The following is a 114,104-nucleotide window of genomic DNA, read 5'->3' on the forward strand; positions in this document are numbered from 1 at the left end:
TATCGACGTTAAGGTGCGGGATGGGGATCGCTCGACTCGTCTGTCGGCTCGACTCCGCAGATGCTTGCTTGACGGTCCCTCCACCCTGGCTCCTACATACCTCGTGGGAGCCGGGGGGAACATACAAGCTTGCTCGACTGCCCCGTAGAGTCGAGCCATGCTCGACTGTCTTGGAGAAATGATGACGTACCGTATTCCGCTGGTCCTTGCCACCCTGCTGGCCGTGCCGCTCGCCCAGGCCGCCCCCGGCCCGCAGGCGCAGCGTGAGATCGCGCAGCTGATCGGCAGCCTCGATGGCTCGCAGTGCCGGTTCCAGCGCAATGGCAGCTGGCACGATGCGGCCGAGGCGCGTGCGCACCTGCAGCGCAAGTACGACTACCTGCTGAAGAAGGACAAGGTGGACAGCGCCGAGCAGTTCATCGAGCGCGCCGCCAGCCAGAGCAGCATGAGCGGCAAGGCCTACCGCATCCAGTGCCCGGGACAGGCTGAACAGACCGCCGCCGCCTGGTTCGGCGCCCGCCTGCAGGCCCTGCGTCAACGCACGCCGTAGACATGCCGCCGGTGTAGAGTCGAGCCATGCTCGACTGCTCTTTTCCGTAACTGTGGAGGTGCCCTCATGAACACCACGCCACGCACGCTGTCGCGTTCGTTGAACGATCGGATGATCGCCGGCGTGATGGGCGGCATTGCCCATCGCTTCGGCTGGAACCCCACCCTGGTACGGATCGTGTTCGTGCTGGTTTCGATCGGTTCGGCCGCTTTCCCTGGCATCCTGGTCTACCTGATCCTGTGGCTGCTGATCCCGAACGAGGCCGATTGAACGCCGCCTCGCGGCCCTGGCCGGTCTGGCTGCGCGCGCTGCAGGTGCTGGGCGCGGCCTGGACCCTGCCCAATACGCTGATCGGGGTGATTGGCGGGCTGGTCGGCCTGCTGGGCGGTGCGAAGCCGCGCTGGAGCGGCCGCGACTGCGCGCTCATCTTCGACCACTGGCCGTGGGGACCGGGCGGGGCGATTACCCTGGGCAACGTGATCCTGCATACCGGCCACGACCTGGGCATGTCCTGCCGGACCTACGCGCACCAGGCGGGGTGGGGCGTGGAGCCGCTGATCCGGCTGGATGACCACGAGCGGGCGCACGTGTACCAGTACCTGGTGCTGGGGCCGCTGTACCTGCCGGTGTACCTGCTGTGCGGAGGCGTGAGTGCGCGTAATCCGTTCGAGCGGGCGGCGGATCATTACGCCCGGTTCGGGCGCGGCTGGTGGCCGTAGGTTCCAGCCAACGGCGCAGCCCCTCGTGGCTGGGGCGCGGCATTTGATTCATGGGGGCTGGCCGGGCAGGTGGATTGCGCAGGGGACGCTGCAAGTACATCCCTGTAAGCTCGGTCGCCGCATCCATGCGGCTCACGCCCCTGCGCAACCCACCTGCCCGGCCACGGACACGTTCCTGCGGCGTCCAGCCACGGAAAAGAAAAAGAACAGCAGAAGCGGGTCGCGCGCTGCGCTTGCTCGCAGCTGAGCATGGCTCGGCTCTACACGAAGCATAGAGCGGCCGGCCAGGCTGCTTTGCTTTTGATCTTCTTTTTCTTTTCCGTGGGTGGAGGCAGCCGGGAACCGTCAGGGGCCGGGCGGGGTGGGTTCGCGGGACCGTTGGCGCCATGGATGGCGCCATCGAGCCCCCATGGGTGAGGGCGCTTTGCTTGCGAAGCACTGCTTCGCAAGCGCCCGAACGCACAGCCGCCAGCGGCTGGGCCGGACCGCGGAGCGGGGTTTACGGCGTGTCCCGCGAATCCACCCCGCCCGGCCCAGCTCGCAATGCCAGTCGCCACCCGCCATCCACGAGGGCTGCGCCGTTGGCTGGAAACCCCCGTTTGTTAGCCGAAGGTTAAAGATCCGTAAGCGTTCTGCAGTGATCGGGCCGTCATCTGCATGCAACCGATCGTCATTAGCCTTCGTGACGTTCCAGTCAGCTTGATCGCGGTAAGCTCTACCCCGATGAGCCCGCAAGTACCGCTCATCGTGTGCAGTACGCAGTAGCAATTTGGAGGAAGACATCACATGGCAATTGTTCTCTATGTCGGTGGTAGCAAGGATGGCGAGAAGGGCGTGGTGCCCTACGGCTTCAGCAGATCCCGCGCCGACACCGCGCTGGGGCCGGAGTTCTACACCGAGCGGTTCATGGAACTGCAGGGTGTCGGCAAGGTCCGGTTGATGGCCCTGGACAGCCTGCGCGACGACATCGTCCTGCAGCGCGCCGCCCGCCACTACCGTTGATCCCGTAACACGCGGCAGGGCGCGCCCACCATCGCGCGCCCGCGCCGGCATCCCAGCCCCCCTCGCCAGGATGCCGGCGTCCCGTCCGACCGCCGGGGCTGAACCCCGCCTCCTGTCAACGCCTTGTCCCGCTTGGCCGTGGGTTGCAAGAATGGGCCCTTCCCGTAATGCGGCCCAGACCTGAAGCAATGCACGACGCCAAGAACGCCCAGAGCGCGCTCGCCCAGCAGATCGCCCAGACCATCGCCGACGAGATCGGTGCCCAGTCCGCCCAGGTACGTGCCGCCGTCGGCCTGCTCGACGAGGGTGCCAGCGTTCCGTTCATCGCCCGCTACCGCAAGGAAGTCACCGGCGGCCTGGACGACACCCAGCTGCGCAACCTGGAAACCCGCCTGACCTACCTGCGCGAGCTGGAAGACCGCCGCGCCGCCGTGCTGGCCAGCATCGGCGAGCAGGGCAAGCTGAGCGACGAGCTGCGCAACGACATCCTCGCCGCCGATACCAAGAGCCGCCTGGAAGATCTGTACCTGCCGTACAAGCCCAAGCGCCGCACCCGCGCGCAGATCGCCCGCGAAGCCGGGCTGGAGCCGCTGGCCGATGGCCTGCTGGGCGACCCGACGCAGGATCCGCAGGTGCTCGCTGCCACCTTCGTCGATACCGACAAGGGCGTGGCCGATACCAAGGCCGCGCTGGAAGGTGCCCGCGCGATCCTGATGGAGCGCTGGGGCGAAGATGCCGCGCTGGTCGGTGAACTGCGCACCTGGCTGGGCGAAACCGGCGTGATCCGCGCCCGCGTGGCTGAGGGCAAGGAGAATGATGGCGCCAAGTACCGCGATTACTTCGAGCACGCCGAATCGCTGGCGAAGATTCCCTCACACCGCCTGCTGGCGCTGTTCCGTGCGCGCCGTGAAGAGATCCTGTTCCTGGAACTGGACCCGGGCAGCGATGCCGAGGCCGGCCACCAGTACGCCGAAGGGCGGGTGGCGCGCAAGGCCGGCATCGCCGACCAGGGCCGCGCCGCCGACCGCTGGCTGCTTGATGCCTGCCGCCTGACCTGGCGCGCCAAGCTGCACACGCACCTGCTGCTGGACCTGTTCAACCAGGCACGCGAGAAGGCCGAGGCCGATGCGATTGCGGTGTTCGGCGACAACCTCAAGGACCTGCTGCTGGCCGCGCCGGCCGGGCCGAAGACCGTGCTCGGCCTGGACCCGGGCATCCGCACCGGCTGCAAGATCGCCGTGGTCGATGCCACCGGCAAGCTGGTGGCGACCGAGACCATCTACCCGCACGAGCCGCGCCGGCAGTGGGACCAGTCGCTGCAGACGATCAAGCAGCTGTGTGCGAAGCACAACGTCGAGCTGATCGCGATCGGCAACGGCACCGCCAGCCGCGAGACCGACAAGCTGGCCGGCGAGGCGATCAAGGCCGCCGGCAACCCGAAGCTGCAGAAGGTGGTGGTCAGCGAAGCCGGGGCATCGGTGTACTCGGCGTCCGAATTCGCGGCCAAGGAGTTCCCCGGCCTGGACGTGTCGCTGCGTGGCGCGGTGTCGATCGCGCGCCGCCTGCAGGACCCGCTGGCCGAACTGGTGAAGATCGAACCGAAGGCGATCGGTGTTGGCCAGTACCAGCATGATGTGGACCAGTACCGCCTGGCACGTGCACTGGACGCGCGCGTGGAGGACTGCGTGAATGCCGTCGGCGTATACGTCAACACCGCCTCGGCCGCGTTGCTGTCGCGCGTGTCCGGCCTGTCGTCCACGGTGGCCGAGAACATCGTGCGCCACCGCGATGACAACGGCCCGTTCAAGCGCCGCAAGGACCTGTTGAAAGTCGCTCGCCTGGGCGAGAAGACCTTCGAGCAGTGTGCCGGCTTCCTGCGCATCGCCGATGGCGACCAGCCGCTGGATGCCTCGGCCGTGCATCCTGAAGCCTATCCGGTGGTCGAGCGCATCGTTGCCAGCACCGCGCGCCCGATCAAGGCGCTGATCGGTGATGGCAGCTTCCTGCGTGGCCTGAAGGCCGAACAGTTCACCGATGAGACCTTCGGCGTGCCAACGGTGCGCGACATCCTGAAGGAACTGGAAAAGCCGGGCCGCGATCCGCGCCCGGAATTCAAGGCCGCGCGCTTCGCCGAGGGCGTGGAGGACATCAAGGACCTGCGCGAGGGCATGGTGCTGGAAGGCGTGGTCAGCAACGTGGCCGCCTTCGGTGCCTTTGTCGACATCGGCGTGCACCAGGACGGGCTCATCCACATCTCGGCGCTGTCGGACACGTTCGTCAAGGACCCGCGTGACGTGGTCAAGGCCGGCGACATCGTCAAGGTGAAGGTGCTGGAGGTGGATGTGCCGCGCAAGCGCATCGCGCTGACCCGGCGCCTGGACGATACCCCGGGCCAGGCCACCAGCCGCCCGGGCCAGCGCGAGGAGCGCGGGCAGGGCCAGGGGCCGCGTCGCGATGCAGGCGGCCAGAACCGTGGCCAGGGCCGAGGGCAGGGCACTGGCGGCCGCCCCGCGCCGTCGGCGGCCCCGGCCAACAACGCCCTGGCCGAGGCCTTCGCCCGCGCCAAGCGCAGCTGAGGTCTGCCGCCGATCGCGCTGCCGCCGGGGCGGGGGGCTTGTCGAGTCTCCCCGCCAGTGCGCACACTTGCGCCCAAGGCGCGGCCATCGGGCCGTTCCGTCGCCGCCGGGGAGGGCCATGGCGCCAATCGTTCCCGCCAGTATCCATGACGGTCGCAGCTTCATGCTGCGGCCGGCGTGCGCCTGCGCGCAGGATACGGGGGACTGATGGGCGGCGCGGGCAACGACGGGTCCACGCTGGTCGAGCGTCGCCTGCTGGAGCTGGCCGAAGATCGGCGCCGCTTGGCGATGATCATCGACGGCACGGCCGTGGGCACCTGGGAATGGAACGTGCAGACCGGCCAGATGCGCATCAATGCGCGCTGGGCGGAGATCGTCGGCTATCGCCTGGATGAGCTGGAGCCGGTATGCCAGGAGACGTTCATCCGGCTGGTCCATCCCGAGGATCTGGCCCGTTCCGACGCCGCACTGGACGAGCATTTCCAGGGGCGCAGCGATCATTACGCCTGCCTGCTGCGCATGCGTCACAAGGATGGCCGCTGGATCTGGATCCACGACCGCGGGCGCGTGTTCGAATGGGACGGGCAGGGCCAGCCGCTGTGGATGGCCGGCGCCCACGACGATGTCACCGAGCTGCAGCAGGCGCGCCATGACGCGGCGGAAATGCGCCAGCGTCTGCAGGCAGTGGTGGACGCCTCCGATGAGGTGGCGGTGATCGCCACTGACCCTGACGGCACGATCACGCTGTTCAATACCGGTGCCGAGCGTCTGCTGGGTTATGCCGCCGGCGACGTGGTGGGCTGTGCCAATCCCGGCCTGTTCCATGACCCTGAGGAGATGGCCGCGTACCTGGCGCCGTTGGCCGATGAAGCGGGGCAGGCACCCAGTGTCTTCCAGGCGCTCACCGCCCAGGCCCAGGGCCGCACGTTCTCGCGGCAGTGGACCTTCCTGCGCAAGGATGGCCAGCGCCGCCAGGTGCGCTTGTCGATCAGCCGCATGGATGGCGCCGACGGCCAGCGCATCGGCTACGTGGGCATGGCCATCGACATCACCGAGATGCAGCAGGCGCGCGCGGATGCGCGGCTGGCGGCGGACAAGTTTGCCGGGGCGTTCACCTCGGCGGCGCTGGGCATGGCGCTGGTTTCGCTGGAAGGGCGCTGGCTGGACGTCAACGATGCCCTGTGCCGCATCCTGGGCTACCCACGCGGGGAACTGCTGCAGGTCGATTTCCAGCGGCTGACCCATCCGGCCGACCTGCAGACCGACCTGGAACTGGTCCAGGACCTGCTGGCAGGCCGGCGAGCCCATTACCATCTGGAAAAGCGCTACCTGGGCCGTGACGGCAACATCATCTGGGCACGCCTGTCGGTATCGCTGGTGCGCAACGAGCGCGGCGAACCGCTGCATTTCGTGTCGCAGATCCAGGACGTGACCGCCCAGCGCAGCAGCGAACAGCGGCTGTACGAGAGCGAGCAGCGCAGCCGCATCACCCTGGATGCAGTGGCCGACCTGGTGTTGAGCGTCACCCTGCAAGGGCGTATCGAGTACGCCAATGCCGCCGCCGTGCGCATGCTGGCCGGCGATGGCGCGCTGACCCTGGCCGGGCACAACGTGCAGGACGTGTTGTCGCTGACCACCGAATACGCGCCCGGTTCGGTGCTGGACGTGGGCGTGCTGCTCGACCCGGACAGCAACGCGGTGGATCTGCACGCCGACCTGCTGATGCGCATGGGCGGAGCCACGGTGCCGGTGGACCTGACCCGTGCCTGGCTTCGCGATGACGAGGGCCAGGTGCGCGGAGCGGTGTGGGTGCTGCGCGATGACACCCAGCAGCGTGCGCGCCAGCGCGAGGCACGCCACCTGGCCGAGATCGATCCGCTGACCGAGCTGGGCAACCGCCGTGGCTTCGAGGCGCACCTGCAGCAGGCGATCACCCGTGTCGAACGCACCGGCCAGGCTGCCTCGCTGATGTTCATCGACCTGGACCGCTTCAAGCCGGTCAACGACACCTGGGGCCACCTGGCCGGCGATGCGGTGCTGTGGGCGGTGGCCAGCGTGCTGCGCCATGGCGTGCGCGATTCGGACATCGTGGCGCGGCTGGGCGGCGATGAATTCGCGGTCATCCTGCCCGGTTGCGGGCCGCGACGGGCGGCACGGATTGGTGCTGAGCTGCTGCAGACACTGGCGGCGTTGTCCATTCCCTGGGACACCGCGCGCCTGCGCATCGGTGCCAGCATCGGCATCGCGCCGCTGGAGGCGGGCATGACCGTGGACGAGGCGGTGGCCGCCGCCGACGCCCAGTGCTACCGGGCCAAGGCCTTGGGCCGCAACAATGTGCAGGTGCAGGGCGAGCTGGGTGAACTGCCTGCCGAGGACAACGAGCCGGGCTGAACCGCTGCGTACCGGGCCCGTGCATGAAGCATGTTTCATTTGCCCGCACCGGCCGATTTGGCGAGCATGGGCGAGTCTGGACTTCAGCGGTACCCATGTCGCGCGTATTGACCATCGAGGACGATGCCATCACCGCCCAGGAAATCGTGGCGGAGCTGGGCAACCATGGCCTGCAGGTGGACTGGGTGGCCGATGGCCGTGAAGGCCTGGTCCGCGCTGCCAGTGGCGACTACGACGCCATCACCCTGGACCGCATGCTGCCCGGCCTGGATGGTCTGGCCATCGTCACCACCCTGCGCCGGATCGGCGTGCAGACCCCGGTGCTGATGCTCAGCGCCCTGTCGGACGTGGACGAGCGGGTGCGTGGCCTGCGTGCAGGCGGCGATGACTATCTGACCAAACCGTTTGCTTCCGATGAAATGGCTGCGCGGGTGGAAGTGCTGCTGCGCCGCCGCCAGCAGCCGGCCGGCACCGATACCGTCCTGCGCGTGGGTGACCTGCAGCTGGACCTGCTGGCGCGCACCGCCCATCGCGGTGGGCGAAGCCTGAGCCTGCTGCCGACCGAGTTCAAGCTGCTGGAGTACCTGATGCGCAATGCCGGGCAGGTGCTGACCCGGATGATGCTGTTCGAGGAAGTGTGGGGCTACCACTTCGACCCCGGCACCAACCTGATCGACGTGCATATCGGCCGGCTGCGGCGCAAGCTCGACCAGGCCGACCTGCCGTCGCTGATCCGTACCGTACGCGGCAGCGGCTATGTCCTCAGCGAACCTGTCTGACGGCTGGCGTTCGTCCAGCAGTCGCCTGCTGGGCCTGTACAGCCTGCTGTTCGTGGCGTGGTCGTGCGTGCTGCTGGGCGTGCTGTACTGGCGGGTGTCGCTGTACCTGGACGAGCTGGCGCAGTCGGCAGTGCTGCAGCGTGCGCACCTGTTCGAACATTTCAGCGGCGATGCGCTGACCGAAGCGCTGCGCGAGAACCGCCGTTACGACCTGCATGGCATTGATGCGTATGGCTTGTTCACGCCCCAGGGGCAGCCGCTGGCCGGGGTGATGAAAACCCTGCCGACGCAGCTGCCGCTGGATGGCAGCGCGCACCCGGTATCGGGCCTGCCGATCACTGATGCCAACGCACAGGGCAAGCGCGGCTTTGGCCTGGCGATGCCGACCCGCGATGGCCGCATCCTGGTGCTGGTGCGCTACAGCGGCCCGCTGAACGAGGTGAATCACCTGATTCTCGATGCGCTGCTGTGGGGCGTGTCATTGACCCTGGTGCCAGGCCTGCTCGGCTGGCACCTGCTGCGGCGGCGTCCGCTGCGCCGCATCCAGGCCATCGAACGGGCGACCGCACAGATCGTGGCCGGCAACCTGGGGCAACGGCTGCCGTTGTCCAACCGGCGCGACGAGCTGGACATGCTGGCCTCGATCGTCAACGCCATGCTCGACCGCATCGAACAGCTGATGACCGAGGTGAAGGGAGTCTGCGACAACATCGCCCACGACCTGCGCACGCCGCTGACCCGGCTGCGCGCGCAGCTGTACCGCATGCGCCAGCAGGCAGGCGAGGGCGAGCCGCAGGCGCTTGCACTGGAACAGGTGCTGGACGAGACCGATACGCTGATGGCGCGGTTCCGCGCGCTGCTGCGCATTTCCGAGCTGGAGGACCATCAGCGTCGCTCCGGCTTCGTGGCGCTGGCGCCGGAGGCGCTGCTGCAGGAGATCCATGCGTTCTACGCGCCCTTGGCCGAAGAGAAGGGCCAGTGGCTGGAGCTGGAACTGGCCGCCGATCTGCCGGGCGTGGTGGGAGATCGCGGACTGCTGTTCGAAGCGATCGGCAACCTGCTGGACAACGCGATCCGCTTTGCCCCGGAGGGCGGCCGGGTGCGGCTGGCGGCGCGGGTGCAGGATGGCGCGACGTGCATCGTGGTGGAAGATTCCGGCCCGGGCATTGCCGAGGCCGAGCGCAGCCTGGTGTTCCAGCGCTTCCATCGCGCCGATGCCAGCCAGGGTGGGGGATTCGGCCTGGGGCTGTCGATCGTGGCGGCCATTGCGGGCCTGCACGGGTTCCGTGTGACGGCGGGGGAGTCGCGGCTGGGCGGCGCCGGTTTCAGCCTGCTGTGCCGGCCGCAGGTGTTGTAGCAGGGGTGTTCTTTTGCAGGGCTTGCAGCCCTGCACCTGCCGAATCAACGTCAACTTCAAAAGCCTGCATCCCGTGGGATGGCGGGGTGGGTCCGGTTGAGGGGACGGCGTAAATACGTCCATGTAGCCTTGGTCGCCGCATCCATGCGGCTCACACCCCCTCAACCGGACCCACCCCGCCTTCGACAGATTCCCGCGGCTGTCGGAACGGCGTTCTGCTCTGGTAGGTGTCGACCTTGGTCGACACGGATGAATTCATTCGATATCTGACAGATGTGTCGACCAAGGTCGACACCTACCAACAGCCGCGTGTCCCAGTAGATCCACGCCATGCGTGGATGAATTCGTTCGATATCTGACAGATGTGCCGACCAAGGTCGACACCTACCAACAGCCGCGCGTCCCCGCCAACCCACGGAATGCCGCTCTGGCTTTGGCCGTTGCCGTTGCTTCAAGGCCTCTGCGGGTGCAGGGCGCAGCCCTGCCGACACTCACCCCTTTCATGAAATATGTTTCATCCGCGGCACAGCTTTGTTTTAAACGGCAGCGCCGATACTTGGCGACCTGCGCTGCCCGCGGTGGGCACCCGCACTGCTGGAGAGCTGCATGCTCGGCTTGGTCAGGACCGCGCTCAACAAGCCTTACACCTTCGTGGTGATGGCCATTTTCATCTGCATCGTCGGTCCGCTCAGCGCACTGCGTACCCCCACCGATGTGTTCCCTGATATCGGCATCCCGGTCATCGCCGTGGTCTGGCAGTACACCGGCCTCTCGCCCGATGCCATGTCCGGCCGCGTGATCTCGCCGTATGAGCGCGCGCTCAGCACCACCGTCAACGACATCGAGCACATCGAATCGCAGTCGCTGGCCGGCATGGGCGTGGTCAAGGTGTTCTTCCAGCCCGGCGTGGACATCCGTACCGCCAACGCGCAGATCACCGCCATCTCGCAGACCATCGTCAAGCAGATGCCGGCCGGCATGACCCCGCCGCTGATCCTCAACTACAGCGCCTCCACCGTGCCGGTGCTGCAGATGGCGTTCTCCAGCCCGACCCTGGGCGAATCACAGATCCGCGACCTGGCGCAGAACACCGTGCGCCCGCCACTCACCTCCATTCCCGGCCTGGCCATCCCCGCACCCTACGGCGGCAAGCAGCGGCAGATCACCCTCGACCTCGACCCGCAGGCGCTGGCCGCCAAGGGCCTGTCCGCGCAGGACGTCGGCAACGCGCTGGCGGCGCAGAACCAGATCACCCCGGTGGGTACCGCCAAACTGGGCAGCAACGAGTTCACCGTGCTGCTCAACAACAGCCCCAGCGACATCGAGGCGCTCAACGACCTGCCGATCCGCACCGTCAACGGTGCGATCGTCACCATCGGCCAGGTCGCCCACGTGCGCGATGGCTCGCCGCCGCAGACCAACATCGTGCGCGTCAACGGTGGCCATTCGGTGCTGATGGCGGCGCTGAAGAACGGCGACGCTTCCACGCTCACTCTGGTCAGCCGCATCCGCGCGATGCTGCCGCAGATCGGCGAAACCCTGCCGCCGTCACTGAAGATCTCACTGCTCGGCGATGCCTCGACCTTCGTGCGTGAATCGATCAGCAGCGTCGCCCGTGAAGGCATCATCGCCGCGCTGCTGACCAGCGTGATGATCCTGGTGTTCCTCGGCAGCTGGCGTTCGACGGTGATCATTGCCGCGTCCATTCCGCTGGCGGTGCTGTCGGCCATCGCGCTGCTGTCGGCGGCCGGGCAGACGCTGAACGTGATGACCCTGGGCGGCCTGGCGCTGGCGGTGGGCATCCTGGTCGACGATGCGACCGTGACCATCGAGAACGTCAACTGGCACCTGGAGCAGGGCAAGGGCGTGCGCGAGGCCATCCTCGATGGCGCCGCGCAGATCGTCGGTCCGGCGTTCGTGTCGCTGCTGTGCATCTGCATCGTGTTCGTGCCGATGTTCCTGCTCGATGGCATCGCCGGCTATCTGTTCCGGCCGATGGCGCTGGCGGTGATCTTCGCCATGGGCAGCTCGTTCGTGCTGTCGCGCACCCTGGTGCCGACCATGGCGCTGTACCTGCTGCGTCCGCACCGCGTCGAGCATGGCGTGGGCCATCACCCGGAAGATGCCTTCCTCAATCATCATGAGGGTGACCACCCGCAGCACCGCCGTGCGCGCGTGGCCGCCACCCTGGTGCGCTGGCAGCAACGCTTTGAAAGTGGTTTCTCGGCAGCGCGTGACCGCTACCACGCGCTGCTCGGCCTGGCCCTGGCCAACCGGCGGCGCTTCATGCTGGGCTTCATGGCCTGCGTGCTGGTGTCCTTCGCGCTGCTGCCGACGCTGGGACAGGATTTCTTCCCGGCCACCGAGGCCAGTGCGCTGTCGCTGCACGTGCGCCTGCCACTGGGCACCCGTATCGAGGAAACCGCAGCGGCCTTCGATCGCATTGAAGCCCGCATCCGCCAGGTGGTGCCGCCGGCCGAGATCGACGCCATCGTCGACAACCTGGGCCTGCCGATGACCGGCATCAACATGGCCTACAGCGCCAGCGGCACCATCGGTCCGCAGGACGGTGACATCCAGGTCTCACTGAAGGCCGGGCACGGTGATGCGGCCGAGTACGAGCGGCGCCTGCGCGAGGTGCTTCCGGCCGCGTTTCCGGGCACCAGCTTCGCCTTCCTGCCGGCTGATACCAGCAGCCAGATCCTGAATTTCGGTTCGCCCGCGCCGATGGATGTGCGCATTGCCGGGCCCAATGCTGCCGGCAACCGCGCCTACGCGCAGGAACTGATCCGCCGCCTGCGCCACGTGCCAGGGTTGGTCGATCTGCGCCTGCAGCAGCCGGATGGCTACCCGACGCTGAAGGTGGACGTGGACCGCCTGCGCGCCAACGGCCTGGGCATCACCGAACGCGACGTCACCAACAGCATGGTGGCCTCGCTGGCCGGCAGCGGCCAGGTTGCGCCGACCTTCTGGCTGAGCCCGAAGAACGGCATCTCCTACGGTGTGGTGGCCGCCACCCCGCAGTACCGCATGGACAGCCTGGGGGCGTTGAGTGCGTTGCCGGTGACCGGCAGCAGTGGCGTGCCGCAGGTGCTGGGTGGCCTGGCCGACATCCAGCGCGGTTCCAGTTCGGCAGTGGTGACCCATTACAACGTGCAGCCCACCCTGGATGTATATGCCAGCGTGCAGGGCCGCGACCTGGGGGCGGTGGCTGCCGATGTGCAGAAGGTCATCGATGGCATGGCCAGCCAGCGCCCGCGCGGCACCGAGGTCGGCCTCCACGGCCAGATCGATGCGCTGCATGTGGCCTTCACCGGCCTGGGGTACGGCCTGCTGGCGGCGATCGTGCTGATCTATTTGCTGATCGTCATCAACTTCCAGTCGTGGACCGACCCGTTCGTCATCATCACCGCGCTGCCGGCCGGCCTGGCGGGCGTGGTGTGGATGCTGTTCCTTACCCACACCTCGTTGTCGGTGCCGGCGTTGACTGGCGCGATCCTGTGCATGGGCGTGGCCACGGCCAACTCCATCCTGGTGGTCAGCTTCTGCCGCGAGCGCCTGGCCGAGCATGGCGATGCGGCCAAGGCTGCGCTCGAGGCCGGCTTCACCCGTTTCCGCCCGGTCTGCATGACCGCGCTGGCAATGATCCTGGGCATGCTGCCGACCGCGCTGTCCACCGAACAGAACGCGCCGCTGGGTCGCGCGGTCATCGGTGGCCTGCTGCTGGCGACCTGCGCCACCCTGTTGTTCGTGCCGGTGGTGTTCGCCCTGGCCCACTCGCGTAAGCCCCGCACCGCCCCCGCCGGAGAGCCCCTGCATGTCTGATGCCTTGCTGCCGCAGCGTTCGCTGCGTCGCCCCCTCATCCTGGGTGCCGCCATTGCGGTGGTCGTGGTTGCCGCGGGCCTGGCCCTGCGCGCGCAGCAGGCACACGCCGTGGTCGAATGGACCGAGCGCCAGGCGGTGCCGGCCGTGCAGGTGGTCACCGCCGGCACGCAGGCTGAGGCCGGCACGATGACCCTGCCGGCGCACCTGACCGCCTGGACCGAGGCGCCCATCCATGCCCGCGTCGGCGGCTACCTGAAATCGTGGAGTGCCGACATCGGCCAACCGGTCAAGGCCGGCCAGGTGCTGGCGGTGATCGACAGCCCGGAACTGGACCAGCAGATCGCCCAGGCACACGCGCACCTGCTGCAGGCGCAGGCCGATGCCGCGCTGGCCAAGGTCAGTGCCGAGCGCTGGCAGGGCATGCTGGGCAGCCATTCGGTGTCGCGCCAGGAAGCCGACGAGAAGCAGGCCAATGCGGTCGCCGCGCAGGCCAGCGTGGAAGCGGCCCAAGCCGACTACGCGCGCCTGCAGGAGCTGGGTCGCTACCGCACGCTGCGCGCCCCCTTCGATGGCACCGTGACCTCGCGGCAGACCGACGTGGGGCAGCTGATCCGCGCCGATGACAGTGGCCGCGAACTGTTCACCATCGCCGATACCCGCCGCCTGCGCCTGATGGTGCCGGTGCCGCAGAACAGCGCCGGCAGCATCCAGCCGGGGCTGCAGGCCAGCCTGCAGGTGCCGGGCCAGTCCGGCCGCCATTTCACCGCCACGCTGCAGGGCGATTCCAGTGCGATAGACCGCAGTTCGGGCACGCTGCTGGCGCAGTTCGTGGTCGACAACGCCGACGGCGCGCTGCTGCCGGGCAGCTATGCCGAAGTGTCCCTGCCGCAGCAGGGCGGCGGCGACGGCGTGAGCGTGCCGGCCGAGGTGCTGATCTTCCGTGCCAAGGGCACCCAGGTGGCGGTGGTCGACGCCAAGGACATCGTGCACCTGCGCGACATCCATATCGCCAGCGACCTGGGCAGCACGCTGCGTGTGGACCGCGGCCTGAAGTCTGGCGACCGGGTCATTCCGAACCCGCCCGATGCGCTGCGCGAAGGCGACCACGTGCGCGTGGTGGCCGGTGAGCAGGAGCCTGCCCATGCGCGCGGTTGAGCACCGCCTGGCGCTGGCTCTGGGCGGGCTGCTGCTGGGCGGCTGTTCGCTGGCGCCGACCTATCAGGTGCCGGCCGTAGCGATGCCAGCCGGCTATGAAGGCAGCGCCGCGCCCGCCGCGCCCGAATCGCTGCCGACGAACTGGTGGCAGGCCTTCCAGGACCCGCAGCTGGACCGCCTGCAGCAGCAGCTGGCCGAGGCCAGTCCGACCCTTGCACTCGCCGTGGCCCACTATGATGCGGCGCGTGCCGCCGCAGGCGAAGCAGCGTCGACACGCGCGCCACAGGTAGGCCTCAGCGCCGGGCCGATGCGCCAGCGCCAGTCCGACGACAAGCCGCTGCGCAGCGCGACACAGCCTGCGATCTACGACAGCAACAGCGCGACCTTCTCGCTGTCGTTCGACCTGGACCTGTGGGGTCGGCTGCGCAATGCTGCAGCCGCTGCGGGTGCACGCGCCGATGCCAGTGGTGACGATCTGGCGGCCGCGCGCCTGAGTCTGTCGCAGCAGCTGGCCGGGCTGTACCTGCAGCTGCGTGGTGCCGAGGCGCAGCAGGTGATCCTGCGCGACAGCATTGATGATTACCGGCAGGCACTGGCGCTGACCGAAGATCGCTTCCGGGGTGAGATCGCCTCGGAACTGGACGTGGCCCGCGCCCGCCATCAGCTGGCCAGTGCACAGGCCGACCTGGACGCACTGGATGCACGCCATGCGCTGCTGCGCCATGCCATCGCCGAGCTGGTAGGGGCACCAGCCAGCGGTTTCGCGCTGGCCGACGGCAACCTGCCGAGCTTGCCGCAGGTGCCTGCGGACCTGCCCAGCAATCTGTTACGGCAACGCCCGGATATCGCCGCGGCCGAGCGGCGGGTGTTCGCCGCCAACGCCGGCATCGGCGTGGCGCGTGCGGCGTGGTTCCCGCAGCTCAGCCTGACCGGGCTGCTGGGCGGGCAGACCTCGGGCAGCGCGTCGGTGCTGGATGCGGGCAACCGTTACTGGGCACTGGGCCCGCTGGCAGCGTTGCCGGTATTGGACGGCGGGCGTCGCAAGGCGGCCAAGGCGCAGGCCTATGCCGAGTTCGATGCCGCATCCGCGCAGTACCGCGCCACCGTGCTGGCGGCCATCCGCCAGGTCGAGGACCAGCTGACCCTGCTGCGCCAGCTGGAAGCGCAGCGCGGCCATGAAGATGACGCGGTGCAGGCGGCGCGGCGTGCCGAGCAGATCGCGCGCGACCGCTATGCCGGTGGCGCGGTGAGCTATCTGGACGTGGTGAGCGCGCAGACCGATGCGCGCCAGGCACAGCTGGGCCTGCAGGACATCCAGAGCCGGCAGCTGCAGGCCAGCGCGGCGCTGATGGCGGCCCTCGGCGGCGGCTGGGCGCCGTAGCGCCGGACGTGGTCTCAGCCTGTGAGAGGGCGGGGCGGAACAATCGCCCCATCGCCACCTGAGCAGGCAGTTGCCATGAGCCGTTGGAAGACACACATCGCCGGTGCCTACGCCCCGGCCTGTATTGGCTGGTTGCTGGCGTTGGCCGGCGGGCTGCGGCTGGAACAGCTGCGCGTGGACCCGATGGCACAGTCGCTGGTGCCGGTGCTGCAGTGGGGGGTGTCCGTCGTGCTGCTGGCGACGCTGGGCTGGATCGTTGCCGCCAGCGCCGCGCTGTGGCGCAACGGGCGCCGATGACCGCGCCCGGTAGAGTCGAGCGTGCTCGACTGAAGCCTTTGTAGAGTCGAGCCATGCTCGACCTGCGTGCGTGCCTCGAACGGCAGTCGAGCAGGCTCGACTTTACAGACAGCAAGTGGCTCAGCGAAGTACGGGTGCCGCATCCACCAGCTGTACGTCATGCATCTGGTCCAGATATGCCTCGTAGTAGCCCTTGTGCGAGGCACCCACGATCGCCAGCATGCGCGTGCCCGGGTACTGGCCAAGCACGTCGCGGATGTTGGCGACCATGCGCAGGTTGCGGGTTTCCCAGTAGCCCAGATAGTTGCGGCCGAAGCCTTCTGCCGAGGGTTCGACGAACGCGGCGCCGAAGTCATTGTCATACACAAGCTTGGCCATCGCAGGATCGTTGTCGTTGCGGTAGATCGCCATCAATCCGTCGGGCGTGTCGACGTTGGCATACAAGCGCTCATAGGTGGCATGGCGGAGCTTCCCGGCCGGGTTGTCCCACGCGCTGCGGATCGCCTTCGCGGCGGCGTCCTGCTGTGCCTGCGGTGTGGGCGCGTCGGCGGTATGGTCATCCACCGACCACAGCCGCTCCAAGCCCAGGCGGGCAGCCAACTCGGCGGCGACCAGGGCCACCTCGTCCTTGCGTACCCTGCGCGCTTCGAGGAACTGCACCAGTTCGGGGCTGAGGCTGTCAGCAGCGCGGCGCTCTTCTACCGGAAGGCGCAGCCACTGCACCAGCGCGGAGCCGCGCTCGCCCGCAGCCAGGCACACGGCCGCCAGGTGCCGTCGCTGCGCTGGCGTCGGGTTGCCCGGCCACGCGGCCAGCAGGCGGTCCATTTCTGCGTTTGCGGTGGGTACATCCATGCCCGTGGCCGCCTTGGCCGCGGAGGTATCGACGCAGTAGTCGCTGGTGCTGTCGGCATACCGGCTGGGGTAGCGGCGCATGAAGTCGCACTGCAGCCCCGGCACGTTCTCGACGGCGATTGCCGTCGGCTTCCAGGCCTGCAGGCGGGCCAGCAACGGTTCCAGTTGCTTGGGCTCGAAGGTGTCAGGCAGGCCCGACAGGTGTGGGCTGCCTAGTACCAGTACCTCATTCACGCGTCCCGCTGGCGGACCCTTGTGCTGATCGGGATGGAAAGCAGGGCGATACGGCACATCGGCCGCACTGGCAACGCTGCTGCACAGGCCCAGCAAAAGAACGCACACACTTCGCTGCAACATGGTCTCTCCCTGTAGTGGTCGGTATTCCAGATACGATCATGGTGGATGCAGGCGCCCGCGATGGGATGCGTCGTTGGTCATTGCAACCCTTTGGGCGTAACGCGCATCGCTGCATCTGCCGTGGTGGTCCACAATGGCCACTGCACGTTGAATCGAACACGGCCATGGATGCTGCACTTCCCATCGTGACCCTCGCCGCGCTGCTGGGGGCGATCATTGGTTTCATCGGCCCGCTGGGCTGGCGCTGGCAGCTGCTGCGGCTTTCACCGGCGCTGCTGTTGCCGGTGGCGCTGCATGTGCTGCAGAACACGTCCTGGATCCTTGGGGGTGGCGGGGGCTGGGTAACGGCGGCGCTGCTGGTATGGGTGGGCAGCCTTGGCTACCTGCCGACGGTGCTGGCCGTTGCCGTGCTGCGTTGGCTGATGTGGCGGCAACACTGAGCCCGCCGGGGAGGCCTGCCGGGTCAACGCCCAGGCGGGCAGCGTGAAGGCGGGGATCCGGCAGATGGCCCTAAAGCTGGTCATGAACCGGCCGATAACCTGACTGGATCCAGCTCCTCTTCTCCCGCAGCAGGACCCCCGGCTGTCCCCGATGGACGGCCCGCGCTGTGTGTATCGCCGAACGCTCATGCAGTTCGCAGTGCCCAGCTTTGCGCGCAAGAGATCGAGGACGCCGCCCCCGGGCGTCTGCAAGTCCAGGCAATTGATGGCCCCGCCGGGCATTCGCCCGCCGGATTGCACCTTATTGGACTCCGAGGACCAGATGATGCTGATGCCAGGTTTCACGGCCGGTGAGCAGACACCGGCCGAATCCCATTCCCGTTTCTCACCCTGGCGCCTGTTGCTGGGGGCTCTGGGTGCACAGCGCACCACCGCCGAGGTGTCCGCGCAGGACCGCCGACAGGACGAGCTGGCCGCACAGGTGGCCGCACTGCATCGCGTGCAGGCGGTCATCGAGTTCGCGCTGGACGGCACCATTCTGCAGGCCAACGACAACTTCCTGCAGGCGGTGGGCTATCGCCTGGATGAAATCCAGGGGCAGCACCATGCCCTGTTTGTCGATCCCGAGCATGCCCGCAGCCCTGAGTATCGTGATTTCTGGGCCCGGCTGGCGCGTGGCGAGTTCGACGCCGGCCAGTACCGGCGCTTCGGCAAGGGAGGGCGCGAGATCTGGATCCAGGCCTCCTACAACCCGGTGCTCGACCGGCACGGACGGCCGTACAAAGTGGTGAAGTTCGCCACCGACATCACCGCGCAGAAGCTGCAGGCGGCCGATTCTGCGGGTCAGCTGGCAGCCATCGACAAGTCGCAGGCGGTGATCGAGTTCAGTCTCGACGGACGCATCCTGTCGGCCAATGCCAACTTCCTGGCCGCGACCGGTTACACGCGGGAAGAAGTGCAGGGCCAGCATCATGCGCTGTTCGTCGAGCCGGGTCATCGCGAAAGCGCGGAGTATCGCCAGTTCTGGGAGAAGCTCGGTCGGGGCGAATATGACGCCGGGCAGTACCGGCGTCTGGGCAAGGGCGGGCGCGAGGTGTGGATCCAAGCATCGTACAACCCGATCCTGGACATGAACGGTCGGCCATTCAAAGTGGTCAAGTACGCGACCGACATCACCGCCCAGGTACATGAGCACCAGGCGACCCAGCGCGCCGTGGCGCAGACCCGTGAGGTGGTGGCCGCCGCCAAGCAGGGCGACCTGACCCATCACGTCGACATGACCGACAAGCGTGGCCCGATCGCCGAGCTGTGCGAGGGTGTCAACGCGCTGGTGGAGGCGATGGCCGGCATCCTCGGCCAGATCAAATTCGCCGCCGACACCATTGCCGTGGGTGCCAGCGAGATCGCACAGGGCAACAGTGATCTGTCCCAGCGCACTGAACAGCAGGCCGCTTCACTGGAGGAAACGGCGGTGTCGATGAAGGGCCTGGCCGATACCGTGCAGCGCACCGCCACCCATGCCCGGCAGGCCAGCGAACTGGCCGGCGGTGCGTCCGAAGTGGCCACGCGTGGCGGCAGCGTGGTGCACGAGGTGGTGTCGACCATGGCAATGATCAATGCATCTTCGCGGCGCATCGTCGACATCATCGGGGTGATTGATGGCATTGCGTTCCAGACCAACATCCTGGCGCTGAATGCGGCGGTGGAGGCGGCGCGTGCCGGCGAGCATGGGCGGGGCTTCGCGGTGGTTGCCACCGAGATCCGCGAGTTGTCGCAGCGCTCGGCCAGCGCAGCCAAGGAGATCAAGCGGCTGATTGATGAGTCGGTGGCCAATGTCGGCGCAGGCACCGCGCAGGTGGAGAGCGCAGGGCGGACCATGGATGAGATCGTGCGCGACGTACGCCGGGTGAGCGAACTGATGGCGCAGATCAGTTCGGCGGCGCAGCAGCAGAGCGACGACATCCAACAGATGAACCAGGCCGTGGACCTGATCGACCAGGGTACGCAGCAGAACGCAGCGCTGGTGGAGGAAGCCTCGGCGGCGGCGCGCAGCATGGAAGAACAGTCCGTGCAGCTGCTGCAGACCGTTGCCGGGTTCCGGCTGGATGCCGGGCAGGGCAATGCGGGCGGGCCGCGGACGCCGATGTTGCGTGTGGTGCCCTGACGCGCGGGAAGACGACCCGCGCAGAACGCAAAAGGCCAGGTCGGTGACCTGGCCTTTGATGCGATGGTGCCGGTGAAAGGACTCGAACCTTCATGGGGTCACCCCCGGCTGATTTTGAGTCAGCTGCGTATACCATTCCGCCACACCGGCAGCAGCGGGCTAGTGTAACCGAGGCTGGCAGCCCTTCATAGAGCCTCTGCATGAAGGGCCGTAAGCCCTTCTTTTTGTCTGTAATGACCGCGTGGTGGCTATACTGGGTCGGCTTAACAGGTGCAGGAGCGAGGCCAATGACTGCGTTGCAGGACCTGCGGGTGCTGGTGGTCGAAAACGACGAAATGAGCGCGGCCCTGCTGCACATGCAGCTGGTGCAGGCCGGCGCCGTGGTCGTCGGCCTGGCCGCGACGGTCGCTGAGGCATTGCGCATGCTGCAGGAATCCTCGCCTGATGTGGCCCTGCTGGATTACCGGCTGGCCCGCAACGAGACCAGTGAGCCGGTGGCCGCTGTCCTGGCCGCACGTGGGATTCCTTTCGTGCTGGCCACCGGCATGACCGCCGAGCAGGTGCCGGCATCGATGCGTGCCGGCGTGCTGCTGGTCAAGCCCTATCTGTCAGCGGATCTGTCGCGCGCGCTGGTGCGCGCCATCGGTCGTTCCAGCGCGCCGGCCTGAGGACACGCTGCAGGCTCAGGCGGCCTCCTCGAAGGTGTAGCGCAGGTCCTCGCGGTCATCGAGGATGGCGTACTGCGTGGCCAGCTGGTCCGGATCGGGATTGAGCCAGGCATCCAGGTGTTCGCGGCGGATCGGGACCACACCGCGGTCATGGCCGGCGGCGGCCACATCCGGTGGCGGGGCGTCGGTGATTGCGGCAAATGACAGCAGGCGGCCCTCCGGGCCTTCCCATTCCGCCCACAGGCAGGCCAGCAACAGGTCGCGCGGCGGATCTGGGCGGAACTCCAGGACGACGTCCTGTTCCTTTTCATCGCTGCCCAGGCTGCGGCCGGCGATGGCATGGCGTGGTACATGCTCGTAGAACGCGCTGACGACCACGACGCCGTGGCGCAGGCCGAAGGCACCGCGCCAGTAGCCTTCCAGGCTGTCGCGGCGCGCATTGTAGGTGCCCGGGTAGAGCACATCGTTGCGCGCTGGCTTGTCGGGCAGGCGGCATTGGTAGCGCATCGGCTTGACGACCCGCTGCCCGTTCTCGCTGACCATCACCGGCGCATAGGGGCCGGGAAAGATGCGGTTGTCGCGCGGCAGCAGCTGCACCCGGTGCAGGTCATCCAGGCGTGACTGCGCGCGTTCGATACGATTGCTGGCGACGCGCAGGTCGTTCCGCGCCTTCTGTGTCGGGCGCGTGGCCATGGTGGCGCTGGCGATGTCGCGGCGTTCGGCCTGCCTGCGCAGTTCTGCCTGCAGTGACTGCTGTTCCTCGGCGTGCCATTGCTGGATCTTAGCCAGGATGTCGCGGCCCGCTTCCGTACGTGCGCCGGCAAAGCCGTCGTCCATGGCCTTGGGCGTTTTTGGCCGTTTCTTGCCGGGATCGTGCGCGTACAGCGTGGCGAATTCTTCCAGCGACAGCACGGCGCCGTACTCGCGGACGAGCTTGGCGTAATCGGCGCGGATCAGGGCGGAATAGCACATGGGCGTTCTGTGGGTGAAGGTCGCAGCGGCTGCGACGTGACTGCGGCAGGATAGCCTGACACCCGGGAGATGACGCATGAACGATTCGACGACCTGCCAGTTCCGCGATGGCGTGCCGACCGTTGAGGACTACTGCCAGCTGCGCGTGCTCGCAGGGCTGAGCGCCAAGACGGCAGAGGCGGCCAGTCGCGCGCTGCCCAATACCCTGTTTGGGGTCTGCGCGTACCAGGGTAACGAGCTGGTGGCGATGGGGCGGATTGTGGGCGATGGCGGCTGCCACCTGCAGGTCTGTGACATTGCCGTGCTGCCCAGGTTGCAGGGGCAGGGGCTGGGCAAGCAGGTGATGGCACGGCTGGATGCATGGATGCGGGCCAACCTGCCGCCGTCGGCGTATGTGAGCCTGCTCGCCGATGGCGAGGCGCACCGCCTGTACGCACGGTTCGGTTTCGCACCCACGGCGCCGGCGTCGATCGGAATGTACCGGCGGTTCTGACGCCCGGTGGCGGTGAGGCATCCATCCACGCATGGCGTGGATATGGCAGCCCAGGCTGCAGACAAAGAAAAACCCCGGCCGAGGCCGGGGTCTTCAAGAATTGGCGTCCCCACGGGGATTCGAACCCCGGTCGCCACCGTGAAAGGGTGATGTCCTAGGCCTCTAGACGATGGGGACGCACGAAAACTTCAAGTTGTAGATCTTCGACGGCCTAATGTCGAAGTGGTGGAGCCAAGCGGGATCGAACCGCTGACCTCCTGCATGCCATGCAGGCGCTCTCCCAGCTGAGCTATGGCCCCATGAAACTCCGGATGATCCTGCCGGGAGCAGGGTCCGTTCTGAAACTGGCGTCCCCACGGGGATTCGAACCCCGGTCGCCACCGTGAAAGGGTGATGTCCTAGGCCTCTAGACGATGGGGACGCACGAAAAACTTCAAGTTGTAGAACTTTCGACGGCCTAATGTCGAAAGTGGTGGAGCCAAGCGGGATCGAACCGCTGACCTCCTGCATGCCATGCAGGCGCTCTCCCAGCTGAGCTATGGCCCCGTGTTACCGAGCCGCCTATCTTACCAACGCATTCACCTTTGTGGAAGCTTTTTTTTCGCTTTCTTCGTTGTGGTTCACCAGGGCCACGAGGGCAGGGGAACCGCAACGCCACAACCTGAACGCCGGTAGGCGGTGAACAAAAAAGACCCGGTTATCGGCCGGGTCCTTGTTGTTCGTGATGAGTTGGCGTCCCCACGGGGATTCGAACCCCGGTCGCCACCGTGAAAGGGTGATGTCCTAGGCCTCTAGACGATGGGGACGCAGATCTCATCAATGTTCTTTAGCGACCTTTCGACGGCCTAATGCCGAAAGATTGGTGGAGCCAAGCGGGATCGAACCGCTGACCTCCTGCATGCCATGCAGGCGCTCTCCCAGCTGAGCTATGGCCCCACGTCGCTGAGGAGCGAAATAATAGCTGTGCCCCCGGGGGTTGGCAAGCGTTTGTTGCACTTTTCTTCACATCCGTTGCGAGGCCGATGTCAGCCGCCAGGCAGACGCTGCGCGCGCAGGCGCAACGCGTTGCTGATGACCGAAACCGAACTCAGGCTCATCGCCACCGCAGCGAGCATCGGCGACAACGAAATGCCCCATGGCATCAGCACGCCGGCCGCGACCGGAATGCCCAGTCCGTTGTAGAGGAACGCGAAACCAAGGTTCTGCCGCATGTTGCGCACGGCCGCACGCGACAACTGGCGCGCACGCAGGATGCCACGCAGATCGCCCTTCACCAGCGTGATCTGTGCGCTGGACATCGCTACGTCGGTGCCGGTGCCCATGGCGATGCCGATGTTGGCGCTGGCCAGCGCCGGGGCATCGTTGATGCCATCGCCGGCCATCGCCACGACGCGACCCTGTGCCTGCAGCTGCTGCACCAGCGTGGCCTTGTCGGCGGGGCGGCTTTCGCCGTGTACCTCGTCCAGGCCCAGGATGGACGCAACGGCCTGCGCGGTCAGCAGGCCATCGCCGGTGGCCATGATGATGCGCAGCCCATCGCGGTGCAGCGCGGCGATGGCTTCGGCGGTGGTCGACTTGATCGGATCAGCCACGGACAGCAGGCCAGCGAGCTGCCCGTCCACCGCCAGGTACATCACGCTGGCACCATGTCGGCGCAGCGCATCGGCCTGTTCCTGCACGGCGGTCACCGGCACCGACTGCCCGGCCATCAAGGCGGTATTGCCCAGCCACATCGCGCGGCCGTCTACGCGGCCACGCACGCCCAGTCCGGTGATCGAATCGAAATCCTCCACCGCCAGCAGCGGCAATCCACCTGCGCGTGCAGCGCTGACGATGGTTTCGGCCAGCGGATGTTCGCTGCCCTGGTCGAGGCTGGCGGCCCACTGCAGCACCTGGGTGTCTTCGAAACCCGCGGCGGCATGCACGGCGTCGAACGCCGGCCGGCCTTCGGTAAGCGTGCCGGTCTTGTCGATCACCAGCGTATCGACCTTGCCGAGTGCTTCGATGGCTTCGGCATCGCGGAACAGCACGCCGTGCTGCGCGGCGCGGCCGGTGGCGACCATGATCGACATCGGCGTGGCCAGCCCCAGCGCGCATGGACAGGCGATGATCAGCACGGCCACCGCGTTGAGCACCCCGTGTGTCCACGATGGCGCAGGACCGAACAGGCCCCAGCCGAGCAGCGTCAGTGCCGCCACGCCCAGCACCGCCAGCACGAACCAGTACGCTACCCTGTCGGCCATGCGCTGCATCGGTGCGCGCGAACGTTGCGCCTGCGCCACCAGCTGCACGATCTGCGCCAGCATGCTGTCGTCGCCCACACGTTCGGCTTCGATGACCAGCGCGCCCGAACCATTGAGGGTTGCGCCGATCACGCTGTCGCCGGCCTGCCTGGTCACCGGCACCGGCTCGCCGGTCAGCATCGATTCGTCCAATGAGGAACGGCCCTCAAGCACGCGGCCATCCACCGGCACCTTCTCGCCGGGACGCACGCGCAGGCGGTCGCCGGCCTTCACCTTGGCCAGTTCGACATCATGCTCGCTGCCATCGGCATCGATGCGCCGCGCGGTCTTCGGTGCCAGGCCCAGCAGGGCCTTGATCGCCGCAGAGGTCCTGGCGCGTGCGCGCAGTTCCATCAGCTGGCCGAGCAGGGTGAGCGAAATGATCACCGCTGCCGCTTCGAAGTACACGCCGACGTGGCCGTGCTGCTGGAACGAGGGCGGGAACACGCCCGGTGCCACCGTCGCCACCACGCTGTAGCCGTAGGCGGCGATGACGCCGGTACCGATCAGCGTCCACATGTTGGGGCTGCGGTTGCGGATCGACTGCGCCCAGCGGCGCAGGAATGGCCAGCCGGCCCACAGCACCACCGGCGTGGCCAGCGCGCCCTCGATCCATACCCGCAGCGTCGGCGACAAAGCATGCAGCAGCGGCGTCATCGCCAACATCGCCAGCGCCATCGTCGCCACGCTCAGTGGCAGCGACACCCAGAAGCGGCGGCGGAAGTCGGTCAGTTCCGGATTCTCGCCCTCGTCCAGGCTGGGCATCATCGGTTCCAGCGCCATGCCGCAGATCGGGCAGGTGCCGGGGCCCTCCTGCACGATTTCCGGGTCCATCGGGCAGGTGTACAGGGTGCCCGCGGGTACTTCGGCTGCGACATGGGACGATGGATCGAGGTAGCGCTGAGGATCGGCGACGAATCTCTGCCGGCAGCCGTTGCTGCAGAAGTGGTAGTCCTGGCCCTGGTGGTGGGCGTGGTGCGCGGTGCTGGCCGGGTCCACGTCCATGCCGCAGACCGGATCCTTCACCGTGGCCGGGGTTTTCTTCGCAGCGCCACAGCAGCCGCCTGCGGCGGGTGCCTGGCTGTGGCCGTGGCCATCCGGGGAATGCCCGCGGTTCATGCGTTGTCCTCGGTCAGGGCGGCGAGGATCGGGCACTGGTCCAGTTCGCCATGGCCCGGGCAGGCGTCCACCAGCTGTGACAGCGCCGCATGCATGCGCTGCAGCTCGGCCATCCGGTGCTCGATGTCGGCCAGCCGCGCCTGCGCCGTCCCGCGCACGCTGCCCATGTCCTGCTGGCGGCGGTCGCTCAGCGCCAGCAGTTCGGAAATTTCCTCCAGGCTGAAACCCAGCGCCTTGGCCCGGCGGATGAAGCGCAGCCGGCGCAGGTCGTGCTCGCCGAAGATGCGGTAGCCGCCGGCCGAGCGTGCCGCCATGGGCAGCAACTGCTGGCGTTCGTAATAGCGGACGGTGTCGATCGGCACCCCGGCCTGGCGGGCCAGCTCTCCAATATTCATGGCGCACTCCTGGAAACAGCAGGCATTGTCAACCCTGGAGTCTGGTCAAGAGTCAAGGGTTTGTGGATTCTGGCTATTCAGCCGACTTTGCAACTTTCTTCATAGCCCTCCCGTTGGGCCACTTCCTACCCTTCGCCAGAGCCGGCCGCTCGACGGCCTGAACGAATGGAGGAGGGGAGCGTGGAGGGACTGAACAACGAGGGATTCGTCGAGGTCGCGGTGGTGGAGTACCCGGGCGGAGATCCGTCGGCCGCCTCGGTGCTGGCCGAAATGGCGCACGTGGCCAACCGTCTTGCCCAGCAGCAGCGACGTTCCAGTGCCCGGGTACTGGTAACCCGCTGGATCGTACCGGCCAACAACAGGGGCGTGAACCGGATCGCCGGCGCGGAAATGCTCGATGCTGCCATTCCTGCTGTGATTGCCCTGCCGAGCCAGGTCAGCCCGGGCGTGTCGGTGCGTGCCGAGGAAGTGCTGCTGGATTGGCTGCGGGCGCACTATGACGGCGGCAGCCTGCTGTCCGCAGCCGCGGACGGTGTTGGCGTGCTGGCCCGCGCGGGACTGCTGGCCGGGCGCACGGTGGCCGGTCCGGACCTGCGTCGCCATCCGTCCCTGCAGGGCCAGGCCGCCAGCTGGGCCCCCAGTGAACGTACGCTGGTCGATGACGGCGACCTGCTGACCGTGGCCGGCGCGCAGGCCTGGCGGTATCTCGGGCTGCGGCTGCTGTACCGCCTGCACGGGCAGGGGGTTGCCAGCGAGGTGGCCCAGCACATGGGCATTGTCGTGCCGGCCGATGTGCAGCAGGACCTGGAGCGTTTCAGTGCCAATTTCGCCCACGGCGATCGCGATGTACTCAAGGCGCAGCGTTGGCTGCACACCACCGCAGCACGCGGGGCAACGCTGCCGGGTATCTGCGAGGTGTCCGGGCTTGAACCTCGCACGCTGCAGCGTCGTTTCCTGAAGGCGACCGGACTGCGCCCGATCGAGTACTGCCAGCGGCTGCGCGTAGCCAAGGCGCAGACCCTGCTGCAGCAGGGCGCCAGCATCGACGAGGTGGCGTGGGGTGTGGGCTATGCTGACCAGAGTGCATTCCGCAGGTTGTTCCTGCGTATCGTGGGCATGACCCCGGCCAACTATCGACGCCACGTCAGCAGCAAACGTCGCGAACGCGCGCTGCCCGCGCCTGCGCTGATGCCGCCGCGGGCGGCGCCGCCTAAGCAGGCCGACGTATCGCGACTGGATGCTGCCTGACTGCGCAGGTGGGAGCGCCACGCTTGCACGGCAGGCGCGGCGCTCCGAACATGCACGACTCTGAACGTTCGGGCGGGTGATGTAATGCCAAGTGTGGGGCCGGTGCCGATGCCGGTAGTGGTGATCCTGATTGCTCTGCTGCTGGCGATGGGCAGCGCGCGGCTGTGGACAGCGCGCCAGACGCCGCCGCCGCGGCCCTCCGGGGCCGGGCGTGTGCTCGACATGCTGCTGGTGGGCCTGCTCTGCGGGCGCGTGTCCTTCGTCATCGCCAATCTCGACCTGTATCGTGAAGCGCCGTGGAGCGTGTTGCAGATTGCCGATGGCGGCTATCACGTTGCGGCGGTGCTGGCGACGGGGCTGGTCTGGGGGCTGTGGAGCCTGCGCGGCCACGCCTCGCTGCGCGTACCGGTGTTGTGCAGTGCGCTTGCCGGTTCACTGCTGTGGGGTGTGGGCAGCCACGGCCTGGCCACGTGGCAGGCCAACACGTTGGCCCTGCCTGCCGTACAGGTGCTGGACCTGCAGGCCCGGCCGCTGGATCTGCAGCAGTTCCGGGGCAGGCCGCTGGTGCTCAATCTCTGGGCCAGCTGGTGTGGGCCCTGCCGGCGTGAGATGCCGGTGCTGGCCAGGGCGCAGCAGGCGCATCCCGAGCTGCAGTTCGTCTTCCTCAACCAGGGTGAACCTCAGGATGAAGTCGAGCAGTTCCTTCGCGCGGAGCGCCTTGAGTTGCGGGGTGTGCTGCTGGACGAACCTGCCGCCGCGTCGACCGCGCTCGGCGTGCGTGCCTACCCGTCCACCCTGTTGTTCGATGCGCAGGGGCGTCTGCAGGATCTGCACCTGGGTGAACTGACCCATGCCGGTCTTGAACACAAACTGCGCAGGCTGCGGTAGCCTGCGCGGGCATTTCCTTCCGGAGTTCACATGCTGTCGATTTCCCTGCGCACCGCGCCTGCGGTCCTGATCCTGCCGGTGCTGCTGGCCATGACCGCCTGCAGCCAGGCACAGACCCCGCCCGGCAAGGCGCCGGCCAGTACCGCTGCTGCGGCCCCGGCTACGGCCCCGGCCAAGGGCGAGATCCCTGCCGTTCTGAAGGGCATCGAGAAGCACGGCTTCGAAGTGGTTTCTGAATTCGACGCGCCCGGTGGGTTGCGCGGCTTTGCCGGCGTGGTGGGTGGCCAGCAGCCGGCCGCTGCCTACGTGACCGCAGATGGCAAGCACGTGCTGGTCGGCAGCCTGTTCGATGCCGAGGGCAACGATGTGGCTGCCGAGGTGGTGGAAAAACTGGTGTCTGCGCCGATGTCGGCCAAGATGTGGGCCAAGCTGGAAGCCAGTGCCTGGGTGCGCGACGGCAAGGCAGACGCACCGCGCGTGGTCTATACCTTCAGTGATGCCAACTGCCCGTATTGCCACAAGTTCTGGGATGCGGCGCGCCCGTGGGTTGATGCGGGCAAGGTGCAGCTGCGCCACATCATGGTCGGCGTGATCCGTGAGGACAGCCCGGCCAAAGCGGCGGCGATCCTGTCCGCGCGCGATCCCAGCGCGGCCCTGCTGGAGAACGAGCACCAGTTCGAGCGCGGTGGCATCAAGCCGCTGCCGAGCATCAGCCGCGAGGTCGCCGGCAAGCTGGACGCCAACCAGGTGCTGATGGTCGAGATGGGGTTCCAGGGCACGCCGGGCATCCTGTTCCAGGATGAACAGGGAACGGTTGGGCGTCGCGCCGGCCTGCCGCAGGGAGATGACCTGCTGAAGGTGCTCGGTCCGCGCTGACGGCGCAGCCGCACCTCATCTGCCGCGACAGGCCCGCATGGCAACGTGCGGGCCTGTTGCATTCTGCAACACCTGCGCCTTGCAAGGGCTGCGCAGCATCCGTTGCGAAATCACTTCTGAATAGTGACTGAGATCAAGCATTGCGGCTTGATTCCGATCAAGGCTGAAAGCGACAGGTCGACTAGCCTTGACGCATGGAATACAGCGTCACTGCGACACGGACAGCGCTTCGGACCCGCCTCGAAGGCTTACTCCGGGGCGGATTGTTCACGACACCCTCACTGCAGGATTGCTACCCAGACGCCTGCGGTCGCCACCGTGCTGGCAGCGCAGCCGCAGTCGAGCGACCCGGGGCAATGACAGGGCGATGTCATCGTTCTGTTGCCTGCCATGCGCAGGCTGTCTGTGGGCATCGACGCAGTACTCCACAACCCAGCAACGGCAGCTCGCAGTCGGGTTCGCTTGCGCGTCCCGGTTGGCGGTGCATGGCAGGTGTTCGTCCATGGAGGATGCAATGCGCTTGGCAGTACTGAGTGTGGCATGCATGGCAGCGTTGGCGGCGATGCCCGCCCATGCCCAGAGCGAGGACGCGCAGGCGCTGCGGCGTGAGATCGCGACCCTGCGCCAGGCTCTGGAGGGCATGCAGCAGCGCCTGGATCGCCTTGAACAGCGCGAAGCCGCCACTGCAGCGCCGCCGCCGGTGGTCGCTGCAAGCGCAACGCCGGTCACGCCAGCAGCGACGTCGGGCACGATGGGGGCGCTGCATCCCACCCAGGTGCCGGGTGTCGCGCCGCCGGTGCTGCCACAACGAGAATCGGTGGCCGACCCGTCCACCGCAGCCTCGCGACCGGACAGCGCGGCGGGTCCTACCGACCCGGACCTGAAGGGCTTCTTCGCCATCCCCGGCACCGATACCGTCATCCGCATCGGCGGCTACGCCAAGCTCGATGCCATCGCTGATTCGCGCGCGGCAGGCGACGAGGACCAGTTCATTCCCTCGTCGATACCGGTGGGCGGCAGCCACCGCGACGTGTCCAACTTCAACATCCACGCCAAGCAGACCCGTTTCAGTTTCGAGGCGCGGCGGCCGACCACCCACGGCAACCTGCGCTTCTATCTGGAAAACGACTTCTTCGGCAGCAGTGACGGCTACCAGTTCCGCTTGCGACATGCCTACGGACAGCTCGGCAATACCTACGCAGGCTATGGCTATTCCAGCTTCATGGATGCTGACAGCCTGCCCGACACGCTCGATTTCGCTGGCCCGGGCGGTGCCGGCTATCTGCTGGTGGCCGGCATCCATCACAGCTTCACGATGGGCAAGGGCAATACGTTGACCCTTGCCGCTGAAGACCCCGACACCGAACTGGCCGGGGCCAGTGACACACGCATGGCCGCCAACCGCCTGCCCGACGTTACCGTTACCGCCCGCATGGAGCGCGACTGGGGCCATCTCCAGCTGGGCGCGGTGGCGCGCAGCCTGGCCTATGACGGTGATGGCGAGCGCGACCGGCGCATGGGCGGTGGCCTGCAACTGAGCGGCTCGGCGGCGGTGGGCGAGCGCGATCTGCTGCTGTTCGGCGCACTGGGGGGCCGCGGCCTGAGCCGCTACACCGCTGATCTCACCGGCTCCGGCCTGGATGCGGTGGTTGATGCCGAGGGCCGGCTCGATGCGCTGGATGTGCACGGTGGCTTCGTCGGCTACACCCATTACTGGTCCGAGCTGTGGCGCTCGAACCTGATCTTCGGCCAGCTGACCCTGGAGCGGAACAGCGCGCTGGCCGCTGACGCGTTCCGGGAAAGCCGCTACGGCGTCTTCAACCTGATCTGGAGCCCGGCACCGTCGTGGACGATGGGCATGGAGCTGCTGTACGGGCGCCTGGAGCAGCAAAGCGGCGCACGCGGCGACACGGTCCGGGTCCAGGGCAGCCTGCAATACAACTTCATCAAGTAGCCGCCAGCGTATCCAGCGCCAGCGCAGCCAGTTCCCATGCCCGGTATTGCCGGGCCAATGCCAGCTTCAGGAGAGTGCCATGGCACAAGCAAAGAAGATCGGGGTGGTCGGAGCCACCTTCCTCGTCGCCGGCAACATGATGGGCTCCGGTGTGTTCCTGTTGCCCTCCAGCCTGGCCAAGATCGGCACCGCCTCCATCTGGGGCTGGCTGATCACCACGGCCGGCGCGCTGCTGCTGGCCTTCGTGTTCGCCAAGCTGGGCAAGCTGGCGCCCAAGGCGGGCGGCCCCTATGCCTACGCGCGTGACTGGTTCGGGCCCTACATGGGCTTCCAGACCAACACCATCTACTGGTTCGCCAACTGGATCGGCAACGTTGCCATTCCGATCGCGGCGGTGGGCTACTTCAGCTATTTCTTCCCGATCCTCTCGCAGCCGCTGGTGCGCTGCGCCGCGGTGCTGGTGCTGGTGTGGGCGCTCAGTTTCGCCAACATGATCGGCCCGGCCTTCGTCAGCCGGGTGCAGACGGTCACCACCAGCTTTGCGCTGGTGCCGATCCTGGGCATCGCCATCTTCGGCTGGTTCTTCTTCGATGCCGACATCTTCAAGGGCGCGTACAACGTATCGGGGGAATCGAACTTCGGTGCGATCTCCAGCGCGGCGGCACTGACCCTGTGGGCCTTCATCGGCGTTGAATCGGCCTCGGTGACCGCTGGCGTGGTGGAGAACCCGGAAAAGAACGTGGCACGCGCGACCCTGGCCGGCGTGTTCCTGGCGGCCGTGGCCTACATTGCCAGCTCCTCGGTCATCATGGGCATGGTGCCGAATGCAGAACTGCAGGTGTCCGATGCACCGTTCGCGCTGGCTGCGGCCAAGGCCGTCGGCGGCTGGGGCGGCGCGCTGGTCAGCCTGTGCGCTTTCGTCGGCGCGGCCGGTTCGCTGGGGGGCTGGATCCTGCTGACCGCGCAGAGCGCCAAGGCCGCCTCCGATGATGGCCTGTTCCCGAGCATCTTCAGCCAGACCAACAAGGACGACGTGCCGGTCAAGGGCGTGCTGATCGTTGCCGTGCTGATGACCCTGGCGGTGCTGGTGACTTCGACCTCGGAAACCGCTTCTGCCCAGTTCGATGTGATCACCTCGGCGGCCGTCGTGCTGACCCTGCTGCCTTACATCTACTCGTGCGTGGCCTGCTACTTCGTGGTGGAACGCTCGCACACCCTGGTGCACACCGGTGCCTTCTGGACCCTGACCAGCCTGACCGTCGTGTACTGCCTGTGGGCGATCTACGGCTCGTCGGGAAGCATCGTGCAGTACGCCTTCCTGTTCGTGCTGTTCATCACCGTGTTCTATCCCTTCTTCAGCGAGGAGCGCCGCCAGCAGCGGCAGCGTGCCCGTGAGGTGTCGGCCATCGGCGCCGGCGCCCAGCATTCCTGAGTTCGACAAGGAGAAACATCGTGTACTTCAAGTCCCTGGATTATCCCGTCATTGTCATCGACAACGACTACGAGTCGCCGCGCATCGGTGGCATCCTGATCCGCGCGCTGGTGGAGGAGCTGCGCGGCAACGACCAGCGCGTGCTGTGCGGGTTGAACCTGGATGATGCGCGTGCCGGTGCGCGCACCTACGTGGCTGCCTCGGCGGTGCTGATCTCCATCGATGGCAGCGAGGAAGTGGACGGCGAGTTCCAGCGCCTGACCGCGTTCCTGCGCGAACAGAGCGCGCGCCGGGCCAACCTGCCGGTGTTCCTGTACGGCGAGCGGCGCACCATCGAGAAGGTGCCCAGCAAGCTGCTCAAGCACATCCACGGTTTCATCTTCCTGTTTGAAGACACCAAGGGCTTCATCGCGCGGCAGGTGATGCGCGCGGCGGAAGACTACATGAAGAACCTGCTGCCACCGTTCTTCAAGGCGCTGATCCACCACGCCGCCGAATCGAACTATTCGTGGCATACGCCGGGCCATGCTGGCGGCGTGGCCTTCACCAAATCGCCGGTCGGGCGCGCGTTCCACCAGTTCTATGGCGAGAACACCCTGCGCAGCGATCTGTCGATCTCGGTGCCGGAGCTGGGCTCGCTGCTCGACCATACCGGTCCGATCAAGGAGGCCGAGGAAGAGGCCGCGCGCAACTTCGGCGCCGACCATACCTTCTTCGTCACCAACGGGACCTCCACTGCCAACAAGATTGTCTGGCACGGCACGGTGGCGCGCGGCGACGTGGTCTTCGTTGACCGTAACTGCCACAAGTCGCTGCTGCATTCGCTCATCATGACCGGCGCGGTGCCGGTGTACTTCACCCCCAGCCGCAACGCGCACGGCATCATCGGCCCGATCAGCCTGGATCAGTTCACCCCCGAAGCGCTGCAGCAGCGCATCGCTGCCAACCCGCTGGCGAGCAAGGCCTACCAGGCAGGTTCCAAGCCGCGCATCGCCGTGGTCACCAATTCGACCTATGACGGCCTGTGCTACAACGCCGAGAAGATCGCCGACGAGATCGGCAGCGCGGTGGACTTCCTGCATTTCGATGAAGCCTGGTACGCCTATGCCGCGTTCCATCCGTTCTACGAGAACCATTACGGCATGGCCAAGGGCAAGCCGCGCGAGCAGGACGCGATCATTTTCACCACGCATTCGACCCACAAGCTGCTGGCCGCGTTCTCACAGGCGTCGATGATCCATGTACGCAATTCGGCCCAGCGCAACCTGGACGCCGAGCGCTTCAACGAGTCGTTCATGATGCACACCTCGACCAGCCCGCATTACGGGGTGATCGCGGCCTGCGACGTGGCCTCGAAGATGATGGAGGGCGACGCCGGCCGTTCGCTGGTGCAGGAGATGCACGACGAGGCGATCGCCTTCCGCCGCGCGATGCTGCACGTGCGCGACGATCTGGGGCGCGACGACTGGTGGTTCAGCGTGTGGCAGCCGACCCAGGTCGAGCGCAGCCTGGACAAGGGGGAAACCCCGGCACCGCTGGTGGCCAAGCGCGAGGAGTGGTACCTGCAGCCCGACGGGCATTGGCATGGCTTCGAGAACCTGGTCGACGACTACGTGCTGATCGACCCGATCAAGGTAACCCTGCTGACCCCGGGCCTGTCGATGGACGGCAGCATGGGGCGGCTGGGCATTCCGGCCGCGGTGCTGAGCAAGTTCCTGTGGAGCCGCGGCATCACCGTGGAGAAGACCAACCTGTATTCGGTCCTGTTCCTGTTCTCGATGGGTATCACCAAGGGCAAGTGGAGCACCCTGGTGACCGAGCTGATGGCGTTCAAGGAGCTGTACGACCGCAATGCGCCGCTGAGCCAGGCACTGCCGTCGCTGGCCGCCGACTATCCGGTTGCCTATGCCGGCTGGGGCCTGCGTGATCTGTGCGATGCACTGCACGCGTTCAACCAGGAATTCTCGGTCGCCAAGGTGATGCGCGAGATGTACGTGGACCTGCCGACCCCGGTGATGACCCCGGCCGACGCCTACAACCACCTGGTGAAGGGCGAGATCGAGCGGGTCGACATCGAGCAGATCAGTGGCCGCATTGCGGCGACCATGCTGGTGCCGTATCCGCCGGGCATCCCCACCATCATGCCCGGCGAGCGTTTCGGTGACAGCGATGAGCCGATCATCCAGTCGCTGCGCATCGCCCGCGAGCAGAATGCCCGTTTCCCCGGCTTCGAGTCGGATGTGCACGGCTTGATCATCGAGCACGACGGCGATGACGTGTCGTACCGGGTGGAGGTGCTGAAGGCCTGACCCGGGGGGAGAGTCGAGCTTGCTCGACTGCTGTGCAGGGCAGCCGAGCATGGGCTCGGCTCTACGGGTGGCGTGGGAGCCGTAGCGCCCGAGCCCATGCTCGACGCTGCATCCGCTATGCCTGGTGCAGGTAGTACTCCACCGGTACCACCAGTTCCTGCGGTGCGTTCATCTCATCGGGAATGGGGGGCAGCGGTTGCGCACGACGGAAGGTCTGCAGCGCGGCTTCATCCAGCAGCGCATGGCCGCTGGACTGTTCCAGCCGCAACGCGAGCAGTCGCCCTTCGCGGTCCAGGCTGACCCGTACCCATGCGGTGCCCTGCTGGCGACGCGCGCGTGCAGCGGCCGGGTAGAAGCGGTAGCGCTGCAGGCGCGCCATCAGGCGCGCCTCCCACTGGTCGCTGGCCGCGCCTGCCTGTACGTCTGCGGGCGGCGCATCCGGTGTGGGCGGTGCCGCAGCGACCGAGGCGGTTGCCGGCGATGCGTTGGTCGATGCGGCAGGCAGGTCGATCTGCAGGGGCTGCCGGCCATTACCGCCGGCTTCGCTGGCGGCCAGCTCGCCTTCGCGGGCGGCGGTGGGCAGCGGCGGCGGTGGCGCCTTGCTGGGCTGCGGGGCACTGGCCTGCTGCGCCGGGCGTGGCGTATCGGCGTGGCGCTCTTCCACGGGTTGCGGCGGCGATGCCGGAGCCAGCAGGCGCAGGCTGATGCGCATGTCCTGCTCCGGCGGCGGCAGCGGCGACGGCGCTGCCGTCCACTGCATGAGCAGCAGCAGCGGCAACACATGCAGTCCGGTGCTGATGGCAATGGCCAGCCAGTGGCGGCTGCGCTCACTCATCGCCGGACATGCCCACACGGTCGGCATCGTGCCCATCGGGAGCATCACCCGGCGCAGCCAGGGCGACCACAAGGGCGGGCGTGGTGGCCAGCCCCTTGGCCATGCCGTCATTCCGTGCCTGCTGCACGCCGTGCCTGCGTTCCAGCAGCGGCGCGGCATCGGCAGGCTGGTCCACGGACAGCCGCTGCCGGTACGAGCCATCAGGCACGGGCGTTTCGCGGATCTGTCCGGCGGCCGTGCGCACCACCTGTGCAGCAGGTGGGGTCACATGGCGACAGTACATACCCAGCGCACACAGCAACAAGACCGCGATGCAGGCCTCGCGCAGACGCCGACGTTGCCGTCGCTGCTGGCGGCGCTGCAGGCCGGGCAGGTCCATGCCAACCTGCCACAGCGCCTGCAGGTGCTGGTACTGGGCAGCATGGCGCGGGTCAGCCGCCTGCCAGCGGGCGAATGCGCTCTCGTCGCGCTGGCCGTCATGGCCATCCAGCCACCAGCGGGCTGCCTCCCGGGCAATGGTGGCCTGGCTCACACCTGCGGCACCTGCTGTACGGCCACCAGGGCACGCAGCAGATGGCCATGCGCGGTCTGGCGGGTGATGCCGAGCTGGCACCCGATCTCGGCCAGTCCCATCTGCTTCACCCGCGCCAGCAGGAAGACCTGTCGTGAACGTGCGGGCAGGGCGGCGATGATGGCGTCAAGATGGCGCAGCTGTTCCGGGTCCAGCTGGCGCTGCCCGGGCAGCAGTGCCGGGTTGGCGAAGATCAGCACGCGGGCGTCGTCCAGTGCTTCTTCGCGACGGCGCGCGCGCTGCCGGTCAGGGTCGACGATGAGGTTGTGGGCGGCGCGGTACGGGTACGCCCGGCCGTTGCCGAGCAGCCCACGGGCCGCGGCTTTGATGACGCGCAGCCAGGTTTTCTGGACGACGTCATCGGCGTCGCTGCGGTGCGGGAGTTTGCGTCGGACGTGGGCATGCAGCGGCCGGTGATGGGCGGTGCACAGATGCGCGACTTCCGTCGGTTCGACAGGCGTGGACACGGGGCGGGCGGTTGCGTTGAAGGGGAACAGCCCGCGGCGGCAAGGGCAGCGGCTGCACCTTACAGTAAAGGAGAATCATTTGCATTAATTGCGTTCCGCCCGGGGTGATCCTCGAGGACGGCGGGGTTCCGGCTTCAGAAGGCCGTGTACTGGATCTGCGCGGCCAGCACGCGCAGCCCCCCGGCGCCGCTGGACAGGATGCGTTCCTCACCCACGCCCTTGAGCTGCTGCAGCTGGAAGCCGTCGTCGGCGGGGAGTCGCGCCGCGACGTCCTGCAGGTGCTGCAGGGCATCGGGGCCCTCGCAGTCGAACTGCCCCCAGTACTGGCCGTGGCGACGGATGGTCAGGCGGTAGTGCATTACGGGTTCTCCGGCAGGTGCTGCAGCCATTGCGCGAACATCGCCGTGGCTGCGGCGGCCAGGGGCGCGCCGTAGCGACGAGCCTGGATGCGCAGGTCGTTGGGGTCGATGCCGGCCTGGGCCAGTTCCAGGGCGTGGCCGATCAGCCAGCGCTCGAACTGGCGCGCGTCAAGTTCCGGATGGCATTGCAGGGCAAGCGCATGCCGGCCAAGGGCGAAGGCCTGGTGCCTGCAGGCTGGCGTGCTCGCCAGGCGTTGCGTACCGACGGGCAGCTCGAAGGCTTCTCCATGCCAGTGCAGCACCGGAATGCCCTGCAGGGCCTGCAGGGGCGACTGTTGGCCGTCTTCGGTCAGCAGCAGCGGCGCGAAGCCGATCTCCTTGCCGCCACTGGGCGCGACCGTGGCGCCCAGGGCGCGCGCCATCAGCTGCGCGCCCAGGCAGATGCCCAGCGTCGGACGCTGCTGCTGCAGGCGGCGCTGCAGCAGGGCGATGCTGTCGGCGAGGAACGGATGGAAGGCCGTGTCATTGACGCTGATCGGGCCGCCGAGCACTACCAGCAGATCCGCGCGTTCGGCCGGCTCCAGTGGATCGACGCCGGCCTGCAGGACCTGAACGGTCCAGCCCTGGGCGAGCAGCAGGGGCTGCAGCGTGCCCAGGTCTTCGAAGGCGACGTGCTGCAGCACGACAGCGTGCCTGCCGGCAGTGGCCGTCATGCGGGTTCCCCTGCGCTGGGCCAGTAGAAACTGTCCGGCGTCGCGCGCGCGCCGAAGATCGCTTGGCCGACACGCACCACGGTGGCACCTTCTTCGATGGCAACCTCGAAATCGCCGGACATGCCCATCGACAGTTGTGACAGGTCGATGCCCGCCGGTGCGGTGTGCTGCAGCTGGTCGCGCAGTTCGCGCAGGCGCACGAAGCAGGCGCGAACGCGCTCGACGTCGGTGGTGAAGATTGCCAGAGTCATCAGCCCGCGCACGCGCAGGCGGTCGAAGGCGGGCAGCTGCTGCACGAAGCCAGCGACGGCGTCCGGGTCCAGTCCGTACTTGCTGGGTTCGGCCGAGGTGTTGACCTGCACGAAGACATCCAGCACGCGATCTTCCAACTGCAGCCGCTGCTGCAGGGCCTCGGCCACGCGCAGGCTGTCCAGGGCCTGGAATTCGCTGGCGAAGCGGGCGACATGGCGGGCCTTGTTGGTCTGCAGGTGGCCGATGACCGACCAGTGCACGCCGAGGTCGGCCATGGCTTCGGCCTTGCGCTGGGCCTCCTGCACCTTGTTCTCGCCAAGTTCGTGGCAACCGGCGGCCACGGCCATGCGGATGCGCGCCTCGTCGACGGTCTTGCTGACCGGCAACAGGCGCACGCTGGCCGGGTCCCGGCCGGCGCGCATGCAGGCATCGGCGATGCGCTGGCGCACGGTGACCAGGTTGGCAGCAATCTGTTCGACGGACTGGGCGACGGGCCAGTCGGCGGCGGCTAGGGGCATGGGGGACCTCCGGTGCGGGGTGGCCAGGGTGGGATACACTGGCACAGGACAAGAATTAGTTTGGCATAGGACAAAATGAAAATCACCGGGCGTAGTGCCGAGGCCATCTTCGACAGCATCCGTGAGGGTATTGGCAACGGCCAGCTGGCTGGGGGCAGCGTGCTGCCGCCGGTGCGGGAGCTGGCTGAGCGGCTGGGGGTGAACCGCAATACCGTGGCGGCCGCCTACAAGCGCCTGGACGGTGCCGGCCTGGCCAGCACCGGTGGCCGCCGTGGCACGGTGGTGCGCGGGCCAGCGGCGGCCATGGCGCGTGAGGGCAGCGCGCCGGGCCTGGCCCTTCGCGATCTGGCGGGAGGCAACCCGGACCCGCGCCTTCTTCCCACCGTGCGCTTTCAGGCCGCAGCCCCGCGGCTGTACGGGGCCGAGACGGTGGACGTGCGCATGCAGCGGCTGGCGCGCGCCTCGCTGGACCCGCATTGCCCGGCCGGCTATGCGCTGGAACTGACCCATGGGGCGGTGGACGGCATCGAACGCCTGCTGGCGGCGTGGCTGCTGCCGGGTGACCGCATCGCGGTGGAGGATCCGTGCTTCCTCGGCAGCCTGAACGTGCTGGCCGCTGGCGGCCACGCGGTGCTGCCGGTAGCGGTGGATGCGCATGGCATGCAGGTGGAGGCACTGCGCAGTGCGCTGGAGGCCGGTGCACGGGCGGTGCTGCTGACCCCGCGCGCGCACAACCCCACCGGGGCCAGCCTGGACGCGAAGCGGGCGCGAGCGCTGCGCCAGGTGCTGGCCGGTTATCCGCAGGTGGCGGTGCTGATCGACGATCACTTCGCGCTGCTTTCGCAACAGCCCTACCACTCGGTGCTGCCAGACGATGGGCGGCGCTGGGCGCTGCTGCGCTCGCTGTCCAAAGCGCTGGGGCCGGACCTGCGGCTGGCCTGGCTGGGGTGCGATGCAGAGACGGTGGCGCGCCTGCGGTTGCGTCTGGCGGCCGGTACCGGCTGGGTCAGTCATCTGTTGCAGGATGCGGCCAGCGCGGTGCTGGAATCGGCGCCGCAACGGGCGAAGATTGCCGCTGCAGGTGAGCGTTACCAGCAGCGCCTGCAGTCATTGCAGGACCTGCTGCGCGCGCGCGGGCTGCAGACGCCGCTGCCGATGGACGGCTTGAACCTGTGGCTGCCGCTGCCGGGTGACAGCCACACGCAGGTGCTGGCGCTGGCGGCACGCGGCTGGCATGTGCGTGGTGGTGAGGTGTTTGCGGTGGCGGCGCCGGCGCATGGGCTGCGCATCACCTGTGCGGCGCTGGGGGCGGCGGAGCTGCGCAGGCTGGCCGATGATCTCGCAGTGGTGTGCGGGTCGTAGAGTCGAGCTTGCTCGACTGCTGTTCGCCAATCAGTCGAGCAAGCTCGACTCTACAAAGGCGTAAGTCGAGCATGGCTCGACTCTACAAGGGCGAGCGCTCAGGGCGCGGCGTTGGCGCCGGGTCGCACGTAGTAGGTCTGGCCGGTGTCATCCAGGAACACCAGTTCAGGCTTGCCCTGCCACGAGGTGAGCATGGCGCCGGTGTTGTTCTGGTGCCGCACCATCAGGCTCGCGCCGCGATCGGGGTTGGCCACGACCTTGAATACTTCGGTGGTGCCGCTGGCATCATCGAGGGTCAGCAGGGCTTCGCCACCACGGTCGCTGGTGCCGTAGCCGCCGCGTTCGGAGCCATCGGGGCCGAGCAGGATCATGCCTGACAGGGCTGTCGCACGCGGGCCCTGCGCCATGCCCTTGCTGAGTGGATCGGGTACGGGGGCGCCGAGGATGACACGCGCCTGGCCCTTTTCATCGTGGATGACCAGGCCACGGGCTTCGATCACCCGCTGTGGCGATTGGCTGTGGTGCAGGTTCCAGGCGGTCCAGCCGGAAACAAGCAGGGCAAGGGTCGAAACCCCCAGGGTGGTCAGCAACAGTACGCGGGCCATCGTTCGTCCTTCCTTGGATGTGCCGACGATAGCGGATGCAATAGCGGATGGGTAGCGTCGACCGTTGGTCGATGCATCGCTCAATGGAAATCGCGGCTGTGGCTGCGCAGGCCCTGCAGCAGTTCGTCCAGGCACAGCATGCGCTGCACGATGACATGCTGCACGCCATCGACGCGTTCCAGGCGGCCGTCGATCTGCATCAGCTGGGTATCGACCAGTACGCGATGCTGGCGGTCGGCCACGTGCCGCCAGACCACGGCATTGACCATGCCGGTCTCGTCTTCCAGAGTGAGGAAGGTGACCCCGCTGGCGGTCTGCGGGCGCTGGCGCATGCGTACCAGGCCGGCAATGCGCACGCGGCGGCCATGGCCGTGGCCGCCCAGCTGTGCAGCGTCGAGACAGCCACGGCTGCGCAGCTGCGCGCGCAGGAAGCTGATCGGATGGCGGCCGAGCGTGGTGCCGGTGCTGCGGTAATCGGCCTGCATGTCCTCCCACGCGCTGGGCAGCGGCAGCGCCACGCGGGCCTCGATGGTAGCGCGGGCCGGGTCGAACAGCGGCAGCCGGTTTTCCACGCCGGAAATATCCCAGCGTGCACGATGGCGGTGGCCGCTCAGCCCACGCAGTGCACCGGCATCGGCCAGCAGGCCCTGCTGGCGCCGGTCCAGCCCGGTGCGCTGGCAGAGGTCGCCGACGTCGTCGAACGGGCGGCGCGCGCGTTCGCGCATCAGTGCCTGCACTGCCGTTTCGCTGCAGCCGTCGATCAGGCGCAGGCCGAGCCTGATCGCCGCTGCGCCCTTGCTGAAATCCAGCGTGCAGTCCCAGTCGCTGTGGCGCACGTCCACCGGCAGTACCGTGATGCCGTGCCGGCGCGCGTCCTGCAGCAGCTGGTCGGGGCTGTAGAAGCCCAGTGGCTGGCTGTTGATCAGACTGGCGGTGAAGGCGGCCGGATGGTGGCACTTGAGCCAGCAGCTGGCGTAGGTGAGCAGGGCGAAGCTGGCCGCATGGCTCTCGGGAAAGCCGTAGCTGCCAAAGCCCTTGATCTGCTCGAACAGGCGTTCGCCGAATTCCAGGCTGTAGCCGTTTTTCAGCATGCCAGCCAGCAGCTTTTCGCGATGCGGCTCAAGGCCGCCGTGGCGTTTCCATGCGGCCATCGAGCGGCGCAGTGCATCGGCCTCGCCCGGAGTGTAGCTGGCGGCATCCACTGCCAGCTGCATCACCTGTTCCTGGAACAGCGGCACGCCCAGGGTACGTGCGAACACACGTTCCAGCTGCGGTGGATAGAGCGGGTTGTCGGGATCGTTCAAGGCTTCGGGCCCCTGTTCGCGCAGGATCCGCCGACGTTCCAGGTAGGGGTGCACCATGTCGCCCTGGATCGGGCCGGGGCGCACGATCGCCACTTCGATCACCAGGTCGTAGAAGCACCGGGGCTGCATGCGTGGCAGCATGGCCATCTGCGCGCGCGATTCAATCTGGAATACGCCGATGGTTTCGGCGGCGCAGATCATGTCGTAGGTCGGGTCATCCTCGTCTGGAATCGCATCCATGCGCCCTTCGTGCAGGCCGTGCTGCTGCAGCATGGCCAGGCACTTGCGGATGGCGGTGAGCATGCCCAGCGCCAGGCAGTCGACCTTCATCAGCCCGGTGGCATCGAGGTCGTCCTTGTCCCACTGGATGACGGTACGGCCAGCCATGGCGGCGTTCTCCACCGGCACCAGTGTGGACAGCGGGTGTTCGGAAATCACGAAACCGCCCGGGTGCTGCGACAGGTGGCGGGGGAAGTCGATCAGCTCTTCGGTGAGTGACAGCAGCCGCCGCATCAGCGGCGTGTCCGGATCGAAGCCGCGCTCGCGCAGGGTGTCCGGCAGCGGGATGTTGCCGCCCCAATGGTCCATGGCCGCACCCAGCTCGTTCACCTGGTCCATCGGCAGGCCGAGCGCGCGGGCGACATCGCGGATCGCGCTGCGACCGCGGTAGCTGATCGCCACGGCGGTGAGCGCGGCACGCTCGCGGCCATAACGCTTGAACACGTACTGCAGCACTTCCTCGCGGCGCTCGTGTTCGAAATCGATGTCGATGTCCGGTGGTTCGTCGCGCTCTTCGGAAATGAAACGCTCGAACAGCAGGTTGCTGCGTGCCGGGTCGATCTCGGTGACGCCGAGCACGAAACACACCGCCGAATTGGCCGCCGAGCCGCGTCCCTGGCAGAGGATCTTCTGGCGGCGGGCGAAGCGCACGATGTCCTGCACGGTGAGGAAGTACGAGGCGTAGTTCTTCTTGGCGATCAAGGCCAGCTCGTGTTCGATCTGCGTGCGCTGCTTCTGTTCGATGCCTTCCGGCCAGCGCTCGGGAATGCCTTCTTCCACCAGGGCGCGCAGCCAGCTGTCCGGGGTGTGTCCTTCCGGTACCAGTTCGCGCGGGTAGGTGTACTGCAACGCATCCAGGGTGAAGTGGCAGCGCCCGGCGATGCGCACGGTCTCTGCCAGCAGTTCCGGTGGATACAGCTGGGCCAGCGCGCTGCGCGGGCGCAGGTGGCGTTCGCCGTTGGGAAACAGCCGCCAACCGGCTTCGGCCACGCTGCAGCGGTGGCGGATCGCGGTCAGCGTGTCCTGCAGGGCGCGGCGGCGGCGCACGTGCATGTGCACGTCACCACTGGCCACCAGCGGCAATGCATGGCGTTCGCCGAAGGCCTGCAGCTGCTGCAGGCGGCGCACGTCGTCATGTTCGTGGTGCAGCTCCACCGCCAGCCACAGGCGGTCGTTGAACCCGGCACGCAGCAGCGGCAGGTGGCTGGCATCAGGCTGCCGGTCCAGCCACAGGCACAGCAGGCCCTCGGCCAGGCCATGCAGATCCTCGCGCAGGCAGCGGTATTGGCCTTTGCCTGCGCGCCGCCGGCAGGTGGTGATCAGCTGGCACAGGCCGGCGTAGGCGTCCTGGTCGGTGCACAGCAGGGCGATCTTCGGTCCGTCCTCGACCTGGAATTCAGCACCGATGACCAGCGCCACGCCATGCGTTCTTGCTGCCTGCCAGGCGCGTACGATGCCGGCCAGCGAACACTCATCGGTGATTGCCAGGGCGCGATAACCCTGGCCGGCGGCACGCGCGAACAGTTCGTCGGCGGTGGACGCGCCGCGCTGGAAGCTGAAGGCCGACAGGCAGTGCAGTTCGGCATAGGCAGGGGAGGCGGCGGCCATGGCGGTTCAACCGAACCAGCCGTGCAGCATCCACGGCGCATGCGGATCGTTGCGCGGGCGGAATGCCCAGCCGCGCTGGCCGTGCGCGGTTTCCACCACGTAATAATCGCGGCGTGCATCGGTGTGGTCCCACCAGCCCGATTCGATACGCTCCGGCCCGGCGATGATGCGCAGGCGCGGGTCGCGAAGCGGTTGCGGTGTGTCCAGCAGCCAGCCGGGGCGCAGCGGCCAGTACGCCGGAGGCTTGCCCACTGGCTGGTTGCCGCTGGCCCGTTCCGGTCGATGGTCGGCCTGCACCGCCAGCGGCTGCACGGCGTCATCGCCCAGGCGTGCGCGCAGGCGCTCGCGCAGCTGGGTCCACGGCATTGCCTGCGCCGGGCGGGTGTCGAACAGATCACGCGCGGCCGGTACGAACGGCGGCAGATGTTCGGCCTGCAGGCGCAGCGCCCGGCTGCCGGCGGGCAGGGCGAAGGCCTCCATGCGGTTGCGGGTGATCTCGAACAGCAGCGCGGCATCGCGCTCGGGGGCCAGCAGGCCGATGGTCAGCACGCTGGCCGGCAGCAGGTCGTGTTCGAAATACAGGTCGAAGCGCTGCACGCCGCCATCGCGCGAACAGAGGAAGGCGGCCAGGTCCAGCAGCAGGCGCCGCAGCGGGAACAGCAGGGCCTGGCTGGATTCGATCTCGTACTCGAACTCGATGCGGGCATCGAAGCGGTCCGGGGGCTGGTAATAGCGCAGTGGCGGTGCCGGCAGGCCGCGCAGTGCGTCCAGCTGCTGCAGCACATCGGGGGCGAAGCGCCGGGCCAGGCTGTCGCGCGGCAGATCGAGCGCGGCGCCCAGCGTGCGCAGGCCGGAGCGGCCGAGCACGGTGACCGCTTCGGCGGGCAGGCCGCAGCGCGACAAGGGCAGCTGCGCGAGCAGCGCCGGCAGCTGCTGCATGTCGACGCCCAGGCCATCGTGCACGTTGGCCAGCACGCGTGCGGCATGCGCAGTGGGCGCGGCCACCAGGCGGTGGCGGAAGCCCAGCTCGTGCAGGCCATCGCGCAGGCGCTTCTCGATCTTCAGCCAGTCACCGAACAGGGCACGGCTGGCGCCGATTTCCAGCACCAGCGCATGCGGGAAATCGAGGCTGACCTGCGAGCTGTAGGCATAGGCCCAGCTGGCCAGCAGCTGGCGGGTGTGCTGTTCGGCGCTGGGGTCGTAGTCGTGCAGCTGCATGTCCTGCACCAGCACCTGCGCGGCCGACAGCAGCATGCCCGGGCGCAGGCCGGCCGCGCGTGCTGCCGGACTGACCGCACGCAGCACGCGGCGCTGCGCCGGCCCCTGCAGCAGCACCAGTGGCCGCTGCGGGTCCGGCTGCAGGCGCAGCACGCTGTCCAGCGCCAGCTGCGGCAACAACAGGCAGGCCCAGTGCATGGCGCGGCCTCAGTGGGCGATGGCCAGCGGCAGCGGTTGCGCGGGCGGCAGGCCGCCACGGCACTTCAGCACCCGCACCTGGCCGTGGTCGAGCTGCAGGCGCAGGCTGGCCGGGGAGGGATTGCGTGCGGCGCGCACGTCGCGGAACACGAAGCCCAGGCACTGGCCGCTGTCGGCGGCGACCTGCAGGCGGCGCAGCGAACGGTCATCGGCCTGCTGCGGCTGCGGCCAGCACAGCACCGCGGCACAGGCCGCCGAGCGCAGGCATTGTTCGGCCGCCCACAGCGCCTGCTTCGGCGCGGCCTGGATGATCTGCAGCTGGGCCAGATCGAGCCCGGCCGCGGCCCAGGCCGGGGCGTGCGGGCGGTAGGGCGGGGCGACCAGCACGATCGGCCGGTCGCGCTGGCTCAGCCTGGCCAGCGCCGGCCAGACCAGGGCCAGTTCACCCACCCCGGGGGCATCCTGCAGCACCTCGCACAGGCCACTGGCCGGCCAGCCGCCGCCGGGCAGGCGGGCATCCAGCGCCGGGTGGCCGCTGGCCAGGTGGTCGCTGGCCGGCCCGGTGCGCGCCGGGCCACGCCACAGCTGGCGGCCGTCCAGCAGACGGTCGAGCGCGACGACGGCGCCCATCAGCCGGTCCTCCAGGGGAGACGCCGGTCAGGTGGGAAGCGGCAGGAATGGGCGGGAACGGCTGGCATGGGGCGAGTATCGACAGGCCGGGATGAGGGGCTGAAAGCGACATGCTACTCGCCTTGTGAGTAGAATTACTAATGAAATTCCGGGGTGGGATTTCAGGTTGATGAAGGAAGAAGCATCCACGCATGGCGTGGATCTACTGGGCCCGCCCGGCCGGGATGCGCGTGCCCGCCCTGGTGGATCCGCGCAGACCCACAGTGCCCCGCCATCCCACGGAATGCGGCATTTGATTCTGCTGTTGCGTTTGCCGTTGCCTCTGCGGGTGCCGGGCGGCAGCCCGGCCGTCCCATCACCGCCCGTGCGGATCCGGGCGATGGTGCACGTACTCGACCACGGTGCCATCGGGATGCACCGCATTGAACGCCGCGCCGGTGGGCACGACCTGCAGCGGGAAGATGATCTCGGCGCCGGCCGCCACCAGTCTGTCGTGATAGGGCCGCACATCATCAACCAACAGGGTGCCGGTGGTGGAGGTGAACGGCGCCAGCGCGTCATCGCTGCCTTCGATCAGCAGGAACGCACCGACCATGGCCAGGCGCAGGCCGGCATCGGGGAACGGAAAGCCGGCATCGGCCACCACGCCCTGCAGCTGTTCGTAGAACGCCACGCTGCGCTCCAGCTCGCCGGGAGTGACGAACACGCGGATCAGCACGCGCGGGCTGCGCTGGCTGGAGGTATCACAGCGGTCGCGCCAGAGGTGGTCGAAAGTGCGGTGTACGTTCATGGGCTCGGTCCATCGCGGGGAACCTCATTATCGGTACGCCCCTGCGGCCCGCTGATGACGGGCGGTGATGGCCTGATAACCAGGCCGGGACAGCAGCCTGTGACTTAGGTCCTGTTGACAGCCATCGATGCCCTCGCACAATCTTAACAAGATGGGTCGCTTGCGGCCCGGGCAGGCAGGTTGTCACGCCGGGAGGAGGGTCCCGCGCGCAGACCGGTCCGTCCCCTGGCCCGCGGTGTGTTGCCTGGCAACGCCCGCGCGGCATGAACGCTGCACCCTTCGGCGGCACTTTCCCTGGACCGATTGCCTTGGCAACGGAATTACGCCCGCCGATGAAAACGTTTACAAAGCCGCTTGCCCTGTCCCTTGCGCTGTCTGCCGCGCTGGCCGCCCCGGCCTGGGCCGACACGGCCGCCTTCACCGTGCTGACCCTGGACCAGGCGCCGACCGCCGATGCCATTCCCGCCCTGGCCGCCCAGCTGAAATCCCTGCAGGTGGACGCCGTCAGCGTGCGTCAGGTGCAGCGCGGCATCGGCCAGGTCGATCCGCTGCAGCTGCTGGCCGATGGCCTGGGCTACGAATACCGCTTCATTGACGCCGGCAAGGATGACGGCCAGACCCAGCAGGGCCAGGCCGTGCTGACCCGCCTGCCGATCGCCGCCGAATCCGGCCCCGACCAGCCGGGCCTGAACTACCTGCGCCTGGACGATGGCCGCCACACCGTGGCCGTGTACACCGATGCCGGTGCGGGCGCCGCGCGCCTGCCGGCCCTGGTCACCCGTTCGCGCCTGGGCGCACCGGCCGTGCTGCTGGGTGCGGTGGCCGGTGAATCGGCCAAGGCCGCCGGCTTCGATCCGGCCCGCGTGGCACTGGAGGCCGATGCCAGCTACTTCAGCGATGGCTTCCAGGCGGCCAGCAGCGCGCCGTTCAAGATCGATGGCAGCGCCCTGCGCGCGACTCTGCTGACCCTGGCCTACGTGGCCGACAAGGGCGGCGAGCAGCCGTGGATGGACACCACCCTCAACGCCGATGCGCGCGCTGCGCTGCTGCTGAAGGCGATGACCGAGGACGAGAAGTTCCAGATGCTGCACAGCTACTTCGGGCTGGGCAAGGATGGTGGCCCGCTGCCGGAAGGCGCGGTGGGTTCGGCCGGTTTCGTGCCGGCGGTGCCGCGCCTGGGCATTCCGTCGCAGCAGTCGGCCGATGCCGGCGTGGGCGTGACCAATCCGGGCGGCATCCGTCCGGGCGACTTCGCCACCGCGATGCCGTCCGGCCCGTCCACCGCCTCCAGCTGGAACCGCGAAGTGGCCTTCGCCGGCGGCGCGACCATGGGCCGCGAAGCGTGGCAGCAGCGCTTCAACATCCTGCTGTCGGGCAGCGTCAACCTGCAGCGTGACCCGCGCAACGGCCGCAACTTCGAGTACGCCGGCGAAGATCCCCTGCTGGCCGGTTCGATGGTCGGCGCGCTGATCCAGGGCGTGCAGAGTCAGCACGTGATCTCCTCGATGAAGCACTTCGCGCTGAACGACATGGAGACCCGCCGCAACTTCCACGACGTGCGCATCGGCGAACAGGCCATGCACGAATCGGACCTGCTGGCCTTCGAGATCGCGCTGGACGCTGGTCGCCCGGGCGTGGCGATGTGCTCGTACAACAAGATCAACGGCACCTATGGCTGCGAGAACGGCTACCTGATGAACCAGGTGCTGAAGCAGGAATGGAAGTTCCCCGGTTTCGTGATGTCCGACTGGGGTGGCGTGCACAGCGGTTCGAAGGCGGCGCTGGCCGGTCTGGACCAGCAGTCGGCCGGTGAAGTGTTCGACGCCGCGGTGTTCTTCGATGAACCGCTGCGCCTGGCCGTGCACGGCGGCGTGGTGCCGCAGGCGCGCCTGAACGACATGGTGGCGCGCATCCTGCGCACGATGTTCCTGCATGGCAACTTCGACAACCCGCCGCAGCACCAGAAGGTGGATGCCGAAGCCGGCTTCGCCGTGGCCCAGCGCACGGTGGAAGAAGGCAGCGTGCTGCTGCGCAATGAAGGCAACCTGCTGCCGCTGGCCGACAGCATGAAGCGCATCGTCATCATCGGTGGGCATGCCGACAAGGGCGTGATCGGTGGCGGTGGTTCGTCGATGGTGGGCGTGACCGCCAAGGGCACCAACGCGGTGCCGGGCGTGATGCCGACCACCTGGCCGGGCCCGGTGATCTTCCACCCGTCCTCGCCGCTGGAATCGCTGCGTGCGGCGCGCCCGGACGCGACCATCGAGTATGTGGACGGCAGCAACGCCGCTGCGGCGGCCAAGGCCGCAGCGCAGGCTGACGTGGCCATTGTGTTCGCCACCCAGTGGGCGGCCGAATCGGTGGACCTGCCGGACATGCAGCTGCCCGACAAGCAGGACGCGCTGATCTCGGCGGTGGCCAAGGCCAACCCGAAGACCGTGCTGGTGCTGGAAACCAACGGCCCGGTGCGCACCCCGTGGCTGGCGCAGGTGCCGGCGATGCTGCAGGCCTGGTACCCGGGCATCCGCGGTGGTGAAGGCATCGCCGCGCTGCTGACCGGCCAGGCCAACCCGTCCGGCCGCCTGCCGGTGACCTGGGTGGTGGACGAATCGCAGCTGCCGCGCCCGCACATCGACGGCCTGGGCTTCAAGCCGAAGAAGGCATTCGGCGACGTGTTCGATTTCGATATCGAAGGCGCCAACGTCGGCTACAAGTGGATGGCCGCCAAGGGCCTGACCCCGACCTTCGCGTTCGGCCATGGCCTGTCCTACACCTCGTTCGCCTATGAAAACCTGAAGGTGAGCGTGGAAGGTTCGCGCCTGGTCGCCAGCGTGGACATCCGCAACACCGGCAAGCGCGCCGGTGCCGACGTGGCCCAGCTGTACCTGAAGCTGCCGGCCGGCAGCACCACGCCGATCCGCCTGATCGGCTATGACAAGGTGCAGCTGCAGCCGGGCGAACAGCGCCGCATCCGCATCGAAGCCGAGCCGAAGACCCTGGCCCACTACGATGCACAGGCGCGCCAGTGGAAGATCGCCGGCGGCACCTACCAGGTGCAGCTGTCGCGCAACGCGGCCGAACCGCTGCAGACGGTGGACGTGCAGCTGGCGGAGCAGGTGCTGCGCTGATGCCTGAAGACACGGCCCCGCAAGGGGCCGTGTCTTTGAAAAGGGGACGGAGGGGATCAAGTCGTTTGTGCACAAACGACTTGATCCCCTCCGTCCCCTTTTTGTTGTCCTCACCCTGCTGCCGATGGCGCTGTTGCGCCGCTCGCAGCCCTTGCTCCTTCCGCAACCGGAGAATGCCTGATGCACCGCACCGCCGAACATGAAATCCACGAACTGCACGACAGACTGCAGGCCTGGTTCCGCGCCGAGGTGGGCGCCGACGCACTTGACGATCTGATGGCGCATTTCTGCGCGGACTTCAGCATGGTCGGCATTGCCGGGCGGCGGCTGGACCGGCAGGCGGTGGAGGCCTTGTTCGTGGGCGGGCATGGTGCGCGCCCTGGCCTGCGCATCACCATCGACGCCGTGCAGGTGATTGAAGCGCCATCACCGCTGGCCGTGCTGCGCTATCGCGAAGGGCATGCAGTGGGCGATGGGGCGGTCGCATGGCGGGAGTCGCTGGCGGTGCTGCGGCAGGAGCAGGGGCGTTGGCGCTGGTTGGCGCTGCATGAGGTGGCAGCGGATTGACCGGCACTACCAGAGACGGCACATGTGCCATCAGTCCTGCCCCCAAAGAGCGCAGAACGCAAAGCCTGCACACACCTCACCGGGCAGGGCAGGAGTACGCTTGGGTCTTTCCTGCCGGGAGGGGTCTCCATGCGTGTGCGTGCCGTTGCTGTAGCAATCGCCCTTTGCCTGTCCAGCACTGTGCTGGCCGCCGATACCCCGCCGATGACCCCGGACATCAATGGCAAGCCCTTCGTGGCCCCGGATGTCGGACGCGACTACGACAAGCGCGTGGTGATGGTGCCGATGCGCGATGGCACCAAGCTGTACACCGTCATCGTGGTGCCCAAGGGCGCGCACAACGCGCCGATCCTGTTGACCCGCACACCCTACGACGCGGCCGGTCGCGCCAGCCGCAGCGATTCGCCGCGCATGCGCGACCTGCTGCCGCAGGGCGATGAGGTGTTCGTCGATGGCGGCTACATCCGCGTGTTCCAGGACATCCGCGGCAAGTACGGTTCCGAAGGCGATTACGTGATGACCCGGCCGCTGCGCGGGCCGCTGAACAACACCAGGGTCGACCATTCCACCGATGCGTGGGACACCATCGACTGGCTGGTCAAGCACGTGTCGGAGACCAACGGCAAGGTTGGCATGCTGGGTTCGTCGTATGAGGGCTTCACCGTGGTGATGGCTTTGACCGACCCGCACCCGGCGCTGAAGGTGGCCGCACCGGAAAGCCCGATGGTCGATGGCTGGATGGGCGATGACTGGCTCAATTACGGTGCGTTCCGCCAGGTCAACTTCAACTATTTCGCGATGCAGACCGAGAAGCGCGGCAAGGGCACGCCGCTGCCCAGCCTCGGCTACGACGACTACAGCACCTTCCTGCGCATCGGTTCGGCCGGTGACTACGCACGCTTCACCGGCGTGGACCAGCTGACCTGGTGGAAGAAGCTGGTGCAGCACCCGTCCTACGATGCCTTCTGGCAGGGCCAGGCACTGGACGCGGTGATGGCGAAGACACCGCTGAAGGTGCCGACGATGTGGCTGCAGGGCCTGTGGGACCAGGAAGACATGTGGGGCGCCAACCATGCCTACCAGGCGATGGAGGGCCGCGACACCGGCAATACCCTCAACTACCTGGTGATGGGCCCATGGCGGCACAGCCAGGTGAACTACACCGGTGACTCGCTGGGCGCGCTGAAGTTCGACGGCGATACCGCGATGCAGTTCCGTCGCGACGTGCTCAAGCCGTTCTTCGACCAGTACCTGGTGGACGGAGCCCCGAAGGCCGACACGCCGCCGGTGCTGATCTACAACACCGGCGAAAACCACTGGGACCGCCTGCAGGGATGGCCGCGCAGCTGCCAGAAGGAGTGCACCGCAGCCAGCAAGCCGCTGTACCTGCGTGCCGGTGGCAAGCTGGCCTTCCAGGCGCCGGCAGCGGGCGAGGGTGACTTCGAAGAATACGTGTCCGACCCGGCCAAGCCGGTGCCGTTCGTGCCGCGTCCGGTGCGCTTCGGCGACCGTGACATGTGGACCACCTGGCTGGTCAAGGACCAGCGTTTTGTCGATGGCCGGCCTGATGTGCTGACCTTCATCACCGAGCCGCTGAGCGAGCCGCTGCGCATCGGTGGCGCGCCGGTGGTGCACCTGCAGGCATCGACCAGCGGCACCGACAGCGACTGGGTGGTGAAGCTGATCGACGTCTACCCGGACCAGGAAGCATCGACGCCGGAGATGGGGGGCTATGAGCTGCCAGTCTCGCTGGCGATCTTCCGCGGTCGCTACCGCGAGAGCTTCAGCGAACCCAAGGCGCTGGTGGCCAACCAGGTGCTGCCGTACCGCTTCGACCTGCCCAACGCCAACCATGTGTTCCAGAAGGGGCACCGGGTGATGGTGCAGGTGCAGTCCAGCCTGTTCCCGCTGTATGACCGCAACCCGCAGACCTACGTGCCGAACATCTATCTGGCCAAGCCGGGGGATTACCAGAAGGCCACGCAGCGGGTCTGGCACAGCGCCGCCCAGGCCAGTTACATCGATCTGCCGGTGTATTGAGGTGGGTGGTGCATGCAGGAGGGTGTCGACCAAGGTCGACACCTACCAGAGCGGGGATTGTGCGATGTTGGTAGTGCCGGCCGCTGGCCGGCATGCGTGCCGACCAAGGTCGACACCTACCAGAGCGGGGATCGCGCGATCCAGAACAGGTCAACCCCCCTTCGAGGGACCGGTGCGCCAGAGGCTGGGCACCAGGCCGAAGCGCTTGCGGAAGGCCGCAGCGAAGTTGCTCGGGTGGCGATAGCCGGTGGCCGCCGCTGCCTGTTCAACGCTCCAGCCACGCTCGCGCAGGCCTTGTTCGGCATGGTGCATGCGCTGTTCGTGCAGGTAGTCGAACACCGAACAGCCGTACTGCTGCACGAAGTGACGGCGCAGCGAACTGGGGCTCATGCAGGCGATCTGCGCCAGTTCGACCAGGCTGTGCTCATGGCTGGGATCCTCGCGCAGGAAGGCGCGCACGCGTTCCAGCCGCGCATGCTGGCCGGCACGCAGCGCACGGGTGGTGGCCCCGTGCAGGTCATCGGCCTGCAGGCCGACCGCCAGGATCTGCAGGGCCAGGCCTTCGCGCCATAACGCATCCAGGTCGCCCTGCCAGGGGCTGTCGAACAACTGCGACAGCGCCGGCACGAGTGTGTGCGGAATGGCCCAGTGCCGGCAGCCGACTTCCTGCCCCTGCAATGCCTGCTGCAGTGCCGGTTGCTGCAGCAGGTCCACGTCGAATTCCGCAGGAATGCGCAGGCTCACCCCGCGCAGGCGCACGCTGCCAGGATGCACGCCGCGCATCTCGACCGGTTCACGGTGATGGCTGGTCATCGCGGTGCCGGCGCGCAGGCTGAAGGCCTCACGCTGCGGCACCTGCACGTCGACCTGGCCATCAAGCATCATCCGGATCGACAGGCCGGGCCGCTGCTCGGCAGTGGCCGTATAGCCCACGCGGTTGCACACATCGGTGGCGATCAGGCTGAGGCCGCCGCGCAGGGTCTGTTCGTGCATTTCGCCGCGACCCACCCATTGGTCGTCGCGCAGGTCGCGCGGGTCGGCGCGGTAGTCATAGCCGTGCCGATCGCCGAAGCGACGGTAATCGGCAAAGGTGAAGTATCGGGACATTGCGGGGCCGCTCAGCTGTGGGGGAAAGTGCTGGCGTCGGCTCGCCGGGACATTCTAGCGCGGGCCCGCCGCCGCAGCGACGGGCCGGTGACACGGGATTACGCGCCCAGTGCGGGGTAGTCGGTGTAACCGTGTTCGCCGCCGCCATACAGCGTGTTGGGGTCGAGATCGGCCAACGCGGCGCCGCTGCGCAGGCGCGCCACCAGATCCGGGTTGGCGATGAAGGGCCGGCCGAACGCCACCATGTCGGCGTAGCCGCTGGCCACGGCCTGTGCCGCGCGCGCAGCGTCGTAGCCGTTGTTGGCGATCCACGGGCCATGGAAGCGCGCACGCAGGCCTGCATAGTCGAACGCGAGGTTGTCACGGTCGCCACCGGTGGCGCCTTCGATCACGTGGATGAAGGCCAGACCCTCGATCGTGTCCAGCCGTTCCACCGCGCGGTCGAACAGCGGCTGCGGATCGCTGTCGTGCGCATCGTTGACCGGGGTGACCGGTGACAGGCGCACGCCGGTGCGGGCCGGGCCGATGGCTTCGGCCACGGCGCTGACCACTTCAAACAGCAGACGTGTACGGTTCTCGATGCTGCCACCGTAGGCATCGCTGCGGTGGTTGCTGCCATCGCGCAGGAACTGGTCGATCAGGTAGCCGTTGGCGGCGTGCACTTCCACGCCATCGAAACCGGCGGCAGCCGCATTGCGCGCGGCGATGCGGTAGTCCTCGATCAACGCCGGAATTTCCTCGATGGCCAGCGCGCGCGGCGCGGATACATCCTCGAAACCGTTGGCGGTGAAGGTCTTGCCGTTGGCGCGGATCGCGCTCGGTGCCACCGGCACTTCGCCGTCCGGCAGCAGGCTGGTGTGGGAGATGCGGCCGACGTGCCAGAGCTGCAGCACGATGCGGCCACCGGCGGCGTGCACCGCGTCGGTCACCGGCTTCCATCCAGCCACCTGCGCGTCGCTGTAGATACCCGGGGTGTCGAGGTAGCCCTGGCCGAGCGGGCTGATCTGGGTGGCCTCGGCGATGATCAGGCCGGCGCTGGCGCGCTGCTGGTAGTAGGTGATGGCCAGTGGCGAAGGCACACGGTCGGGCAGGGCGCGGTTGCGCGTCAGCGGCGCCATGGCGATGCGGTTGGCCACGGCGATGTCGCCAAGGTGGGTGGGCGTGAACAGCAGATCGGCGGCAGGGCTCATCGAAGATTCCACGGGCAGGGGAGGGATGGCTTGGAGCATAGGCGCGAATGCGTTGCAGCGATGGGAAGGATCGTTGCAGGCCATGCGCGCCCCACCGCCCCGGAGATGGCACGTCCGTAACATGCGCGGGCGTAACGTCGTCGACAGGCGGATGCATTCCGCAATGCTGACCAACACGTGGAGAACACAGATGATTGATTACCAGCTGAAGGGCAGGACCGCGATCGTGACCGGCGGTGTGTCCGGCATCGGCCTGGCCGTGGCCGAACTGCTCGCTGCATCCGGTGCCAGCCTCTCGGTGTGGGACCTGAAACAGGAGGCAGTGGATGCCACCGTGCTGACCTTGAAGGCCAAGGGCGTGCAGGCCATCGGCATTGCCCTGGACGTGACCGATGAGGCCGCGGTGGAATCGGCCGTGCAGCGCACGGTGAAGGAGCTGGGGGGGATCGACATCGCAGTGAACAATGCCGGCATCGGCGGCCCGGCCGCGAGCAGTGGCGACTACCCGGTCGATGGCTGGAAGCGCGTGGTTGATGTGAACCTCACCAGTGTGTTCCTGTGCCAGCGCGCGCAGATCCAGGCGATGCGCGCGGCAGGCAGGGGCGGCAGCATCATCAACATGGCCTCGATCCTGGGCCAGGTGGGCTACGCCGGTTCGACGGCCTATGTGGCAGCCAAGCATGGCGTGGTCGGCCTGACCCAGACCGCAGCGTGGGAACACGCCGCCGATGGCATCCGCATCAATGCGGTCGGCCCGGGCTTCATCGCCACGCCGCTGCTGGACAAGATGGACGCCAAGGTGCGCGCAACGCTGGAAGATCGCCACGCGCTCAAGCGCCTGGGCACCCCGGAAGAAGTGGCCGCACTGGTGGCCTGGCTGGCCAGCGATGATGCCTCGTTCGCTACGGGTACGTACTACGCGATCGATGGCGGCTACCTGGCGCAGTGATGCGCTGAAGGTGGACGCTGCCGGGTGATCCGGTAGTGGTGGCATCTTCACCGGGATGCCACGCCCCTCGCGCGAGGCTCCGGAAAACTCCCGGAGCCTGCCGATGGAACTCACCCAGGATGTATCGATCCTGCTGCGCGTAGCCGCAGCGATGTTGTTCGGCGGCGTGCTTGGCGTGGAGCGCGAGATGGGCAAGCATGCCGCGGGCCTTCGTACCCACATGCTGATTGCCGGGGCGGCGGCATTGATCGTCGGCCTCGGCGATTCAGTAGCCGAGCATTTCCAGCAGGAGCGTTATCGGGACCTGCTGCAGGTCGATCCGGTGCGCCTGATCGAGGCCGTGGTGGCCTGCGTCGGCTTCGTGGCCGCGGGCACCATTCTGCGTGGCAGCCGCGAGGACCAGGTCAGTGGGCTGACCACGGCAAGTTCACTGGTGATGGCCGCAGCCATCGGCATTGCAGTGGGCATTGGCAAGTTCGTCATCGCCCTAGGGGTCAGCGTTCTGTGCGTGCTGGTGCTGGCGGTGATCCGGCGCGTTGAAAAGAAGCTCTGAGGAACGTGGGTCCTGGAGCCAGATCCCCGAAGAGGCTCTGACCCAGAGATGGTGTAATGGTCATACCAATAATCCATCTAGCGCTATGGTCTAATAGGCTATCCACGCGATAGGCGGTTCAATCTGCGTCCAGCGGCCCATCTTCATCATTATTGGTAGTACCAATGATGCTGGGACCGCAACGTGCCACCCAAACGGTGGTGAACCTGCCCCCAGTCGAGAGCTTCCATGCAGCCCTGGCAACACCTGTACGACCCCGCCGGCAACCTGTGGCTGTCCAGCCTCATCGCGCTGCTGCCGATCGTGTTCTTCTTCGTTGCACTGGCCGTGCTGCGCATGAAGGGCTGGCTGGCCGGCACGATCACCGTTGCGATCGCGCTGGGCGTGGCCCTGCTGTTCTACCGCATGCCGCTGGCGCAGGCGCTGGGCGCGGCCGGCTACGGCTTCGTCTACGGGCTCTGGCCGATTGCCTGGATCATCATCGGCGCGGTGTTCCTCTACAAGGTCTCGGTGAAGACCGGGCAGTTCGACATCATCCGGGCCTCGATCCTGTCGGTCACCGAAGACCAGCGCCTGCAGATGCTGATGGTCGGCTTCGCTTTTGGCGCTTTCCTGGAAGGTGCAGCCGGCTTCGGCGCGCCGGTGGCGATCACTGCTGCGCTGCTGGTCGGGCTGGGCTTCAAGCCGCTGTATGCCGCCGGCCTGTGCCTGATCGTCAACACCGCCCCGGTGGCCTTCGGCGCAATGGGCATCCCGATCATCGTTGCCGGGCAGGTCACCGGTCTGGATGCGTTCGAGATCGGGCAGATGGCCGGCCGGCAGCTGCCGTTCCTCACGATCATCGTGCTGTTCTGGATCATGGCGATCATGGATGGCTGGCGTGGCATCAGGGAAACCTGGCCCGCGGTGCTGGTGGCCGGTGGCTCGTTCGCCCTGGCCCAGTACCTGACCTCCAACTTCATCGGCCCCGAACTGCCGGACATCACCGCGTCGCTGGCCTCGCTGGTCTGCCTGACCCTGTTCCTGCGCCGCTGGAAGCCGGTACGCATCTTCCGCTTCGATACCGCCACCAGCGCCGAAGCCGCCGCACAGGCGTTGGATGCGCCGCGTTACAGCGTGGGCCAGATCGCCAAGGCGTGGTCGCCGTTCCTGATCCTCACTGCAATGGTCACCCTGTGGAGCATCAAGCCGTTCAAGGCGCTGTTCGCCAGCGGCGGCGCACTGGAAGGTTGGGTCGTGAAGATTCCGGTGCCCGGCCTGGACCAGATGGTGCAGAAGATGCCGCCGATCGTGCCGGCTCCGCTGAGCTATGAAGCGATCTACAAATTCGACTGGTTCTCGGCGACCGGTACCTCGATCCTTCTCGCTGCAGTCATCGCCATCATCGCCCTGCGCATGCCGGCCAAGGCGGCCGTGCAGACCTTTGCCGAGACCGTGCGCGAGCTGCGCGTGCCGATCTATTCCATCGGCATGGTGCTGGCCTTTGCCTTCATCGCCAACTATTCCGGCCTGTCGGCCACGCTGGCACTGGCGCTGGCCCACACCGGCAAGGCGTTCCCGTTCTTCTCGCCGTTCCTGGGCTGGCTGGGCGTGTTCCTCACCGGTTCGGACACGTCGTCCAATGCGCTGTTCTCCGCGCTGCAGGCCACCACCGCTCAGCAGATCGGGGTGTCCGACGTGCTGCTGGTGGCGGCCAACACCACCGGCGGGGTGACCGGCAAGATGATCTCGCCGCAGTCCATTGCCATTGCCTGCGCAGCGGTGGGGCTGGCCGGCAAGGAATCGGATCTGTTCCGTTTCACCGTCAAGCACAGCCTGGTGTTCACTGGGATGGTCGGCCTGATCACCCTGGCGCAGGCCTACTGGCTGACCTGGATGATTCCCTGAGCCATGGCCTGCGTATCCCTCCGCCGCCAGGCCGTTCGGGCGACAATGGCGCCATGAGCATGCAACGGGTTTCGGACAAGGTGGCCGCGCAGCTGCGCGTGCTGGTGCAGGAACAGCAGCTGCAGCCGGGCGATCGGCTGCCCGCCGAGCGAGCTCTGGCGGTGCAGCTGGGCGTTTCGCGCACCGCCCTGCGCGAGGCCATCGCGCAGCTGGCCAGCCAGGGGCTGCTGACGGCGCGCGTGGGCGGCGGGACCTACGTGGCCGAACCGGCGGCGCGTGCGCGGCAGGCGCTGGACGAACCGCTGGCACCGTACCTGCCGCTGTTCCAGGGCGATCCGGAATATCGTTTCGATGTGCTGGAAATCCGCCATGCGCTGGAAGGCGCCACCGCCTGGCATGCCGCCCTGCGCGCCACCGATGAGGACCGGGCGCGCATCGCCCAGGCCTTCCAGACCATGATGGACGCTCATGGCAAGGATGACCCGGCCGGCGAGGCCGAGGCCGATGCGGCCTTCCATCTTTCCATCGCCGAGGCCTCGCACAACCTGGTGCTGCTGCAGGTGATGCGCGGCCTGTTCGAGCTGCTGCAGACCAACATCTCGCAGAGCCGCGAGAAGCTCTACACCTCGGCGCGGACCTTCTCGCCGCTGTCCGAACAGCATCGCGAAATGATGGACGCGGTGCTGGCCGGCGACCCCGAGCGTGCGCGTGCGGCCGCCCATGCCCACCTGGAATTCGTGCATACCACGCTGCGCACGCTCGATGACAACGAAGCCCGGCGTGCGCGTGCTTCGCGTCTACCTTCTCCGCACGGCTGATTACTTCAGGTTGACCCCATGATCATTTCCGCCTCCACCGATTACCGTGCCGCAGCGCAGCGCCGCCTGCCGCCGTTCCTGTTCCACTACATCGATGGTGGCGCGTATGCCGAGCACACGCTGAAGCGCAACGTTTCGGACCTGTCCGACATTGCGCTGCGCCAGCGCATCCTGCGCAACATGGCCGACCTGAGCCTGGAAACCGAGCTGTTCGGCGAGACGCTGGCGATGCCGGTGGCGCTGGCACCGGTCGGCCTGACCGGCATGTACGCCCGCCGCGGCGAGGTCCAGGCGGCGCGCGCCGCCGACAGCCGTGGCATTCCGTTCACCCTGTCCACCGTTTCGGTATGCCCGATCGAGGAAGTGGCGCCGGCCATCCAGCGGCCGATGTGGTTCCAGTTGTACGTGCTGCGCGACCGTGGCTTCATGCGCAATGCACTGGAACGTGCGCAGGCCGCCGGGGTGACCACCCTGGTGTTCACCGTGGACATGCCGGTGCCCGGCGCGCGCTATCGCGACGCGCATTCGGGCATGAGCGGCCCCAATGCCCCGTTGCGCCGGGTCGGCCAGGCCATCACTCATCCGCGCTGGGCGTGGGATGTGGGCGTGCTCGGGCGCCCGCACGACCTGGGCAACATCTCCGCCTATCGGGGCAACCCGACCGGACTGGCCGACTATATCGGCTGGCTGGGCAACAATTTCGATCCGTCCATTTCCTGGAAAGATCTGGAATGGATCCGCGCGTTCTGGAAGGGTCCGATGGTCATCAAGGGCATCCTCGACCCGGACGATGCGCGCGATGCAGTGGCATTCGGTGCCGATGGCATCGTGGTGTCCAACCATGGTGGGCGCCAGCTGGATGGCGTGCTGTCCACCGCACGCGCATTGCCCGCCATTGCCGATGCGGTGCAGGGCGACCTGAAGATCCTGGCCGATTCGGGCATCCGCAATGGCCTGGACGTGGTGCGCATGCTGGCGCTGGGTGCCGATACGGTGCTGCTGGGCCGTGCGTTCGTGTATGCGCTTGCCGCGCAGGGGCAGGCCGGCGTGGCCAACCTGCTGGACCTGATGGCCAAGGAAATGCGCGTGGCGATGACACTGACCGGTGCACGCCGCATCGCTGACATCGGAAGCAGTTCGCTGGTCCGCCTGCCATGAGCGACCGCGCAACCGTGCTGGCGCAGCTGCGCGCGGCCGTCGGCAAGCGCCATGTGCTGACCGGTGACAAGGCCACCCGCCGTTTCCGTCGCGGCTACCGCTTCGGCGAGGGCCCGGTACTGGCGGTTGTACGCCCCGGCACGCTGCTGGAACTGTGGCGGGTACTGCAGGCGGCGGTACAGGGTGGGGCCGCGATCATCCTGCAGGCGGCCAATACCGGTCTGACCGGTGGTTCGACGCCGGACGGCAACGACTACGGGCGTCCGGTCGTGCTGGTCAGCACGTTGCGCCTGACCGGTATCCAGCTGCTGGACGACGGCCGCCAGGTGCTGTGCCTGCCGGGTGCGACGCTCGATCGCCTGGAACAGACCCTGGCGCCGCTGGGCCGCGAGCCGCATTCGGTGATCGGCTCGTCGTGCATTGGCGCTTCGGTACTGGGCGGGGTCTGCAACAACTCCGGTGGCGCGCTGGTACGCCGGGGCCCGGCCTATACCGAGCTGGCGCTGTACGCACAGGTGGACGCGCAGGGGCAGCTGCAGCTGGTCAATCATCTGGGCATCGCCCTGGGCGATACCCCTGAACAGATCCTGCAACGCCTTCAGACGGGCGACTACGCGGCTGCGGACGTGGGCGATGGGAATGGCCGCGCCGCCTCCGATCCCCGGTATGCCGAGGAGGTGCGTCGTGTTGATGCCGATACGCCGGCGCGCTTCAACGCCGACCCGAGCCGCCACTACGAGGCAGCCGGTTCGGCCGGCAAGCTGGCGGTGTTCGCGGTGCGCCTGGATACGTTTGAAAAGGAAGCCGCCGAGGTGTTCTACATCGGCAGCAACCGCACCGCCACGCTCACCGCCATCCGCCGCCAGCTGCTGACTGGCTTCGAGCGCTTGCCCATCGCCGGTGAGTACATCCACCGCGATGCGTATGACATCGGTGAGCGCTATGGCAAGGACACCTTCCTGCTGATTGATCGGCTCGGTACTGCGCGCGTGCCTGCGGCATTCGCGTTGAAGAGCCGCGTGGATGGCTGGTTCGAGCGGCTGGGCCTGCGCGGGGTCACTGATCGGCTGATGCAGGCATTGACTGGTCTGCTGCCCTCGCACCTGCCGGCGCGCATGGGGGAGTTCCGCCAGCGCTATGAACATCACCTGCTGCTGAAGGTATCGGTGCAGGATGCCGCAGAGACCGAGCGCTGGCTGCGCGAGTGTTTCGCCAACCACGAGGGTGGCTTCTTCCGCTGCACCGCCGAGGAAGGACGCAAGGCCTTCCTGCATCGCTTTGCCGTGGCGGGCGCGGCAGTGCGCTACCGCGAGGTGCATCGCGCGCAGGTGGAAGACATCGTGGCGCTGGACATCGCCCTGCGCCGCGACGATGCGGACTGGTTCGAGACGCTGCCTGCCGACATCGACGGGCGTCTGCTGCACAAGCTGTACTACGGGCATTTCCTGTGCCACGTGTTCCACCAGGATTACATCGCGCGCAAGGGCGAAGATCCGATGGCGATCGAGCATGCGATGTGGGCACTGCTGGACCAGCGTGGTGCCGAGTACCCGGCCGAGCACAATGTCGGCCACCTTTACCCGGCCAAGCCGGCACTGGCCGGGTTCTACCGGCAGCTGGACCCGAGCAATACGTTCAATCCCGGCATCGGGCATACCTCGAAGGCCAAGGGATGGGGCGGCTGCGATTGCGGCGGTGCGCCGTAGAGTCGAGCTTGCTCGACTGCTCTTTTCCAAAAGCAGTCGAGCAACGCTCGACTCTACGGGGGCAGCGGGTACCATCGGGGTTCCCCATGCAGAAACCGCCCATGCCTCTCGCTGTCATCCGCACCGCTGTGTGCGCCGCATCGCTGGCCGCGCCGGCGCTGGTACTGGCCCAGCCTTCGATCCTGCCGCAGCAGCATGATGCTGCCGGCAACGTGATGGAGCCGCTGGGCCAGGTGCTGCTGCCTGACGAGGATGGGCAGGAGCGCCTGCAGTGGTGCACGGCCGACCACGCCTGGTGCGTGGCCCTGCAGCCCAGCGACACCGCGGGGGAGGCCTCCACCACGCTGGTGGTGACCGAGCGTGCACAGGGCACGGGTCAGCCGCAGTCGTGGCACGCGACGATGGACGTGCCCGATGACGGCGAACTGGCGGTGTGGCCGTGGATCGTGCGCCTCGCGCCCGGGGTGGGCGCCGATCAGCCGGTGGCCGATCCGCAGCAGCGTGCACGGCAGAACGTACTGGTCGGCGGCATCAGCACTGTCCGCAGCATGTATTCCGGTGGTGGCGCCCGTGCATCGACCCTGCAGCTGGCGCGGGTACGGCACCTGGACGATGACATCCAGGTCGACAACGACGTGCTGGCCCTGGCCTGGGAAGGCCAGGCAGACATCCGCGCCTGCTTCAGCGAGCAGGATATGAAGCAGCGCGCTGGCGCCTGCCATGATGAGTATGGTTTCTCGGCCAAGCTCTCGCTGGATGCTGCGGCGCAGGGCATGCCGGTGCTGCGTTACCAGACCGTGGCCACGCGCTTCCCGGCCGGGGTATCCCGTTTCGAGGACTCGCTGGCCAAGGGGCCCCTGAAGAAGAAAGACCTGCGCACCGAGCAGGACCCGGCGTGTACCTATGTTCGTACGTTCCGGTTCAGTGGCGGTGCCTACCAGCCGGACCAGGCGCTGCCGGATTGCGCGGGCTATACCGAGCCGTAAGCCGGTAGCGTCGAGCTTGCCCGACGGCGCCTTTTGTAGCGTCGAGCCATGCTCGACTGTTTTTGCCTGGCCAGGCTACAGAAAGCACAGCCGAGCATGGGCTCGGCTCTACAGAAAGCCAAGGCAGTCGAGCAAGCTCGACTCTACGGCCGGGTCATTCGCAGCGTGCGGCGGTGATGATGTTGTCCTTGTCCATGTACACGCGCAGGCGATCAGGGCGGATGTCCTTGGTGGTGATGGTCGTCGGGCCGATCGGGTTGACCAGGCCGGCGCCGCTTTCGCTGGACAGGCGTCGCATGTTGGCTTCGTTGGCCGGCTGGCCGACGGCCCAGCCGAGCGCGCTGGCATCGCAGCGGCCGCTGCCCTTCACCTGCGGGCCGGGCGTGCTGACACAAGCCGACAGCAGCAGGGTACATGCCGGAAGCAGCAGGGACAGGCGGTGGGCGGTCATGCGGGCGCTCCATTGCAGGGGAATGGCCGCACCATAGCACTGTCTGCTGCAGCGCCGGCAACGACGGCCTCATTGCCGCTGGCCGGCGCGCCGGGCATAGTGGCGGGGCGTGCGGCATCGTGCCGACGGGCAGGCCGGGCACTTCCGGCGCAGGTGCGGGACACGGTATGAAGGCAGGCCAGGCGTACGGGCGGGGCGGGCTGAGGGCGATGGCCCTGCTGCCATGGCTGCTGGCTGCGGTGACGGCCCACGCCGCGGCCATCGATGCGCCGGCGGCTGCCCCGGCCAGTGATGCCGCCTTGTTTGGTGGCTGGCGTAACCTGCAGACCGAAACCGGCTATGAGCCGGCCCAGCGCAACCTCGCCTTCGGCATGCTGCCGCAGGAAGCGACCCGTGGAGACCGTTTCGTCATCCTCGATCGTGAGGGCCGCCGCGCGGTGTGCTGCCTGCAGGTGGCCAGCCCGTCGCTGGGTGTGGCAGCACTGCGCGAGCAGTACCACCTGGCGCAGGCCGGGGTGGATGACCTGAGCAATGGCCGTAGTCCGGCCCGTCCGTACGTACCGCACGTGTATGCCATGCAGCGGGTGGATGAACTGGTGGATTACGCATTTGCCGATGTGGCCGGTGCGTACAGCGACCTGGGCGGCCTGCTCCTGCCGGAAGCTGCGGCGCTGGCCCCCGAAGCAGACCGTGTGCGGGTGGGAGAGGTGCAGTACCGCCTGCAGTTCCAGCGCCTGCCCTTCGCTGACGATGATGGCGCGCTGGACCGTTACACGCTTCAACCATCCGGCCACGGCCCGGCCAAGTTCGTGGAAGTGCCGTTCGGGACGTACTGAGCAGGCGCCAGGGCGGGGGGCGGACAGTTGAGCGAGCAGTCGAGCAGGCGCGACTCTACAATGCCTGTTGCGTCTGTCCAGTCGAGTTTCCATCGTGTTCCTGCGTCCCCTGTTGCTGTTGTCCCTGACCACCCTGGCCGCCTGTGCCAGCGCGCCGCCGCCACCGGCGCACTCCGATGCGCTGTGGCGACTGATTGAACGCGACTGCACGGGCGCTGGCGGCCCGCAGGGCGCGTGCCTGCAGGTACAGCCCGCCGCCGACCGGCGCGACGTGCTGGTCAAGGATTCGCATGGTGACTACCAGTTCCTGCTGATGCCGCTGGACAAGGTCAGTGGCATTGAAAGCCCCGGCCTGTACCGCAAGGGCGTGCCGAATTATTTCGCCGCCGCCTGGCAGGCGCGTACGCATACCCAGATGGCGCTGGCCCAGCCGCTGCCGCGCGAGGTGGCCAGCCTGGCGCTGAACTCGCCGCACGGCCGCTCGCAGCACCAGCTGCACATTCACGTGGATTGCCTGCGCGCCGATGTCGTGCAGGCGCTGGATGCGCAGCGTGCGGCGCTGTCCATGCGCTGGTCGCCGCTGCCGGTGCTGCTGCGCGGGCATCATTACCAGGCACGGCTGCTGGCGGGGGAGGAGCTGACCGCCAACCCGCTGAACCTGCTGGCCTTCGATCTGAGCGGCGCGGCCGACGTCGGCAACTGGAGTCTGCTGGTGGCCGGCCACCGTGACCCGCAGGGCGCGCCCGGCTTCGTGCTGCTGGCCACCCGCCTCGATCCTGCAACCGGCAACGACGCCAGCGCCGAGGAACTGCAGGACCATGCCTGCAGCGTGCTAACGGGTGCAGATGCCGCGCTGGAGCGCGTGCGCTAGGCCATCGCCTTTTGCCCGCCGCGCCAGGTGGGCGCCGTCAATGCATGCAGGGTGCGGTCTTCCCAGCCGTCGTTGCCCAGGTGGTGGTCGCGCAGCAGGCCCTCGTTGCGGAAGCCGGCCGCCTGCAGCACGCTGGCGAGGCCGGCACTGCCAGCAGGCGGCAGCATGACGTAGACCCGGTGCAGCCCGACCTGTTCGAACAGGAAGGGGCACAGGGCATGCAGGGCGTGGGCGAAGCGCTCCGCGTCGCCCCAGTCGCTCTGGCAGAAAGGCAGCAGTTCGGCACTGCGGTCACGCGCCGATTGCAGTCGCACGGTGAGCTGGTCGACCAGGGTGTGATCGCTCTGGTCGAACATGCCCAGCAGCAGGCGGTCATTGTCCTGCTGCAGCCTTGATCGCTGGATGCCGATGAACAGCTGGACCTCAGCGTCGGCGCGGCAGGCGCCGCCGTAGGGGCCTTGGCGCTGGTCGCGCAGCACGCGCCAGGCGGCCAGGTCGGTTCGCTGCAGAGTGCGCAGGCTGATGGAGTCATGGCGCAGATGCAGCAGATGGCGACGCAGCACCGGGTGCAGCGCAGGAGGAGTGGTGGAGTTCGTTTCGATGCACATGCAGGAACGATCTCCAATGCTGGGACCGATGCCCATGAAATATGTTGCAAATCGCAACGTTTGCCGGGGAATGGCATGAATCTGTTCAGCCAGGCAGTGATGCAGTGCAGAAGGCGCCGCGCCCGCGAACTGGCATGCTGCCGTTCTTCAACACCAGTCCGGCAAAGCGTTCGAAGCGGTCCTGCAGCAGTTCGAGCAGTACACAGCGCGCCATCCCGAGGCGCAGGATCTGACCGCGCTGTACCGGGTGGCGGCCACCCGTTCGCTGGGAGCGGATGTCGTGCTGGCCTCGCGGTCGTGTCGCTACAGCCGGCCAACGCCATCAGCGTAGCGTCGAGCTTGCTCGACTGACGACTGACGACTGACGCAGCGGGCCGGCCGACAGCGGTTAAGGCAGTGCCTGCACGCTGTACGATTCGATGACGTAGCTGAAAGGCTGCTGCTGGCGGTCGCGCAGCAGGGCGCGCACTTCCAGGATCACGCCGCGGTCGCCTTCACCGCGCGGCGGCCACCAGGTCTGGTCGGCCAGGGTCTGGCGCTGGAAGCCCAGCGGACCCACCACGCGACCGAAGGGTTCATCGCTGCTGTCCAGCACCTGGTTCATCGCCGCGCTGAGGCGGCCCGGCAGATACCAGTTGTCAGCTTCAGAAAGCACGCGGGTGCCGCAGACCAGTTGCACCCGGCGATAACGCAGGGGCGTGTCGGCATTGGCGCCCAACGCCTTCAGCACGTCGGCCGGTGCCGCCTTGTCCTGGCCATGCACGCGCACGGCGCGCACGCGGGCCTGTTCGGCCAGGCCGTGTTCGGCACACCAGCTTTCCAGGGTGCCGGTTGCGCTGGGACCGGCCAGCACGCGCTGGTGCAGCCGTTCGACCAGCGCCGAAGGGGCGACACGCTGCTGGCCTGGCGGTGCCTGCAGCGGCGCCGTGGCACCGGCATCGGCAGCAGACAGGCTGGCGATCGGCGCAGCGGCCAGCAGGGACGCGGCCTGCCAGCGGCGGAGACGATCGTGGCGGTCGGACGGGCCCATGCGGCATCACAGCGGAAACAGGGGCCTATGGTACCCGTTCAGGCGTGGCCACGGCGCGCCGGATACGACAGATGTGCCGTTCATTCATCGCTCCGGTGAATGTGAGGCATCCAGATATTTCGTTGGCCGATAGCGCTTGCGGGGCGCAGGATGGATCCCTCGTTGGCAATCCTGGAGCTTTCCCATGGCCCTGCAGTTCATCCACGGTGGCGTTGATCGCGCGGGTGCGCCCATGCATTTCCACGTCCGCGATGGCCGTATCGAGGGCCTCAACGCTGCGGCGGCCCCTGCAGAAGGTGCCGAGTGCATCGACCTGAAGGGCTTTACCCTTCTGCCAGGCCTGGTGGACGGCCATATCCACCTCGACAAGAGCTTCGTCGGCGATCGCTGGCATCCGCACCAGCCGGTGGCCAGCCTGCGCGAACGGCTGGCGGTGGAGAAGGCTGCGGTCGCCGGCGCGGCACCCATGGTGGACCGGGCCGAAGCCCTGATCCGCCAATGCAGCCGCTTCGGCACGGTGGCCATGCGCTGCCACGTGGATATCGACGCCAGCACCGGCCTGCGCCATCTGCACGCCGTCCGCGAGGCGGCGCAGCGATGCGCCGACATCATGCAGATCCAGCTGGTCGCATTCCCGCAGGCGGGCGTGATGTCCTGCGCAGGCACCGCCGCAGTGCTGGAACAGGCACTTGCAGCGGGAGTGGAAGTGCTGGGTGGCATCGACCCGACCACACTGGATGGCGACGCCGAAGGACAACTGGCGCTGCTGTTCGGCCTGGCCGAACGCTACGGCGTGCGCCTGGACATCCATCTGCACGAGCCGGTTGAAACCGGTCTGGGCCAGTTGCTGCGCATTGCCGAGCGTACCCGTGCTGCGGGATTGCAGGGCAGGGTGGCAGTAAGCCATGCGTACGCGCTGGGCGAGGTGCCGATCACGCGCGCGTTGCAGGTCCGTGAGGTGTTGGCCTCGGCGGGCGTGGCGATCATGAGCAATGCGCCGGGTGATCATCCGTTCCCGCCGCTGCGGGCGCTGCACGATGCCGGGGTGCGGGTGTTCGCAGGCAACGACAACATCCGTGACTGCTGGTGGCCCTACGGTAATGGCGATCTGCTGCAGCGGGCGATGCTGCTGGGCTACCGTTCCGGGTTCTACACGGATGCCGACCTGATGCTGGCGCTGGAGATGGTGACCACGCATGCGGCGGCGGTGATCGGGTTGCCGGAGTATGGGATGGGCGAGGGGCTGCCGGCGACGTTCGTGGCGGTGCGGGCGGATCACGGCCCTGCCGCCGTGGCCGGGGTGCCAGTCGAGCGGCGCGTGGTTGTCCAGGGAAGATGGGTCTAGTCGGCAGGGCTTGCAGCCCTGCACCTGCCGAATCAAGTTCAACGTCAAGAGCCAGAGCGGCATTCCTTGGGATGGCGGGGCGGTGTGGGTGGTCAGGACACGCCGTAAACCCATCCATGGGGGCTCGATGGCGCCATCCATGGCGCCAACGGTCCTGCCCACCCACACCGCCCCGCCTCTGACAGATTCCCTGTGCTGCTGGTGGGTGCCGACCGTTGGTCGGCACATCTATCAGATATCGATATTTGACAGATTCATCCACGCATGGCGTGGATCTACCGGGCCGTTGTTGGTAGGTGTCGACCCTGGTCGACACGATTTTTCCATCAAATATCGAATGAATTCATCCGTGCCGACCAACGGTCGGCACCCTCCAAAGCAGAACGCCGTTCCGACAGATCGCGGAAAACTGTCGAAGGTGGGGTGGGTCCGGTTGAGGGGGCGTGAGCCGCACGGATGCGGCGACCGAGCTTACATGGACGTACTTGCAGCGTCCCCCTCAACCGGACCCACCCCGCCATCCCACGGGCAGCCAGCTTCTGCTGTTGCTTCGGCTTCGGCTTCGGCAGGTGCAGGGCGCAGCCCTGCCGAACACTACTCCGCCTCGCGCTGTACCTGCCGCCATAGTTCGGCCGCGAGCGCGCGCACGGCGTCATCGGCATCGGGGCGATGCAGCAACCCGATCTCGTAGTTGTCCACCACCGGCAAGTGGCGTTCGCCATCGATGATGCGATGCTCGCGGCTCACCGCGCGACGCGGCAGCAGGCTGATGCCGATGCCATCGGCCACCGCGCCCTGGATGCCGCTCAGCGACGAACTGGTGAAGGCAATGCGCCAGCGCAGGCCCAGTGCCTCCACTGCGTGGATCATCTCGTCGCGGTACAGGCCACGCGGCGGAAAGGTCACCAGTGGCAATGGATCCAGCTGCAGGCTGCTGCTGCGCAGGCTGTCGATCCAGTGCATCGGCTCGCGCCGGCAATGCACGGCCTGGCGCGTGTTGCGGCGTTGCTTGACCAGCACCAGGTCCAGCTCGCCGTGGTCGAAGCCATGGGCCAGGTCGCGGCTCAGGCCGCTGCTGATCTCCAGCTTCACCTGCGGGTGGCGGCGGCTGAACGCGGCCAGCATGCGCGTGGTCTGCGCGTTGACGAAATCCTCCGGCACGCCGATGCGCACCGCGGTTTCCACGGTGGCGCCGGCCAGGGCCTGGGCCATTTCCTCGTTCAGGTCGAGCATGCGCCGTGCATAACCCAGCAGGGTGTGCCCGGCATCGGTGGGGTGCACGTCGCGGTGGCCGCGTTCGAGCAGGCGGTGCCCTGCCAGTTCTTCCAGCCGCCGCACCTTCTGGCTGACCGTGGACTGGGTGGAATGCAGGCGGGTGGCAGCGGTGGTGAAACTGCCGCAGTCGGCCACCATCACCAGCGCACGCAGCAGGTCCAGTTCGAACAGCGTTCTATTCGATTTGGCACTGTCTTGCATTTGAACATTTCACTTCTGGATGCACGTGGCGACTTCTACCATGCAGGGCAGGGGGCGGCAAGCACGGCGCCCCGCTGCACCGGAGAACCGCAGATGCGCATCGCCCGTCGCCCTCGTTTGCCCGGCCCGCTGGGTCGCCTGTTGCTGCTGTGCCTGTTGGCGATGGTGGTGCCGGGCTGTTCGGCCACGGCCGGCACGGCCGATGCGCGCCTGCGCGATGCCGCCGCGCGCGGGGATGCCGCCGCCGTGCGTGCTGCAATAGAGGACGGCGCCGACCTGGAATTGCGCGATGGTCAGGGCCGCACCGCACTGCTGCTGGCGACCCACGGCAACCATATCGATGCCGCACGCGAACTGATCGAGGCCGGTGCCGACGTCAACGCCAAGGATGCGATGCAGGACAGCGCGTACCTGTATGCCGGTGCGCGCGGCCTGGATGAGATCCTCGCGCTGACCCTGGCCCACGGTGCCGACCTGCGCAGCACCAACCGCTACGGCGGCACCGCCCTGATTCCCGCCGCCGAACGCGGCCATGTGGCCACGGTGCGCACTTTGCTGCGCGCCGGCGTGGCGGTGGACCATGTCAACCGCCTGCACTGGACCGCACTGCTGGAAGCGATCCTGCTCGGCGATGGTGGTCCGCGCCATGTGCAGATCGTGCAGCTGCTGCTCGACGCCGGCGCCAATCCGGAACTGGCCGATGGCGATGGTGTGACGCCGCTGATGCACGCACGCCAGCGTGGCTACGCGAGCATTGAAACCCTGCTGCGCCAGGCCGGCGCCCAGCGCTGAATTCCGCCCCTTCCACTCTGCGCGTCATGCGCGCCCACCAGGATGCCGTCCATGTTCCAGTCCCGTCCGTTGTCTCTTGCGATCCTCCTTGCCGTCGCGCCGCTGTCGGCCTCCGCTGCCGAGCGCGCCGACCTGCTGATCCGAAATGCCACCGTGGTCGATGTTGAACACGCACGCAGCCTGCCGGGGCAGAGCGTGGTGATCCGTGGCGATGACATCGTCGCCGTCGGCCCCGATGCACAGCTGCGCAGCCAGTGGAGCGCCAGCCGCCAGATCGACGCCAAGGGCAGGTACCTGATCCCGGGCCTGTGGGACATGCACGTGCACTTCGGCGGCGGCCCGGCCCTCATCGAAGAGAACAAGGCGCTGCTGCCGCTGTATATCGCCCATGGCATCACCACCGTGCGCGACTGTTCGGGCGACCTGCCGGAGCAGGTGCTGCAGTGGCGTGGCGAGATCGCCAACGGCACCCTGTTCGGGCCGCGCCTGCTCAGCTCCGGCGCCAAGATCGAAGGCATCAAGCCAGTCTGGAAGGGCACCATCGAGGTGGGCAGCGAGGCCGACGTCGACAAGGCGATCACCCGCCTGCAGCACGACAAGGTCGATTTCGTGAAGATCACCGACAGCACGTTGAAGCCGGAGCTGTTCCTGTATTCGGCCAGCGCCGCGCGCAAGGCCGGTTTCAAAGCCTCGGGCCATATCCCGATGGCGCTGACCGTCGAACAGGCGGTCGACGCCGGCCTGGCCTCGATCGAGCATCTGGATTACGCCTTCAAGGCCGGCAGCAAGGATGAAGCGCAGATCGCCGCCGATTTCGGTGCCGGCCGCATCGACCGCGCCGAGGCCAACCGCCGCCTGGATGCCAGCTTCGACCACGATACGGCGATGCATGCCTACCGCGACTTCGCCAAACGCGGCGTGTTCGTCACCCCGACCCTCAATGGCGGCCGCATCCTCGATTTCCTCGACCAGGATGACCACGCCAACGATCCGTACCTGGCCTACATCGGCCCGGGCCTGCGTGCGACCTACCAGTGGCGCGTGGATCGCGCGGCCAAGGCGACCCCGGCGCAGATCCAGGCGCGCCACGCGCAGTACCACCAGGTGGCCTCGGTGCTGCCGATGCTGCAGGAAGCGGGCGTGACGATCATCGCCGGTACCGATGCCGGCTTCCTCAACTCGTACAACTTCCCGGGCATTGCATTGCACCAGGAACTGCAGCTGTTCGTGAAGGAAGGCCTGAGCGCGCCGCAGGCGCTGTCGGCAGCCACGCGTTCCGGCCCGGCATGGTTCGGCCAGATGGACCGCTACGGTGGCATCGCCAGCGGCAAGGCGGCTGATCTGGTGTTGCTGACCGCCAACCCGCTGCAGGACATTGCCGCGACCGAAAAGATCGACAGCGTGATCCTGCGCGGCACCGTGTATGACCGTGCGGCACTGGACAGGATGCTGGCCGACACCAAGGCCAAGGTGGCGGCGTGGAATGCCGAGGCGGCCAAGGCGGAGTGATCGCTGCTGGGGTCAGAGCCCTTTCCGATGGAAAGGGATCCGACCCCGGATCACAGGGTCGGATCCCTTTGCTGCGCAAAGGGCTCTGACCCTTCCAGCGAGTCACCGCACCGCCGGCCGCATCCCATGCAGCTGCGGCAACGCTTCCTTCATCGCGTCGATGAACGCGCGGAGCCGCAGCGGCTGCTGGCGCGCGGCGGGAAACACCAGGTGCACCGGCAGCGGCGGTGCCTGCCACTGCGGCAGCAGCTGCACGAGGCGGCCCTCGGCGAGATCATCGGCGACCAGCCACGCCGAGACCACCGCCGCGCCCAGGCCGGCCACGGCGGCGCGCTGCACCACGAACAGGTTGTCGGTAAGCAGGCGCGGGGCGATCGACAGCGTGTGCGCGCGCCCCTGTGCATCGTGCAGCAGCAGGCGCTCGCGGTAGTAGGTGGCCAGTGCGATCCATGGCAGTGCCTGCGCCTGCTCGGGCGTGCGCACGCGCGCCGGATCGGCCAGGGCAGGCGAGGCCACCACGATGCGCGGCACCTCGGCCAGCGGCAGGGCGACCATGCGCAGCTCATCCACCGGGCCGACACGGACGGCACAGTCGATGCCCTCGGCAACGAAATCCGGGCGATGGTCCTCGAGGATCCATTCCAGGCTCAGCTGCGGGTGCCGCGCAAGAAAGTCCAGCATGGTCGGCAGCAGCTGCGCCTGGCCGAACGCGTGCGGCACCATCACCCGCAGGCGCCCGCGCAGTACCTGCGCCTCGCCATGCAGCTCGGCCTGCAGCGACTCCCACTCATCGATGACCCGTTGCGCGTGGCGCTGGCAGCGCTGGCCGTCCTCGGTCAGCTGCAGGCCGTGCGTGGAGCGTTGCAGCAGGCGCAGGCCCAGCTGCCGCTCCAGCGCCTGCAGCCGCCGGCTGACCGTGGGCTGGGTGGTACCGAGCTGGATGGCTGCGGCGGAAAGACTACCGGCATCGACGATGCGCAGGAAGGTGCGCAGCAGGTCGAGGCGGTCGGCGCCAGCGGGCAGGTCGGTCATGCGTACAACGTATGAGTGGTATGTGGCTGAGCCTACTACAGACGTGTGGTGAATATGGTCAGGCTATGCACCATTCCTCCCCCGGAGTTCATCCATGTCCACCCCCTCTGTTTCCTTGAGCGCCACGCCCACGGCCGCCCCCTCGGCCCCGCTGGTCCTGGCGATGGCGGCCGGCGCCGGCTTCTCGGTGGCCTCGCTGTACTACAGCCAGCCGATGCTGGGCCTGATCGCCCAGGACCTCGGCGCAAGCGAGCGTGGCGTCGGCCTGGTGCCGACCCTGACCCAGCTGGGCTACGCGCTGGGCATCCTGCTGCTGGCCCCACTGGGTGACCGCTTCGACCGGCGCCACCTGATCCTGCTGAAGTCGGTGCTGTTGTCGCTGGCCCTGGCGGGCGCGGCATTGGCCGGCCAGCTGCCGGGCCTGCTGATGGCCAGCCTGCTGGTGGGCCTGATGGCCACCCTCGCGCAGGACATCGTGCCGGCGGCCGCGGTACTGGCCCCGGATGCACACCGCGGGCAGATCGTTGGCCGGGTGATGACCGGTCTGCTGCTGGGCATCCTGCTCTCGCGCGTGGTCAGTGGCGTGGTGGCCGAAGCCTGGGGCTGGCGCACGCAGTTCGTACTGGCGGCGGTGTCGGTGGCGGCGATGGGCGCGGTGATGGCCAAGGCGCTGCCGCGCTTCGCACCGACCAGCACGCTGCGCTATCCGGCGTTGCTGGCCTCGCTGCTGCAGCTGTGGCGTGAGCAGCCGCAACTGCGCCGCGCGGTTGCCAGCCAGTCGCTGCTGGCGGTCGGCTTCAGTGCGTTCTGGTCGACCCTGGCACTGATGCTGCACGCCAGGCTTGGCCTGGGCAGTGCCGCCGCAGGTGCTTTCGGCATTGCCGGTGCGGCCGGCGCGCTGGCGGCGCCGTTCGCGGGCCGCTACGCCGACCGCCTGGGCAGTCATGCGGTGGCACGTCTGGCGATCGCGGTGGCGCTGGTGGGCTTCGGCCTGCTGCTGGCCGACAGCTGGCTGCCGGCTGCGGCGCTGCTGCCGCTGCTGGTGGTGAGCGCGCTGCTGTTCGACTTCGGTTTCCAGTCAGCGCTGGTGGCGCACCAGACCCTGGTCTACGGCCTGGTGCCGCCGGCGCGCAGCCGTCTCAACGCGCTGTTGTTCACCGGCATGTTCATCGGCATGGCGGCGGGTGGTGCGCTGGGCAGCCTTGCACTTGCCCAGTGGGGTTGGCACGGCGTGGCGTGGCTGGCAGTGGTGTGTGCGGGCAGCAGCCTGCTGGTGCGGTTGAGGTGAGTTTTGTTTTGCAGGGCTTGCAGCCCTGCACCTGCAGAAGCCGAAGCCAGAGCAACTGCAGGAGCTGGATTCCTGTGGGTTGGCGGGGTGGGTCCGGTTGAGGGGGACGGCGTAAATACGTCCATGTAGCCTCGGTCGCGCCATCCATGGCGCTCACGCCCCCTCAACCGGACCCACCCCGCCTTCGACAGACCTCCGCGATCTGTCGGAACCTGTTTCAGATAGTGGGTGCCGACCGTTGGTCGGCACGGATGAATTCATTCGATATCTGACAGATGTGTCGACCAAGGTCGACACCTACCAACAGCCGCGCATTCCAACAATCGCCGTTACCAAAAGCACACGGAATCTGTCAGAGGTGGGGCGGTGTGGGTGGGCAGGACCGTTGGCGCCATGGATGGCGCCATCGAGCCCCCATGGGTGAGGGCGCTTTGCTTGCGAAGCACTGCTTCGCAAGCGCCCGAACGCACAGCCGCCAGCGGCTGGGCCGGACCCCGGAGGGGGGGTTACGGCGTGTCCTGACCACCCACAGTGCCCCGCCATCCCACGGAATGCCGCTCTTGATCTTGCTTCGGCTTCTGCAGGTGCAGGGCTGCAAGCCCTGCAGAGAAACTCCCACCTTCAATCGTGACCGCTGTCGTCCAGGCTGATGATCCCGCGCCGCAGCGCCTGCGTCACCGCATGCGTGCGGTCACCTACGCCCAGCTTGTCCATCAGGCTCTTCATGTGCGCTTTCACCGTCTGCTCGGAAATCTGCATCCGCTCGCCGATGCGCTTGTTCGACAGGCCGCCGGCAACGTGCCGCAGCACTTCCGTCTCGCGCGGTGACAGCCGGTCTTCCACCACGTGCGCGGCGATGCTCGCGGCCACCGCCGGTGGAATCGCGGCGCGGCGGCCGCCGGCCACCGTGCGGATCGTGTCCACCAGTTCATGGCGCAGCATGTCCTTCAGCAGGTAGGCACTGGCACCTGCCTGCAGCGCACGTAACGCGCGCACGTCACCGCGGTAGGTGGTGAGCACGATGATGCGCGCGCGTTGATCCAGCGCACGGATCCGCATGATGGCTTCCACGCCATCCAGGCGCGGCATCTGCAGGTCCATCAGCACCACGTCCGGCCGCAGCTGCTGGTAGCGCGCGATCGCTTCCTCGCCATCGGCTGCTACGCCCAACAGGCGCAGGTCTGCGTGCGCGCCGAGCAGGGCGGCCAGGCCGTCGCGCAGCAGGGGATGATCGTCAACCACCAGTACGCCGATCGGGAGAGGGGCGTCAGTCATCGTGCTTCCTGTTCCAGGGCCAGCGCCAACGTGGCGGCCGGCGGTGATACAGGCGCCGGGCCGGAACGGCCAGCGCCACTTCGGTGCCCAGGCCCGGGCGGGTCCACAGCTGCAGTTCCGCGCCCAGCCGCTGCGCGCGCTCGCGCATGCCCTGCAGGCCCCAGTGGCCATGGCCGGCTTCGTCGTCGGCAATGCCCACGCCGTCGTCGCGCACGTGCAGCAGGAAACAGCGGCTGCCGTAGGACAGTTCCACTTCGATGGCGCTGGCATGGGCATGGCGCAGGGCATTGCGGATCGCTTCGCGGCCGATCAGGAAGACTTCTTCCACGGCGTCGGCCTGAAGCACCGGCGGCGTGCCTTCGACGGTCAGGCGCAGCGGGTTGGTGCCCTGGCCGGCGTACTCGGCATGCACATCGGCCAGGGCAGTGGCCAGGTCGCGGCCGGCGAAGGGACCATCGCGCAGGGCGTTGACCCGCTCGCGGCCCTCGGCGAGGTTTCGCTCGGCCAGCTGCATCGCCGATTCCAGCTGGGTGCGTACGCCGTCAGGTGTCTGCGCGGACTGGCTGATCGCATGCAGGTGCAGGATCAACCCCTGGCTGCCCTGCAGCAGGGTGTCATGCAGGTCGCGGGCGATGCGCTCGCGCTCGCCATGGCGTTCCTGCAGGCGGGCACGGAACAGGGCGGCCAGCTGGCCGCTGCGGATGCGCACGGCCATCGCCAGCGCTGCCAGCACCAGTGCTGCGCACAGCAGCTTGAACCAGACGGTCTGCAGGAACGTAGGATCGATGCGGAAGCTGCGGAGGGCCGGTGTGCTGCTCCAGATGCCGTCTTCGTTGGCCGCCTCCACCTCGAAGCGGTAATGGCCCGGTGCAAGATTGGTGTAGTAGGCGCGCGTGCTGCTGCCGGCGTCCTGCCACCCCTCGTCGACGCCGGACAGGCGGTAGCGGTAGCGGTTGCGCTCCGGCCGCGCCAGCGACAGCGCCACGTAGTCGATCTGCAGCTGGGTGGTGCCGGCCGGCAGGCGCAGGCCGTCGACCAGAGGGGCCTGGGTCGCGCCGTACAGCACATCACCGATGCGCACGCCGGGTGGCCTGGAATTGACATGTGCAGCGCTGGTATCCAGCCAGGCCAGGCCCTGGTTGGTGGCCAGCCAGAGCAGCCCGTCGGCTGCCAGCACGGCCGTGGGAATCGGCCCACTCTGCAGGGCGATGCCCGGCATGCCGTCGACCGCGTCGAACAGCCGCGGTGCCACCGGCTGATGGCGGAGCACCGCATCGCGCAGGGCGGTGCGGTCCAGCCGTACAAGCCCACGGCTGCCATTGAGCCAGAGCCGCCCATGCGCGTCGGCCACCATGCCGGTAATGCCTTCCAGCACGCCGGCCATGTCGGTGCGTACCTCGCTGAAGGGGCGCTTGCCGATGCGTGCGGCGAGCCCCGCCTCGCCCGCCACCAGCAGCATGTCCTGGTCCTGCAGCAGCGCCGTCACCGGCCCTACCGCCAGGCCGTCAGCGGCCCCGAAGGTCGCCACCCCGCGCGCATCCATGCGCCGCAGACGTCCATCCGCATAGCCCAGCAGCAGGGCGCCATCACCGGCCATCGCCATCGTCGAACACGCCTGTTCGGGAAGCCGTGCCTGCCGATGCCACTGCGCGCGTGCATAGCGCAGGACGCCGCGCTCGCCCACACAGACCCAGGCCTCGTCGTCGTTGGGGAACAGCAGCGCCTGCAGCGGTTGCCCGGTGAACGGGGCCGGCGAGGGAATGCGCGTGGTATGGCCGCCGACGGTCTGCACCAGGTTGATCCAGTCGAACTGCCACAGCGGCGCGCTGGCGTGCCGCGCGGCGTCCTTGAGCTGGGTGGCGCTGCCGGCAAGCAGCGGGCGGCGCAGGTCGTAGGGTTGGAGGTCCTCGCCGTAGCCGTACACGCGGCCGTCGCTGGCGCGCACCAGCGAACGGTACGGATCGGTGGGGCCCGCGGCCAGCGTCTGTACGCTGCGTGCGCGGAATCGGTTGAGGCCCAGATTGGTGCCGACCCAGAGGTTGCCCTCGCGGTCGAGCAGGATCGGTACGGCGGATGTGGCGGTCAGACCCTGCGGCGTGTCGAAGCGCTCCATGCGGGTGGCCCGGTCGCCGTCGAAGGTGACGCGCGCCACGCCGCCGTGCGGGCTCATCGTGGCCCACAGCGCGCCATCGGCGGTGAACTGCAGGCGCGCGGCCACCAGGTCGGGCAGTCGTCGTGCCTCACGTTCGTTGGCTGCCAGCAGGCCACGCGCGTCGGCCAATGGCGAGGTGCCGCGGTTGCGGTCGGCCAGCCAGATCTCCCCGCGCGGGCTTTCCGCCAGCGAGGCCATCTGCGAAACGGCGATGCCGGTGTCTTCGAAGGCGGTGGCGCCCGGCGGCCGACGCCAGATCTTCAGATCGGCCAGCACCCAGAAGGTGCCGTGGCGATCATGCAGCAGCCACTGCACGCGTCGCTCCGGCACACCGCTGTGCGCTTCCGGTGCGCGCCAACGTCGGCCATCGAACCAGCGCAGCCCACCGTTGATGGCGGCCCACAGGCGGCCCTCGCGGTCGCGGCTGAAGTGTGGCACCACGCCGATCGGCACACCCTCGGCGCGGCCGAAGCTGCGCAGGTGACTGGCGGAGAGTTGGCTGATGCCCGCCTGGAAGTAACCGATCCACAGGCTGTCATCCGCATCCAGTGCCAGGGTGACCATGTTGGTGGAGGGAAACGCGCTGCCGGACGGCGCGGCCTGACGTTCAAAACGGCGGCCGTCGAAGCGGTACAGGCCCGAGCCCGTGGCCAGCCACAGCATCCCCTGCTGATCCTGGGCGATGTCCCAGATATCGCCGGGCGCACCCTGGCCGACCCGCCAGGCGGTGTGCTGGTAGCCGGGCATGCCATCGGCCACCACCGGCCGCTGCTCGGCGAAGGCGGGCAGCGCCATCAACAACAGGCACGACAGCAGCGCCGGCAGGCGACGCAGGAAGGGGAAGGGGCGGCCACGCATGGGCAGCATTCTGGCAGGTGCGGGGCAGTCCGGGGTGACCCGATCGGGGTAGGCGCGATGGCCGCGGGATCGGCTATCACGCCGGCAATGGAGCGGTGGAGGCCGAGGATGCAGCGTCTGTTCGTGATGTTCCCTGACCGTGGTCCCGGCCTCGGCCTGCTCTGGCTGCGCCTGTGCCTGGCCGGTGCGTTGTGCGCTCCAGGCCTGCATGCAGGCGGCGTGGTGGTGGTGTGCGCGCTGGGCGTGGCGCTGCTGGCGCTGGGCTGGCTGACCCCGTTGTCGGCAGTGCTGGCCTGCACTGGGCTGTGGCTGCAGGGTGCGGCCCTGCCGCTGCTGTTGCTGCCGATGGCATTGCTGCTGCTTGGCCCCGGTGCGTACTCGCTGGATGCGCGGCAGTTCGGACGGCGCCTGCTGCGGCGTCGGCCTCCCCCGAACGGGTGAGTGCCAGCCTCGACCGACGGGGGTAGGGCAGCGGCGGCGGCCGCCGCACCATGGGGCACCCCGTCGCGGTGCTCTGTCATGGCCGAAGCTTCACCGCCCTTCACCGCTGCGCTGGCGCCGCACCAGGCCGCCGCGCTGCAGCGCGCACTGCACTACATCGATGCCCACCTGTCGCAGCCGTTGCGGGTTACCGAGCTGGCCGAAGTGGCGTGCGTGAGCCGCTTCCACCTGGTGCGGCTGTTCCGCACCGGTACCGGTGCCAGCCCGCTGCGCTATCTGCGCCGGCGACGCATCGAGCGGGCACGGCAGCTGCTGCCGGCCGCCGACCAGCCGATGTCCCGTCTGGCCCAGCACCTGGGTTTCTTCGACCAGAGCCATTTCGTCCGCAGTTTCCGTGCCGAGACAGGCTGCAGCCCTGGCCAGTACCTGGCCGGTGATGCCGCCCTCCACCTCCCGTCTTCCCGTGCTTCAACTGCTGTCCCGCCCACTACTGGAACCCGCCCATGAACGCTGCCACCGCCACGCCCGCCAAGGGCCTGCTTTCCCCGACCGACCACACTCTGGTGCTGATCGACTTCCAGTCGCAGATGGCCTTTGCCACCCACACCATCGATATCTCCGCGCTGCGCAACAACGTCTCGTTGATCAGCAAGGGCGCGAAAGGCTTCAACGTGCCGGTGGTGCTGACCACCGTCGCCGAGACGTCGTTCTCCGGCCCGATGTTCCCGGAACTGCCGCAGATCTTCCCCGGCCAGACCGTGTTCGACCGCACCTCGATGAACACCTGGGAAGACCAGCCGGTGATCGATGAGATCAACCGCATCGGCAAGCGTCGCCTGGTGCTGGCGGGCCTGTGGACCAGCGTCTGCATCGTCGGCCCGACCCTGTCGGCGCTGGAACAGGGCTTCGAGGTCTACGTGATCACCGATGCCTGTGGCGATGTCAGCGATGAGGCGCACGAGCGCGCCATCGCGCGCATGGTCCAGGCCGGCGCGGTGCCGATGACCAGCGTGCAGTACCTGCTGGAACTGCAGCGTGACTGGGCCCGCGGCGCGACCTATGGCCTGACCACCGGCATCGCCCGCGACCACGCCGGCGGCTATGGCATCGGCATCCAGTACGCCAAGACCATGTTCGGCGCGCAGGAAGGCGGCCACTGAGCATGGGCAACGGGCATGGCCTCGACCTGGCCCTGCTGATCCTGCGCGTGGCCGCGGGAGGTTTCCTGCTGCCGCACGCGCTGGGCAAGCTGTTTGGCTGGTTCGGCGGCCCGGGCCTGGCCGGGTTTGCCGGTGAACTGCGCGGCTTCGGCTTGCCGGCGGTGGCGCCGCTGCCGCTGCTGCTGGCCCTGTTGCAGGTGGCCTCCGGGCTGGCTGTGCTTCTGGGCTGGCAGACCCGCGTGGCTGCACTGGCTGCGGCGGCGTTCATCGCCTTCACTGCGCTGCTGGCCCTGCCCAAGGGCTGGTTCTGGATGCGCGGCGGCACCGAGTACCCGCTGATGTGGACGCTGACCCTGCTGGCGATTGCCCTGGCCGGGCCCGGTGCCTGGGCGCTGGATCCCCTGGCCCTGCCTGGAGACATCGCATGAGTTCCTCCCCCCTCGACCACGGCCGACGCAACGTCGTGCTGGCCAGCGGCGCCGCGATGGCGCTGGGGCTGGCTGGTGGCGCCACAGCGGCCATCGAAACCCTTCCGAAGGAGCGTCGCATGAGCACGCTGGTCATCAGAAACGCACGCATCACCACCCTCGACCCGCAGCAGCCGCATGCGCAGGCGCTGGCCGTGCAGAACGGCCGCATCGCCGCTGTCGGCAGCGACGAGCAGATCATGCGCGAATGGGGCAATGAAGCCACCATCATCGATGCGCAGGGCCGGCGCATCGTGCCTGGGCTCAACGACAGCCACACCCACCTGATCCGCGGTGGCTTGAACTACAACCTGGAACTGCGCTGGGATGGCCTGCGCTCGCTGGCCGATGCCATGGCCATGCTGAAGGCGCAGGTCGACCGTACCCCGGCGCCGCAGTGGGTGCGCGTGGTCGGCGGCTTCACTGCAACGCAGTTCACCGAAAAGCGCCTGCCGACGCTGCAGGAGATCAACGACATCGCCCCGGATACGCCGGTGTTTCTGCTGCACCTGTACGACCGCGCGCTGCTCAACCGTGCCGCGCTGCGCGCCTGCGGCTATACCAGGGAGACACCGGACCCACCGGGCGGGCAGATCGTGCGTGATTCGCTGGGCAACCCGACCGGTCTGCTGCTGGCCAAGCCCAATGCGCTGATCCTCTACGCGACGCTGGCCAAGGGACCGCGCCTGCCGATCGAATACCAGGCCAATTCGACCCGCCACTTCATGCGCGAGCTGAACCGCCTGGGCATCACCTCGGTGATCGATGCCGGTGGCGGCTTCCAGAACTACCCCGAGGATTACCAGGTCATCGAGCAGCTGCACCGCGACGGGCAGCTGACCGTGCGCATCGCCTACAACCTGTTCACCCAGAACAAGGGCAACGAGGTCAACGACTTCCGTGGCTGGAGCGAGATCCTGCAGCCGCGCCAGGGCGACGACCTGCTGCGCCACAACGGCGCCGGCGAAATGCTGGTGTTCTCCGCGGCTGACTTCGAGCTGTTCAACGAGCCGCGCCCGGAACTGCCGCCGGAGCTGGAGCCTGAGCTGCACGAGGTGGTGAAGCTGCTGGTGGAGAAGCGCTGGCCGTTCCGCATCCACGCCACCTATGACGAGAGCATCACCCGCATCCTGGATGTGTACGAGCAGGTGAACCGCGAGGTGCCGTTCGATGGCCTGCACTGGTTCATCGACCACGCCGAAACCATCACCCCGCGCAACATCGAGCGCATCCGTGCACTGGGCGGTGGCATCGCCGTGCAGCATCGCATGGCTTACCAGGGCGAGGCCTTTGTCGAGCGCTATGGCGTGCAGGCGGCGCGGCATACGCCGCCGGTCAAGCGCATGCTGGCCGAGGGCGTGCCGGTCGGCGCCGGCACCGATGCCACCCGCGTGGCCAGCTACAACCCGTGGGTGGCACTGTCCTGGCTGGTGACCGGGCGCACCGTCGGTGGCCTGGCCCTGTATGGCGACGAGAACCTGCTGGAGCGCGAACAGGCATTGCGCCTGTGGACCCAGGGCAGCGCGTGGTTCTCCGGCGACGAAGCGGTGAAGGGCACGCTGAAGCAGGGCCAGCTGGCCGACTTCATTCTGCTGTCGGCCGACTTCTTCCGCGTCGGTGATGTGCAGATCGCCGACATCACCAGCCTGCTGACCGTGGTCGGTGGCCGCATCGTGCATGCTGATGGTGATTACGCCGGCCTGGCGCCGCAGCTGCCGCCGGCGATGCCGGACTGGTCGCCGGTGAACACGTTCGGCGGCTACCACGTTGGCGGCACCGCCACCGGCCTGGCCGCAGCGCACCATCACCACCACGGTGTGGCCTGCGGTACCCATGGCGCGCACGGCCATGCCGCGCAGCACGCAGCACCGACCGATGATCTGACCGCATTCTGGGGTGCGATGGGATGTTCGTGCTTCGCCTTCTGACCCTGGCGGTGCTGGCAACGCCGGCACTGGCGCTGGCCTGCGAGGGCGGCTACTGCAGCGAGGCCGGTGACGGCCAGCTGCAGCTGGATGCCTCGATGCGCCTGCGTGGCCTGTACTACGACCCCGCCCGGTTCGGTATCGGCGGCAGCGAGGATGGCTATGGCCTGCTGCGAGCACTGGCATCGGCCACCTACGCCCGTGATGACTGGCAGGCGAAGGTGCAGCTGGGTGTGCATGCAGAGAGCGGCAAGGCGGGCGGTCCGGGGCGCACCGATCGCGGTGCGATGGATGTGCAGCAGGCGTACTGGCGTTGGCAACGCGATGGGCTGCGCGTGCAGCTGGGGCGCCAGGAAGCAGCCTATGGCAGCTCGCGGCTGCTGTCCGTGCGTGATGGCGCCAACATCCGGCTGGCGTTCGACGGCGCGCGTGTCGGTTGGAACGGGCGGCTGGGTTCGCTGGATCTGATGGCCCTGCGCCCGGTGGAAAACCGTGCCGGCGCATTCGATGATCGCGGCGAACACGGCGCCCATCTGTGGGGCGCCTATGCCACCAGTGCGCGCGGGCACGGTACAGGGCAGTGGGATGCCTACCTGCTGGACTACGGCCGCGACGGTGCGCGCTTCGCTGCCGGCAATGGTGTCGAGCGGCGGCAGACCGTGGGTGCGCGCTGGTTCGGCCAGGCCGGTGCACTGGACTGGAACAGCGAACTGGTGGCCCAGGGCGGTGAGCTGCGCACGGCCGGCGCTGATCTGGATATCCGTGCCTGGACCGTTGCCACCGATACCGGCTGGCGTTGGGCCGCGCTGCCGCTGCAACCGCGCCTCGGCCTCAAGGCCGATATCGCCAGTGGTGATGGCAACCTGCACGATGGGTGCCTGGGCACGTTCAATGCGTTGTTCCCCAAGTCGGCCTACTTCAGCGAAGCCAGCCTGCTGGCGCCGGCCAACCTGATGGACATCCAGCCAACCCTGGCTCTGCGCCTGCATCAAGCAGTGAGCACGGAGGTGGGCGTGCAGCTGGCGTGGAAGCATCGCCGTGCGGACGCGGTCTACACCACGCCAGCACCATTGGTGGCCCTGCCGGGAAGCGCCGGTGGTGCACGCCGCATCGGCACCCAGTACAAATCCGAAACCCGTTGGCAGGCCAGTGAACACTGGCAATGGCAGCTGCAGCTGGCCTGGGTCGACGCCGGCCCTGCACTGAAGCAGGCCGGAGGCCAGGACACGTTGTTCGCCTCGATCGTTGGAGCATGGCAATGGTGAACGCAACCGCGTCACAACCTTCCCCCCAGGCCGCAGGCGCCTGGTCCCCGCTGAAGATCCGTATGTTCCGTGCACTGTGGCTGGCGATCCTGGCCAGCAACATTGGCACCTGGGTCAATGATGTCGCCGCCGCGTGGGTGATGGCCGAACGTACCGGCTCGCCGCTGATGGTGGCGCTGGTGCAGTCGGCCACCACGGTGCCGATCGTGCTGCTGGCGCTGGCCGCCGGCACGCTGGCCGACATCGTTGACCGCCGCCGGTATCTGTTGCTCACCCAGGGCTGGATGCTGCTGGTGGCGGCGGTGATGGCGGCGCTGACAGCTACCGGCCAGCTCAGCCCGAACCTGCTGGTGGTGCTGACCTTCTGCATGGGGTGCGGTGCGGCCATGGCGATGCCGGCCCAGGCCGCCATCGTCTCCGAGCTGGTGCCGCAGCCGATGCTCGCCTCGGCAGTGGCGCTGAACTCGATCGGGATCAACATCGCGCGTTCGATCGGCCCGGCCATTGGTGGCGTGATCGTGGCCCAGCTGGGCGCCGTATGGGCGTTCGGCTTCAACGCGATCACCTTCGCGGCGATGCTGTTCGTGGTCTGGAACTGGAAGCGTGACCCCAAGGCCTCCAGCCTGCCGCCGGAAGGCTTCGGCGCCGGCCTCAAGGCAGGTCTGCGTTACGCCAGCCGTGCCGGTCGCCTGCAGGCGGTGCTGATCAAGTCGGTTGGCTTCTTCTTCTTCGCTGCCGCGATGAACGCGATGCTGCCGGTGGTGGTACGAGGCCAGATGCACGGCGGGGCAGGGCAGTACGGCATCCTGCTGGGCTGCATCGGGATCGGTGCGGTGGGCGGTGCCCTGTTGCTGCCGAAGCTGCGTGCGAAGCTCGACCGCGACCTGCTGGTCCTGCTGGCGACGCTGGCCTTGGCGACCAGCCTCGTCGGGCTGGCGCTGACCCGCAGCTGGTACGCGCTGCCGGTGGTGATGCTGGTCAATGGCTTTGCCTGGATCACCGTGCTGTCCTCGCTGCAGATTGCGGCACAGACCGCGGTGCCGGCCTGGGTGCGTGCGCGTGCGCTGGCGCTCTACATCATGGTGTTTTCGGCCGGCATGGCTGCTGGCGGCCTGAGCTGGGGCGCCCTGGCGCAGCGTACCTCGCCGGAGCTGGCCCTGCTGGTGGCGGCCACCGGTGCGGTGATCGGCGGGTTGCTGGTGTGGCGCGTGCGGATTGCCGGTACCGAAGAACTGAACCTGCGCCCGGCCGGGCACTGGCCGGCGCCGGAGCTGTCGGTGCCGGTATCGCATGACCGCGGCCCGGTGCTGGTGACGGTGGAATACCGCATCGACGCGGCTGACCGCGATGCGTTCCAGGCACGGATGCGTGCACTCGGCACGATCCGCCGCCGCGATGGTGCGGTGGTGTGGGGCGTGGTTGAGGACGTGGCCACGCCGGGCATCCACCTGGAGTATTTCGTGACCCCGTCGTGGCTGGAGCATCTGCGCCAGCACGAACGCATCACCGCCGATGACAGGGCGATCCAGGAAGCACTGCGCGGCCTGCATCGCGGCGAACGCGCACCGGTGGTGCGCCACTTCGTGGGTGGGCATGACCCGCTGCCGGCAGTCGGCGTGCCGCACCACCACAGCGACATCTGACAAAAAGGGGACGGAGGGGATTAAGTCGTTTGTGCACAAACGACTTAATCCCCTCCGTCCCCTTTTTTGAGGCGGCGGCGCTGTGGGCGCCGCCGCGCTGCATTATCTGCGTGCAAACGCCAGCAGGTCGGCGTTGAACTGGTCAGCGTGGGTGACGGTCAGGCCGTGCGGGGCACCGGCGTAGACCTTCAGCTCAGCATCCTTGATGATCTGCGAGGACCGCTTGGCCGAAGCATCGAACGGCACGATCTGGTCGTCATCGCCATGCACGACCAGGGCCGGCACGTCGATCTTCTCCAGGTCTCCGGTGTAGTCGACTTCCGAGAATTCGTGCACGCAGTCGTACTGGCCCTTGACGCCACCCAGCATGCCCTGCAGCCAGAACGAATCGCGCATGCCCTGGGTGACCGTGTTGCCGTCGCGATTGGCACCGAAGAACGGAGTGGTCAGGTCCTTGAAGAACTGCGAGCGGTCACCACCGGTGCCCTTGCGGATGCCGTCGAACACTTCCAGCGGCGTGCCGGCCGGGTTGGCATCGGTCTTCAGCATCAGCGGCGGTACGGCGCCGACCAGCACGACCTTGGCCACGCGAGTGCTGCCATGGCGGCCGATGTAGTGCGCTACTTCGCCGCCGCCGGTGGAATGGCCGACCAGGATCGCGTCCTTCAGGTCGAGCGCTTCGATGACCGCGGCGAGGTCATCGGCATAGGTATCCATGTTGTTGCCGTCCCAGGTCTGGCTGGAGCGGCCGTGGCTGCGGCGGTCGTGGGCGACCACACGGTAGCCGTTCTGGCCCATGAACAGCATCTGCGGATCCCACGCGTCGGAGGACAGCGGCCAGCCATGCGCGAACACGATCGGTTGGCCGGTGCCCCAGTCCTTGTAGAAGATGCGGGCGCCGTCTTTGACGGTAACGAAGTTGCTCATTGCAGGTTCCTTTGGCGGTAGGGGAAAGACACCGGCGCTGACGCTGCCGGCGTACCGGCAGTACAGCGCAGCATCCACCGCGCGGCTTGCACGCCTGTGTCCAATGGATGGCAGGCGGATGCGGACGTGGACGACGCGTTTCACTCTGGCGGCGTGCGGCCGTCACTGGCCACGATGCTCGCTCTGCCACGGAGGACATTGCATGAAGCGGAGGCTGTCAGGGGCGATCATGGGGTGGCTGCTGGCCGGGTCGGCCCTGGCCCAGACCCATGTCTACAAGTGCGTGGACGGGCCGCACCCGGTCTACCAGCAGACGCCTTGCCAGGGGCGGGCTGAATGGCGCTGGGATGTACCGGCTGATGCATCGCAGTCGCGTGGCGTGGCAGCGGCGGAACCGGACCGGCAGCCAGGGCGCGGCAAGGCTGGCGCGCAGCGCCGCGGCAGGACCGGTCGTGCCCAGGGCGCACTGATCACCGTGGCCCGTGATCCGACCGGCTGCGAGCAGGCACGACGCGAGCAGACGCGGGTCATGTCGCGCACGCGACGCCTCGACTACCAGCAGCGCCGGCAGCTTGATGATGCGCTGCGACTGGCCTGCCAGCCGCCCTGAAACAGCAACGGCACCCGAAGGTGCCGTCGCATGCGTGCGGTGTGCTGCAGGTGGCTCAGTTGCCGTCGCTGCTGGCTGCGGAGCTGCCGGGGGCCTCGGCCTTGGGCAGGCTCAGCTCCGGGTTGCCCTGTTCGGCCTGCAGGATCTGGATGCGGCGCTGCAGGGCGTCGAGCTGGCTGTTGGTGCTCTGCACGTCGGTGCTGAGGCTGACCGCCTGCTGCTGGGCCTGCTGCAGCGACGCACTGACCTGGGCCGACTGCGCCTGCTGCTGTTCCATTTCCTGCTGCAGGGTGCGCAGGCGCTCTTCGTTGTAGGCCACCAGCCGCTCGGTGTAACGCTTGCCGGCTTCCAGGCGCGTGGTGTCGATGTAGACCTGGGCCAGCTGTTCGGTCTGCTGCACGAAGGTGCGGTAGACGCGCTCGGCGTTGTCGACGGCATCGGTCCTGATGACCCGCCAGAAGTTCTTTTCCTGGAACAGCGCCACGTAGTAGGTCAGGGTATTGGCATTGAACAGCAGGCTGGCACCGTAGTTGCCGTTGTAGGTGGTGCGCAGCTCGGTGAGCTGGTGTGCATCCATCAACTGCTTGAGTTCATCCACCGTGTTGCGCACTACCGGGCCGTTGCGGGCCGGTTCGGCCGCCGCTTCGCGATCACCGCGTGCGGCCAGTGCCGACGGTGCCACCGCCATCATGGCCACGGCCAGCAGTGCCGTGCCGCGCGGATACCGGGCGAAGACGGTGCCCCCTGAAGTTTCTCGCATGTCTAGACCATCCACGAACGAAGTGTGGTTGAGATGAAAGTGGTTCCCCGCCGCGAGTCTAGCATGGGCGCAGCGGGCGCCAACCTGCCCGGGCAGGGGTCAATACACCAGCTGGGCGGCATTGCACTGGATCGATTGCATGCTCACATCGGTACGGCCCAGTTCCAGGCCCAGCACGCTGGCCAGCAGGTTGGTCAGCAGCGCGCCGACATTGTTGAGCACCGGCTTGAGTGCAGCCAGCACCGGCGTCAGCACCGTGCACAGCAGGCCCGAGCAGCTGACCGCACCCGGGCCGGACACGCCACTGCCGCCGGCCGGATCGTTGAACCCTCCGGGTTTGGTCTGCAGGTACGAAGCCAGGTTGTCGCGCACGCAGTTGTTGTAGTTGAGCAGGTTGCCAAGCAGGCTGTCGCAGCGCTGCACGAGCAGTTGCCCGGTGAGCGCTCCCAGCAGGCCATCCAGGGCGCCCAGGCCCTGGCCGGTCACGGTGACCTTGTAGGCCTGCCAGACCGTGCCCGGGTCGAAGCAGGTACCCAGGCCGAGCAGGCCGCAGGCGCGGGGCACGCCGTTGGGGGCCGGCCAGGCGCCCAATCCCTCCAGGCCGATCGAGGGATCACCGGAGGTCAGCAGTGGAATGACATTGTCCACGTTGTAGCGACCGCCTGCGGGGTGTGCGGCGATCAGATAGCGGTCAGCCAGCGCGGTGGCGGCCTGCTTGGCATCGGTCTGCGGACCGCTGAGCATGCTCGACAGCACGCGCAGCAGTTCGTTGACCAGAGTGGAGACGGCGTCGCCCAGCGCGAGCGGGTTGATGCGGGTGGAACCGGTCTCGCCGGCGGCCAGGGTGAGGTTCTGGCTGTCGGTCAGTGCTGACAGCCCGATCTTGTTGTTGATCAGCGGCTGCCCGAGCAGGGTCAGCAACTGCGCGTTCTGCAGCCCCGCGTCGCAGACGTTGCTCTTGGAAAAGCGGTCAGCCGCATTCACCGTGCCCACGCAGGCACGCAGCACCGACGCATCCACTTTCACCGTGGCGGTAGGCGGGCTGGCGCCGCACTGGATCGAGGTCAGCGTGCCCATCGCGTTTGTGACATCCACATACAGCGGCAGCTGCAGGCGCGTGCCCAGCAACGAAAGCAGGGCGCCGACCGCGGGTACCTGGTTGCTGTCCACGTCCACCATCAGCCGCACCTGGGCGTTGTAGGCACGCGCGCCGACGCCGCCGATGGCGATCGACGGCGGTTCGATGACCCCGGCCTGCACGTTGATGCCGAGCAGGTTGAGGTTGGGGACCTGCACCCCGTTACCGTCGTTGGCGATGGAGATCGCGGCGTTGACCAGGTCCAGCACGTTGACCTTCGTCTCCAGCGCGCTGCCGATGCTGCCATTGGGCGAGATGACTTCGGCAAACAGGCCGCCACCGCCACTCTGGCTGCCCAGCAGGATGTTCAACTGGTTGATGTCCAGCCGCGTGCCGACCAGGCCGGACAGCGCCTGCAGCTGCGCACCTGCGGTGGTGTTGCGGCCGACAACCGTGGCCGTAGCGTCCACCAGCTGGGCCAACGACACGCGGTTGAGCGACAGCAGGCGGTTGAAGTCGGCCACGCTCAGGTCGGCCGTGACCGGGATCCCCAGCGCGGCCAGCAGGCCGGCCGGTGTGACGCTTGCCTGGGCCAGGCCGTCATAGGACAGCACCGTGGCGTTGTTCACATCCAGCCCGACCAGGCGCAGCGTGGACATCAGGGGAGAATTTCCGTTGGTGCGCAGCAGCTGCGAACCTACGGCGAATACCGCCGTGGGCTCGCTGCGCATGGCCACGGCCTGCACGCGGATGGTTGACAGGCTGCTGTTCTGTGCGAAGAAGGGCACCACGCTGCGCTCGGCGACGACCCGCACCGCATTGCGCGGATTGACGGCATCGACCGCAGCGATGAAGTGATCGTCCTGTGCGTGGGCGGCATTCCAGTTGCCGCAGTTGATCACCAGGGTGCCCGGGAAGCGGTTCTGTGCCGTGGCGTTCTGCCGTGCGGCGGTGTTGTCCGCGTTGTCGGCGCGGCACAGGTCCAGGCGTTGCGCGCCCGCCAACGCGGCCAGATCGGCCACCTTCTGTGCATCGCGCTTGGCCCAGAACAGGAAGCCGATCTCCACCAGGCCGATCATGGCCACCAGCGCGACCATGACCAGCATGAGAGTGACGGACATGCCGCCGCGCGCGTGCTGGAAGCCGATGTGGCGGGGACGGTTCATGGCGCAGGCCTCAGGGACCGGACGCGGTGCCGGACTTGACCTTGCCGACGCCGGTTTCGAAGAACTCGGGGATTTCGTGATCGAAGCTCTTCATGTAGCGCGCATAGCTGGCGCTGGCCTGGTCGCCGAGGATCGGCAGGCGCGCGCCGGCCTGTTGCCCGGAGGCCTGCAGGCGGAACAGGCCGCGGGCGGTATCGCCGATCTCGCTGCGCGATGCACGTGGTGGCGGCGGTGGTGCCTCGGTCACGGAGGGCGGTGGCGGTGGTGCTGGCCGGGTCAGGTCCACGGTCGGCAGGGCCTGGCCGTGGGCTGTGGGTGCCGGGCCGCCGAGCATCTGCCCGGTCAGAGGCTGCTGCGCCGCCTGCGCGTGGGCGGCGGCGGCCAGCAGGGTCGCGGCCAGGGCTGGCAGCAGGCGGCAGAACAGGGGTGTGGCGGTCATGGCGTGCTCCCGGAGGCAGGGTCGGTGGTGCTGAAGCGTTCCAGCATCGAGGGCGGCAACCGCGTGAGGTCACTGGCGGGTGCGCCGTCCCGTTTCGTGCGCTGGGGTTCGGCCGCCAGCTGCATGCGGCTGGGCGCCGGTACGCTCGTCGTGCTCACGGTCGCCCGTTCGTGACGGGTGGCAGCAGCGCTCGCCGCCGCCTGACGCTGCTGCACGCGGGCGCGTATCTGCTGCGCCTGCTGTTCGATGCTGCGGCGGGTATCGGCACCGAGATTGGCCTGCTGGGCCAGACGCTCGGCCGTGGCGGTGTCGCCACGCAGGACCGCCCAGAGGGCGAGGTTGGCCGTGGCTTTGGCATTGCCCGGGGCAAGTTCAAGGGCCTTGGCCAGCGGTTCGCGGGCCTCCTCGTAGCGGCCGGCGCGCAGGCGCGCATAGCCCAGATCGCCCAGGTAATCGGTGTTCAATGGCTGCAGCTGCGTGGCCTTTGCCAGCGCCTGCTCGCTGGCGTCGTCCTGGTCGCGCTGGGCGGCAATCAGGCCCAGGCCATGCGAAGCGGCTGCGGCCTGCGCGCCACTGTCCAGCCCGCGGTACAGGGCGATGGCGGCTTCGGTCTGGCCGGTCTCGCGCAGCGCATCGGCCTGCAGCAGCCGCAGCGTCGGCGTGTCGCCATAGCGCTGGCGGAAGGCATCCACATGCGCGAGCGAGGCATACCACGCTCCCTGCTGCTGCATGCGCTGGATGAGTTCCAGGTAGGCGTTGCGGCTGTCCTGCGGCGCTGGCGTCGGCTCGGCCAGGCTGGGCGCACGCAGGTACGTGGCTGTGGAGGAGGCACAGCCAGCGCCGAGCGTGGCCAGGGCCAGCAACAGGCCGGTATGCATGCAGTGGGTACGCAATCCAGGCATCGTCGTCATCCCAGGTTCGCCAGTGTCTTGGCCAGCGCCACCAGCGCCGGTCCGCCCAGCACCAGCATCAGTGCCGGCAGCAGGGTCAGCATCATCACCACGGTCATCTTCACCGACAGCTTGCCGACTTTTTCCTTCAACGCATTGCGGCGCTGCTCGCGCAGGCGGATGCTGAACTGGCGCAGTGGCTCCTGCACTGCACCGCCGTGCGCATGCACCTGCAGGATCAGCTGCACCAGGCTGGACAGATCGTCATCAGCGTAGATATCGCTGAGCCGGCGCAGCGACTGCGCGCGGGTGCGGCCGTGGGTATAGGCAATATTCGCCTCCTGGATCTCACCGCCCAGTACCGGCAGTGCTTCGCGCAGCTTGTCGCCCAGGGTCTGCAGGCTCTGGTCCATGCTGAAGCCCACACCCTGCAGCAGGCGCAGCAGGTCGATCAGCAACGGCAGCTCGGCATTCACCGCGCGGCGGCGGCGCTTGACCCACGCCGAGAGCAGGAACTTGGGCAACAGCAGGCCGGCGGCCAGCGCGCCGAACATCACCATCAGCTTCGACAGCCCGTGGGCATCGCTGAAGGCGACGGCGGCCAGCAGCACCAGCAGGGCCAGCAGCAGCCGCAGGCCGAGGTAGATCGCGGTGCCGCGGCGGGTGTTCCAGCCGGCCAGGTCCAGCAGCAGGCGATCTTCGTTGGCCAGCAGCGCCGCTTCCACGCGGCCACCGCCAACGGCCTGGCCCATGCGCTCCAGCCAGCCCAGCGAGTCGCGCTGCATGGCGCCCTCCTCGCGGACCGCCTCACGCGGCTGCAGGGCGGTGCTCAGGGTAGCGGCACTGCGATCTTCGCGCTGGCTGCGGATCCAGCCGACCAGGCCGAGCAGGGCGACGCCGGCAGCCAGTACCAGCAGTGCGGCCATGAACCAGGTGCTGGCATTCATCGGCAGTCTCCCGGGCAGGTGCGCGCCGTCATATCGAACGCGCCAGGCGGTACAGCAGGAAGCCGCCGGCCAGCTCCAGGCCCAGTGCCATCAGCAGGATCTTGTGGCCAAGCGGATCGTGCAGCACCGGCTGGAAGAAATCCGGGCTGGCAATGGCCATCATCACCACGCTGGCTGGCGGCAGCAGGCCCAGTACCCAGGCCGACATGCGGGTCTCCGCCGTGGTGGCGGCCAGCTCCTGCTGCGCCTGTTCCAGGTCGCGCATGAAGTCAGCCATGCGCTGCAGGATCTGGTCCGAACGGCCGCCGATGCGCACACTCACGCCCATTACCACCGCCAGCACGCCCAGCACCTCCATGCGGTAGGGCTGGCTGGCCACGCTGAGCGCGCGGTCCAGTTCCATGCCGCTGCGCGCGTTGCGCAGGGTGGTGTCGAGCAGCTCGCGCAGCGGCGCGGTGGTCTGCGTCGAAGCGACCTGGAAGGCGGCCTGCAGGCTGTTGCCCAATGCGGTCATGCGTACCAGGTTGTCGAGGAAGTCGGGCAGCTGGTGCAGCAGCCGGGCCTTCAGCCGGGTGGTGCGCCGGGCCAGCCACAGCCACGCGCCGAGCAGGTACAGCAGCAGGGTCAGCGGGAACATCCAGGCGGTGCCCAGGCGCGCCACCGCCAATACCGCCAGCGCCATCCCCGGCAGCAGCACGGACAACGGAACCTTCCAGCCGGCCGGCAGCCCGGCGCTCTGCAGCAGGCCGTCCCAGGGGAGGCTGCGCCGGTTGCCCGCAGTGCGGCCCGGCGCCGCTATGGGCGCGCGTGCAGCTTCAGGTCTGACCGCCGCCGGTGCAGTACCTCGCGCAAGCTGCTGCTCGGCATGCTGCAGCGAGGCCTGCCGCTGTTCGCGGCTGCTGGCCGTGCCCCACAGCCAGGCCGCCAGCGCCAGCAGCACCGAGACAATGCTCAACACGCCCAGCAGCAGGCCGGTGCCCATGCTCAGAAATCTCCGTACAGCGATTCGCGCAGCTGCTGGCGGAACGGCTCCAGCTTGTGCGAATGGGGATGGAAGCCCAGGCCGATCCAGCGATCGATCTCCTTGCCGGTGCCGTCGATCTGGACCTCGTGGCGGAACATCTCCTGGGTGGTGATGAGGTTGTCGCTGACCCCGGTGATCTCGGTGATGGACACCAGTACACGGCGGCCGCTGCCCAGGCGGGAGATCTGCACGATGAAATCGATGGCGCTGGCAATCTGCCGGCGCAGGCTGTCTTCGCTGCCCTGGAAACCGGCAAAGCCGGCCAGCATCTCGATGCGGTACAGGCAGTCACGCGGCGAGTTGGCGTGGATGGTGGCCATTGATCCATCGTGGCCGGTGTTCATCGCCTGCAGCATTTCCAGTACTTCGGCACCTCGCACCTCGCCCACCACGATGCGGTCCGGGCGCATGCGCAGGCTGTTGCGCACCAGATCGCGGATGCTGACCGCGCCATGGCCCTCGGCACCGCCGACGCGGCTTTCCAGGCGCACCACGTGCGGATGGTTGAGCGACAGTTCAGCGGTGTCTTCGACGGTGATCACGCGTTCGTTGGCCGGCACGTAGCTGGCCAGCGCATTGAGCAGCGAGGTCTTGCCCGAACTGGTGCCGCCCGATACCAGGATGTTGCAGCGGCCCAGCACCATGGCCTTCAGAAGTGCCTGCATCGGCGCATCGAAGGTGCCCTTGGCCAGCAGTTCATCGGGGGTGAACGGATCCTTGCGGAACTTGCGGATGGACACCATCGGCCCATCCACCGCCAGCGGCGAGATGATCGCGTTGAGGCGCCCGCCATTGGGCAGGCGCGCATCGACCATCGGGTTCGAATCGTCGAGGCGACGACCGAGCGGAGCAAGGATGCGGCGCAGGATGCGCAGCAGATGGGTGTCATCGGTGAAGCGCTGGGTGGCGCGCTTGAGCTGGCCGCCCTGGGAAACGTGGACGTCCTTGAACCCGTTGATGAGGATGTCCTCGATACTGGGGTCGTGCAGCAGGTCATCCAGTGGTCCGAATCCGGTCAGTTCCTTGACCAGGCCTTCGGCCACCACCTGCATTTCTTCTTCGTTGATGGGGATGCGCCATTCCTGGATGAAGCTGACCGTCTGCACCTGCACCCAGCGGGCAATCGTATCGGGCGCCCACGAATCGATGTCGATGCGCTCGTCTTCGATGCTGTTGAGCAGATGCTCATGCGCGGCCGAGAGTACCTTCTGGTACTGCTCGGTCTGCGCGAACGGCATGCTGCCCGGCGCCGATTCGGGAATCGCGCTGCGGGTGGCCAGGTGCGGGAACGGCGTCACTTTGTCTTCCATTGCGGTCCACCCAGGGCAAGGGCAAGTCGTTCCCGCAGGCCGTGGGCCTGCACCGGGCACGCGGCCGGGTCCAGGCGCTGCACAAGCGGGGCCAGGGCACGCAGATACGGGTCGCGCGGGGCATCCTGCAGCAGCAGGTGGCCGTGGCTGGCCGCAGCGCGAACGCGGGGGCGCTCGGGCAGTGTGGCCAGCAACGGCAGTTCGAAGCGGCGCGCGATCTGGTCCGGGCTCATGCCGCCGCTGTCGTCATGGCGGTTGATCACCAGTTGCAGGCGCTTTTCGCGATCGCGCTGGCCTGACAGATGCTTCAGGGCATGGTCCAGCGACACCAGCGTAGCGATCGATGCATCGGCGACCAGCCAGATCTCGTCGGCGTGGTCCAGCAGCACCGGTGGCAGTTGCCGCAGCGGGCAGCCGCCGGCATCGCAGAGGACGCTGGAGAACACGCCGCGCAGCCGCTGCAGCAGGGCGGCGGGATCGGAGGGCGGCAGCGCGTCGCTGCCGCTGGAGCGATCCAGCAGCACCAGGCCGCTGGCATGCCGTGCCATCGCGGTGCGGGCCAGGGTGGCGTCGATGCGGCTGGCGTTGCGCAGGGCGTCTTCGTAGTGGAAGCGGCTGTCAAGGTTGAGGTAGAGGGCGAGATCGCCGGCAGGCTGCGCCAGTTCCAGCAGCAGGCCGTCCTGCGGGCTGATTTCGCCCTGGGCCAGCACATGGGTCTGCTGCGCCAGCACCGACAGGTGCGCGGCGAGGGTGCTGGTGCCGACCCCGGCACGCACGCCGAGCAGCACGATCAGCTTCGCCTTGTGCGCCTGCTGGGCGCTGGCGGCCGGACGCGGCGACAGGGCGCGGCGCAGCGCCGTTTCGACGTCGGCGTTGTCGCTGTCCAGGTCCAGCACGTCGCGCAGGCCGGCACGCAGGGCCATCACGATGCCTTCGACCTGGCCCGCAGCGGTCGCACCCACGGCAACCAGGGTCAGCTCGGGTTGCGCCTGTTGCAGCTGCTGCGCCAGCACGGCGGACGCAGCGGCGTGCTCGGGGCGGAAATCCAGCAGCACCAGGTTCTGCGGGCCGCGCTGCAGATCCTGTGCCGATGTCGGCTGCCCACAGTCCTGCCAGTGCAGCACGCTGGAGGGCGGCAGCTTGGCAGCCAGCCGCGGCAGCAGTTCACGGTCAATGCCATACAGGACCAGGTTCATTGCTGGTCCTTGTGGGTGCAGGGGCTGGGCAGTGGCGTAGGGCATGGTCGTGGCATCACAGGCATCAGGATCAGCGCGAGAACCCGGGCACCGGGTCCTGGCTGACCGGGCCAAGCAGCCACGCGCCCCATTCGGGCAGGTGCGGCCTGGCTTCGCGATCGCCGGGCAGCGGCAGCTCGGTGTTGCGCGCCAGCGGCTGCACCAGACGCGGGGTGACGATGATCACCAGCTCCTTCTCCTGCCGCTTGTAGTCGAAGTTGCGGAAGAACGAGCCGATGATCGGCAGGTCGCCCAGCAGCGGAATCTTGTTCACGGTCGAGGCCACGGTTGAACTGACCAGCCCACCGATGACGAAGCTTTCGCCGTCGCCCAGCTCGACCGTGGTATCGGCGCGCCGGGTGGTGATGGAGGGAATCTGCACGCCGTTCAGGGCGATGGAATTGGTGTAGTCCAGATCGCTGGCTTCGGGTGCGACCTTCAATGCGATGCGGTTGGGTGCCAGGACAGTGGGGGTGACGGTGAGGCCGATGCCGAACGGCTTGTAGGTGATGGTGGTCGTGCCCAGTCCCTGCGGCTCGAGGATCGGCAGCTCGCCGCCAGCCAGGAAGCTGGCACTCTGCCCTGACAGCGCGACCAGGGTGGGTTCGGCCAGCACACGGGCCATGCCGTTGGCCTGCAGCAGATCCACATCCGCATTCCACAGGCCCTTGGTGGAGCCGAACACCAGGCGGAAGGCCGACGACAGCGGTGACTCGCTTTCATTGCTCGATTCACCCTCCTGCATGCCCGGCAGGATGCCGGTATTGCCGGGCAGGCTGCCGCCGGGTTTGGCAAAACCATACGCGAAGCCGCCGTTGCGGTTCTGGAAGCTGATGCCGATCTGCTTCAGCGCGGTCTTGTTGAACTCGACCACCTTCACCTCGACCTGCACCACGCCGCCGCTGCTGACGGTGGAGGCATCGGCCAGCAGGCCGTCCTTGCCCAGCGCCATCGCCGCGGTCTTCTGCTCCTGCATGTGTGCCAGCACGCTGTCGGTGCTTCCCTGCAGCAGCCCTTGCTGGTCCTGCTGGGTGAATACCAGGCCGGTGCCGGCATCGGCGGCACCCTGCACCGCGCTCTGCACCCGAACCTGCACGCGCTTCGGTTCCCCCTTGCCTCGATGCCAGAGCAGCAGCGTGGTGCTGCCCGGTGCCTTGCCGACCAGCAGCGCCTGGCGCTGGCCGCGCAGCATCACGATGTCGGCCACGCCGGGGTCGGCAATGGCGACGCGCTCCAGATCCGCAGGCAGGCTCCAGGGGCGCTGCTCACGGGTCTGCAACACCAGGTCGTCGGCGGCCACGCCCGCAGCCGGCGCCAGCAGCACCAGCAGCAGGGCCAGCCAGCGCTGGCGGGCAGTGGGACGCGGGCTCAGGCGACGTTCGGTCATGGGCGCTCTCGTTCCAGGTCAAAGGGAACCACGGGGCGCAGCGCTGTCGCCGCGGATGATCTCGATGCCGGAGGCGGTACGGGCCGTGCTGCGGCGCGCGGCCGGTGCGGGTGCCGCTGCCGGCGTGGGACTGCCTGCGTGCTGGCGGGCCATGCCGCGCCCGGCCAGCGCATCGCCGTCGATACCGGCAAAGGCGTTGTTCTCGGGGCGCTGCAGTGCCTGCTGCTGTTCGGCATCCAGCCCGCGCACCGGGTCGAGCACGCTGCGTGCCTGCGGGAACAGCGCGACATCGGGCAGGCCGGTGTCGGCCGGGTTGCGCAGCGCCAGGAACAGCTTGCCCTGCTGCGCGCCCAGCAGCAGGCGGTTGGCCTCGGCCACCGGTACCGCCAGCACCGCGCTGCGCGCCGGCTGGGTGGCGTCCTTGCTGGCGCTGGTCTGGCTGGAGGGCGAGCCGGTGATGTCCGCTGCACGTGGGTCGTTGCGCGCGGCCTCGCTGCTTTCGTTGCCGGCTGCCGGCGTCGCCACCGCGATGTCATGCTGGCCGTAACTGAGCACGCGCAGCCGCGACAGCAGCAGGCGGGTCTGCGCTACCTCGGGCTGGCCGTTGTAGGGGGACGGTGCGCTGCGCAGGTTGAGGAAGACGTCGACGAAGTCACCCGGCAGGATCCGGTTGCCGGCGGCGACCAGCTCATCCACCGGTACCGCGAGTGCGCGCTCACCCGGGCGCAGCTGCAGGGAGAAGCCCTGCGCCAGCAGTGCGTCGCCGATGGCGGTTCCTTCGCTGATGTCCTGCACCGGGACACGACCAACCACGGCGGCCAGATCGCTGGCGTTGCCCGTCGCTGGACCACTGCGCTGGGCCAGGCGGACGCCATTGGCGCTGATCGGCTCGCCCGCCGGTAGGCGAGCCACGGCTTCGACCACGGCATGGGTCTGGGTATCGGCCTGCACCACCAGCGTGCTGTTGCCAGCCTCGGAGGCGGGTTTGCGCCCGATCAGCAGGGCGACCACGGCCAGCAGCACGGCCAGGGCGATCAGTGCGATGGCGGCGATGCGGGTCAACTTGAGCATGGATCCGTCTCCTGTACCGGTCGTCAGTTGCTGCCGAGGTCGAGCTGGGCGACCGCGGTGCTGCGGATGGGGGCGCGCATGACCCAGCCATACAGCGTTGCCGTCCCGGGCAGGAAGGGGCTGGCGGCGTAGTCGTAGCTGACCGTGACGGTGATGCATTGGGCGGTGGCAAGACCGGTGCAGGGTGCGGCGGGGGCGACCACGATCGGGCCGCTTCCACCCGCGCTGCAGTCCGGGTTCTGCCTGGAGAACTGCAGCAGCCACTGCATGGAACGGCGCGCCGCCAGGCAGGCGGCGGTACGTCGCTGCTCGGGCGTGGCGTAGCGCAACGAGGCACGCGCGCCTTCGGCCGAGGCGGTGGCCAGTGTCTGCTGTGCTGCCATGATCATCACCCCGCTGAAGGTGAACAGCAGCAGCGGCAGCAGCCCCAGCATCAGCATCAGGGCGTACTCAAGGGTGACCACACCGCGCTGGTCCCTGGGCGAGGCGCACTTCATGCGGTGCCTCCATGGGTGGTCACCAGGACCCAGCCGATCGCTGCCACTGCGAGGTAGGCCGCGTAGGGAATACCGTGGCGGCCCTGGCGCGCGGCCTGCACGCCACGCGCAGCAGGATGGGCCTGCCAGTGCGCGCTGGCACGGTTCACCTGCAGCTGCAGACGCATGGGTAGAAGTGTCGTGAGTTGACGCGAGCCCAGCGCAACGACAGCGTGCACGCCGGCGGCCAGACTGGCGATGACCCACACCGGCAGCAGTGCATGCCAGCCGAGCAGCAGGCCGAGCACGGCGAAGAACTTGACGTCACCGGCGCCCATCCAGCCGATGACATGGAACGGCAGCAGGGCTGCCAGTCCAATCAGCAGACCCAGCAGATGCGCCGGCCACGGCAGCGGCGGTGCCTGGAACTGGCCGGCCAGCAGCAACGGCACGGCAAGCACGCACGCGGCCAGCAGCCAGGTATTGGGCACCCGGCGGGCGTACAGATCGCTGATCGCGATCCGCAGGCACACTCCGATGGCCAGCAATCCCAGCACTGTCATGGCGGCTCTCCCCGTCGTCCGTTACGTGGCCTGCGGCAGGCCCTTCCAGCGCCAGCCAGCGGCGCGGCCGTCAATGCGGCCGGCGCTGGAACTGGCGCCAAGTACTGCTCAGGTGGTCGCCGTGGTGGCGATGGCCTGCAGCCGGGCGAACAGCGTGGTGAAGAAGTCGCCGAGTTCATCTTTGGCGACCACGATCAGGATGCCGGCGACCACGGCGGCCAGCAGGCCATATTCCAGCGCGGTCACGCCGTCTTCTTCTTTCAGGAATCTGCGGATGGATGCGTTCATGACGGTTGTCTCCCTCTACCTGTCAGTGGGCAGGATGGCTGCGTGGGCCGGCGCCCCGGTTCCACCGGTACGACCCCTGGGCCTCCGCCGTCCTGGCAGAGGAGGCATGGCGGGCAAGCCGCCACACTCAAACGATGTGATCGATCCCGGAGTTGCCGCGGGCGTGCAGCTGTCGACACACGGCGCGCTGCCGTGGTTCATGCCGGACTTTTCTGCGCGGACGCCCATGTTTCCCCCTGGGTGTGCCCCGATTGGACGGGCTGGATCACCTTGCTATCGACTGTGCCTGAATGGCGGCCCGCTGCAACCGGAACCTATATGCAAATTCGGCAGAAACAGGAAAACCCTGAAAGTTTCAGGCGCTTTCTGTGACGAAAATCCATCCGGTAGCAGAACGATTCACGTAAGTGTATGGATCGTGATTAAGTTCGCGCTGCATGCGAGAACTGTGCCAGAAACTCCGCTGGTTTCTTCACGTGTCATGGCAATTCAGCATGAAGGAAACTTCACATTCACCGGTGATGATAATCGGGCATACTGCATTGAAACCGGGTGCGGTTTCATGGAATGCGCCGTCAGGCGCTGGTCATCGGGGTCACCGATCAGGGTATTCCGTATAGCGATTGCGTCCTGTCAGGCAGTGGGGGCGGGGTCGAGGCAAGCCAACGGGGGGACGACACTGTCATGGTCGATGGTGCGGTAGGCGACAACAGCGAAGACGACCTCAGGTCAATCGACCTGGCGACGTTGAGCGGGGTACTCCGGGTGTGCGACGTGGAGCTGTTGCTGCTGGATGGCAACGGTCCGCGTGCGGCATTCGCTTCGCGGGTACACGAGGAAGCCCTGTTCTGCAGCATCACCTGCGGATTCCATTGCCGTGGCCGTTTCATGCTGCCGCCCGACTGGGCGATGCTTGGTTACCTGCACGCCACCGACGAAGCGATGAGCTGGTGCCATGGCATTCCTCTGACTGCCGGAATGGCGTTGACGGTGCTGCCGGAGGGCATCAGCGAGTTCACCCTCAGCCCCGGTACGCGCTTGACCGTCATGCTGGTGCCGATGGCGCGCGTACAGCGGAAACTGACCGAGCTGAGCCTGCGCAGCACGCCGCCTGCGGGGCAGGCGCTTTCCTTGTTCACGCTGGCCAGCGACGCTGTGCCGCTGGCCCAGCATTACCAGGCCCTGCACGCGCAGCTGGGGCAGGGCGGGGCATTGCAGCCGGAGGAAGCCGAGCGCCTGCTGCATGAGCACGTGCAGGCGCTGCTGGCCTCGGGCCCGGCCGACCGCCCGACCTTCAGCCGCGCCCGGCGCACGCATTACCTGATCGCGCAACGGGCGGAGAACTTCATGCGTCTGAACCTGCGGCGCAACATCTACATGAACGAGATCTGCGACGCGGCGGGGGTCAGTGAGCGCGGGCTGCGCTATGCGTTCGAAGATCTGTTCGGGACCTCGCCCAATCGCTATCTATCGATGCTGCGCCTGTGCGCAGCGTGCCGCAGCCTGTCGATGGCCGATTCGAGCCGTCGCTCGGTGAAGGCGATCGCCCTGAGCTGCGGGCTGTGGGATCTGTCCCGGTTCGCGGACAACTACCGCAAGGTGTTCGGCGAGCTGCCGAGGGACACCTTGATGCGGGCACCGGCCCAGGTCGGGCAGCCGGCGTAGTCGGGGTTTTCCTGGCAGGGCTGCGCCCTGCACCCGCCGAAGCAAGTGCCACTGCAACTGCCAAAGCCAAAGCCAGAGCCAGAGCCAGAGCGGCTCTGGGTTTCTGATGGTTGGGCGGGGCGGTGTGGGCTTGCAGGACACGCCGTAAACCCGTCCATGGGGGCTCGATGGCGCCATCCATGGCGCCAACGGTCCTGCAAGCCCACACCGCCCCACCCCCGACAGTTTCCGAGTGACGGTTGGATTGGATTCCGGACGGCACGTTGTTCAATTGATTCGATCTAAATAAAGTTTCGTTACAACATTGCATTTGTATTATCTCGATCCAAATCAATTCGTATCGTGATCCATCAGTTCCAGAAAGAATGAAATGAATCTTCCTGGCAGCCCGCAGGAAACTGTCGAAGGCGGGGTGGGTCCGGTTGAGGGGGCGTGAGCCGCATGGATGCGGCGACCGAGGCTACATGGACGTATTTACGCCGTCCCCCTCAACCGGACCCACCCCGCCAACCCACGGATACCCAGCTTTTGAAGTTGACGTTGAAGTTGCATTGGAGCAGGTGCAGGGCGCAGCCCTGTCGAAAAACCCCTTCCTGCCGGTTTTGCGCATTCGGCTGCCGAATCCGGCCGTGGATTTGCCGGAATGCCCGATTGCCGTGCCGGAATGAAGTGCGCGTCCCCCGCCAGAAAGCGCGAAATGTCAGTCACCTGCCTCGCGGCACGTCCACCGACTTTCAAGCTGTATGCCTACAGGGGAAATGCACATGAACCGCATCTACCGGCGCGTCTGGAACCGCCAGCTCAATGCCTTGGTCGTGGCCTCCGAACTGGCCACCGGCGATAGTGGCGGTACCGCCCCGCGCGACCCGCGCACCGTCCTGCTGACCCCCACCGCTCTGTCACTGGCGCTGCTGTGTGCGCTGGCAAGCGGCACGGCCTCTGCCGACGAAGCCAACCAGTCACTGCGTGACCTGCAGGCGCTGGCGGCCAAATACACCCAGGCCATGCCGGTGAAGATCGATGCCGAAGTCGCGCTCGCCGCTGCGGCGCGCCAGGCGCAGACCAGCCCGGCCATCAGCACCGATGCGCGCATTGGCCTGCAGTTGAGCACAACCGGCCTGCCGGTTGTGCGCGATGTGCTGCCGGCGACGGTCAAGGTTTCGCTGGGCGCGGGCAACCGACCGCAGCAGGTGGCCGCACCGGCCGTCGCCGCCGATGTGCGCGCGTCGGTCGGGCTGGGCAGCAGCACCCACACCGACCTCGAGTTGGGCGCGCAGCTGGCACCGCAGGCACAGGCACCGTTGGCGCTGGCCGGCAACGCGGCGGCCAGCGCGCAGGTTGGCATCGCGGGCACCGATGCAGCCAGTGTCGACACCAGGGCCAACGTCGCTGCGAACGTCGCCGCGACCCCGGCCACGTCGCTGTCGGGGCTGAAGACCGCGGTCGACAGCCAGGTCGATGCGAAGCTGGCACTGGCCGGCCACGCCATTGAAGGGCAGGGCCAGGTGGCGGCCGAGGCATCGGCCACGCTGCCGGCCAGGGAAGAGCTGCCGGGCGACACCGAGGATAGTGCGCTGACCGCCGGGATCGACGGCAGCGTGGCCGGCAAGGTGCGTGTGCTGGGCGTGGACGGCCAGGAGGTGGTGGCCGACCGCAACCTGAAACTGGCCGGTACCACGGCGGTGAACGCGCAGACCTCCTCGCTGGGGCTGGGTGGGCTGCTCACGGGCGTGGGCAGTGCGCTGGACGGTGTCGGCAATGCGGTCGGCAGCCTGGTCACGGGTGATCTCAACGGCACGGTCAACAACCTGGGCGGCGCCGTCGGCGGTCTGCTCGGCAACACCCTGGGTGGCCTGGGCCTGACCCAGCCGTCGCCGATTCCGGCAAACAGCCCCAAGGCACCGGCTGCTGCCGACCCCAATTCCGGGCTCATCGTCGGCACCGGTGGCCTGGTCGGCGGCGTCAGTGCGCTCATCGGCCCGACCACCGACAGCCTGTTCGGTGGGACCGGCTATCTTTCCAACGGCAATACGAAGGTCAGCACGGCCAACGTCATGCAGACCTATTCGACGGTGAACGTGCTGGGCCTGCCGACGGTCAATGCCACGCCGGTCGGCGGCCTGCTCAGCGCCCTCGGCGGTGCAACCACGGGCGGCAGCTCCCATCTCACCCTGATCGGCGGCGTCACCTCGGACAGCTACATCTACAACATCAACAACGGCAACCCTGGCGGCCTGCTCGGCCTGCTGCTGCCGAAGGATTCGCCGGAATGGGCGGCCAAATGCCTCAACGTCCTCGGCGTGGCCGACATTTCCTGCTGGGCAGTCAACGCCGCCCAGGACTACCAGGTACTGATGGGCGATGGCGCCTACGCCAACGGGTCCAAGGAAGTGGTGATCGGCGCCAATGCCCGCCATGAACTGCCGCAGGTGGATGCCAACGTCGCCTTCCCGGGCGACGGTATCAACAATGCGACCAACCCAACGGGCGTGCCCACTGCTGATTACGCCGCCCGCATGGGCCACTCGGTGATCGTCGGCGACAGTGCCGTGGGCACCGCCAACGGGCAGACCCTGCTCGGCGCCGAGGCCACCTCCAACCAGGCCAACTCGGTCGCGCTGGGCTATCGCTCGGCAGCGCTGCGCGGCGCGCAGGCCAGCTACAGCGCGTTCGGCCTGGCCGCGCCACAGGTGTCGGCCGGTGAGGTCTCCGTCGGCACCGCCAACGGTGGCGAGCGGCAGATCACCAACCTGGCCGCTGGCAGCGCCGGCACCGATGCGGTCAACGTCGCCCAGCTGCAGGGCGCCATCAGCCAGATCGATGCGCTGGGCGACGTCGCCGTCACCTACGACCTGGACGAACTCGGCAACCCGGATTACCGCCGGGTCACCCTGGGTGGGGGAACGGGCACCACCACCCTGGCCAATCTCACCGCAGGTGCACTCAGCGCCACCAGCACCGAAGCAGTGAATGGAAGCCAGCTGTACACCAGCAATGATGCGATCGCCCGCTTCTTCGGCGGCCGCACGGCCTTCGACGTGACCACCGGGGCCTTCACTGCACCGCTTTTCGAAATCAGCACCATTTCCAGCGACGGCGCCCTCGCGCAGGGCGTGTATGAGAACGCCACCGATGCGTTCGACGCGGTCGATGGTTCGCTGGTCAACCTCAACACGCAGATCAACGACATCCGCAATGGCGGTACCCGGTACCTGCGGGTCAACTCCACTGGCCTGGAGGCGCTGGCCACCGGCGCCGACTCCATCGCCGTGGGCAGCAATGCACAGGCCACCGCCGCCAACAGCATCGCGGTGGGTGCCAACAGCATCGCCGAGCGCGACAGCAGCGTGTCCGTCGGTGCTGCGGGTGCGGAACGGCAGATCACCCACGTGGCGGCTGCCACCGAAGCGACCGATGCGGTCAACCTGGCCCAGCTGCAGGCCTCGGAAGAGGGCGCGCTGCGCTACGACGCCAACGCCGATGGCAGCGTCAACTACGCCAGCGCAACGCTGGGGCAAGGCGGCACCGCCACCACGCTGCGCAACCTGGGTCCCGGAGAAGTCAGCGCCGCCAGCAGCGAGGCCATCAATGGCGCCCAGCTGTTCGCCGCCAACCAGACCGTGGCCACCCACCTCGGCGGTGGCGCGACCGTGGATGGCAACGGCGTGGTCTCCGCGCCCACCTACACCATCAACAACGTGGCCGCCAACGGCACCGTCACCCAGGGCAGCTACAACGATGTGGGCAGCGCCTTCGACGCGGTCAGTACCTCGCTGGCCAACGTAGCCGACCAGACCGATGAACTTGACCAGCGCGCAGTGAAGTACGACGTGGACGGGAGCGGCAACATGATGGATTCGGTCACCCTCAGCGGCACCGGCGGTGCACCGGTGAAGCTGACCAATGTCGCGGCCGGCAGCATCCTGGCCGGCAGCAGCGATGCCATCACCGGCGACCAGCTGTTCGCCACCCATGCCACGCTTGCCAGCTACTTCGGTGGCAACACGACCTACGATGGCAGCACCTCACTCTGGACCGCGCCGTCCTTCAGCATTTCCAGCATCGCCACCGATGGCAGCATCACGCTCAACGATTACAGCAACGTCACCGCAGCGTTCTCCGCCGTCGATGGATCGCTGCGCACGCTCAACCAGCGCATCCTCAACGGCAGCGCCAGCCCGTACCTGGCCGTCAATTCCACCGCTGCAGCGGCCACTGCAGCGGGTGCCGAAGCGGTGGCGGTGGGCCCGCAGGCCAGTGCGGCCGGTGCGGCCAGCGTGGCGGTCGGCAACGGTGCCAGCGCCAGTGCCGACAACAGCGTGGCCCTGGGCAGCGGCTCGGTTGCCAGCGTGGGTGCCCAGACCGGCTACACCGGTGCCTATGGCGCGGCCGGGGCCAGCAACTCGGCCGGTGAAGTGTCGGTGGGCAGCAGCGGCGCCGAGCGCAAGATCACCAACGTCGCCGATGGCTCGGACGACCACGACGCCACCAATGTGGGCCAGTTGAACAATGGTGTGAACTACGCCATCGACCAGTCCAAGGCCTACACCGACCAGAAGATCCAGAACATCACCAACGTGGCCGGCAGTTTCCGCGCCAACAACAGCAACAACCTGGCCGATCCGGCCGCCACCGGCACCAACTCCGCGGCCGGCGGTGCGGGTTCTACTGCCGCCGGCGCCAGCTCGACCGCGTTGGGCAACGGTGCACAGGCCCAGGCCGACAATTCGGTGGCCTTGGGCGCGGGCTCGGTGGCCAGCCGCGCCAATACCGTGTCGGTCGGTGCCGCCGGTGCCGAGCGGCAGGTGGTCAACGTGGCCGATGGCACCCAGGCGACCGATGCGGTCAACGTGCGCCAGCTGCAGGCATCGCAGCAGGGCACGCTGCGCTACGACTCCACCACCAACGGCGATACGAACTACAACAGCGTGACCCTGGGCAGCACCACCAGCGGACCGACCACGGTGCGCAACGTCGCCGCCGGTACGGCCGGCACCGATGCGGTCAACGTCGACCAGCTGCGCTCTGGCATGGCGCAGACCCTGGACTGGTCCAAGGCCTACACCGACGAGCGCATGGGCGGCTTCGAGCGCGACCTGCGCAGGACCGACAACCGCGCCTCGGCCGGTATCGCCTCGGCCATGGCCACCGCCGCACTGCCGCAGCCGAGCGAGGCCGGGCGCAACATGGCCTCGTTCGCGGCGGGCAGCTACAACGGCGAATCGGGCATGGCCGTGGGCATCTCCGGTGTCTCCGAAGGCGGCCGCTGGATCTACAAGTTCAGTGGTTCCACCAATACCCGCGGCGAAGCGGGTGTGGCGGTGGGTGCCGGCATCCAGTGGTGATCCGCATGGCCGGGCGGCACCTGTCGCCCGGCTCCGCAGGCCATAACGCCGGCCTCGTTACAGGGGGAATGACATGAACGTTCAATCCATCGCGCGCACCGGACGCAATGCCGCCGCACTGGTCCTGGCCGCAGGCCTGCTCGCGGCCTGCCGCAGCCATGCACCTGCGGCCGAGGGCCCGGCCGAAGCCACCACCGTCGCTTTCCCCGAGGCCTCGCGCGCCTCGCTGAAGGAAGGGGTCTACCCCGACGTCGCCGACCTGCGCCGCTTCGCGCCGGGCATGAGCAAGCGCCAGCTGTACACCCTGCTGGGCACGCCGCATTTCAATGAAGGGATGTGGGGCGTGCGCGAGTGGAACTACCTGTTCAACTTCCGCACCGCGCAGGGTGCCGAGTACTTCACCTGCCAGTTCCAGGTGCGGTTTGACAGCAAGGGTATCGCCCAGGGTGGCTACTGGAAGCCGGCGTCGTGCGCGGCGGTGCTGGATCCGCCGCGGCCTCCGCCGCCGCCGGCACCGGCCCCGCTGCCGGAACAGCCGCTGCGGCTCTCGGCCGATGCTCTGTTCGGCTTCGACAGCGCGTCGCTCAGCGTCGAAGGCCAGCAGGCGGTGCAGGGCGTGCTGGCGCAGGTACGCGAAGCCAGCCAGGTGCAATCAATCCAGGTGGTGGGCTACACCGACCGCATCGGCAGTGCCAGCTACAACCAGCAGCTGTCGCAGCGCCGCGCCGAAGCAGTGCGCCAGGCACTGGTGCAGGGCGGGGTGCCGGCCGCCAGCATCAGCGCCGAAGGCCGCGGTGCGGCCGAGCCGTTGGTGCAGTGCGGGCAGGGCAACCGGCGCGAGCTGATCGCCTGCCTGGCGCCCAACCGTCGCGTGCAGATTGCCGGCGTCGCCCATCCACGTTGATGTCTTCCCCGCCGGCACAGACCGGCGCCCGCGTCCCCCCTGGTCGGCCGGCAGGCCGTGGCAACGTCTCCCCCGTTTTCCACGCCTGCCGGCAGACCAGGTTCTTCAACGGTGCACACGATGAATGCTCAATTGCTGCCCTTGTCCATGAAGACGGAAACCACACTCAGCGTGTATGGCCCGCTCGGCAACCACTCGGTGGTGCGCATTCCCGGCCGGCGCCTGCCGGGGCTGATCCTGCAGGCCGACACCGTGGCCGGCTTCCTCACCCAGCTGCAGGATGCCCAGGCCTGCCTGCGCAGCGGCCGGGCGCAACGCGCCGATGCGGAGATGGACATGCTGATCGACACGTTGCAGCAGTGGCATGCGCTGATCGAATCGCGCCTGGCCGACGCCGGCGAGGCCCTGTAAAGAAAGGGGACGGAGGGGATCAAGTCGTTTGTGCCACAAACGACTTGATCCCCTCCGTCCCCTTTTTTCAGTCGCGGGTGCTGACTTCCCAAGTGGCGTGCAGCACGCCCGGCACCTGCTCCATGCGCGCCAGCACCAGGTCCAGTTCCTCGGCGCTGACGGCGGTGCTGACCAGTACGGCGATCACATCGGTCGGCGCGTCGGCATGCTCGACCAGCTGCACGTCGCCCACCGGGTACTGTGCGGCCTCCAGCGTATCGACCAGGCGTTCGCGCACCCGCGGCACGGCCTCGGCGTCCACGCTCAGGCGCACCTCGTAGGTCGCCTCGCTGGCGGTTTCGTTGATCGGGATCCGGTTGATCGCGTTCACCAGCGGCCGCAGCAGGGTGTTGCCGGCAATCACCAGCACCGCCAGCAGCACGCCCTCGGCCAGCATGTCCGCACCGGTACAGCTGCCCACCGCTGCCGAACACCACAGGGTGGCGGCAGTGTTCAGCCCGCGCACGTTCATGCCTTCTTTCATGATGACGCCGGCGCCGAGGAAGCCCACGCCGGAAACGACATAGGAAATCACCCGTACCGCCTCAGCGCTGCCGGCGATGCGCATGCCCAGGTCGACAAAGGCTGCCGCGCCCACCGCCACCAGCACGTTGGTGCGCAGGCCCGCAGTGCGTTGCCGGTACTGGCGCTCGGCGCCGATCAGCGTGCCCAGTATGAAAGCAGCCAGCAGGCTGACCACGGTGTCGGCGAAAGGGCCGGGCTGGAAAGTGTCGATGAAACGCATCGCCCGAGTCTAACCCTCCCAGGTGACAGTAGATCCACGCCATGCGTGGATGGCTTGGATCCACGCCATGCGTGGATGGTGCTCAATCGCTGTCTTCGACCCGTTCGCCCATCAACTCGCGCTGGCGCTTGTCCAGTTCCTCGGCATAGCGTTTGCGCACGAAGGCCTCGGACACCACGCCCAGCACCTGGCCATCGCTGGAGACCACCGCCAGTTCGTCGGCCTGGGTCTGGTCGAAGCGCTGCATCACGGTGACCACGTTGGCGCTGGCCGACAGGGCCACGTCACGGTTCTCGGCGAAATCACCGACCACGGCATCCGCCTTGACCCCATCGCCGAACAGGCGCGGGATCTGCACGATGCCGGCGTAGTGGCCTTCGCTGTCGACCAGGATGACGCGGCCGCCGGAACCCAGCGGGAAGCGCTGGCGGAAGCTGGCCGTATCCAGGTCGGCCGGCGCAGTGGCCACGCCCTTGCGCATCATCCGCCCGGCATTGAGGTTCTGCACCCAGCCCACGTCGCGGGCGCTCTTGATGGTTTCCCCGCGCAGGTGCATGCGCCAGGTCGAGAACGAATAGCCGAACCACTGCCGCACCAGCGTGCTGGACACCAGCACCGCGCTCATCACCACGCTGGTCAGCAGGAAGTCGTGGGTACCTTCCAGCACCAGCATGGCCATGGTCATCGGTGCGCCGACCACGGCAGCGGCCAGCGCGGCCATGCCGGCCAACGCGGCCGAGGTGGCATCGATGACCGGTACGCCGGTGGCCAGGGTCAGCAGGCCGGCAAACAGCGCGCCCACCAGGGTGCCCATGAACAGCGAGGCGAAGAACAGGCCGCCGCGGAAGCCGAAGCCCAGCGAGATGCCCGAGGCCAGGCATTTGAGGGTCAGCAGGGCACCGATCCAGATCAGCGGCAGGTGGGTGGTCAGGTCCAGGTGCAGGGCGCCGTGGCCGGAGGACAGCACCTGCGGGCTGGCCATCGCCAGCGGAATCAGCAGCAGGCCGCCCAGTACCGGCCGGCCCCACAGCGGCAGCGGGCTGCGCTTTACCGTGCCTTCGATCGAGGCGATCAGGCGCATCACCAGGATGCCGACCATGGCGCAGCAGCAGCCGAGCAGGCCGTAGATGGCGTAGTCGGCGGCGCGCACGTCGATGGTGGCGGCGGCCGGCAGCAGGTAGGCATCGATGCCGGCCTGGTCGGCCACGAACGCACCGGCCAGCGCGGCCACCGCCACGGGTGCCAGCGCGGCCGGAGTGTAGGCACCGATGACGATCTCGAACGCATAGAACGCACCGGCCAGCGGCGCACCGAAGGCGGCGGCAATGGCACCGGCCGCACCGGCACCGACCAGGATGCGCACGTCGTTGCGGCGCAGGCGCATCACCCGGCCCAGCTGCGAGCCGCTGCCAGCGCCCATCTGCGTGTACGACGCCTCCAGGCCCACCGAGGCGCCGCAGCCGTTGGAGACCAGGGTCTGGGTCAGCACGATCAGGTTGTCACGCATCGACATGCGGCCGCCGTGCAGGGCATTGGCCTCCACGGCATCGAGCAGCGGGCGCTTGAGGCGGGTGGCGGCCAGGGCGACCAGACCGACCAGCAGGCCGCCCAGTGGCAGCACCAGCAGCGCGGTCCACGGCAGCGAGGGCAGGGAACTCAGGCGCATGCCCTCGTCCAGACCGTACAGCGCGCCCTGCAGCCAGCGGGCAAGGCCTGATTGCAGCAGGGTCAGGCCGCCAGCGATCAGGCCGACCACCAGGGCCAGGGCGATGAACCACAGGTCACTGCCGCGCAGGCGCAGGCGCAGGCCCTGGAACGCCAGATGCAGGCGTGATGGCGAAGCGTGGGAGGACATGGTGGCGGCATGATACGCCGCCACCGTGATCGCTGCCGTCACCGCATCGGGCGTTTACCGCCTCAGAAGCGGTAGCGGCCCTGCACGTAGAAGGTGCGCGGCGCGGCGACCATGCGTCCGGCATTGCCATCCACATTGCGGGTGTACCAGCGCTTGTCGGCCAGGTTGTTGACGCCCACGGCAATCTCGCTGTCGCCCAGGCCCGGTACCTGCCAGGCCACCTGCGCGTTCAACAGGCGTACGCCCGGCACCCGGCCCACGCGGGCGTCGGCGCTTTCGGCCCAGGTGTTGGCGGCATCGGAGAACTGGCCGCTCTGGTGCGTGCAGGAGACGTTGAAGGTCCAGGCGGCAATGGCGTAGCGGGCGCCGATGCTGTCGGTGTCACGCGAGTAGAACGGCACGTCCAGGCCGCGGTTATCGCCGGACTGCTGGATCGCCTTGGTCCAGGTGTAGTTGGCGTACAGCTCCAGCCCGGCCAGTGCGCTGTCCTCGGCGAAGCGATATTCCACCGCGCTTTCCACGCCCTTGTGGTCGGTGGCGCCGATGTTCTGGAAGGTCGGCGGGGTGATGCCCGGCACCTGCTGGATCTGGTTGTCGAAGCGCATCTTGAACACGGTCACTTCCGCGCGCAGGGCGCCGTCCTGCCAGCGCGCACCCAGTTCGGTGGTTTTTGCCACTTCCGGGTTCAGCGGGTTGCTGGCGGTCTGCGAGTTCAGCTGGATGTTCTGCACCGGCCCGAACGAGGTGGTGTAGTTGCCGAACACGGTCAGCTGCGGGGTCAGCAGGTAGGCGATGTTGATCGACGGCAGCGCCTTGTCGTTGCGGCTGCTGAAGGTCGCGGTGCCGCCTGCCTGGCGGCGGTCCATGTCGATCCACTCCATGCGCACGCCCGGGGTGATCCGCCACTGGCCAACGGCGATGCGGTCGTCCACGTAGAACGCGTGCGCGTCGGTGGCGTTGTCGAAGCGGGTGATCGCGCTTTCCACGCCGGTGCGGCGCACCACGGTGTAGCTGCGGTCGTTGCCGCGCTCGCGCAGGAAGCGGTAGCCGGCGGTGATGTCATGGACGGTGCTGCCCCAGCGCAGGCGCTGGGTGTAGCGCGGCTCGATGCCCAGCACGCGGTAGTCGCGCGGCTGCACGGTCAGCTGGGTGTTGGCGGCGTTGATCAGCGAGCTGGCGCGGTTGCTCTCGTTGTAATAGGCCAGCACCTCGAACTCGCTGTCGGCCGACAGGGTGTTGGTGTAGCCCAGGTCGATGCCGGTGCGGTGGCCCTTCCAGAAATCGGTGGGGCGCGTGTTCTGGAACGGATCGGCCTCGTACTGCGCGCGGGTCAGGCCGCCCGGGGTCAGCGAGCGCACATCGTAGTAGGACAGCTTGGCGCGCAGCTCCTGCTGTTCGTCGATGGCATAGGCAAACTTCATGGCCAGGTCGTCGAAGCGGTCGTCGCTGCCCTGGCGCCAGCCGCGGCCGTCCTGGCCGGAGTACAGCAGGGCCATGCCCAGGCCGTTGTCGGCGGTTCCGCCGAGGAAGGCGTTGTACTGGGTGCTGTCACCCCCGCCGTGGTCGTTGGCGCTGTAGCGCACGCCGGCTTCGCCATGCAGCCCGGCTTCGGTGGGAATGGCGCGCGTGCTGAAATTGATGATGCCGCCGACGTTCTGCGGCCCGTAGCGCACCGCGCCGCCGCCACGCACCACGTCGATGGACTCGATGTTGGACAGGCTGGTCGGGGCGAATGACAGCTGCGGCTGGCCATACGGCGCCACCGCCAGGGGCACGCCATCGAGCAGCACGGTCGAGCGGGGCGAGTAACGCCCGGTCAGGCCGCGCACGCCGATGTTCAACGACACCGAGCTGCCGGCGGTGCCCGAGTTGTCGGTGACCTGCACGCCCGGGATGCGGCGCATGGCATCGCCGATGCTGGCCGCGCCACTGGCGTCGATGCGCTGGCGGTCGACCACGGTGCGCGCGCCGGCAAAGCTCTTCACGCTGTCGTGCAGGCCGGTGCCCAGCCAGCTGCCGGACACCTGGATGCTGTCCAGCGTGGTGGCGCTGTCCTGCGCGAAGGCAGTGGCGGACAGGCACAGGGTGAGGGCGGCGGCCAGGGGCAGGCGGGCCGGGGGCAGGATTCGGAAGGACATGGAGGCGGGCGCGGAAGGGTGGTAAATGAGAATTATTGCTGATTCCATTCTCCATTGGAATGCACCTTTGGAGGGTTGCGCATGAACGGCCCAGGAGGGCGGTGCTAAAGTTGCCGATTGCTTCCTGACTGCCGAGATCTGCCATGTCCACTGCCTCTTTCTACCCCGTCGGAACCCCTGGCCAGCCGTGGGGCACGGCGGAACGGGAGCAGTGGCGCGGCCGCCAGCAGCGCCTGCGCCGCTATGACGAGGAAGTGCTGCCGCGCATCGACGCCCTGGCCGACCGCTTCGACAAGGTGGCTTATGGCCAGCTCGACTACGCCGGCGAGACCTACACCCTGTACGCGCTGCGCAGCCGCGACTGGAACCCGGCACTGCCGGCGGCGCTGGTGACCGGCGGCGTGCACGGCTATGAAACCAGCGGCGTGATGGGTGCGCTGGATTTCCTCGAACAGCACGCGGCCGACTACGCTGGCAAGGCCAACCTGCTGGTGGCGCCGTGCGTGAACCCCTGGGGTTTCGAGCGCATCAATCGCTGGAATTACGATGCGATCGACCCGAACCGCAACTTCCGTGCCGGTGGCCCGGCCCGTGAGTCGACGGCAGTGATCGAGCTGATCGCCCCGTACCAGGGCCAGTTTGTGCTGCACATCGACCTGCACGAGACCACCGACAGCGACGAGAGCGAGTTCCGCCCGGCGCTGGCCGCGCGCGATGGCAAGCCGTTCGAGCCGGGCCTGATCCCCGATGGCTTCTACCTGGTCGATGACAGCGCGAACCCGCAGCCGGTGTTCCAGCAGGCGGTGATTGCCGCGGTCGAGCAGGTGACCCATATCGCCCCTGCCGATGAGAAGAATGAAATCATCGGTTCGCCGGTGGTCGCCCATGGGGTCATCGAATACCCGCTGGTGAAGCTGGGTCTGTGCGCGGGTATTACCGGTGCGAAGTACACCACCACCACCGAGGTCTACCCGGACAGCCCGCGCGCCACGCCGGAACAGTGCAACGACGCACAGGTGGCGGCGGTGCGCTCGGCGCTGGATTACGCGCTGGCCCACGGGTGATAGGAAAAGGGGACGGAGGGGATCAAGTCGTTTGTGCCACAAACGACTTGATCCCCTCCGTCCCCTTTTTCGCGTCACCCCAACGCTTCGGCCCACCACAACGCGGCCGGCCCTGGTGTGCTGTCGCGGCGGCGCACCAGATCGCTGTGGATGCGCCGTGGCCAGCCGGGCAGGCGCAGTTCCACCAGCCGACCGCGGTCGTAGCGCTGCACCAGCGCCCGCGGCAGCTCCGCCCAGCCGATGCCGTCCTCGGTCATTTCCATCACCATCAGATAATCCGAGGCGGTCCAGACCGGGCCGGCGGCGGCACGTTCGTGGTCAGCCAACGCGCTCAGCCGGATCTGCCGGTGACGGGCAAGCTGCGCGGCGGCGCGTGTGCCGGCCTGCGCCAGCGGGTGCCCGGCGGCAACGTAGATCGCCAGCTCGCTGTGGTGCGCCAGCGGCTGCGCCAGCAGCGCATCGGGGTAGCCGTCCTGGCGTGGCAGCAGGCCCAGATCGGCACGGCCGCTGGCGACGATGTCCAGCACGTCGTGGCCCTCGGCATCCAGCCACTCCAGTTCCACCTCGGGGAAGGTTTCGGCAAAGCGCTGCAGTACCCGCTGCGCCGGGTCGAGCTGGTACACATCGGAAAACACCAGCGTCAACCGCGGTTCCACTGGCGCCGCCAGGCGGGTGCTCAACTGCTGCAGGCGCGCGTCGGCGGCGAGGACCTCCTGGGCGTGGCCCAGCACCTGGCGCCCGGCCTCGGTCAGCTGCGGATAGCGGCCGCTGCGGTCGAACAGCGTCACGCCCAGGTCGGCCTCCAGATGGGCAATGGCGGTGCTGACAGTGGACTGGGTCTTGCGCAGGCGGCGCGCGGCTGCCGAGAACGAGCCCAGCGCGGCGGCCTCGACGAAGGCCTGTAGGGATTCGGGCGAGTAGGGCATCGCTCCATCGCTCCTGTCGATGGTATCCATCTTTCATCAATCGTATTGGGCGATGATACTGCAGCCGTGCCCATCGCCTCTGCAGCAGGCGGCGCTGATCCACGCACGCTGTGGATCCACCCTCCGGCCCCGGCACG

General features: G+C 67.8%; 94 protein-coding genes, 7 tRNA genes and 1 pseudogene. 53 read left to right on the forward strand and 49 right to left on the reverse strand.

The genetic code is table 11. From position 1 onward, the window contains the following. Positions 1-181 precede the first annotated feature (181 nt). The 12 genes from VER16_RS00005 (at position 182) to VER16_RS00060 (ending at position 16,033) form a co-directional block, all read left to right on the forward strand. Positions 182-550 (forward strand): YfeK family protein, encoded by a 369-nt coding sequence (locus tag VER16_RS00005; RefSeq protein ID WP_324804822.1) that lies wholly within the window; start codon positions 182-184, stop codon positions 548-550. A gap of 66 nt (positions 551-616) precedes the next feature. Then, positions 617-820 (forward strand): PspC domain-containing protein, encoded by a 204-nt coding sequence (locus VER16_RS00010; RefSeq protein ID WP_006374017.1) that lies wholly within the window; start codon positions 617-619, stop codon positions 818-820. Beyond that, positions 817-1,269 carry a hypothetical protein gene (locus tag VER16_RS00015; protein WP_324804823.1) on the forward strand — a complete coding sequence of 151 codons (453 nt, stop codon included), beginning with the start codon at positions 817-819 and terminating at the stop codon, positions 1,267-1,269. Before VER16_RS00010 ends, VER16_RS00015 begins: the two co-directional genes overlap by 4 nt. 786 nt (positions 1,270-2,055) lie before the next feature. Continuing rightward, a complete protein-coding gene (locus tag VER16_RS00020) occupies positions 2,056-2,271 on the forward strand; it encodes a hypothetical protein (protein WP_324804824.1) in 216 nt (71 codons plus the stop codon). A 188-nt stretch (positions 2,272-2,459) separates the two neighbouring features. Further along, positions 2,460-4,847, forward strand: coding sequence for a Tex family protein (locus tag VER16_RS00025; RefSeq protein WP_324804825.1), 2,388 nt, complete (start codon positions 2,460-2,462; stop codon positions 4,845-4,847). A gap of 207 nt (positions 4,848-5,054) precedes the next feature. Beyond that, positions 5,055-7,238, forward strand: a complete 2,184-nt coding sequence (locus VER16_RS00030; protein ID WP_324804826.1) for a PAS domain S-box protein — start codon at positions 5,055-5,057, stop codon at positions 7,236-7,238. 95 nt (positions 7,239-7,333) lie between these two features. Next, positions 7,334-8,017 (forward strand): response regulator transcription factor, encoded by a 684-nt coding sequence (locus VER16_RS00035; RefSeq protein ID WP_324804827.1) that lies wholly within the window; start codon positions 7,334-7,336, stop codon positions 8,015-8,017. Continuing rightward, positions 7,995-9,374, forward strand: a complete 1,380-nt coding sequence (locus VER16_RS00040; protein WP_324804828.1) for a sensor histidine kinase — start codon at positions 7,995-7,997, stop codon at positions 9,372-9,374. The genes VER16_RS00035 and VER16_RS00040 overlap by 23 nt, the downstream gene beginning before the upstream one ends. 606 nt (positions 9,375-9,980) lie before the next feature. After that, positions 9,981-13,199, forward strand: coding sequence for an efflux RND transporter permease subunit (locus VER16_RS00045; RefSeq protein WP_324804829.1), 3,219 nt, complete (start codon positions 9,981-9,983; stop codon positions 13,197-13,199). Next, positions 13,192-14,355: an efflux RND transporter periplasmic adaptor subunit gene (locus tag VER16_RS00050; RefSeq protein WP_324804830.1), complete on the forward strand. Its 1,164-nt coding sequence runs from the start codon at positions 13,192-13,194 to the stop codon at positions 14,353-14,355. The genes VER16_RS00045 and VER16_RS00050 overlap by 8 nt, the downstream gene beginning before the upstream one ends. After that, positions 14,342-15,736 carry an efflux transporter outer membrane subunit gene (locus VER16_RS00055; RefSeq protein WP_324804831.1) on the forward strand — a complete coding sequence of 465 codons (1,395 nt, stop codon included), beginning with the start codon at positions 14,342-14,344 and terminating at the stop codon, positions 15,734-15,736. The genes VER16_RS00050 and VER16_RS00055 overlap by 14 nt, the downstream gene beginning before the upstream one ends. Before the next feature lie 75 nt (positions 15,737-15,811). Then, complete coding sequence (locus tag VER16_RS00060) at positions 15,812-16,033, forward strand: hypothetical protein (RefSeq protein ID WP_324804832.1); 222 nt, start codon at positions 15,812-15,814, stop codon at positions 16,031-16,033. A 120-nt stretch (positions 16,034-16,153) separates the two neighbouring features. On the opposite strand, the gene VER16_RS00065 is transcribed toward VER16_RS00060, so the two are convergent. After that, a complete protein-coding gene (locus tag VER16_RS00065) occupies positions 16,154-17,242 on the reverse strand; it encodes a DUF5694 domain-containing protein (RefSeq protein WP_324804833.1) in 1,089 nt (362 codons plus the stop codon). Between the two features lie 164 nt (positions 17,243-17,406). Here VER16_RS00065 and VER16_RS00070 point away from each other — a divergent pair, with 164 nt between their 5' ends. Together VER16_RS00070 and VER16_RS00075 are read left to right on the forward strand one after the other, a co-directional pair. Then, the gene (locus tag VER16_RS00070; RefSeq protein WP_324804834.1) at positions 17,407-17,682 is read left to right on the forward strand and encodes a hypothetical protein; all 276 of its coding nucleotides are present in this window, start codon (positions 17,407-17,409) and stop codon (positions 17,680-17,682) included. Positions 17,683-18,007: 325 nt separating this feature from the next. Further along, on the forward strand, positions 18,008-19,846 hold the full coding sequence (locus VER16_RS00075) for a methyl-accepting chemotaxis protein (RefSeq protein WP_324804835.1): 1,839 nt from the start codon (positions 18,008-18,010) through the stop codon (positions 19,844-19,846). Between the two features lie 64 nt (positions 19,847-19,910). Here VER16_RS00075 and VER16_RS00080 read toward each other — a convergent pair. Then, positions 19,911-19,996 (reverse strand) — tRNA-Leu (locus VER16_RS00080). Between the two features lie 137 nt (positions 19,997-20,133). Here VER16_RS00080 and VER16_RS00085 point away from each other — a divergent pair. Beyond that, a complete protein-coding gene (locus tag VER16_RS00085) occupies positions 20,134-20,514 on the forward strand; it encodes a response regulator (protein WP_324804836.1) in 381 nt (126 codons plus the stop codon). Positions 20,515-20,529: 15 nt separating this feature from the next. Here the strand turns inward: VER16_RS00085 and VER16_RS00090 are convergent, their stop codons facing one another. Then, complete coding sequence (locus VER16_RS00090) at positions 20,530-21,486, reverse strand: SOS response-associated peptidase family protein (RefSeq protein ID WP_324804837.1); 957 nt, start codon at positions 21,484-21,486, stop codon at positions 20,530-20,532. 76 nt (positions 21,487-21,562) lie between these two features. Here VER16_RS00090 and VER16_RS00095 point away from each other — a divergent pair, with 76 nt between their 5' ends. Continuing rightward, entirely contained in the window at positions 21,563-21,979 is a 417-nt protein-coding gene (locus VER16_RS00095) for a GNAT family N-acetyltransferase (RefSeq protein ID WP_324804838.1), read from the forward strand. A 101-nt stretch (positions 21,980-22,080) separates the two neighbouring features. Here the strand turns inward: VER16_RS00095 and VER16_RS00100 are convergent. The 8 genes from VER16_RS00100 to VER16_RS00135 all read right to left on the reverse strand — a co-directional run bounded on the left by VER16_RS00100 (position 22,081) and on the right by VER16_RS00135 (position 25,775). Next, positions 22,081-22,156: transfer RNA gene (locus VER16_RS00100), tRNA-Glu, on the reverse strand. A gap of 46 nt (positions 22,157-22,202) precedes the next feature. Beyond that, positions 22,203-22,278 (reverse strand) — tRNA-Ala (locus VER16_RS00105). Positions 22,279-22,324: 46 nt separating this feature from the next. Then, positions 22,325-22,400: transfer RNA gene (locus VER16_RS00110), tRNA-Glu, on the reverse strand. Between the two features lie 49 nt (positions 22,401-22,449). Further along, positions 22,450-22,525: transfer RNA gene (locus tag VER16_RS00115), tRNA-Ala, on the reverse strand. A 184-nt stretch (positions 22,526-22,709) separates the two neighbouring features. Then, positions 22,710-22,785, reverse strand: a tRNA-Glu gene (locus VER16_RS00120). Between the two features lie 54 nt (positions 22,786-22,839). After that, a tRNA-Ala gene (locus VER16_RS00125) sits at positions 22,840-22,915 on the reverse strand. Positions 22,916-23,004: 89 nt separating this feature from the next. Further along, positions 23,005-25,380, reverse strand: a complete 2,376-nt coding sequence (locus VER16_RS00130) for a heavy metal translocating P-type ATPase (RefSeq protein ID WP_324804839.1) — start codon at positions 25,378-25,380, stop codon at positions 23,005-23,007. After that, positions 25,377-25,775, reverse strand: a complete 399-nt coding sequence (locus tag VER16_RS00135) for a heavy metal-responsive transcriptional regulator (RefSeq protein WP_324804840.1) — start codon at positions 25,773-25,775, stop codon at positions 25,377-25,379. The genes VER16_RS00130 and VER16_RS00135 overlap by 4 nt, the downstream gene beginning before the upstream one ends. A gap of 180 nt (positions 25,776-25,955) precedes the next feature. Here VER16_RS00135 and VER16_RS00140 point away from each other — a divergent pair, with 180 nt between their 5' ends. The 6 genes from VER16_RS00140 to VER16_RS00165 all read left to right on the forward strand — a co-directional run bounded on the left by VER16_RS00140 (position 25,956) and on the right by VER16_RS00165 (position 34,482). Beyond that, complete coding sequence (locus VER16_RS00140) at positions 25,956-27,023, forward strand: GlxA family transcriptional regulator (protein ID WP_324804841.1); 1,068 nt, start codon at positions 25,956-25,958, stop codon at positions 27,021-27,023. 84 nt (positions 27,024-27,107) lie between these two features. Next, positions 27,108-27,911, forward strand: coding sequence for a TlpA disulfide reductase family protein (locus VER16_RS00145; RefSeq protein WP_324804842.1), 804 nt, complete (start codon positions 27,108-27,110; stop codon positions 27,909-27,911). Positions 27,912-27,941: 30 nt separating this feature from the next. After that, a complete protein-coding gene (gene dsbG, locus VER16_RS00150) occupies positions 27,942-28,787 on the forward strand; it encodes a thiol:disulfide interchange protein DsbG (RefSeq protein ID WP_324804843.1) in 846 nt (281 codons plus the stop codon). Positions 28,788-29,301: 514 nt separating this feature from the next. After that, positions 29,302-30,741, forward strand: coding sequence for a DcaP family trimeric outer membrane transporter (locus VER16_RS00155; protein WP_324804844.1), 1,440 nt, complete (start codon positions 29,302-29,304; stop codon positions 30,739-30,741). A 79-nt stretch (positions 30,742-30,820) separates the two neighbouring features. Further along, positions 30,821-32,173 carry an arginine/agmatine antiporter gene (gene adiC, locus VER16_RS00160; protein ID WP_324804845.1) on the forward strand — a complete coding sequence of 451 codons (1,353 nt, stop codon included), beginning with the start codon at positions 30,821-30,823 and terminating at the stop codon, positions 32,171-32,173. A 20-nt stretch (positions 32,174-32,193) separates the two neighbouring features. Next, complete coding sequence (locus VER16_RS00165; protein ID WP_324804846.1) at positions 32,194-34,482, forward strand: Orn/Lys/Arg decarboxylase N-terminal domain-containing protein; 2,289 nt, start codon at positions 32,194-32,196, stop codon at positions 34,480-34,482. Between the two features lie 115 nt (positions 34,483-34,597). Here VER16_RS00165 and VER16_RS00170 read toward each other — a convergent pair whose 3' ends face one another. From VER16_RS00170 to VER16_RS00195, 6 genes and pseudogenes are all read right to left on the reverse strand, one after another. Then, entirely contained in the window at positions 34,598-35,317 is a 720-nt protein-coding gene (locus tag VER16_RS00170) for an energy transducer TonB (protein ID WP_324804847.1), read from the reverse strand. Between the two features lie 190 nt (positions 35,318-35,507). Further along, positions 35,508-35,849: pseudogene (locus VER16_RS00175) on the reverse strand (FecR/PupR family sigma factor regulator); the annotation flags it as partial. Beyond that, a complete protein-coding gene (locus VER16_RS00180; protein ID WP_324804848.1) occupies positions 35,846-36,355 on the reverse strand; it encodes a sigma-70 family RNA polymerase sigma factor in 510 nt (169 codons plus the stop codon). The gene VER16_RS00180 and the pseudogene VER16_RS00175, both read right to left, overlap by 4 nt. A 134-nt stretch (positions 36,356-36,489) precedes the next feature. Next, on the reverse strand, positions 36,490-36,714 hold the full coding sequence (locus VER16_RS00185) for a hypothetical protein (RefSeq protein ID WP_324804849.1): 225 nt from the start codon (positions 36,712-36,714) through the stop codon (positions 36,490-36,492). Further along, complete coding sequence (locus VER16_RS00190) at positions 36,714-37,427, reverse strand: glutamine amidotransferase (protein WP_324804850.1); 714 nt, start codon at positions 37,425-37,427, stop codon at positions 36,714-36,716. Before VER16_RS00190 ends, VER16_RS00185 begins: the two co-directional genes overlap by 1 nt. Beyond that, entirely contained in the window at positions 37,424-38,197 is a 774-nt protein-coding gene (locus tag VER16_RS00195) for a YggS family pyridoxal phosphate-dependent enzyme (RefSeq protein ID WP_324804851.1), read from the reverse strand. Before VER16_RS00195 ends, VER16_RS00190 begins: the two co-directional genes overlap by 4 nt. A gap of 75 nt (positions 38,198-38,272) precedes the next feature. Here VER16_RS00195 and ptsJ point away from each other — a divergent pair, with 75 nt between their 5' ends. Next, complete coding sequence (ptsJ, locus tag VER16_RS00200) at positions 38,273-39,559, forward strand: transcriptional regulator PtsJ (RefSeq protein ID WP_324804852.1); 1,287 nt, start codon at positions 38,273-38,275, stop codon at positions 39,557-39,559. A gap of 98 nt (positions 39,560-39,657) precedes the next feature. On the opposite strand, the gene VER16_RS00205 is transcribed toward ptsJ, so the two are convergent. The 5 genes from VER16_RS00205 to VER16_RS00225 form a co-directional block, all read right to left on the reverse strand. Next, positions 39,658-40,164, reverse strand: coding sequence for a hypothetical protein (locus tag VER16_RS00205; protein ID WP_324804853.1), 507 nt, complete (start codon positions 40,162-40,164; stop codon positions 39,658-39,660). A gap of 80 nt (positions 40,165-40,244) precedes the next feature. Beyond that, entirely contained in the window at positions 40,245-43,355 is a 3,111-nt protein-coding gene (locus VER16_RS00210; RefSeq protein ID WP_324804854.1) for an error-prone DNA polymerase, read from the reverse strand. A gap of 6 nt (positions 43,356-43,361) precedes the next feature. After that, on the reverse strand, positions 43,362-44,771 hold the full coding sequence (locus tag VER16_RS00215; RefSeq protein WP_324804856.1) for a DNA polymerase Y family protein: 1,410 nt from the start codon (positions 44,769-44,771) through the stop codon (positions 43,362-43,364). A gap of 9 nt (positions 44,772-44,780) precedes the next feature. Further along, a complete protein-coding gene (gene imuA, locus VER16_RS00220; RefSeq protein WP_108769137.1) occupies positions 44,781-45,401 on the reverse strand; it encodes a translesion DNA synthesis-associated protein ImuA in 621 nt (206 codons plus the stop codon). Between the two features lie 355 nt (positions 45,402-45,756). Continuing rightward, positions 45,757-46,191, reverse strand: a complete 435-nt coding sequence (locus VER16_RS00225; RefSeq protein WP_079222247.1) for a VOC family protein — start codon at positions 46,189-46,191, stop codon at positions 45,757-45,759. Positions 46,192-46,523: 332 nt separating this feature from the next. Between VER16_RS00225 and VER16_RS00230 the strand changes: the two genes are divergently transcribed. From VER16_RS00230 to VER16_RS00240, 3 genes are all read left to right on the forward strand, one after another. Then, positions 46,524-49,319: a beta-glucosidase family protein gene (locus VER16_RS00230; protein ID WP_324804858.1), complete on the forward strand. Its 2,796-nt coding sequence runs from the start codon at positions 46,524-46,526 to the stop codon at positions 49,317-49,319. A gap of 180 nt (positions 49,320-49,499) precedes the next feature. Continuing rightward, positions 49,500-49,886 (forward strand): DUF4440 domain-containing protein, encoded by a 387-nt coding sequence (locus tag VER16_RS00235; protein WP_324804860.1) that lies wholly within the window; start codon positions 49,500-49,502, stop codon positions 49,884-49,886. A 129-nt stretch (positions 49,887-50,015) separates the two neighbouring features. Then, positions 50,016-51,926, forward strand: coding sequence for a CocE/NonD family hydrolase (locus VER16_RS00240; RefSeq protein ID WP_324804861.1), 1,911 nt, complete (start codon positions 50,016-50,018; stop codon positions 51,924-51,926). 150 nt (positions 51,927-52,076) lie between these two features. On the opposite strand, the gene VER16_RS00245 is transcribed toward VER16_RS00240, so the two are convergent. Then, complete coding sequence (locus VER16_RS00245; RefSeq protein ID WP_324804862.1) at positions 52,077-53,033, reverse strand: AraC family transcriptional regulator; 957 nt, start codon at positions 53,031-53,033, stop codon at positions 52,077-52,079. A gap of 98 nt (positions 53,034-53,131) precedes the next feature. Next, positions 53,132-54,223, reverse strand: coding sequence for an alkene reductase (locus VER16_RS00250; RefSeq protein WP_324804863.1), 1,092 nt, complete (start codon positions 54,221-54,223; stop codon positions 53,132-53,134). A gap of 190 nt (positions 54,224-54,413) precedes the next feature. Between VER16_RS00250 and VER16_RS00255 the strand changes: the two genes are divergently transcribed. From VER16_RS00255 to VER16_RS00285, 7 genes are all read left to right on the forward strand, one after another. After that, positions 54,414-55,172, forward strand: a complete 759-nt coding sequence (locus VER16_RS00255) for an SDR family NAD(P)-dependent oxidoreductase (protein WP_324804864.1) — start codon at positions 54,414-54,416, stop codon at positions 55,170-55,172. Positions 55,173-55,275: 103 nt separating this feature from the next. Then, the gene (locus tag VER16_RS00260; protein ID WP_324804865.1) at positions 55,276-55,725 is read left to right on the forward strand and encodes an MgtC/SapB family protein; all 450 of its coding nucleotides are present in this window, start codon (positions 55,276-55,278) and stop codon (positions 55,723-55,725) included. Between the two features lie 228 nt (positions 55,726-55,953). Next, positions 55,954-57,612: an L-lactate permease gene (gene lldP, locus VER16_RS00265; RefSeq protein WP_324804866.1), complete on the forward strand. Its 1,659-nt coding sequence runs from the start codon at positions 55,954-55,956 to the stop codon at positions 57,610-57,612. A 53-nt stretch (positions 57,613-57,665) separates the two neighbouring features. Then, positions 57,666-58,430 (forward strand): transcriptional regulator LldR, encoded by a 765-nt coding sequence (gene lldR, locus VER16_RS00270; RefSeq protein WP_324804868.1) that lies wholly within the window; start codon positions 57,666-57,668, stop codon positions 58,428-58,430. An 18-nt stretch (positions 58,431-58,448) separates the two neighbouring features. Then, positions 58,449-59,588, forward strand: coding sequence for an FMN-dependent L-lactate dehydrogenase LldD (gene lldD / locus VER16_RS00275; RefSeq protein ID WP_324804869.1), 1,140 nt, complete (start codon positions 58,449-58,451; stop codon positions 59,586-59,588). Beyond that, positions 59,585-61,294, forward strand: a complete 1,710-nt coding sequence (dld, locus tag VER16_RS00280) for a D-lactate dehydrogenase (RefSeq protein WP_324804870.1) — start codon at positions 59,585-59,587, stop codon at positions 61,292-61,294. Before lldD ends, dld begins: the two co-directional genes overlap by 4 nt. A 101-nt stretch (positions 61,295-61,395) precedes the next feature. Then, complete coding sequence (locus VER16_RS00285; RefSeq protein WP_324804871.1) at positions 61,396-62,280, forward strand: hypothetical protein; 885 nt, start codon at positions 61,396-61,398, stop codon at positions 62,278-62,280. A gap of 154 nt (positions 62,281-62,434) precedes the next feature. On the opposite strand, the gene VER16_RS00290 is transcribed toward VER16_RS00285, so the two are convergent. Beyond that, positions 62,435-62,731: an I78 family peptidase inhibitor gene (locus tag VER16_RS00290; protein WP_324804872.1), complete on the reverse strand. Its 297-nt coding sequence runs from the start codon at positions 62,729-62,731 to the stop codon at positions 62,435-62,437. 167 nt (positions 62,732-62,898) lie between these two features. Here VER16_RS00290 and VER16_RS00295 point away from each other — a divergent pair, with 167 nt between their 5' ends. Further along, the gene (locus VER16_RS00295; protein ID WP_414715996.1) at positions 62,899-63,567 is read left to right on the forward strand and encodes a decarboxylase; all 669 of its coding nucleotides are present in this window, start codon (positions 62,899-62,901) and stop codon (positions 63,565-63,567) included. 94 nt (positions 63,568-63,661) lie between these two features. Continuing rightward, complete coding sequence (locus VER16_RS00300; RefSeq protein ID WP_324804874.1) at positions 63,662-64,438, forward strand: CDP-diacylglycerol diphosphatase; 777 nt, start codon at positions 63,662-63,664, stop codon at positions 64,436-64,438. Here the strand turns inward: VER16_RS00300 and VER16_RS00305 are convergent. Together VER16_RS00305 and VER16_RS00310 are read right to left on the reverse strand one after the other, a co-directional pair. Beyond that, the gene (locus tag VER16_RS00305) at positions 64,435-65,046 is read right to left on the reverse strand and encodes a GNAT family protein (protein ID WP_324804875.1); all 612 of its coding nucleotides are present in this window, start codon (positions 65,044-65,046) and stop codon (positions 64,435-64,437) included. The genes VER16_RS00300 and VER16_RS00305 overlap by 4 nt on opposite strands. 388 nt (positions 65,047-65,434) lie before the next feature. Next, positions 65,435-66,076, reverse strand: a complete 642-nt coding sequence (locus tag VER16_RS00310; protein ID WP_324804876.1) for a hypothetical protein — start codon at positions 66,074-66,076, stop codon at positions 65,435-65,437. A gap of 184 nt (positions 66,077-66,260) precedes the next feature. Here VER16_RS00310 and VER16_RS00315 point away from each other — a divergent pair, with 184 nt between their 5' ends. Further along, on the forward strand, positions 66,261-67,421 hold the full coding sequence (locus tag VER16_RS00315) for an amidohydrolase family protein (RefSeq protein ID WP_324804877.1): 1,161 nt from the start codon (positions 66,261-66,263) through the stop codon (positions 67,419-67,421). Positions 67,422-68,015: 594 nt separating this feature from the next. Here VER16_RS00315 and VER16_RS00320 read toward each other — a convergent pair. Beyond that, the gene (locus tag VER16_RS00320; protein WP_324804878.1) at positions 68,016-68,897 is read right to left on the reverse strand and encodes a LysR substrate-binding domain-containing protein; all 882 of its coding nucleotides are present in this window, start codon (positions 68,895-68,897) and stop codon (positions 68,016-68,018) included. Positions 68,898-68,990: 93 nt separating this feature from the next. Between VER16_RS00320 and VER16_RS00325 the strand changes: the two genes are divergently transcribed. Together VER16_RS00325 and VER16_RS00330 are read left to right on the forward strand one after the other, a co-directional pair. Further along, entirely contained in the window at positions 68,991-69,689 is a 699-nt protein-coding gene (locus tag VER16_RS00325) for an ankyrin repeat domain-containing protein (RefSeq protein ID WP_324804879.1), read from the forward strand. A 51-nt stretch (positions 69,690-69,740) separates the two neighbouring features. After that, positions 69,741-71,198, forward strand: a complete 1,458-nt coding sequence (locus VER16_RS00330; protein ID WP_324804880.1) for an amidohydrolase family protein — start codon at positions 69,741-69,743, stop codon at positions 71,196-71,198. Positions 71,199-71,300: 102 nt separating this feature from the next. Here VER16_RS00330 and VER16_RS00335 read toward each other — a convergent pair whose 3' ends face one another. Beyond that, complete coding sequence (locus VER16_RS00335; protein WP_324804881.1) at positions 71,301-72,230, reverse strand: LysR family transcriptional regulator; 930 nt, start codon at positions 72,228-72,230, stop codon at positions 71,301-71,303. Between the two features lie 94 nt (positions 72,231-72,324). On the opposite strand from VER16_RS00335, the gene VER16_RS00340 reads away from it, so the two are divergent. Beyond that, on the forward strand, positions 72,325-73,518 hold the full coding sequence (locus VER16_RS00340; protein WP_324804882.1) for an MFS transporter: 1,194 nt from the start codon (positions 72,325-72,327) through the stop codon (positions 73,516-73,518). A gap of 621 nt (positions 73,519-74,139) precedes the next feature. Here the strand turns inward: VER16_RS00340 and VER16_RS00345 are convergent. Both VER16_RS00345 and VER16_RS00350 read right to left on the reverse strand, forming a co-directional pair. After that, positions 74,140-74,793 (reverse strand): response regulator transcription factor, encoded by a 654-nt coding sequence (locus tag VER16_RS00345; protein WP_324804883.1) that lies wholly within the window; start codon positions 74,791-74,793, stop codon positions 74,140-74,142. Beyond that, positions 74,786-77,812, reverse strand: coding sequence for a sensor histidine kinase (locus tag VER16_RS00350; protein WP_324804884.1), 3,027 nt, complete (start codon positions 77,810-77,812; stop codon positions 74,786-74,788). The genes VER16_RS00345 and VER16_RS00350 overlap by 8 nt, the downstream gene beginning before the upstream one ends. A gap of 99 nt (positions 77,813-77,911) precedes the next feature. On the opposite strand from VER16_RS00350, the gene VER16_RS00355 reads away from it, so the two are divergent. The 7 genes from VER16_RS00355 (at position 77,912) to VER16_RS00385 (ending at position 84,704) form a co-directional block, all read left to right on the forward strand. Further along, the gene (locus VER16_RS00355; RefSeq protein ID WP_324804885.1) at positions 77,912-78,244 is read left to right on the forward strand and encodes a hypothetical protein; all 333 of its coding nucleotides are present in this window, start codon (positions 77,912-77,914) and stop codon (positions 78,242-78,244) included. Between the two features lie 78 nt (positions 78,245-78,322). Continuing rightward, entirely contained in the window at positions 78,323-78,751 is a 429-nt protein-coding gene (locus VER16_RS00360; protein ID WP_324804886.1) for an AraC family transcriptional regulator, read from the forward strand. Continuing rightward, positions 78,748-79,404 (forward strand): hydrolase, encoded by a 657-nt coding sequence (locus tag VER16_RS00365; protein WP_324804887.1) that lies wholly within the window; start codon positions 78,748-78,750, stop codon positions 79,402-79,404. The genes VER16_RS00360 and VER16_RS00365 overlap by 4 nt, the downstream gene beginning before the upstream one ends. A 2-nt stretch (positions 79,405-79,406) precedes the next feature. Further along, positions 79,407-79,832 (forward strand): DoxX family protein, encoded by a 426-nt coding sequence (locus VER16_RS00370; RefSeq protein ID WP_324804888.1) that lies wholly within the window; start codon positions 79,407-79,409, stop codon positions 79,830-79,832. 119 nt (positions 79,833-79,951) lie between these two features. Next, positions 79,952-81,799 (forward strand): amidohydrolase, encoded by a 1,848-nt coding sequence (locus tag VER16_RS00375; RefSeq protein ID WP_324805054.1) that lies wholly within the window; start codon positions 79,952-79,954, stop codon positions 81,797-81,799. Next, entirely contained in the window at positions 81,778-83,061 is a 1,284-nt protein-coding gene (locus VER16_RS00380; protein ID WP_324804889.1) for an alginate export family protein, read from the forward strand. The genes VER16_RS00375 and VER16_RS00380 overlap by 22 nt, the downstream gene beginning before the upstream one ends. Beyond that, the gene (locus VER16_RS00385) at positions 83,055-84,704 is read left to right on the forward strand and encodes an MFS transporter (protein ID WP_324804890.1); all 1,650 of its coding nucleotides are present in this window, start codon (positions 83,055-83,057) and stop codon (positions 84,702-84,704) included. The genes VER16_RS00380 and VER16_RS00385 overlap by 7 nt, the downstream gene beginning before the upstream one ends. A gap of 102 nt (positions 84,705-84,806) precedes the next feature. On the opposite strand, the gene VER16_RS00390 is transcribed toward VER16_RS00385, so the two are convergent. Next, entirely contained in the window at positions 84,807-85,631 is an 825-nt protein-coding gene (locus VER16_RS00390) for an alpha/beta hydrolase (RefSeq protein WP_324804891.1), read from the reverse strand. Between the two features lie 202 nt (positions 85,632-85,833). Between VER16_RS00390 and VER16_RS00395 the strand changes: the two genes are divergently transcribed. Beyond that, positions 85,834-86,241: a hypothetical protein gene (locus tag VER16_RS00395; protein ID WP_324804892.1), complete on the forward strand. Its 408-nt coding sequence runs from the start codon at positions 85,834-85,836 to the stop codon at positions 86,239-86,241. Positions 86,242-86,296: 55 nt separating this feature from the next. On the opposite strand, the gene VER16_RS00400 is transcribed toward VER16_RS00395, so the two are convergent. From VER16_RS00400 to VER16_RS00460, 13 genes are all read right to left on the reverse strand, one after another. Then, a complete protein-coding gene (locus VER16_RS00400; RefSeq protein WP_324804893.1) occupies positions 86,297-87,001 on the reverse strand; it encodes a DUF2968 domain-containing protein in 705 nt (234 codons plus the stop codon). Between the two features lie 99 nt (positions 87,002-87,100). Next, complete coding sequence (locus VER16_RS00405; RefSeq protein WP_324804894.1) at positions 87,101-89,245, reverse strand: TadG family pilus assembly protein; 2,145 nt, start codon at positions 89,243-89,245, stop codon at positions 87,101-87,103. Between the two features lie 10 nt (positions 89,246-89,255). Further along, positions 89,256-89,684: a DUF3613 domain-containing protein gene (locus tag VER16_RS00410; protein WP_324804895.1), complete on the reverse strand. Its 429-nt coding sequence runs from the start codon at positions 89,682-89,684 to the stop codon at positions 89,256-89,258. After that, positions 89,681-90,586 carry a Flp pilus assembly protein TadD gene (locus VER16_RS00415; protein ID WP_324804896.1) on the reverse strand — a complete coding sequence of 302 codons (906 nt, stop codon included), beginning with the start codon at positions 90,584-90,586 and terminating at the stop codon, positions 89,681-89,683. The genes VER16_RS00410 and VER16_RS00415 overlap by 4 nt, the downstream gene beginning before the upstream one ends. A 5-nt stretch (positions 90,587-90,591) precedes the next feature. Continuing rightward, complete coding sequence (locus tag VER16_RS00420; protein ID WP_324804897.1) at positions 90,592-91,521, reverse strand: type II secretion system F family protein; 930 nt, start codon at positions 91,519-91,521, stop codon at positions 90,592-90,594. Between the two features lie 28 nt (positions 91,522-91,549). Next, positions 91,550-92,503, reverse strand: coding sequence for a type II secretion system F family protein (locus VER16_RS00425; protein ID WP_324804898.1), 954 nt, complete (start codon positions 92,501-92,503; stop codon positions 91,550-91,552). Between the two features lie 2 nt (positions 92,504-92,505). Then, complete coding sequence (locus VER16_RS00430) at positions 92,506-93,855, reverse strand: CpaF family protein (protein ID WP_324804899.1); 1,350 nt, start codon at positions 93,853-93,855, stop codon at positions 92,506-92,508. Then, positions 93,840-95,096: a fimbrial protein gene (locus VER16_RS00435; protein ID WP_324804900.1), complete on the reverse strand. Its 1,257-nt coding sequence runs from the start codon at positions 95,094-95,096 to the stop codon at positions 93,840-93,842. The genes VER16_RS00430 and VER16_RS00435 overlap by 16 nt, the downstream gene beginning before the upstream one ends. A 25-nt stretch (positions 95,097-95,121) precedes the next feature. Then, complete coding sequence (locus VER16_RS00440; RefSeq protein ID WP_324804901.1) at positions 95,122-96,477, reverse strand: type II and III secretion system protein family protein; 1,356 nt, start codon at positions 96,475-96,477, stop codon at positions 95,122-95,124. Positions 96,478-96,495: 18 nt separating this feature from the next. Then, entirely contained in the window at positions 96,496-97,548 is a 1,053-nt protein-coding gene (gene cpaB, locus VER16_RS00445) for a Flp pilus assembly protein CpaB (RefSeq protein ID WP_324804902.1), read from the reverse strand. Between the two features lie 23 nt (positions 97,549-97,571). After that, positions 97,572-98,045 (reverse strand): pilus assembly protein, encoded by a 474-nt coding sequence (locus tag VER16_RS00450; RefSeq protein WP_324804903.1) that lies wholly within the window; start codon positions 98,043-98,045, stop codon positions 97,572-97,574. Continuing rightward, positions 98,042-98,587 carry an A24 family peptidase gene (locus VER16_RS00455; protein ID WP_324804904.1) on the reverse strand — a complete coding sequence of 182 codons (546 nt, stop codon included), beginning with the start codon at positions 98,585-98,587 and terminating at the stop codon, positions 98,042-98,044. The genes VER16_RS00450 and VER16_RS00455 overlap by 4 nt, the downstream gene beginning before the upstream one ends. A gap of 108 nt (positions 98,588-98,695) precedes the next feature. After that, the gene (locus tag VER16_RS00460) at positions 98,696-98,875 is read right to left on the reverse strand and encodes a Flp family type IVb pilin (RefSeq protein WP_324804905.1); all 180 of its coding nucleotides are present in this window, start codon (positions 98,873-98,875) and stop codon (positions 98,696-98,698) included. 684 nt (positions 98,876-99,559) lie between these two features. Between VER16_RS00460 and VER16_RS00465 the strand changes: the two genes are divergently transcribed. The 5 genes from VER16_RS00465 to VER16_RS00485 all read left to right on the forward strand — a co-directional run bounded on the left by VER16_RS00465 (position 99,560) and on the right by VER16_RS00485 (position 107,200). Beyond that, the gene (locus tag VER16_RS00465) at positions 99,560-100,540 is read left to right on the forward strand and encodes an AraC family transcriptional regulator (RefSeq protein WP_324805055.1); all 981 of its coding nucleotides are present in this window, start codon (positions 99,560-99,562) and stop codon (positions 100,538-100,540) included. Positions 100,541-101,004: 464 nt separating this feature from the next. After that, on the forward strand, positions 101,005-101,208 hold the full coding sequence (locus tag VER16_RS00470; protein WP_324804906.1) for a hypothetical protein: 204 nt from the start codon (positions 101,005-101,007) through the stop codon (positions 101,206-101,208). 96 nt (positions 101,209-101,304) lie between these two features. After that, complete coding sequence (locus tag VER16_RS00475) at positions 101,305-105,885, forward strand: YadA-like family protein (protein ID WP_324804907.1); 4,581 nt, start codon at positions 101,305-101,307, stop codon at positions 105,883-105,885. 73 nt (positions 105,886-105,958) lie between these two features. Continuing rightward, positions 105,959-106,789, forward strand: coding sequence for an OmpA family protein (locus VER16_RS00480; RefSeq protein ID WP_324804908.1), 831 nt, complete (start codon positions 105,959-105,961; stop codon positions 106,787-106,789). Positions 106,790-106,909: 120 nt separating this feature from the next. Further along, on the forward strand, positions 106,910-107,200 hold the full coding sequence (locus tag VER16_RS00485) for a DUF6959 family protein (RefSeq protein WP_324804909.1): 291 nt from the start codon (positions 106,910-106,912) through the stop codon (positions 107,198-107,200). 67 nt (positions 107,201-107,267) lie between these two features. On the opposite strand, the gene VER16_RS00490 is transcribed toward VER16_RS00485, so the two are convergent. From VER16_RS00490 to VER16_RS00500, 3 genes are all read right to left on the reverse strand, one after another. Then, a complete protein-coding gene (locus tag VER16_RS00490) occupies positions 107,268-107,984 on the reverse strand; it encodes an MgtC/SapB family protein (protein WP_324804910.1) in 717 nt (238 codons plus the stop codon). A gap of 82 nt (positions 107,985-108,066) precedes the next feature. After that, positions 108,067-109,839: a chloride channel protein gene (locus VER16_RS00495; RefSeq protein ID WP_324804911.1), complete on the reverse strand. Its 1,773-nt coding sequence runs from the start codon at positions 109,837-109,839 to the stop codon at positions 108,067-108,069. A gap of 62 nt (positions 109,840-109,901) precedes the next feature. Further along, entirely contained in the window at positions 109,902-111,977 is a 2,076-nt protein-coding gene (locus VER16_RS00500) for a TonB-dependent siderophore receptor (protein ID WP_324804912.1), read from the reverse strand. A 143-nt stretch (positions 111,978-112,120) separates the two neighbouring features. Between VER16_RS00500 and VER16_RS00505 the strand changes: the two genes are divergently transcribed. Next, the gene (locus VER16_RS00505) at positions 112,121-113,041 is read left to right on the forward strand and encodes a M14 family metallocarboxypeptidase (RefSeq protein WP_324804913.1); all 921 of its coding nucleotides are present in this window, start codon (positions 112,121-112,123) and stop codon (positions 113,039-113,041) included. 74 nt (positions 113,042-113,115) lie between these two features. On the opposite strand, the gene VER16_RS00510 is transcribed toward VER16_RS00505, so the two are convergent. Further along, positions 113,116-113,967, reverse strand: coding sequence for a LysR family transcriptional regulator (locus VER16_RS00510; protein ID WP_324804914.1), 852 nt, complete (start codon positions 113,965-113,967; stop codon positions 113,116-113,118). Positions 113,968-114,104 lie beyond the last annotated feature (137 nt).

It is taken from the genome of Stenotrophomonas sp., from assembly GCF_035634915.1.
Taxonomy (GTDB): Bacteria; Pseudomonadota; Gammaproteobacteria; order Xanthomonadales; family Xanthomonadaceae; genus Stenotrophomonas.

Bases quoted from the DNA above. Each gene is read 5' to 3' on its own strand.
- VER16_RS00005 (WP_324804822.1), top strand. From the start codon at position 182: ATGACGTACCGTATTCCGCTGGTCCTTGCCACCCTGCTGGCCGTGCCG.
- VER16_RS00010 (WP_006374017.1), top strand. From the start codon at position 617: ATGAACACCACGCCACGCACGCTGTCGCGTTCGTTGAACGATCGGATG.
- VER16_RS00020 (WP_324804824.1), top strand. From the start codon at position 2,056: ATGGCAATTGTTCTCTATGTCGGTGGTAGCAAGGATGGCGAGAAGGGC.
- VER16_RS00025 (WP_324804825.1), top strand. From the start codon at position 2,460: ATGCACGACGCCAAGAACGCCCAGAGCGCGCTCGCCCAGCAGATCGCC.
- VER16_RS00030 (WP_324804826.1), top strand. From the start codon at position 5,055: ATGGGCGGCGCGGGCAACGACGGGTCCACGCTGGTCGAGCGTCGCCTG.
- VER16_RS00035 (WP_324804827.1), top strand. From the start codon at position 7,334: ATGTCGCGCGTATTGACCATCGAGGACGATGCCATCACCGCCCAGGAA.
- VER16_RS00040 (WP_324804828.1), top strand. From the start codon at position 7,995: ATGTCCTCAGCGAACCTGTCTGACGGCTGGCGTTCGTCCAGCAGTCGC.
- VER16_RS00045 (WP_324804829.1), top strand. From the start codon at position 9,981: ATGCTCGGCTTGGTCAGGACCGCGCTCAACAAGCCTTACACCTTCGTG.
- VER16_RS00050 (WP_324804830.1), top strand. From the start codon at position 13,192: ATGTCTGATGCCTTGCTGCCGCAGCGTTCGCTGCGTCGCCCCCTCATC.
- VER16_RS00055 (WP_324804831.1), top strand. From the start codon at position 14,342: ATGCGCGCGGTTGAGCACCGCCTGGCGCTGGCTCTGGGCGGGCTGCTG.
- VER16_RS00060 (WP_324804832.1), top strand. From the start codon at position 15,812: ATGAGCCGTTGGAAGACACACATCGCCGGTGCCTACGCCCCGGCCTGT.
- VER16_RS00065 (WP_324804833.1), bottom strand. From the start codon at position 17,242: ATGTTGCAGCGAAGTGTGTGCGTTCTTTTGCTGGGCCTGTGCAGCAGC.
- VER16_RS00070 (WP_324804834.1), top strand. From the start codon at position 17,407: ATGGATGCTGCACTTCCCATCGTGACCCTCGCCGCGCTGCTGGGGGCG.
- VER16_RS00075 (WP_324804835.1), top strand. From the start codon at position 18,008: ATGCTGATGCCAGGTTTCACGGCCGGTGAGCAGACACCGGCCGAATCC.
- VER16_RS00085 (WP_324804836.1), top strand. From the start codon at position 20,134: ATGACTGCGTTGCAGGACCTGCGGGTGCTGGTGGTCGAAAACGACGAA.
- VER16_RS00090 (WP_324804837.1), bottom strand. From the start codon at position 21,486: ATGTGCTATTCCGCCCTGATCCGCGCCGATTACGCCAAGCTCGTCCGC.
- VER16_RS00095 (WP_324804838.1), top strand. From the start codon at position 21,563: ATGAACGATTCGACGACCTGCCAGTTCCGCGATGGCGTGCCGACCGTT.
- VER16_RS00130 (WP_324804839.1), bottom strand. From the start codon at position 25,380: ATGAACCGCGGGCATTCCCCGGATGGCCACGGCCACAGCCAGGCACCC.
- VER16_RS00135 (WP_324804840.1), bottom strand. From the start codon at position 25,775: ATGAATATTGGAGAGCTGGCCCGCCAGGCCGGGGTGCCGATCGACACC.
- VER16_RS00145 (WP_324804842.1), top strand. From the start codon at position 27,108: ATGCCAAGTGTGGGGCCGGTGCCGATGCCGGTAGTGGTGATCCTGATT.
- dsbG (WP_324804843.1), top strand. From the start codon at position 27,942: ATGCTGTCGATTTCCCTGCGCACCGCGCCTGCGGTCCTGATCCTGCCG.
- VER16_RS00155 (WP_324804844.1), top strand. From the start codon at position 29,302: ATGCGCTTGGCAGTACTGAGTGTGGCATGCATGGCAGCGTTGGCGGCG.
- adiC (WP_324804845.1), top strand. From the start codon at position 30,821: ATGGCACAAGCAAAGAAGATCGGGGTGGTCGGAGCCACCTTCCTCGTC.
- VER16_RS00170 (WP_324804847.1), bottom strand. From the start codon at position 35,317: ATGAGTGAGCGCAGCCGCCACTGGCTGGCCATTGCCATCAGCACCGGA.
- VER16_RS00185 (WP_324804849.1), bottom strand. From the start codon at position 36,714: ATGCACTACCGCCTGACCATCCGTCGCCACGGCCAGTACTGGGGGCAG.
- VER16_RS00190 (WP_324804850.1), bottom strand. From the start codon at position 37,427: ATGACGGCCACTGCCGGCAGGCACGCTGTCGTGCTGCAGCACGTCGCC.
- VER16_RS00195 (WP_324804851.1), bottom strand. From the start codon at position 38,197: ATGCCCCTAGCCGCCGCCGACTGGCCCGTCGCCCAGTCCGTCGAACAG.
- ptsJ (WP_324804852.1), top strand. From the start codon at position 38,273: ATGAAAATCACCGGGCGTAGTGCCGAGGCCATCTTCGACAGCATCCGT.
- VER16_RS00205 (WP_324804853.1), bottom strand. From the start codon at position 40,164: ATGGCCCGCGTACTGTTGCTGACCACCCTGGGGGTTTCGACCCTTGCC.
- VER16_RS00210 (WP_324804854.1), bottom strand. From the start codon at position 43,355: ATGGCCGCCGCCTCCCCTGCCTATGCCGAACTGCACTGCCTGTCGGCC.
- VER16_RS00215 (WP_324804856.1), bottom strand. From the start codon at position 44,771: ATGCACTGGGCCTGCCTGTTGTTGCCGCAGCTGGCGCTGGACAGCGTG.
- imuA (WP_108769137.1), bottom strand. From the start codon at position 45,401: ATGGGCGCCGTCGTCGCGCTCGACCGTCTGCTGGACGGCCGCCAGCTG.
- VER16_RS00225 (WP_079222247.1), bottom strand. From the start codon at position 46,191: ATGAACGTACACCGCACTTTCGACCACCTCTGGCGCGACCGCTGTGAT.
- VER16_RS00230 (WP_324804858.1), top strand. From the start codon at position 46,524: ATGAAAACGTTTACAAAGCCGCTTGCCCTGTCCCTTGCGCTGTCTGCC.
- VER16_RS00235 (WP_324804860.1), top strand. From the start codon at position 49,500: ATGCACCGCACCGCCGAACATGAAATCCACGAACTGCACGACAGACTG.
- VER16_RS00240 (WP_324804861.1), top strand. From the start codon at position 50,016: ATGCGTGTGCGTGCCGTTGCTGTAGCAATCGCCCTTTGCCTGTCCAGC.
- VER16_RS00245 (WP_324804862.1), bottom strand. From the start codon at position 53,033: ATGTCCCGATACTTCACCTTTGCCGATTACCGTCGCTTCGGCGATCGG.
- VER16_RS00250 (WP_324804863.1), bottom strand. From the start codon at position 54,223: ATGAGCCCTGCCGCCGATCTGCTGTTCACGCCCACCCACCTTGGCGAC.
- VER16_RS00255 (WP_324804864.1), top strand. From the start codon at position 54,414: ATGATTGATTACCAGCTGAAGGGCAGGACCGCGATCGTGACCGGCGGT.
- VER16_RS00260 (WP_324804865.1), top strand. From the start codon at position 55,276: ATGGAACTCACCCAGGATGTATCGATCCTGCTGCGCGTAGCCGCAGCG.
- lldP (WP_324804866.1), top strand. From the start codon at position 55,954: ATGCAGCCCTGGCAACACCTGTACGACCCCGCCGGCAACCTGTGGCTG.
- lldR (WP_324804868.1), top strand. From the start codon at position 57,666: ATGAGCATGCAACGGGTTTCGGACAAGGTGGCCGCGCAGCTGCGCGTG.
- lldD (WP_324804869.1), top strand. From the start codon at position 58,449: ATGATCATTTCCGCCTCCACCGATTACCGTGCCGCAGCGCAGCGCCGC.
- dld (WP_324804870.1), top strand. From the start codon at position 59,585: ATGAGCGACCGCGCAACCGTGCTGGCGCAGCTGCGCGCGGCCGTCGGC.
- VER16_RS00285 (WP_324804871.1), top strand. From the start codon at position 61,396: ATGCCTCTCGCTGTCATCCGCACCGCTGTGTGCGCCGCATCGCTGGCC.
- VER16_RS00290 (WP_324804872.1), bottom strand. From the start codon at position 62,731: ATGACCGCCCACCGCCTGTCCCTGCTGCTTCCGGCATGTACCCTGCTG.
- VER16_RS00295 (WP_414715996.1), top strand. From the start codon at position 62,899: ATGAAGGCAGGCCAGGCGTACGGGCGGGGCGGGCTGAGGGCGATGGCC.
- VER16_RS00305 (WP_324804875.1), bottom strand. From the start codon at position 65,046: ATGTGCATCGAAACGAACTCCACCACTCCTCCTGCGCTGCACCCGGTG.
- VER16_RS00310 (WP_324804876.1), bottom strand. From the start codon at position 66,076: ATGGGCCCGTCCGACCGCCACGATCGTCTCCGCCGCTGGCAGGCCGCG.
- VER16_RS00315 (WP_324804877.1), top strand. From the start codon at position 66,261: ATGGCCCTGCAGTTCATCCACGGTGGCGTTGATCGCGCGGGTGCGCCC.
- VER16_RS00320 (WP_324804878.1), bottom strand. From the start codon at position 68,897: ATGCAAGACAGTGCCAAATCGAATAGAACGCTGTTCGAACTGGACCTG.
- VER16_RS00325 (WP_324804879.1), top strand. From the start codon at position 68,991: ATGCGCATCGCCCGTCGCCCTCGTTTGCCCGGCCCGCTGGGTCGCCTG.
- VER16_RS00330 (WP_324804880.1), top strand. From the start codon at position 69,741: ATGTTCCAGTCCCGTCCGTTGTCTCTTGCGATCCTCCTTGCCGTCGCG.
- VER16_RS00335 (WP_324804881.1), bottom strand. From the start codon at position 72,230: ATGACCGACCTGCCCGCTGGCGCCGACCGCCTCGACCTGCTGCGCACC.
- VER16_RS00340 (WP_324804882.1), top strand. From the start codon at position 72,325: ATGTCCACCCCCTCTGTTTCCTTGAGCGCCACGCCCACGGCCGCCCCC.
- VER16_RS00345 (WP_324804883.1), bottom strand. From the start codon at position 74,793: ATGACTGACGCCCCTCTCCCGATCGGCGTACTGGTGGTTGACGATCAT.
- VER16_RS00350 (WP_324804884.1), bottom strand. From the start codon at position 77,812: ATGCTGCCCATGCGTGGCCGCCCCTTCCCCTTCCTGCGTCGCCTGCCG.
- VER16_RS00355 (WP_324804885.1), top strand. From the start codon at position 77,912: ATGCAGCGTCTGTTCGTGATGTTCCCTGACCGTGGTCCCGGCCTCGGC.
- VER16_RS00360 (WP_324804886.1), top strand. From the start codon at position 78,323: ATGGCCGAAGCTTCACCGCCCTTCACCGCTGCGCTGGCGCCGCACCAG.
- VER16_RS00365 (WP_324804887.1), top strand. From the start codon at position 78,748: ATGAACGCTGCCACCGCCACGCCCGCCAAGGGCCTGCTTTCCCCGACC.
- VER16_RS00370 (WP_324804888.1), top strand. From the start codon at position 79,407: ATGGGCAACGGGCATGGCCTCGACCTGGCCCTGCTGATCCTGCGCGTG.
- VER16_RS00375 (WP_324805054.1), top strand. From the start codon at position 79,952: ATGAGCACGCTGGTCATCAGAAACGCACGCATCACCACCCTCGACCCG.
- VER16_RS00380 (WP_324804889.1), top strand. From the start codon at position 81,778: ATGTTCGTGCTTCGCCTTCTGACCCTGGCGGTGCTGGCAACGCCGGCA.
- VER16_RS00385 (WP_324804890.1), top strand. From the start codon at position 83,055: ATGGTGAACGCAACCGCGTCACAACCTTCCCCCCAGGCCGCAGGCGCC.
- VER16_RS00390 (WP_324804891.1), bottom strand. From the start codon at position 85,631: ATGAGCAACTTCGTTACCGTCAAAGACGGCGCCCGCATCTTCTACAAG.
- VER16_RS00395 (WP_324804892.1), top strand. From the start codon at position 85,834: ATGAAGCGGAGGCTGTCAGGGGCGATCATGGGGTGGCTGCTGGCCGGG.
- VER16_RS00400 (WP_324804893.1), bottom strand. From the start codon at position 87,001: ATGCGAGAAACTTCAGGGGGCACCGTCTTCGCCCGGTATCCGCGCGGC.
- VER16_RS00405 (WP_324804894.1), bottom strand. From the start codon at position 89,245: ATGAACCGTCCCCGCCACATCGGCTTCCAGCACGCGCGCGGCGGCATG.
- VER16_RS00410 (WP_324804895.1), bottom strand. From the start codon at position 89,684: ATGACCGCCACACCCCTGTTCTGCCGCCTGCTGCCAGCCCTGGCCGCG.
- VER16_RS00415 (WP_324804896.1), bottom strand. From the start codon at position 90,586: ATGCCTGGATTGCGTACCCACTGCATGCATACCGGCCTGTTGCTGGCC.
- VER16_RS00420 (WP_324804897.1), bottom strand. From the start codon at position 91,521: ATGAATGCCAGCACCTGGTTCATGGCCGCACTGCTGGTACTGGCTGCC.
- VER16_RS00425 (WP_324804898.1), bottom strand. From the start codon at position 92,503: ATGGGCACCGGCCTGCTGCTGGGCGTGTTGAGCATTGTCTCGGTGCTG.
- VER16_RS00430 (WP_324804899.1), bottom strand. From the start codon at position 93,855: ATGGAAGACAAAGTGACGCCGTTCCCGCACCTGGCCACCCGCAGCGCG.
- VER16_RS00435 (WP_324804900.1), bottom strand. From the start codon at position 95,096: ATGCCCTACGCCACTGCCCAGCCCCTGCACCCACAAGGACCAGCAATG.
- VER16_RS00440 (WP_324804901.1), bottom strand. From the start codon at position 96,477: ATGACCGAACGTCGCCTGAGCCCGCGTCCCACTGCCCGCCAGCGCTGG.
- cpaB (WP_324804902.1), bottom strand. From the start codon at position 97,548: ATGCTCAAGTTGACCCGCATCGCCGCCATCGCACTGATCGCCCTGGCC.
- VER16_RS00450 (WP_324804903.1), bottom strand. From the start codon at position 98,045: ATGAAGTGCGCCTCGCCCAGGGACCAGCGCGGTGTGGTCACCCTTGAG.
- VER16_RS00455 (WP_324804904.1), bottom strand. From the start codon at position 98,587: ATGACAGTGCTGGGATTGCTGGCCATCGGAGTGTGCCTGCGGATCGCG.
- VER16_RS00460 (WP_324804905.1), bottom strand. From the start codon at position 98,875: ATGAACGCATCCATCCGCAGATTCCTGAAAGAAGAAGACGGCGTGACC.
- VER16_RS00465 (WP_324805055.1), top strand. From the start codon at position 99,560: ATGGTCGATGGTGCGGTAGGCGACAACAGCGAAGACGACCTCAGGTCA.
- VER16_RS00470 (WP_324804906.1), top strand. From the start codon at position 101,005: ATGGACGTATTTACGCCGTCCCCCTCAACCGGACCCACCCCGCCAACC.
- VER16_RS00475 (WP_324804907.1), top strand. From the start codon at position 101,305: ATGAACCGCATCTACCGGCGCGTCTGGAACCGCCAGCTCAATGCCTTG.
- VER16_RS00480 (WP_324804908.1), top strand. From the start codon at position 105,959: ATGAACGTTCAATCCATCGCGCGCACCGGACGCAATGCCGCCGCACTG.
- VER16_RS00485 (WP_324804909.1), top strand. From the start codon at position 106,910: ATGAATGCTCAATTGCTGCCCTTGTCCATGAAGACGGAAACCACACTC.
- VER16_RS00490 (WP_324804910.1), bottom strand. From the start codon at position 107,984: ATGCGTTTCATCGACACTTTCCAGCCCGGCCCTTTCGCCGACACCGTG.
- VER16_RS00495 (WP_324804911.1), bottom strand. From the start codon at position 109,839: ATGTCCTCCCACGCTTCGCCATCACGCCTGCATCTGGCGTTCCAGGGC.
- VER16_RS00500 (WP_324804912.1), bottom strand. From the start codon at position 111,977: ATGTCCTTCCGAATCCTGCCCCCGGCCCGCCTGCCCCTGGCCGCCGCC.
- VER16_RS00505 (WP_324804913.1), top strand. From the start codon at position 112,121: ATGTCCACTGCCTCTTTCTACCCCGTCGGAACCCCTGGCCAGCCGTGG.
- VER16_RS00510 (WP_324804914.1), bottom strand. From the start codon at position 113,967: ATGCCCTACTCGCCCGAATCCCTACAGGCCTTCGTCGAGGCCGCCGCG.